Source organism: Prevotella sp. P6B1, assembly GCF_000702825.1.
GTDB lineage: Bacteria > Bacteroidota > Bacteroidia > Bacteroidales > Bacteroidaceae > Prevotella.
The window spans coordinates 115343-230685 of sequence record NZ_JNKF01000012.1 but is presented as its reverse complement, the minus strand read 5'-3'; the positions used below and the strand labels follow the sequence as shown (position 1 = coordinate 230685).

Annotated in this window: 101 protein-coding genes, 3 tRNA genes and 1 pseudogene (2 of these 105 running past the window's edge); 54 read left to right on the top strand and 51 right to left on the bottom strand. The window is 48.5% G+C overall.

Going from position 1 to position 115343, the window contains the following annotated elements; all coding sequences use genetic code 11:
• A protein-coding gene (locus T495_RS0107900) for a DUF3822 family protein (protein WP_028902138.1) crosses the window boundary here: on the bottom strand, nucleotides 1-667 show its 5' portion. Its footprint begins 134 nt before the window's first position; only the first 667 of its 801 coding nucleotides appear in the window; it begins with the start codon at nucleotides 665-667; the stop codon falls past the left edge of the window.
• Between the two features lie 172 nt (nucleotides 668-839).
• Here T495_RS0107900 and T495_RS0107895 point away from each other — a divergent pair, with 172 nt between their 5' ends.
• Nucleotides 840-2294, top strand: coding sequence for an ATP-dependent RecD-like DNA helicase (locus T495_RS0107895; RefSeq protein ID WP_033148247.1), 1455 nt, complete (start codon nucleotides 840-842; stop codon nucleotides 2292-2294).
• Here the strand turns inward: T495_RS0107895 and T495_RS0107890 are convergent.
• The 9 genes from T495_RS0107890 to T495_RS0107850 all read right to left on the bottom strand — a co-directional run bounded on the left by T495_RS0107890 (nucleotide 2288) and on the right by T495_RS0107850 (nucleotide 11430).
• Complete coding sequence (locus T495_RS0107890; RefSeq protein ID WP_028902140.1) at nucleotides 2288-2842, bottom strand: 4'-phosphopantetheinyl transferase superfamily protein; 555 nt, start codon at nucleotides 2840-2842, stop codon at nucleotides 2288-2290. The genes T495_RS0107895 and T495_RS0107890 overlap by 7 nt on opposite strands.
• A gap of 40 nt (nucleotides 2843-2882) precedes the next feature.
• On the bottom strand, nucleotides 2883-3248 hold the full coding sequence (locus T495_RS0107885) for a GxxExxY protein (protein WP_033148246.1): 366 nt from the start codon (nucleotides 3246-3248) through the stop codon (nucleotides 2883-2885).
• Between the two features lie 38 nt (nucleotides 3249-3286).
• Complete coding sequence (rmuC, locus tag T495_RS0107880; protein WP_231495068.1) at nucleotides 3287-4591, bottom strand: DNA recombination protein RmuC; 1305 nt, start codon at nucleotides 4589-4591, stop codon at nucleotides 3287-3289.
• A 68-nt stretch (nucleotides 4592-4659) separates the two neighbouring features.
• Nucleotides 4660-6225, bottom strand: coding sequence for a helicase HerA-like domain-containing protein (locus T495_RS0107875; RefSeq protein ID WP_051651928.1), 1566 nt, complete (start codon nucleotides 6223-6225; stop codon nucleotides 4660-4662).
• A gap of 63 nt (nucleotides 6226-6288) precedes the next feature.
• The gene (locus T495_RS0107870) at nucleotides 6289-7221 is read right to left on the bottom strand and encodes a peptidoglycan DD-metalloendopeptidase family protein (protein ID WP_033148245.1); all 933 of its coding nucleotides are present in this window, start codon (nucleotides 7219-7221) and stop codon (nucleotides 6289-6291) included.
• A gap of 155 nt (nucleotides 7222-7376) precedes the next feature.
• On the bottom strand, nucleotides 7377-7937 hold the full coding sequence (locus T495_RS0107865; RefSeq protein WP_033148244.1) for a C40 family peptidase: 561 nt from the start codon (nucleotides 7935-7937) through the stop codon (nucleotides 7377-7379).
• A gap of 90 nt (nucleotides 7938-8027) precedes the next feature.
• Complete coding sequence (gene recG, locus T495_RS0107860) at nucleotides 8028-10121, bottom strand: ATP-dependent DNA helicase RecG (protein WP_033148243.1); 2094 nt, start codon at nucleotides 10119-10121, stop codon at nucleotides 8028-8030.
• On the bottom strand, nucleotides 10121-10858 hold the full coding sequence (locus tag T495_RS0107855; protein ID WP_033148242.1) for a 2-C-methyl-D-erythritol 4-phosphate cytidylyltransferase: 738 nt from the start codon (nucleotides 10856-10858) through the stop codon (nucleotides 10121-10123). Before T495_RS0107855 ends, recG begins: the two co-directional genes overlap by 1 nt.
• The gene (locus T495_RS0107850) at nucleotides 10858-11430 is read right to left on the bottom strand and encodes a DJ-1 family glyoxalase III (protein WP_028902147.1); all 573 of its coding nucleotides are present in this window, start codon (nucleotides 11428-11430) and stop codon (nucleotides 10858-10860) included. The genes T495_RS0107855 and T495_RS0107850 overlap by 1 nt, the downstream gene beginning before the upstream one ends.
• Before the next feature lie 107 nt (nucleotides 11431-11537).
• Between T495_RS0107850 and T495_RS0107845 the strand changes: the two genes are divergently transcribed.
• From T495_RS0107845 to T495_RS0107800, 10 genes are all read left to right on the top strand, one after another.
• Entirely contained in the window at nucleotides 11538-12422 is an 885-nt protein-coding gene (locus T495_RS0107845; RefSeq protein WP_028902148.1) for an NAD kinase, read from the top strand.
• A 470-nt stretch (nucleotides 12423-12892) separates the two neighbouring features.
• Nucleotides 12893-13708, top strand: coding sequence for an ATP-binding cassette domain-containing protein (locus T495_RS0107840; protein WP_033148241.1), 816 nt, complete (start codon nucleotides 12893-12895; stop codon nucleotides 13706-13708).
• 6 nt (nucleotides 13709-13714) lie between these two features.
• The gene (locus tag T495_RS0107835; protein ID WP_155993528.1) at nucleotides 13715-14515 is read left to right on the top strand and encodes a hypothetical protein; all 801 of its coding nucleotides are present in this window, start codon (nucleotides 13715-13717) and stop codon (nucleotides 14513-14515) included.
• Between the two features lie 36 nt (nucleotides 14516-14551).
• Complete coding sequence (locus tag T495_RS0107830; protein WP_155993526.1) at nucleotides 14552-15391, top strand: hypothetical protein; 840 nt, start codon at nucleotides 14552-14554, stop codon at nucleotides 15389-15391.
• On the top strand, nucleotides 15375-15737 hold the full coding sequence (locus T495_RS0107825; protein ID WP_033148238.1) for a GntR family transcriptional regulator: 363 nt from the start codon (nucleotides 15375-15377) through the stop codon (nucleotides 15735-15737). The genes T495_RS0107830 and T495_RS0107825 overlap by 17 nt, the downstream gene beginning before the upstream one ends.
• Before the next feature lie 42 nt (nucleotides 15738-15779).
• The gene (locus T495_RS0107820; protein ID WP_033148237.1) at nucleotides 15780-16499 is read left to right on the top strand and encodes an ABC transporter ATP-binding protein; all 720 of its coding nucleotides are present in this window, start codon (nucleotides 15780-15782) and stop codon (nucleotides 16497-16499) included.
• A 94-nt stretch (nucleotides 16500-16593) separates the two neighbouring features.
• Nucleotides 16594-17850, top strand: a complete 1257-nt coding sequence (locus T495_RS0107815) for an ABC transporter permease (protein WP_033148236.1) — start codon at nucleotides 16594-16596, stop codon at nucleotides 17848-17850.
• Nucleotides 17851-17852: 2 nt separating this feature from the next.
• Nucleotides 17853-19097, top strand: a complete 1245-nt coding sequence (locus T495_RS0107810) for an ABC transporter permease (RefSeq protein WP_033148235.1) — start codon at nucleotides 17853-17855, stop codon at nucleotides 19095-19097.
• Nucleotides 19098-19131: 34 nt separating this feature from the next.
• A complete protein-coding gene (locus T495_RS0107805) occupies nucleotides 19132-20247 on the top strand; it encodes an efflux RND transporter periplasmic adaptor subunit (protein WP_033148428.1) in 1116 nt (371 codons plus the stop codon).
• A 6-nt stretch (nucleotides 20248-20253) separates the two neighbouring features.
• Entirely contained in the window at nucleotides 20254-21585 is a 1332-nt protein-coding gene (locus T495_RS0107800) for a TolC family protein (protein ID WP_033148234.1), read from the top strand.
• Between the two features lie 83 nt (nucleotides 21586-21668).
• Here the strand turns inward: T495_RS0107800 and T495_RS0107795 are convergent, their stop codons facing one another.
• The 3 genes from T495_RS0107795 to T495_RS0107785 are packed head-to-tail and all read right to left on the bottom strand — an operon-like array spanning nucleotide 21669 to nucleotide 24342.
• Nucleotides 21669-22922 (bottom strand): glycosyl hydrolase 53 family protein, encoded by a 1254-nt coding sequence (locus T495_RS0107795; RefSeq protein ID WP_033148233.1) that lies wholly within the window; start codon nucleotides 22920-22922, stop codon nucleotides 21669-21671.
• 16 nt (nucleotides 22923-22938) lie between these two features.
• The gene (locus T495_RS0107790; protein ID WP_013064993.1) at nucleotides 22939-23127 is read right to left on the bottom strand and encodes a hypothetical protein; all 189 of its coding nucleotides are present in this window, start codon (nucleotides 23125-23127) and stop codon (nucleotides 22939-22941) included.
• 21 nt (nucleotides 23128-23148) lie between these two features.
• Complete coding sequence (locus tag T495_RS0107785) at nucleotides 23149-24342, bottom strand: phosphoribosylaminoimidazolecarboxamide formyltransferase (RefSeq protein WP_255347597.1); 1194 nt, start codon at nucleotides 24340-24342, stop codon at nucleotides 23149-23151.
• Nucleotides 24343-24410: 68 nt separating this feature from the next.
• Here T495_RS0107785 and T495_RS15875 point away from each other — a divergent pair, with 68 nt between their 5' ends.
• The gene (locus T495_RS15875; RefSeq protein ID WP_155949976.1) at nucleotides 24411-24563 is read left to right on the top strand and encodes a hypothetical protein; all 153 of its coding nucleotides are present in this window, start codon (nucleotides 24411-24413) and stop codon (nucleotides 24561-24563) included.
• Nucleotides 24564-24608: 45 nt separating this feature from the next.
• On the opposite strand, the gene rplS is transcribed toward T495_RS15875, so the two are convergent.
• Complete coding sequence (gene rplS, locus T495_RS0107780) at nucleotides 24609-24968, bottom strand: 50S ribosomal protein L19 (protein ID WP_028902160.1); 360 nt, start codon at nucleotides 24966-24968, stop codon at nucleotides 24609-24611.
• Between the two features lie 173 nt (nucleotides 24969-25141).
• On the opposite strand from rplS, the gene T495_RS0107775 reads away from it, so the two are divergent.
• Both T495_RS0107775 and T495_RS0107770 read left to right on the top strand, forming a co-directional pair.
• Nucleotides 25142-25906: a 5'-nucleotidase gene (locus T495_RS0107775; RefSeq protein ID WP_028902161.1), complete on the top strand. Its 765-nt coding sequence runs from the start codon at nucleotides 25142-25144 to the stop codon at nucleotides 25904-25906.
• 3 nt (nucleotides 25907-25909) lie between these two features.
• On the top strand, nucleotides 25910-26752 hold the full coding sequence (locus T495_RS0107770; protein WP_033148231.1) for a bifunctional UDP-sugar hydrolase/5'-nucleotidase: 843 nt from the start codon (nucleotides 25910-25912) through the stop codon (nucleotides 26750-26752).
• A 2-nt stretch (nucleotides 26753-26754) separates the two neighbouring features.
• On the opposite strand, the gene T495_RS0107765 is transcribed toward T495_RS0107770, so the two are convergent.
• Nucleotides 26755-27462 carry a porin family protein gene (locus T495_RS0107765; protein WP_033148230.1) on the bottom strand — a complete coding sequence of 236 codons (708 nt, stop codon included), beginning with the start codon at nucleotides 27460-27462 and terminating at the stop codon, nucleotides 26755-26757.
• Between the two features lie 172 nt (nucleotides 27463-27634).
• Here T495_RS0107765 and T495_RS15590 point away from each other — a divergent pair, with 172 nt between their 5' ends.
• On the top strand, nucleotides 27635-27802 hold the full coding sequence (locus tag T495_RS15590; RefSeq protein ID WP_013065171.1) for a 4Fe-4S binding protein: 168 nt from the start codon (nucleotides 27635-27637) through the stop codon (nucleotides 27800-27802).
• A 176-nt stretch (nucleotides 27803-27978) separates the two neighbouring features.
• On the opposite strand, the gene T495_RS0107760 is transcribed toward T495_RS15590, so the two are convergent.
• The 10 genes from T495_RS0107760 to T495_RS0107715 form a co-directional block, all read right to left on the bottom strand.
• Nucleotides 27979-29403 (bottom strand): lipopolysaccharide assembly protein LapB, encoded by a 1425-nt coding sequence (locus T495_RS0107760; protein WP_155993524.1) that lies wholly within the window; start codon nucleotides 29401-29403, stop codon nucleotides 27979-27981.
• 73 nt (nucleotides 29404-29476) lie between these two features.
• Complete coding sequence (locus T495_RS0107755) at nucleotides 29477-30436, bottom strand: PstS family phosphate ABC transporter substrate-binding protein (protein WP_028902165.1); 960 nt, start codon at nucleotides 30434-30436, stop codon at nucleotides 29477-29479.
• Nucleotides 30437-30454: 18 nt separating this feature from the next.
• Nucleotides 30455-31288, bottom strand: coding sequence for an energy transducer TonB (locus tag T495_RS0107750; RefSeq protein ID WP_033148228.1), 834 nt, complete (start codon nucleotides 31286-31288; stop codon nucleotides 30455-30457).
• 22 nt (nucleotides 31289-31310) lie between these two features.
• Entirely contained in the window at nucleotides 31311-31976 is a 666-nt protein-coding gene (locus tag T495_RS0107745) for a biopolymer transporter ExbD (RefSeq protein ID WP_028902167.1), read from the bottom strand.
• 7 nt (nucleotides 31977-31983) lie between these two features.
• Nucleotides 31984-32601: a biopolymer transporter ExbD gene (locus tag T495_RS0107740; RefSeq protein WP_028902168.1), complete on the bottom strand. Its 618-nt coding sequence runs from the start codon at nucleotides 32599-32601 to the stop codon at nucleotides 31984-31986.
• Nucleotides 32602-32643: 42 nt separating this feature from the next.
• Complete coding sequence (locus T495_RS0107735; RefSeq protein WP_033148227.1) at nucleotides 32644-33474, bottom strand: MotA/TolQ/ExbB proton channel family protein; 831 nt, start codon at nucleotides 33472-33474, stop codon at nucleotides 32644-32646.
• 118 nt (nucleotides 33475-33592) lie between these two features.
• Nucleotides 33593-34786 (bottom strand): pyridoxal phosphate-dependent aminotransferase, encoded by a 1194-nt coding sequence (locus T495_RS0107730; protein ID WP_033148226.1) that lies wholly within the window; start codon nucleotides 34784-34786, stop codon nucleotides 33593-33595.
• Between the two features lie 101 nt (nucleotides 34787-34887).
• Nucleotides 34888-36099, bottom strand: a complete 1212-nt coding sequence (locus T495_RS0107725) for a bifunctional 3,4-dihydroxy-2-butanone-4-phosphate synthase/GTP cyclohydrolase II (protein ID WP_028902171.1) — start codon at nucleotides 36097-36099, stop codon at nucleotides 34888-34890.
• Between the two features lie 28 nt (nucleotides 36100-36127).
• Entirely contained in the window at nucleotides 36128-38116 is a 1989-nt protein-coding gene (locus tag T495_RS0107720; RefSeq protein WP_033148225.1) for an LptF/LptG family permease, read from the bottom strand.
• Between the two features lie 120 nt (nucleotides 38117-38236).
• Entirely contained in the window at nucleotides 38237-38632 is a 396-nt protein-coding gene (locus tag T495_RS0107715; RefSeq protein ID WP_033148427.1) for an START-like domain-containing protein, read from the bottom strand.
• Between the two features lie 142 nt (nucleotides 38633-38774).
• Between T495_RS0107715 and T495_RS0107710 the strand changes: the two genes are divergently transcribed.
• Both T495_RS0107710 and T495_RS0107705 read left to right on the top strand, forming a co-directional pair.
• Nucleotides 38775-38851, top strand: a tRNA-Met gene (locus T495_RS0107710).
• Nucleotides 38852-38937: 86 nt separating this feature from the next.
• Complete coding sequence (locus T495_RS0107705; RefSeq protein ID WP_033148224.1) at nucleotides 38938-41814, top strand: sugar-binding domain-containing protein; 2877 nt, start codon at nucleotides 38938-38940, stop codon at nucleotides 41812-41814.
• 34 nt (nucleotides 41815-41848) lie between these two features.
• On the opposite strand, the gene T495_RS0107700 is transcribed toward T495_RS0107705, so the two are convergent.
• The 6 genes from T495_RS0107700 to T495_RS0107675 form a co-directional block, all read right to left on the bottom strand.
• On the bottom strand, nucleotides 41849-43444 hold the full coding sequence (locus T495_RS0107700; protein ID WP_033148223.1) for a SusD/RagB family nutrient-binding outer membrane lipoprotein: 1596 nt from the start codon (nucleotides 43442-43444) through the stop codon (nucleotides 41849-41851).
• A gap of 20 nt (nucleotides 43445-43464) precedes the next feature.
• Nucleotides 43465-46629: a SusC/RagA family TonB-linked outer membrane protein gene (locus tag T495_RS0107695; protein ID WP_033148222.1), complete on the bottom strand. Its 3165-nt coding sequence runs from the start codon at nucleotides 46627-46629 to the stop codon at nucleotides 43465-43467.
• Nucleotides 46630-46921: 292 nt separating this feature from the next.
• Nucleotides 46922-49267, bottom strand: a complete 2346-nt coding sequence (locus tag T495_RS0107690; RefSeq protein ID WP_033148221.1) for a C10 family peptidase — start codon at nucleotides 49265-49267, stop codon at nucleotides 46922-46924.
• Between the two features lie 79 nt (nucleotides 49268-49346).
• On the bottom strand, nucleotides 49347-50219 hold the full coding sequence (locus T495_RS15195) for a hypothetical protein (RefSeq protein WP_155993522.1): 873 nt from the start codon (nucleotides 50217-50219) through the stop codon (nucleotides 49347-49349).
• A gap of 32 nt (nucleotides 50220-50251) precedes the next feature.
• Nucleotides 50252-51934: a RagB/SusD family nutrient uptake outer membrane protein gene (locus T495_RS0107680; protein ID WP_033148220.1), complete on the bottom strand. Its 1683-nt coding sequence runs from the start codon at nucleotides 51932-51934 to the stop codon at nucleotides 50252-50254.
• 21 nt (nucleotides 51935-51955) lie between these two features.
• Nucleotides 51956-55201: a TonB-dependent receptor gene (locus T495_RS0107675; RefSeq protein ID WP_033148219.1), complete on the bottom strand. Its 3246-nt coding sequence runs from the start codon at nucleotides 55199-55201 to the stop codon at nucleotides 51956-51958.
• A 157-nt stretch (nucleotides 55202-55358) separates the two neighbouring features.
• Here T495_RS0107675 and T495_RS0107670 point away from each other — a divergent pair, with 157 nt between their 5' ends.
• The 9 genes from T495_RS0107670 to T495_RS0107630 all read left to right on the top strand — a co-directional run bounded on the left by T495_RS0107670 (nucleotide 55359) and on the right by T495_RS0107630 (nucleotide 70174).
• Nucleotides 55359-56318: a site-specific integrase gene (locus tag T495_RS0107670; protein ID WP_051651924.1), complete on the top strand. Its 960-nt coding sequence runs from the start codon at nucleotides 55359-55361 to the stop codon at nucleotides 56316-56318.
• A 365-nt stretch (nucleotides 56319-56683) separates the two neighbouring features.
• Nucleotides 56684-59992 carry a SusC/RagA family TonB-linked outer membrane protein gene (locus T495_RS0107665; RefSeq protein WP_033148218.1) on the top strand — a complete coding sequence of 1103 codons (3309 nt, stop codon included), beginning with the start codon at nucleotides 56684-56686 and terminating at the stop codon, nucleotides 59990-59992.
• Nucleotides 59993-60033: 41 nt separating this feature from the next.
• Nucleotides 60034-61680 (top strand): RagB/SusD family nutrient uptake outer membrane protein, encoded by a 1647-nt coding sequence (locus T495_RS0107660; RefSeq protein WP_197020360.1) that lies wholly within the window; start codon nucleotides 60034-60036, stop codon nucleotides 61678-61680.
• 19 nt (nucleotides 61681-61699) lie between these two features.
• The gene (locus tag T495_RS0107655; protein ID WP_155993520.1) at nucleotides 61700-62635 is read left to right on the top strand and encodes a putative zinc-binding metallopeptidase; all 936 of its coding nucleotides are present in this window, start codon (nucleotides 61700-61702) and stop codon (nucleotides 62633-62635) included.
• Nucleotides 62636-62644: 9 nt separating this feature from the next.
• A complete protein-coding gene (locus tag T495_RS15190; protein WP_051651923.1) occupies nucleotides 62645-63931 on the top strand; it encodes a DUF4302 domain-containing protein in 1287 nt (428 codons plus the stop codon).
• Between the two features lie 362 nt (nucleotides 63932-64293).
• Nucleotides 64294-67446, top strand: coding sequence for a SusC/RagA family TonB-linked outer membrane protein (locus T495_RS0107645; protein WP_033148216.1), 3153 nt, complete (start codon nucleotides 64294-64296; stop codon nucleotides 67444-67446).
• Between the two features lie 23 nt (nucleotides 67447-67469).
• Nucleotides 67470-68948, top strand: a complete 1479-nt coding sequence (locus T495_RS0107640) for a SusD/RagB family nutrient-binding outer membrane lipoprotein (RefSeq protein WP_033148215.1) — start codon at nucleotides 67470-67472, stop codon at nucleotides 68946-68948.
• Nucleotides 68949-68968: 20 nt separating this feature from the next.
• A complete protein-coding gene (locus tag T495_RS0107635; RefSeq protein ID WP_033148214.1) occupies nucleotides 68969-69646 on the top strand; it encodes a BT_2262 family domain-containing protein in 678 nt (225 codons plus the stop codon).
• Between the two features lie 18 nt (nucleotides 69647-69664).
• A complete protein-coding gene (locus T495_RS0107630; RefSeq protein ID WP_033148213.1) occupies nucleotides 69665-70174 on the top strand; it encodes a lipid-binding protein in 510 nt (169 codons plus the stop codon).
• 173 nt (nucleotides 70175-70347) lie between these two features.
• Here T495_RS0107630 and T495_RS0107625 read toward each other — a convergent pair whose 3' ends face one another.
• The gene (locus tag T495_RS0107625) at nucleotides 70348-71214 is read right to left on the bottom strand and encodes a hypothetical protein (RefSeq protein WP_028902180.1); all 867 of its coding nucleotides are present in this window, start codon (nucleotides 71212-71214) and stop codon (nucleotides 70348-70350) included.
• A complete protein-coding gene (gene rsmI / locus T495_RS0107620) occupies nucleotides 71211-71915 on the bottom strand; it encodes a 16S rRNA (cytidine(1402)-2'-O)-methyltransferase (protein ID WP_028902181.1) in 705 nt (234 codons plus the stop codon). Before rsmI ends, T495_RS0107625 begins: the two co-directional genes overlap by 4 nt.
• Nucleotides 71916-72084: 169 nt before the next feature.
• Here rsmI and T495_RS0107615 point away from each other — a divergent pair, with 169 nt between their 5' ends.
• The 3 genes from T495_RS0107615 to T495_RS0107605 all read left to right on the top strand — a co-directional run bounded on the left by T495_RS0107615 (nucleotide 72085) and on the right by T495_RS0107605 (nucleotide 73902).
• A complete protein-coding gene (locus tag T495_RS0107615) occupies nucleotides 72085-72687 on the top strand; it encodes a thymidine kinase (protein ID WP_028902182.1) in 603 nt (200 codons plus the stop codon).
• The gene (locus T495_RS0107610) at nucleotides 72662-73762 is read left to right on the top strand and encodes an AI-2E family transporter (protein WP_028902183.1); all 1101 of its coding nucleotides are present in this window, start codon (nucleotides 72662-72664) and stop codon (nucleotides 73760-73762) included. The genes T495_RS0107615 and T495_RS0107610 overlap by 26 nt, the downstream gene beginning before the upstream one ends.
• 67 nt (nucleotides 73763-73829) lie before the next feature.
• A tRNA-Lys gene (locus tag T495_RS0107605) sits at nucleotides 73830-73902 on the top strand.
• A gap of 41 nt (nucleotides 73903-73943) precedes the next feature.
• On the opposite strand, the gene T495_RS0107600 is transcribed toward T495_RS0107605, so the two are convergent.
• The 10 genes and pseudogenes from T495_RS0107600 to T495_RS0107550 form a co-directional block, all read right to left on the bottom strand.
• On the bottom strand, nucleotides 73944-76286 hold the full coding sequence (locus T495_RS0107600; protein WP_033148212.1) for a TIM-barrel domain-containing protein: 2343 nt from the start codon (nucleotides 76284-76286) through the stop codon (nucleotides 73944-73946).
• 2 nt (nucleotides 76287-76288) lie between these two features.
• Nucleotides 76289-77908: a glycoside hydrolase 43 family protein gene (locus T495_RS0107595; protein ID WP_033148211.1), complete on the bottom strand. Its 1620-nt coding sequence runs from the start codon at nucleotides 77906-77908 to the stop codon at nucleotides 76289-76291.
• Between the two features lie 30 nt (nucleotides 77909-77938).
• Nucleotides 77939-78520, bottom strand: coding sequence for a hypothetical protein (locus T495_RS0107590; protein WP_028902186.1), 582 nt, complete (start codon nucleotides 78518-78520; stop codon nucleotides 77939-77941).
• Nucleotides 78521-78530: 10 nt separating this feature from the next.
• Nucleotides 78531-79136 (bottom strand): GTP cyclohydrolase I FolE, encoded by a 606-nt coding sequence (folE, locus tag T495_RS0107585; protein WP_051522886.1) that lies wholly within the window; start codon nucleotides 79134-79136, stop codon nucleotides 78531-78533.
• A complete protein-coding gene (locus T495_RS0107580) occupies nucleotides 79133-79747 on the bottom strand; it encodes an SPOR domain-containing protein (RefSeq protein WP_033148210.1) in 615 nt (204 codons plus the stop codon). Before T495_RS0107580 ends, folE begins: the two co-directional genes overlap by 4 nt.
• A gap of 4 nt (nucleotides 79748-79751) precedes the next feature.
• Nucleotides 79752-81776: pseudogene (gene tpiA, locus T495_RS16155) on the bottom strand (triose-phosphate isomerase).
• Nucleotides 81773-82339 carry a DUF1599 domain-containing protein gene (locus T495_RS0107565; protein ID WP_033148208.1) on the bottom strand — a complete coding sequence of 189 codons (567 nt, stop codon included), beginning with the start codon at nucleotides 82337-82339 and terminating at the stop codon, nucleotides 81773-81775. Before T495_RS0107565 ends, tpiA begins: the two are co-directional and overlap by 4 nt.
• 56 nt (nucleotides 82340-82395) lie before the next feature.
• Entirely contained in the window at nucleotides 82396-82752 is a 357-nt protein-coding gene (locus T495_RS0107560) for a hypothetical protein (protein ID WP_033148207.1), read from the bottom strand.
• A 32-nt stretch (nucleotides 82753-82784) separates the two neighbouring features.
• A complete protein-coding gene (locus T495_RS0107555) occupies nucleotides 82785-83957 on the bottom strand; it encodes a glycoside hydrolase family 5 protein (protein WP_081832051.1) in 1173 nt (390 codons plus the stop codon).
• Between the two features lie 42 nt (nucleotides 83958-83999).
• On the bottom strand, nucleotides 84000-85364 hold the full coding sequence (locus tag T495_RS0107550) for a sodium:alanine symporter family protein (RefSeq protein WP_033148206.1): 1365 nt from the start codon (nucleotides 85362-85364) through the stop codon (nucleotides 84000-84002).
• 145 nt (nucleotides 85365-85509) lie between these two features.
• Here T495_RS0107550 and T495_RS0107545 point away from each other — a divergent pair, with 145 nt between their 5' ends.
• The 8 genes from T495_RS0107545 (at nucleotide 85510) to lpxA (ending at nucleotide 97666) form a co-directional block, all read left to right on the top strand.
• Entirely contained in the window at nucleotides 85510-86946 is a 1437-nt protein-coding gene (locus T495_RS0107545; protein WP_033148205.1) for a CCA tRNA nucleotidyltransferase, read from the top strand.
• A 2-nt stretch (nucleotides 86947-86948) separates the two neighbouring features.
• Entirely contained in the window at nucleotides 86949-89213 is a 2265-nt protein-coding gene (locus T495_RS0107540; RefSeq protein ID WP_033148420.1) for an alpha-N-acetylglucosaminidase, read from the top strand.
• Complete coding sequence (locus T495_RS0107535) at nucleotides 89203-90276, top strand: acyltransferase family protein (protein WP_033148204.1); 1074 nt, start codon at nucleotides 89203-89205, stop codon at nucleotides 90274-90276. The genes T495_RS0107540 and T495_RS0107535 overlap by 11 nt, the downstream gene beginning before the upstream one ends.
• Before the next feature lie 42 nt (nucleotides 90277-90318).
• On the top strand, nucleotides 90319-90783 hold the full coding sequence (locus tag T495_RS0107530; protein ID WP_028902197.1) for an outer membrane protein: 465 nt from the start codon (nucleotides 90319-90321) through the stop codon (nucleotides 90781-90783).
• A 200-nt stretch (nucleotides 90784-90983) separates the two neighbouring features.
• Nucleotides 90984-92159, top strand: coding sequence for an efflux RND transporter periplasmic adaptor subunit (locus T495_RS0107525; protein ID WP_033148203.1), 1176 nt, complete (start codon nucleotides 90984-90986; stop codon nucleotides 92157-92159).
• Nucleotides 92160-92208: 49 nt separating this feature from the next.
• On the top strand, nucleotides 92209-95469 hold the full coding sequence (locus tag T495_RS0107520; RefSeq protein ID WP_033148202.1) for an efflux RND transporter permease subunit: 3261 nt from the start codon (nucleotides 92209-92211) through the stop codon (nucleotides 95467-95469).
• A gap of 1 nt (nucleotide 95470) precedes the next feature.
• Nucleotides 95471-96850 (top strand): efflux transporter outer membrane subunit, encoded by a 1380-nt coding sequence (locus T495_RS0107515; protein ID WP_028902200.1) that lies wholly within the window; start codon nucleotides 95471-95473, stop codon nucleotides 96848-96850.
• A gap of 36 nt (nucleotides 96851-96886) precedes the next feature.
• Nucleotides 96887-97666, top strand: coding sequence for an acyl-ACP--UDP-N-acetylglucosamine O-acyltransferase (gene lpxA / locus T495_RS0107510; protein WP_033148201.1), 780 nt, complete (start codon nucleotides 96887-96889; stop codon nucleotides 97664-97666).
• Nucleotides 97667-97727: 61 nt separating this feature from the next.
• Here lpxA and T495_RS16355 read toward each other — a convergent pair whose 3' ends face one another.
• The 4 genes from T495_RS16355 to T495_RS0107500 form a co-directional block, all read right to left on the bottom strand.
• Nucleotides 97728-97832: a smalltalk protein gene (locus T495_RS16355; RefSeq protein ID WP_155949980.1), complete on the bottom strand. Its 105-nt coding sequence runs from the start codon at nucleotides 97830-97832 to the stop codon at nucleotides 97728-97730.
• Between the two features lie 25 nt (nucleotides 97833-97857).
• Nucleotides 97858-98400, bottom strand: a complete 543-nt coding sequence (locus T495_RS0107505) for a DNA-binding protein (RefSeq protein ID WP_051651920.1) — start codon at nucleotides 98398-98400, stop codon at nucleotides 97858-97860.
• Between the two features lie 59 nt (nucleotides 98401-98459).
• Entirely contained in the window at nucleotides 98460-98636 is a 177-nt protein-coding gene (locus T495_RS15865) for a hypothetical protein (protein WP_155993518.1), read from the bottom strand.
• A 582-nt stretch (nucleotides 98637-99218) separates the two neighbouring features.
• Nucleotides 99219-99995, bottom strand: coding sequence for a radical SAM protein (locus tag T495_RS0107500; protein WP_033148200.1), 777 nt, complete (start codon nucleotides 99993-99995; stop codon nucleotides 99219-99221).
• Between the two features lie 132 nt (nucleotides 99996-100127).
• Between T495_RS0107500 and T495_RS0107495 the strand changes: the two genes are divergently transcribed.
• The 6 genes from T495_RS0107495 to folK are packed head-to-tail and all read left to right on the top strand — an operon-like array spanning nucleotide 100128 to nucleotide 104370.
• Nucleotides 100128-101006 (top strand): ABC transporter permease, encoded by an 879-nt coding sequence (locus T495_RS0107495; protein WP_033148199.1) that lies wholly within the window; start codon nucleotides 100128-100130, stop codon nucleotides 101004-101006.
• A gap of 23 nt (nucleotides 101007-101029) precedes the next feature.
• Nucleotides 101030-101254, top strand: a complete 225-nt coding sequence (locus T495_RS0107490; RefSeq protein ID WP_028902206.1) for a DUF3098 domain-containing protein — start codon at nucleotides 101030-101032, stop codon at nucleotides 101252-101254.
• 9 nt (nucleotides 101255-101263) lie between these two features.
• Entirely contained in the window at nucleotides 101264-102121 is an 858-nt protein-coding gene (locus T495_RS0107485) for an undecaprenyl-diphosphate phosphatase (protein ID WP_033148198.1), read from the top strand.
• The gene (gene truB, locus T495_RS0107480) at nucleotides 102121-102828 is read left to right on the top strand and encodes a tRNA pseudouridine(55) synthase TruB (protein WP_033148197.1); all 708 of its coding nucleotides are present in this window, start codon (nucleotides 102121-102123) and stop codon (nucleotides 102826-102828) included. Before T495_RS0107485 ends, truB begins: the two co-directional genes overlap by 1 nt.
• 37 nt (nucleotides 102829-102865) lie before the next feature.
• On the top strand, nucleotides 102866-103930 hold the full coding sequence (gene queA, locus T495_RS0107475) for a tRNA preQ1(34) S-adenosylmethionine ribosyltransferase-isomerase QueA (RefSeq protein WP_028902209.1): 1065 nt from the start codon (nucleotides 102866-102868) through the stop codon (nucleotides 103928-103930).
• A 17-nt stretch (nucleotides 103931-103947) separates the two neighbouring features.
• Nucleotides 103948-104370, top strand: coding sequence for a 2-amino-4-hydroxy-6-hydroxymethyldihydropteridine diphosphokinase (gene folK, locus T495_RS0107470; protein ID WP_033148196.1), 423 nt, complete (start codon nucleotides 103948-103950; stop codon nucleotides 104368-104370).
• An 11-nt stretch (nucleotides 104371-104381) separates the two neighbouring features.
• On the opposite strand, the gene T495_RS0107465 is transcribed toward folK, so the two are convergent.
• The 3 genes from T495_RS0107465 to porQ form a co-directional block, all read right to left on the bottom strand.
• Complete coding sequence (locus T495_RS0107465; RefSeq protein ID WP_231495066.1) at nucleotides 104382-105710, bottom strand: OmpP1/FadL family transporter; 1329 nt, start codon at nucleotides 105708-105710, stop codon at nucleotides 104382-104384.
• Between the two features lie 96 nt (nucleotides 105711-105806).
• Complete coding sequence (gene cmk / locus T495_RS0107460) at nucleotides 105807-106496, bottom strand: (d)CMP kinase (protein WP_033148195.1); 690 nt, start codon at nucleotides 106494-106496, stop codon at nucleotides 105807-105809.
• Nucleotides 106493-107443: a type IX secretion system protein PorQ gene (porQ, locus tag T495_RS0107455; RefSeq protein WP_051651919.1), complete on the bottom strand. Its 951-nt coding sequence runs from the start codon at nucleotides 107441-107443 to the stop codon at nucleotides 106493-106495. Before porQ ends, cmk begins: the two co-directional genes overlap by 4 nt.
• Nucleotides 107444-107542: 99 nt before the next feature.
• Here porQ and T495_RS0107450 point away from each other — a divergent pair, with 99 nt between their 5' ends.
• The 9 genes from T495_RS0107450 (at nucleotide 107543) to T495_RS0107410 (ending at nucleotide 112858) form a co-directional block, all read left to right on the top strand.
• Nucleotides 107543-108238: an energy transducer TonB gene (locus tag T495_RS0107450; protein ID WP_028902214.1), complete on the top strand. Its 696-nt coding sequence runs from the start codon at nucleotides 107543-107545 to the stop codon at nucleotides 108236-108238.
• A 4-nt stretch (nucleotides 108239-108242) separates the two neighbouring features.
• Nucleotides 108243-109217: a polyprenyl synthetase family protein gene (locus tag T495_RS0107445; RefSeq protein WP_028902215.1), complete on the top strand. Its 975-nt coding sequence runs from the start codon at nucleotides 108243-108245 to the stop codon at nucleotides 109215-109217.
• Nucleotides 109217-109999: a TatD family hydrolase gene (locus tag T495_RS0107440; RefSeq protein ID WP_033148194.1), complete on the top strand. Its 783-nt coding sequence runs from the start codon at nucleotides 109217-109219 to the stop codon at nucleotides 109997-109999. The genes T495_RS0107445 and T495_RS0107440 overlap by 1 nt, the downstream gene beginning before the upstream one ends.
• A gap of 50 nt (nucleotides 110000-110049) precedes the next feature.
• Nucleotides 110050-110140 (top strand) — tRNA-Ser (locus T495_RS0107435).
• Between the two features lie 80 nt (nucleotides 110141-110220).
• On the top strand, nucleotides 110221-111066 hold the full coding sequence (locus T495_RS0107430; RefSeq protein ID WP_033148193.1) for a MotA/TolQ/ExbB proton channel family protein: 846 nt from the start codon (nucleotides 110221-110223) through the stop codon (nucleotides 111064-111066).
• Nucleotides 111066-111425 (top strand): hypothetical protein, encoded by a 360-nt coding sequence (locus tag T495_RS0107425; protein ID WP_028902218.1) that lies wholly within the window; start codon nucleotides 111066-111068, stop codon nucleotides 111423-111425. The genes T495_RS0107430 and T495_RS0107425 overlap by 1 nt, the downstream gene beginning before the upstream one ends.
• Nucleotides 111386-111910, top strand: a complete 525-nt coding sequence (locus tag T495_RS0107420; protein ID WP_028902219.1) for a biopolymer transporter ExbD — start codon at nucleotides 111386-111388, stop codon at nucleotides 111908-111910. The genes T495_RS0107425 and T495_RS0107420 overlap by 40 nt, the downstream gene beginning before the upstream one ends.
• Nucleotides 111907-112359, top strand: a complete 453-nt coding sequence (locus T495_RS0107415) for a biopolymer transporter ExbD (protein WP_231495065.1) — start codon at nucleotides 111907-111909, stop codon at nucleotides 112357-112359. Before T495_RS0107420 ends, T495_RS0107415 begins: the two co-directional genes overlap by 4 nt.
• Nucleotides 112360-112366: 7 nt before the next feature.
• Nucleotides 112367-112858, top strand: coding sequence for an Lrp/AsnC family transcriptional regulator (locus T495_RS0107410; RefSeq protein ID WP_028902221.1), 492 nt, complete (start codon nucleotides 112367-112369; stop codon nucleotides 112856-112858).
• A gap of 20 nt (nucleotides 112859-112878) precedes the next feature.
• Here T495_RS0107410 and T495_RS0107405 read toward each other — a convergent pair whose 3' ends face one another.
• Nucleotides 112879-113655, bottom strand: a complete 777-nt coding sequence (locus tag T495_RS0107405) for a M15 family metallopeptidase (protein ID WP_033148192.1) — start codon at nucleotides 113653-113655, stop codon at nucleotides 112879-112881.
• 201 nt (nucleotides 113656-113856) lie between these two features.
• Between T495_RS0107405 and T495_RS0107400 the strand changes: the two genes are divergently transcribed.
• Both T495_RS0107400 and T495_RS0107395 read left to right on the top strand, forming a co-directional pair.
• On the top strand, nucleotides 113857-114414 hold the full coding sequence (locus T495_RS0107400; RefSeq protein WP_033148191.1) for an outer membrane beta-barrel protein: 558 nt from the start codon (nucleotides 113857-113859) through the stop codon (nucleotides 114412-114414).
• A gap of 499 nt (nucleotides 114415-114913) precedes the next feature.
• A protein-coding gene (locus tag T495_RS0107395) for a hypothetical protein (protein WP_028902224.1) crosses the window boundary here: on the top strand, nucleotides 114914-115343 show its 5' portion. Its footprint extends 281 nt past the window's final position; only the first 430 of its 711 coding nucleotides appear in the window; the start codon lies at nucleotides 114914-114916; its stop codon lies off the right edge, out of view.

The window sequence follows — 115343 nt, the reverse complement described above, 5'->3', positions numbered from 1 at the left end:
GCCATTCCTCTTCTGGTATGGCTCCTAAGATATGGAGTTCGTCGTGCTCAGGTTGCAGGCGCAACTGCTTCCATACGTAGAGCAGATAGTAGAGCGCATCATGGGCGTTGGATGTGTCGAAGGTATTACAGAACTTGAAACGGTTCTGCTGGAAACTGAAGATTTCCAACTGTTTGCCGTGGAAGTAACCATACAACTTGTTGCGATGGCCTGTGAAACTGCGCTGATGCAGCTGGCGCCATACTGGACTCATGGCGTGGATATAGTCCACACCGCCTTCGAAGCGGTCACGAATCACGGTGTCCAGATTCTTGTTGATGGCGAAGATACACACCGCTTTCAGGTCGGGCAGGACGTTATACAGGATCACACGTTTCTCCTGACCAGCAGGGAACGAAAAAGAGAAAAGTGTCTCCATCTCATTCTCGTCAAACTGTTCGATAGGTACCAGGAGTGATGGGGTGTCGATCAGTATCTGAACCTTGTCGATCTTGTCGCTCAGGACGTCAGGTGTCTTGAAAGCCTCACGCAGATTGGCCGACATGGAGATGCCGCCGCGAACCACGTAGGGACGATACTGAATAGACTGCTCAGTGCCGGGGGCATCGAGTAAGGTGAATGAGAGCGTGTTACGCCCAATGCGAATAATCGTTTTCTTCACGTTCATCTATTTTGCGTTCATCACACTGGCTACGCATAGTGCAAGCAATGCTGCAGCAACCACAGCCAGAAGAATTGTGACTATTTTTTGATTCATCTGCATAACTGGGTGCAAAGGTACTATTTTTTTTTAAATGTTGAATATTAAATGTTAAATTTTTCGTAACTTTGCATCCGAAATGATAAGCGATGAGTTTAAATTCCGTATCCGGGAGGCCTTGGGCATGGTGCCTACGGCTGAGCAGGAGCATGCCATCGACGTGTTCTCGCTCTTTATGACCGACCGGGATGACCACGTGGTGATGATTCTGCGTGGATCAGCTGGTACAGGTAAGACCACGCTGGCTGGTGCCGTTGTGCGTGCGATGACATCGCTTAAGCAGAAGATGATCCTGCTGGCACCTACAGGGCGTGCAGCCAAGGTCTTTTCGCTCAATGCCGGTCATCCTGCCTATACTATCCATCGACGCATCTACCGGCAGAAGATTGCTGGCGACATCATTCCCGGCCTAAGGTCGCCTACCCGTAGCCTTTCGTCGTTTAATCTTAACTTCAACAATCATCACGATACCTTGTTTGTTGTCGATGAGTCGTCGATGATTGCCAATCTGGGGTATGGTGAGAGTTCGTTTGGTTCAGGCTGTCTGCTCGATGATCTGATGCAGTTTGTGTATTCTGGTACGAACTGCCGTTTGCTGTTGGTGGGCGATAAGGCACAGTTGCCACCTGTAGGCGAAGATGAGAGTCCTGCCTTGATGAGTGATGTGTTACGTGGCTACGGCATGCGTGTCTATGAGTGCGACCTGAATCAAGTGCTCCGTCAGAGCGAGGATTCTGGTATCCTATGGAATGCTACGCAAGTCAGGGGGATGATGGCTGATGGCGGATGGAGCCTGCCTAAGATCCGCTTTCATGGTTTCCCCGATATCGTCAATGTGACAGGCGATGAACTGATAGAATCGCTGGCTACCAGCTATAGTCGTGCGGGTATGGATGAGACAATGGTTATCACTCGCAGCAACAAGCGCGCCAATATCTATAATCAAGGTATCCGTAATATGGTACTCGATCGCGAGGATGAGCTCTGTCGAGGCGACCAGTTGATGATAGTCAAAAACAATTATTACTGGACCGAAAAGTCTAAGGATATATCATTCCTTGCTAATGGCGACATTGCCATCGTTCAGCGCGTACGCCATATCCACGAACTCTACGGTTTCCGTTTCGCCGAGGTTACCATGACGCTGCCCGATTACGACGACTACGAACTCATTGCTACGGTCATACTCGACTCACTCACCACCGAGGCTCCGTCGCTCACGCGTGAACAGCAGGATCAACTCTACAATGCTGTGATGGAAGATTATGCCGACATCCCAACCAAGCTCGAACGCATCAAGAAACTGAAGGAAGATAAGTATTACAACGCCTTGCAGATAAAGTTTGCCTATGCAGTCACTTGTCATAAGGCTCAGGGTGGTCAGTGGGCGCATGTCTATATTGACCAAGGTTATATGACCGACGATATGCTCACACCCGACTATATCCATTGGCTCTACACTGCCTTCACCCGTGCCACCGAACGCCTCTATTTGGTAAACTGGCCTAAGCCCCAAATCGATGAGGCTTACTGACAGATGGTATAGATATACCGCTGTTGCTCAACAGTAGTATATTGATATTTGGTGGTATCGATGAGTGTTTTTACATCGTGGGTGATACCGGTGCCCATGAGTTTTGAGGTGGCTTCTTTCATGGTCCACAGACGGATGAAAGTGGTTGCCGGATCAGACGATGATGAGATTTCTACTTTTTCTTCATCGTTCATCGTGTAGTTTACCAGACTATCCTTAAACTCACGGATAGATTCAATATCCACACCAACGGGTTTGTTGCTGATAGCGCAGATGGCGGCCTCTTTGCAGTGGCTCAGGTTGAAGTATATCTCAGGATGACCTACGATGGTGGGTTTACCATGTTCGTTGTATTCGAAGATGGGATTGCCTGTTAAGCCGTACTCCTTCTGCAGTCCTTCTTTTAATAGTTGATAGGCCAGCACACAGAGTCGCTGCCCTTGTTCATGCTTGAATTTCAGGGCCTGTTCGCGCCGTTGCTCCGAAATATCCTTCAACGCCGCCTCCAGATCAAACTTCCATATATCCTCGCTTATATATATTCCCATATTCAGATTATTTTTGCAACGGACTACAGGACTTAAGGACTTAATCTTTTAGATAAACCCTTTTGTAATCTCTTCCCTCACCAAAATTAAGCAATAACCCTACTTTTAATTTTGTTATAGTAAGATAGTTTATTAATTGAGCACTATGTGCAGGTACTAATTTAGATACAGCTTTTAACTCCAAGATAATCTTGTTATCAACAACTATGTCTGCTACAAACTCACCGACTTTTTTGTCTTTATACATCACGGTAAGAGGCTTTTGCTTTTCATATGGAATATTGAGTTCCTCTAATTCAATGCACATAGCATTCTCATATACAGACTCTAAATAACCTGTACCTAAGACATTCAATACATTGAAATAAGCCTTCAAAATATTACCTGATAATTCTTCGTATAACATAAAAAAGTCCTTGAGTCCTGTAGTCCGTTGCAAAATATTTACTCTAATCCAACTTCTGGGAGGGGAATCTTGCGGTTGGGATTTTCCTTGGCACCTAAGGTGATGAGCTCCTGGGCTTTTTGGGTGACGCTTTGGCGACCAGTGATGAGCTTATTGTTGGTGTTGTCGTAAGCCTTCTGTACAGCCTCAATCTTTGTACCCAGGTCATTGTAACGCTGAACGAAATCGCCCAAACGATCAAGCAACTGCTCGGCCAGACCGAATACCTTCTCCTGGTTCTCGGCCTGCTGGTTCTGTACCCAAGCAATATGAATCATGTGCAATATTCCTAATAGGTTCTGCTCACCTGTAACAAACACCTTCTTCTCAAAGGCCTCGCGCCATAGTGTGGGGTCGTTGGCCAATGCCAACTGTAGCGATGACTCGAACGGCACAAACATAATCACAAAGTCAATCACGTCGCGACCGTTCTTCACGTACTTGGAATAGTCCTTGCGTGCTAACTCGTTGACATGCTGACGCACACTCTTGATATGATCCTGCAGATAGCGTTCCTTCTCCTCGGGTGTCTCGGCATTCACATATTTCTCGTAGGCCACCAGCGATACTTTTGAGTCGATGATGGCATCCTGTCCCTGTGGGTAGTGCAGTATGACATCGGGCTGCATCTCGCGACCTGTTTCGTCGTGCTTCATCGGACGTCCCAGCTCATCGCGCAGACGTGCCTGCACCTCGTAGTGGATACCTTCGGTGAGTCCCTGCGATGTCAGCAGGTCGCCCAGTATGATCTCGCCCATGTTTCCGCTCACCTTATTGTCACGGCGCAACACATTGGTCAGGCTCTCTGCCTTCTCGCCCAACTGCTGTGTTTGCTGCATCATCATCAGCATCTGCTCGCGGAACGAAGCCGAATGGGCTGCTGACTCCTTCTGATTATCGTTGATGGCCTTCTGCATATTGGCTATCGCATCCTTCAGCGGTTGGGTGATGCCCGACATGGTCTCGGTATTCGACTCCTTCAGCTTGGAGGCGCTCTGTTCCAGCAGTTGCTGCGCCATATTCTTGAATCGTGCCTCGTTGCGCTGCAGTTCTTCGGTCATCTGCTGATGTAGCAGCTGCAACTCACGTCCCTGCGATTCGGCCTTGGCGTGCAGGTCTCTGTTCTCGGCTTCAAGATGCTGTACACGACTGGTCTTCTCTGCCAGTTGTTCAGTTTTCATCTTCAGCTCTATATCAGCCTTACCGCCTGCAATGCGCAGGGCATCCATACGGCGGTCCATCAGCAGATAGAGCACCAGGGCACCTACTGCTATTCCAATAATCACATATATCACAACCATCATCTTTTTGCTAATTTTTCTGCAAAGGTAATAAAATTCTGCATAATGTGTACCATTCGCAGGAAAAAAAACTATTTGATGAGGTTACCGAGGATGTCGCGAGTGAGTTCCTTGGTGATGGTACGGGTGGCAGCGCTGGTGGCATTCTTTACAACACGTCCCTTGGCTGAGGTCCTCGACTTGGTTTTCTTGCCTGTAACCTTATCGCTGACATAAGTTCCCAACATCGTGGCGAGGGTAGAGGTGATGGCGGTCAGGATAGCCTTGCCCACTTTGCTCCAGATGCCTGCCTTCTTCTTCCCTTTAGTCTCTGGTTGAGGTGCCTCTGCATGTTCTTGCTCCTGCAGAGCCCGATCGGCTTCTGCCATCAGCACTTCGAAAGCACTCTCGCGATCCACAGGAGTGTCGTACTTGCCATAGATGCGGCTCTGCTTGATGATGTCTAATCTCTGGCCCTCGGTAACAGCTCCAATCTGTGAGAGTGGGAAGAGTATTTTGGCACGTTCCACCATGCTGGGAGCGCCCTTCTCGTCAAGGAAACTGACGAGTGCCTCACCCGTCTCGAGATTCATGATGGCTTCGTCGGTTTTGAAATCAGGGTTGGGACGGAAGGTGTCGGCAGCGGTCTTAACGGCTTTCTGATCTTTTGGAGTATAGGCACGCAGGGCGTGTTGTACACGGTTACCTAACTGACCTAAGATATTTTCGGGAATATCTGTTGGGCTCTGTGTGATGAAATAGATGCCCACACCTTTCGAACGGATGAGGCGGATCACCTGTTCAATCTTATCCAGCAGAGCTTTGGATGAGCCGTCGAACAGCATGTGTGCCTCGTCGAAGAAGAATACGAGTTTTGGCAATGGCAGGTCGCCTACTTCGGGGAGGGTAGAGTAGAGCTCGGAGAGCAACCACAGCAGGAAGATGGAATAGAGTTTGGGTTGCATCATGAGCTTGTCGGCTGCCAGCACATTCATGATGCCTTTCCCACCTTCAGTCTGCATCAGGTCGAAGATATCGAATGAGGGCTCGCCGAAGAACTTCTCGGCCCCCTGATTCTCCAACTGGAGTAGGGCACGTTGGATGGCACCTACTGAGGCAGAAGAGATATTGCCGTATTTGGTGGTGTACTCTTTGGCATGTTGTGAGACATAATCGAGCATGGCGCGCAGATCCTTCAGGTCGAGAATCAGCAGACCGCGCTCATCGGCTATGCGGAACACGATATTGAGTACACCGTCCTGTGTTTCGTTGAGGTCAAGCAGGCGTGATAGCAGTTGTGGTCCCATCTGACTGATGGTAGCGCGCATGGGGTGTCCTTGCTCACCATAGACGTCGAAGAAGCGTACTGGACAGCTCTGGAACTCGGGCGACTCGATGCCAAATTCTGGCATGCGCTTCTCGATGAAACCACTCAGCTTACCAGCCTGAGAGATACCCGAGAGATCACCCTTCATATCGGCCATGAAACAGGGAACGCCTGCTTGGCAGAATGTCTCAGCCATCACCTGCAGGGTGACGGTCTTGCCCGTACCTGTTGCACCTGCAATTAGACCATGACGGTTAGCCATCTTACCAGTGATACTCAGTGCTCCGTTTTTGCAGTGGGCTATGTAAAGCCCTCTTTCCTTATCGAACATACGCTTTTTGATTTTAGGTTAGTAAAAAAAATCCCGTCGGCTTGACGGGATTCTATATGAGTTTTAATTGTATTTCAAAATTTGTCCAGGTTTCAAGCGGATTGTCTTGCCGATGTGGTTCAGCTGACAGAGCTTGGCAACCGTGGTGTGATGCTTGCGGGCAATAGCCTGCAGGGTATCGCCTTTCTTCACCTTATGGAAGTGTACATTAGATGTACGTGCGGGTGATGCAATGGCCAGTTCGTCGTCCTGATCGCTATCGCTGGTGCTAATGCCACCAACGCCGCGCAGACGTGTGGCCTGAGCCGACTCAGATGCATACTTATTACGCTTGAAATAGTAGAAGTCGCCTACAACATCCTGATTGCGGAAGTCGAACATCAGTGCTGGGTTCAACGCTACACCACAGAGACGGGTCTCGAAGTGCAGGTGAGAACCTGTGCTACGACCTGTGTTTCCACCCAGTCCAATAGGATCACCTGCCTTGACCTCCTGATTCTCAACAACCAAGTGCTTAGACATGTGACCGTAGATGGTTTCCAATCCATTGTGATGGCGGATGACGACATATTTTCCATAACCTCTTGGTTCGTATTTCACGATACGGATCTTTCCGCTGAATGCAGCGCGGATGGTATCACCGATATACACCTTGATGTCGAGACCTTTGTGCTGACGTCCCCAACGGGCACCAAAGTTTGATGTAAGCACACGGCTATCGGTAGGCATATGGAAGCCTCTCAAGTCGATGCGGAATGAATCGGGGAGTGTAGTCTCGTTATGAGCATATACGTTGTTCCAGTCCTCGTAGAGGTCGGCTGAAGGGTTGTATTTCTCTTCCTGCTCGATGATTCTCTTCAGAACCATTGAATCTACAGCCTTCATTTTGCGATCAACTGGAGCCTGTTTGGCTAACAGATCCTGAGCGGACACAGGTACCGCCACAAAAGCTGCAAATGCTATCAGAAAAAATTTTTTTATACTTGTAAAGTTCATATTCTTTAGTTGAGTTAATATCAAAATGTCAAAAAATTCCGGTGCAAAGGTACTAATAATGTATGAAAATCCGGAAAATATTGGTGTTTTTTGTTCACTTTTAACACTTTACACCTGTTTTTTTCCTTTTTTGAGTCCAAAATAGAGAAATATCTCTATAGTTGAACTCGCCTTGCACCTATGTAACGCTTAGCGTAACCAGAGTCGGTAGAGTTGCTGATTTTGATGCCGTCATTGGTGCTGGCGTGGATGAAAGTGAATGTGCGACTGATGGGGTTGACATCAACCACAATTCCTACGTGACCAACGCCTCGACCAGAACGGGGACTGGTAAAGAATACCAAGTCGCCACACTGCAACTCGTCGCGAGTGATGGGGGTATTACGTGCATACTGGTCTCTCGAAGAGGCACCAATAAATACATCTGTCTGCTGCTTGTAAACATAGCTGGTGAAACCTGAACAATCAAAAGCACTGGGACCTTTGGCGCCAGAACGATAGCGGGTGCCCAGATGAGAGAAGGCTTCGCTCATCAACATCTCTGTGCGCTCGAATGCCTCGTTCAGATTATCCTGTGGCCCATAAATGAAATCGAAATTGCCAATCTCAGCCTCCTCGCTGTTCTCATCGGGAGCCTGATCAGGATTAACCTTTCCAAGAGCAAGATCGCTCATAGAAAGCATCATCATCAGCGCAAAAATAAACAATTTCTTCATTTGACTACTATTTTGAAAAAGATTTCTGGTTGCAAAGGTATGATTTTTTTTTGAAATACGTGTGCGGTAACAGCGCGAGTTAACATAGTTTTAGGAAATAGCCGCCCAATTAATATTTGTTTTACGTAATTGGCGCAGCCTGTTCCATAACATGCTGAATTTCTCGGAGTTACAATTTGGGTCCTCGTCAATAATCTTTTGTGCCTCGTCGCGGGCCATCTGTACAATCTGTCCGTCGCGGGCTATGTCAGCAATCTTTAAATCGAAAGCCATACCGCTTTGCTGGGTGCCTTCCAGGTCGCCAGGACCGCGCAGTTTCAGGTCGGCTTCAGCAATGCGGAAACCATCGTTGGTGTCGCACATGATGTCGATACGTTTGCGGGTGTCGTCGCTCAGTTTGAAGGGGGTGACGAGGATGCAATAAGACTGGTCGGCGCCACGACCTACACGGCCGCGAAGCTGGTGTAACTGGGCCAGTCCGAAGCGTTGGGCTTCGAGAATAACCATCACTGATGCGTTAGGAACATTTACGCCTACTTCGATAACCGTTGTGGCTACAAGTATCTGAGTTTCACCTTTTACAAACTTCTGCATCTCTTCCTCCTTGTCCCTCGGTTTCATACGTCCGTGAACCTTGCTCAGGCGGAATTCCGGGAACGCCTCTTTCAGTACTTCGAAGCCATCTTCCAGATTCTTCAGGTCGCTCTTGGCGCTCTCTTCGATCAGAGGGAATACGATGTACACTTGTCGTCCTTCTTGAATCTGTCGGATGATGCCGTCGTAGAGTGAGGTCATGCGCGAATCGAAGACATGTGTGGTTTGTACTGGCTTACGACCAGGTGGTAACTCATCGATCACGCTCACGTCGAGGTCGCCATATAGGGTCATCGCTAATGTGCGGGGGATAGGGGTGGCAGTCATCACCAAGACGTGGGGTGGATTCGCGCTCTTGCTCCAAAGCTTGGCACGCTGAGCCACACCAAAGCGGTGCTGCTCATCGACCACCACAAAGCCTAAGCGGGCAAACTGCACGGTGTCCTCGATGACCGCATGGGTGCCCACAAGGATATGGATGGTGCCGTCTAAAAGCCCTTCGAGCACTTCTTCGCGTCGTTTGCCTTTAACGATACCTGTGAGCAGAGCTACACGAAGGTTCATATCCTTCAGAAATCCCATGATGGTCTGCAGATGTTGTTCTGCCAGGATTTCTGTTGGTGCCATGATACAGGCCTGATAGCCGTTGTCGATGGCAATGAGCATCGACATCAGGGCTACCAGTGTCTTGCCGCTACCTACGTCGCCTTGCAGCAAACGGTTCATCTGGCGTCCTGACCCCATGTCTTTGCGTATTTCCTTAATCACACGCTTCTGGGCACCTGTGAGTGGGAAGGGGAGATATTGGTTGTAGAAGGTGTTGAAAACCTCGCCGATGGTGGGGAATACGTAGCCGCGGAACTTGCGGCGCTGATCGCTCGCGTACCTTAATATATTAAGCTGGATAAAGAACAGCTCCTCGAACTTCAATCGCAGTCGGGCTCGTTCCAGGTCCTTGGCGTTCTGCGGATAGTGCACCGTGCGCAAGGCTTCGTCGCGACCTACCAGATGCAAGGGCTGGTAGATAAAATCGGGGATGGTTTCGGGCTGAGGCGGCAGTTTCTCAATCAGCGTTTTTGTCAATCTTTCGATGGCACGCGAGTTGAGACCGCTCTTCTTCATCTTCTCGGTGGTGTTGTAGTAGGGCTGAAGACCCATACTTGATAAGTCGACTTTCGAAGCGTCGTCCAGGTCGGGATGGGTGAAGTTGATACGGTTGTTAAACACCGTTGGTTTGCCGAAGACCAGATATTTGGTTCCTATCTTATAATTCTGCTTAGCGTATTTCCCGCCATTAAACCATGTGAGGTCGCAGATGTCGGTGCCATCAGTAAAATGTGCTACTACACGCTCTTTGCGTGGGCCCATAGCGTAGGTCTCGAAACTCAGGATATGACCAACCACTTGTACAAAGGGCATATCGCCTGTAAGCTCGTGGATGGTGTACACCTTCGAGCGGTCTACATATTTGTAGGGGTAATACTCCAGCAGGTCACCATAACTCTCAATGCCGAGCTCATTGCTCAGCATTTTCTTGCGGTTGGGGCCTACCCCAGGTAAATATTTTATATCCTGATCTAATATATCCATTAAATTAAAACCTCTGCGATTTTTAAGTCGTATGGGGTGGTAATCTTGATGTTTTCGCGGTTGCCTTCTACGAGGGTGATGTTATAGCCGAATGCTTCAACTACCGAGGCATCATCAGTAAAGCCATCGTTATATGGCTGTTTGTTTGCGTCCTTGACCTCCGGTCGAGACTGCTCACGCTCGGCAGAACCCAAACACGTTTGGTTCTGCGCTTGCTTATACGCAGCCTTGAGCAGTTGGATGTCGAACGTCTGTGGTGTCTGCACCAGTCGATAGTCATCGCGAGGTACTGTTTTTGATTGCTCGCCTTCCAGATGGCGAACGGTCTCAACAACGGGGATGACTGGAATGACGGCCTTTTTTTCTCTTGCTGTCGTATAGCAATTACGAATCACCTCGATGCTGGGGAATGGGCGCACGCCATCGTGCACACCTACCACGCCGATGGCATCATCGGGCACCTTGGCCAGTCCGTTCTGTACGGAGTGGAAACGTGTCTGTCCGCCATTAGCTAAGGTGTAGTCCACGTCGAAATGATACTCTTCGCAAAGTTGATGCCAATAACCCTGTTGGGCCTCAGGCAATACCAGGATAATCTGGATATCCTTCGAGTACTCGCGGAATCGCTCCAGTGTGCGCATCAGCACGGGCTTGCCACCTATGGGCAGAAACTGCTTGGGAATATCGCTTCCCATGCGTAAACCCTTACCGCCTGCTACTATTATAATGTAGTCCATTATTTCTGCATTAAGTGCTTGAAACGCATGCCTTCGGCTATCTGGTCTGAGGTCTGCTTGTCGACCAGCTGAGCCAGCAGCTCGTAGGCGTATGGGAAGGCAGCGGCAGGCCCCTCAGCCGTGGTCACGTTACCATCAACGGTCACCAAGTCGGCAGTATAGGTAGCGCCATTTTCTGCAAGCGCTTTCTCGAATCCAGGATAGCAAGTGGCTTTTTTGCCTTGAAGGATGCCTAATGGCGCAAGCACCACACCTGGGGCGGCGCAGATGGCAGACACTTTCTTGCCTGCGGCAAACTGGGCTGTTACAGCCTGGCGCACGCCAGCGTGCTCAAACAGATTGCTGGCACCAGGCATACCGCCTGGCAACATGAGCAGATCAGCATCGCCAAACATACCCTGCTCGAACAAGATGTCGGCCTCGATATTCACGCCGTGAGCCGACGTTACCAAAGGAAATTCTGAGATGCTAACCGTAGTCACATCCACGCCTCCACGACGTAATACATCTATAGGAATCAAGGCCTCTACATCCTCGAAACCTTCTGCCAGGAAAACATAAACTTTAGCCATAATATTCTTGATAATTTGTTATTCTGACGGCAAAGATACAATTTTTTTTTGTACGAATCGCACGAATTACACGAATTTTTATATCTTTGCACCCAAAAGATACAAGAATGAAACAGCGTAAACTCAGGTTCGCCCTGTTGGGCAATATTTATCAGGCCCGTAAGTCGGCCAGTATCCAGAAGGTGCTCTCAACGATAGCCAACTATGGCGCAGAGCTCTATGTGGACATGGAGTATTATTACTTCTTGAAAGATCATCAGCGTCTGGATGTGAAGGCCACAAAGGTTTTCTCGGATAATGACTTTGATGCTGATTTTGTGATTTCGATGGGAGGTGATGGTACATTCCTGAAGGCGGCTTGCAGGGTGGGTAATAAGAATATTCCTATCTTGGGTGTGAATATGGGGCGACTGGGATTCTTGGCCGATATCAGCCCCGATGATATTGAGCACTGTCTGAGGGCGCTATATAACGATGATTATGCGGTAGAGAGTCGTGCGTTGATACAGGTTGAGGTTGATGGTGCGCCTTTGGGCGAGTGCAGCTATGCGCTGAACGATGTGGCCATCCTGAAACGTGATACGGCATCGATGATTTCGATACGTGCCAATGTCAACGGACAGTATTTGAACACGTATCAGGCTGATGGACTGGTGATCTCTACACCAACTGGTTCAACGGCTTATTCGCTCTCTAATGGTGGTCCTATCATCGTGCCTGGCACCAAGGTGTTCTCGATGACGGCTGTAGCGCCTCACTCGCTGAATGTGCGCCCCATTGTGCTGGCTGATTCGTCGGTGATCGAACTCGATGTGGAGAGCCGCTCTCATAACTTCCTGGTGGCTATCGACGGTCGATCAGAGAAATGCAAAGAGGGCACGAAGATTGTGCTCCGTCGCGCCCCCTTTGATATCAAGGTTGTTAAGCGTTCTGATCATCGCTATTTCAACACCCTACGCGAAAAAATGATGTGGGGTGCTGATACCCGCTGATTACTTTACTACAAAATCGATGGTTTTCAAGTCCTTAGTCCCACCTTCTCCTCGGGCGTGAGCAGACTCAGCAAGTTTGGTATCGAACGATGAGAAAAAAGTTTCAATTCGCCTATACCCGAACGATCGTTTGCGTATAGGCGCACAATCGTTTGGGTATAGGCGAATAATCGTTTGCGTATAGGCAAACGATATTGTAGTAGGCTCATTGTACCTGTTTACCTTACTGTTTGTACCTGCAAAGCTTAGTATTTGTACCTTGAAAACTAACTAGTTACATTTTTGCGAACAACAATTGCTATGCTTTTTATTTATGTACGCGCGAGGGATGGGGTGCTAAATAGTGTTAACGAAATGGAGATTTTTGCATAAAAGCTTGGAGCGTATTGTTTTTTATTCTACTTTTGCAGTGTACTATTAAAGTGGTACACTATAACACTTAGCATTGAACATTAAAAATAGATAGAATTATGATCGAGGTAAACAACATCAGTTTTAAGTATGCAGGGCAGAAGAACCTGGTATTCGATGATTTCAGTCTGGAACTGAAGCAGGACAATATTTATGGCTTGTTGGGTAAGAACGGTACAGGTAAGAGTACACTGCTTTACCTGATTGCTGGACTGCTGCGCCCCAAGAAGGGTACTGTTAGCTTTGATGGTATTGAGACCAAGTTGCGCCGCCCTGAAACACTGCAGGATATCTTTATTGTTCCTGAGGAGTTCGACCTGCCCGCTATGTCGCTCGATGAGTATGTGAAGATCAACCGCCCCTTCTATCCCTTGTTCAGCACTACTGTACTGGAAGGCTGTCTGAAGGATTTCGAGTTGACCAGCGATGTGAAGCTGAACGCCCTCTCAATGGGACAGAAGAAAAAGGTGTTTATGGCCTTTGCCTTGGCTACAAACACTCGTGTGCTGCTAATGGACGAGCCTACCAACGGACTGGATATCCCATCGAAGAGTCAGTTCCGCAAGGTGGTAACACAGTATATGACTGGCGATCGTACGCTCATTATCTCTACCCATCAGGTGCACGATGTAGAGTCGCTGTTGGATCATATCCTGATTCTCTCACCACAGAAGCTGTTGCTCAATGCCAGTGTGGCTGATATTCAGGATAAGTACACCTTTGAGTATCGTACGCCTGCCGAGATGGACGATGTGCTTTATGCCGAGCCTTCGCTTCAGGGTAATGCCGTGATTGCACCACGCAAGGAGGATAGTGCTGAAACTCAGGTTAATTTGGAGTTGCTGTTTAATGCTGTAAACGAAGGTAAAATTTAAGAAGCTATGATACAGTTTAATATACATAGGTTTGCCAATGTGGCTCGTTGGTCGTTCACTAACGACAAGAGCTACTACGTGCGCACACTGCTCCAGATGTTTGTGGTGTTGACATTGATATTCTTGTTTTTCACCACGAGCTTTTACTGGTTGAGAGGCGCTGATACGGGTTATAGACCTTGTTGCGTGGTTGTGGTGCTGATGTTTATCATTCAGATAGCCATAGGGCCATCGATGATGTTCAACAGTATGAAGGGAAAATACGACAAACAGGCCCTGTTGCTGTTGCCCGCCTCTAATTTCGAGAAGTACCTGATGCGCTACACCACTTGGATATATGTATTGGGTCTTACGTTTGTAGCTTACTTTGGTGCCGACTTGGTGCAGTATGTGATTAACTGGCTGATAGGTAATAATCCGCAGTTTGTAACAGGTGCTCTGTTCGGTCGCTTAAATCCTTTCACAGTTAATTGGGAAGCCATTGGCTCAAAGAAGGTTACGGTTATTAACGCCCTGATTATTTTATTTCTTTGGGTGCAGTCGTGTTTCGCCCTTGGTGCCACCTTCTTCCGTTCGCACAAGTACTCGTGGATTCTTACCATCTTGGTGCTCATCTTCTTGTCGATGATACAAACATGGTTGTTCCCTATTTCTTACGAAAAACAGTTTGATATGATTCACGGTGATGCTATGACGCTGCTTCATATCTCTGATGCAGTTTACGGTATTTGGGGTATTGTTAACTACTGGCTGTCGTACAAGATCTTCTGCAGAACTCAGAACATTGGCAAATTTGTGAACCTGTGATGAATTGAAGAATTTAATAGTTGAAAAATTGGAGTTATGAACAGTTTCGATATTAATAGATTTGGAAAGGCCTTACGCTGGGTGATAAGTGTCAACTTTCGCTCATCTTTGATGTGGGCCTTGGGATTAATGCTGGGTGTTTTTCTGGGCGAGATGATGATATTGGGCATATTCCGTTCTACAGAACCTGTAGGAACCCATACTGGTAGCCTGGCTGCATTCTTTGTGGTTTACATCATTATAGGTGTAGTGGTAGGTATTTGTAACCTGTTTGTCGAGCTGGATAAGAAACCAAATCGCCAGGCATTCCTGATGCTGCCTGCTACCAACTTAGAGAAGTTTCTGGCAGCCACCATATTCTCTACTGTATGTGGAATCCTGACGATGTACCTGTCGTTTATCGTTGGTGATACGTTGCGTGTGGTGTTCCGTGGCCTGTTCTATGGCGATTCGTGGAATTCGTTTATTTTCCCGGAATTGTTTAAGATGATGACATTTGATGGTATAAGTTCATATCATTCATTGGGTTATCGCCTGATATCTCTGGCATTTTTGGTTAGTGGACTGGTGTGGCTGCACTCTTTCTATACCCTTGGTGGCACACTGTTCCGCAAGTATGCGTTCGTCATCAGCAGTTTGGTGCTGGTAGCAGGTTTTACCATGTTGGTTTGGTTTTCGAAGAATCACGAAATCAATATGTTCTGTACCTATTACGTAGAAGGTGTTGGCATGGTTGAAAAGGTAGGCACCATCGCCTATATACTTACAGCATTCTTCGCTGTATTCTCTGTGGTGAATTACTGGGCATCGTTCCGTATCTTCAAGAGATTTGAATTAATTACTAATAAGTGGATGAATTATGACTTTTACAAATGATAAACCGATTTACATCCAGATGGCCGACAGGCTGTGCGAGGAAATCCTCTCGGGTGTATATAAAGACGATGATCGCATCCCCAGCGTACGTGAGTATGCCGTGTTGCTCGAAGTAAACACTAATACCGCTGTAAAAGCTTACGAACAATTGGCTCGCGAGGAAATCATCTACAACAAGCGTGGACTGGGTTACTTTGTAACGCCAGGTGCCAAGAATCAGATTCTGAAAGCACGCAAACAGGAGTTTATGAAAGAGCGACTGCCAGAACTGTTCCGTCAGATGCAGCTGTTAGGCATTACGTTAGAGGATGTTAAAAATGCGTATGCTGCAACTTTTGGTGAGTAAGCTACGTCAAAAAGATGATTAATAAAGGTAATAACATATTGTATGATACACTTAAAAGACATCAACAAGACCTATCAAGGTGCTCAGCCGCTCCATGTGCTGAAGGGTATCTCGCTCGACATCGAGAAAGGTGAGTTCGTCAGCATCATGGGCGCCTCGGGCTCCGGTAAGTCTACACTGCTAAACATCCTGGGTATCCTGGATAACTACGATTCGGGTACCTACGAGCTGGCAGGCGTACCCATTTGGGATCTCTCAGAGCGGAAGGCTGCTGAGTATCGCAACAAGATGATTGGTTTTATCTTCCAATCGTTTAATCTCATCTCTTTCAAGACCGCCGTGGAAAACGTTGAGTTGCCATTATTCTATCAGGGGGTATCCAGAAAGAAGCGTCACCAGATGGCGATGGAATATCTGGATAAGTTAGGCTTGGCCGACTGGGCTGAGCACTACCCCAATGAGCTGTCGGGAGGACAGAAGCAACGCGTGGCTATAGCCAGAGCACTCATCACCCGTCCACAGATTATCCTGGCCGACGAGCCTACGGGCGCCCTCGACTCGAAGACATCTGTGGAGGTGATGCAGCTGCTGAAGAAGCTGAACCAGGAGGATGGCATGACCATTGTGGTGGTAACTCACGAGAGCGGTGTGGCTAACGAGACGAACAAGATCGTACATATCAAGGATGGCATCATCGGCAATATCGAAGAGAACCTCGATCATAATGCATCGCCATTCGGCAGCGGAGGACTAATGAAGTAGTAATATTAGCAACGGACAACAGGACTAACAGGACTGATTAATCCTAAGAAAAAAGTCCTTATGTCCTGTAGTCCGTTGCAAAAGAATAAAGACTATGCACGATATAATAACTGAAATATGGCAGACGGCACGAAGGAATAAACTTCGTACTACGCTCACAGGATTTGCTGTGGCGTGGGGCATCTTTATGATTATCGTGCTGCTTGGAGCTGGAAACGGACTCATCAATGCCACGATGAAGATGAGCGAAGACTACCTGACTAACTCGATAGAGGTGAGCGAAGGTGTGACTTCGATGCCTTACAAAGGTATGAAGGAAGGCCGCTATATCCAACTGAACAAGCACGATATGGAAGCTACGGAAACAGAGTTTTCGGAGAACGTAGATGAAGTGGGTGCCTGTTACTATACCACCGCCATGGTTACCAATGGCGATAACTATAAGAGTATCCAGATAGCAGGCGTTTACCCTGTTCATACCCAGATTGTGAAAACGCATATCATCTGTGGACGATTCATCAACGATATCGATCAGAAAGAGCGCCGCAAGGTGCTGGTGCTTGCCGACAGTCAGGCCAAGGAACTGGAGCCTAAGGACTACAAGACACTGTTGGGTAAGTTTGTCAAGGTGGACAACTTCTCATTCAAAGTGGTGGGCATCTATAAGAGTCGCGACGAAGGGTGGGGTAATGCCTATTCATCGTACTCGGCCATCAAGAGTATCTATGGTGCCAATACACCCAGCATAGGTAGAGTAGAGTTTACCTTCCACGGGTTGAACACAGAGAAGGCCAACGATGACTTTGAGAAGGACTATCGCAGGCGTCTGAATGGTGCTCACCAGGCTCATCCTGACGACAAGCGCGCCATCTGGATATGGAATAACTATACGCAGGGCATGCAGATGAACAATGGTATCGCCATCATCCATACCTTCCTTTGGGTGATAGGACTCTTTACCTTACTCTCTGGTATCGTAGGCGTATCAAACATCATGCTCATCACCGTGAAGGAGCGTACCCATGAGTTCGGTATCCGTAAGGCCATTGGTGCCAAGCCATGGAGCATACTGCGACTTATCATCACAGAGAGTGTGATTATCACTACCATCTTTGGCTATGTAGGTATGCTGTTCGGCGTTTTTGCCAACGAGTATATGGATGCCACGCTGGGCCACGAGGTGACTGACCTGGGTATGGAGAAGATAACCCTGTTTGTTGATCCTACAGTAGGACTGGATGTATGTATCGAGGCCACGCTGGTGATGGTGATAGCTGGTACTATCGCAGGACTCATCCCTGCCTATAAAGCAAGTAGAATCCGCCCCATCGAGGCATTAAGAGTTGATTGATTATGAGAATAGATATTGATTCATATAGAGAAATCATCGATACGCTGACTCGCAATAAGTCGCGCTCGTTCCTCACTGGATTCGGTGTGTTCTGGGGCGTGTTTATGCTGGTGGCACTGATGGGAGCCGGACAGGGCGTGAAGGAGAAACTGTATAGCAATTTCGATGGTTTTGCGCAGAATACCGTGATTATTGGTGCCGATCCAACCTCGAAACCCTATAAGGGCTTCCGCAAGGGGCGCTATTGGTATATGGAGTATAAGGATGTGGACCGACTGAAGCAGCAAGTACCAGAACTGGATGCTGTTGCGCCAATCCTGATGGGACGTGGATCGACGGCCTACTATGGAGACCAGAAAACTACCCCCAGAATACAGGGTGCTGTGCCTGAGATGGTGAATATTATCACACCAAAGATATATTATGGTCGTTTCATCAACGAGATGGATATTCAGGAACAGCGCAAGGTGTGCGTGATTGGTAAGAAGATATACAAAGACCTGTTTAAGGAAGGTGGCGACCCTTGTGGCAAGAAAATCCGTGTGGACTCTACCTATTACGAGGTGGTTGGCGTTGACTATAGCTCAGGTGGTATCTCTATTGGTGGTCGCTCTGAAGAGCGCATCACCATCCCCATCACCCTGATGCAGGCTGCCTTTAATCGTGGTAATGCCGTTGATATCATTGCTGCCACAGGCCGTCCTGGTGTGCTGATGAATAAGATTACGCCTCGTATCCGTGCGACTGTTGCCAGAGCACACTATATCGATCCAACTGATGAACAAGGTGTGTTTGTATTCAATACCGAGCTGATGTTCCAGTTGATCAACAACCTGTTTAAAGGCGTGAACGTCCTGATCTGGTTGGTGGGCTTAGGAACCCTGTTGGCAGGTGCCATCGGCGTGTCGAATATCATGATGGTAACGGTGAAAGAGCGTACCACAGAGATTGGTATCCGCAGAGCCATCGGTGCTACTCCCAAGATGATTCTCTCGCAGATTATCTCAGAGAGTATCGTGTTGACGTTAGTGGCAGGTATGAGTGGCATCCTCTTCGCTGTGATGATTCTGCAGATGCTGGAGATGTATAATACTGAGGATGGAATTATACAGACCCACTTCCAGGTAGGCTTCTGGACGGCTATCTTCTGTGCCTTCGTGGTCAGCACGTTAGGTGTGCTGGCAGGACTGGCCCCAGCCGCAAGAGCTATGAGCATCAAACCCGTTGACGCCATGCGAGATGAATAAAAGTGAAAAAGAAAATAATAAAAACTATAAAAGTATGAAAAAGTACAGCAAACTGATTATCGCCGCTATCGTAGCGCTGATTTTCATCGGAACATTCGTGTTCCTGTGGCAGAAGAGCCAACCCAAGGAGATTGTCTACAATGAGTTTACTCCCCAGACAGACAGTATCCAGAAAACCACCATTATTACAGGTAAGATTGAACCTCGCAACGAGGTGAATATCAAGCCGCAGATCTCTGGTATCATCGCTGAACTGCTGAAAGAGCCAGGCGACTATGTGAATGCTGGCGATGTGATAGCCAAGGTGAAGGTGATTCCTGATATGGCGCAGCTGTCGAGTGCTGAGATGCGTGTACGTCTGGCAGAAATCAATCTGAAACAGGCTGAGACCGACTTCCAGCGCGAGGAGAACCTCTATAATCAGAAGTTAGTAAGTGCCGATGAGTTTGATAAGACCAAGATGAGCTTGGCTCAGGCCAAACATGAGAAGATAGCTGCTCAGGATGCGCTTGAGGTAGTGCGCGATGGTGTGTCGAAGTCGAATGCCAAGGCTTCATCTACGCTCATCCGTTCAACTATCAGCGGTGTGATTCTGGATATCCCTGTGAAGGTGGGTAACTCGGTCATCCTCTCGAATACCTTCAACGATGGTACGACTATTGCCACTGTAGCGAATATGAACGACCTGATTTTCCGTGGAAACATCGACGAGACAGAGGTAGGTCAGCTCATTAGCGGCATGAACATGAAGATAACCATCGGTGCTCTGCAGGACCTGAAGTTCGATGCGGCCTTGGAGTATATCTCGCCAAAGGCTGTGGAGAGCAATGGTACTAACCAGTTCGAGATCAAGGCAGCTGTGAAACTGTCGGAGAACGGCAAGAAAATCCGTTCAGGCTATAGCGCCAATGCCGAGATTGTGCTGGCAAGGGTTGATAAGGTACTCTGCATTCCTGAGAGCGCCATCGAGTTCAGCGGCGACAGCACCTTTGTTTATGTGGTCAAGGGCGAGGGTAAGAACAAAACCTACAATCGTACTTATGTGGAGACAGGACTCTCTGACGGTGTGAACATTGAGATCAAGAAGGGTATCACAACTAAGGATAAGGTTCGTGGCCCAGAGATTATTACGGATGATAAAGAAAAGTAAGCGGTTATGAAAAAGTATATATTAACCATCGTTGTTGGCTCGTTGGGATTGGGGACTGCCAGTGCCCAGAAGGCGTGGAGCCTGCGCGAGTGCTGCGACTATGCCATCGAGCATAATATCAGTATCAAGCAGCAGCAGAATGAGCGTCGTCAGCAGGAGCTGCAACTCAGCAATGCCAAGAACTCACGACTGCCGGATCTGAATGGTAGTCTGGGACAGAATTTCTCGTTCGGCCGTGGTCTGACTGCCCAGAATACTTATACTAACACCAATACCTCATCGACATCGTTCCAGTTGGGTGCCAGCGTGCCTATCTTCACTGGTTTCCAGATTCCTAACCAGATAAAGCTGAACCAGCTGAATCTGGAGGCTGCTACTGCCGACCTGGAGAAGGCCAAAAACGATATCCGTATGCAGGTGGCTCAGGCTTATGTGCAGATACTCTACGATATGGAGATGGCTGATGTGGCGCATCGACAGATTGCAATCGACTCGGCTCAGGTGGTTCGTCTGCAGGCTTTTGTGGATAACGGTAAGGCCAGCGAGGCTGAACTCTCACGACAGAAAGCCACTTTGGCTAACAGCAGGTTGACTGCTACCCAGGCTGATAACAACATGAAACTGGCTGTGCTGAGTCTGACTCAGCTGTTAGAGTTAGCAACCCCTGAAGGTTTTGCGATTGTACGCCCTACGGATGAGGAGCTGGATGCACTTGGCAAGCTGGATGGTATGGTGAGCCCCGATCAGATTTATGCTGAGGCTATGGGGGTACGACCAGAGATCCTCTCACAACAGCTGAAGCTAAAGGGTACTGCGCATAACATCAAGATTGCTCAGGCAGGACATTGTCCGACCCTCTCACTGAGTGGCGGACTGGGTACCAACTATTACACCACCTCGGGCTTTAAGTCTGATGGCTTCAGCAAGCAGTTGAAGAACAACTTCAGCCAGTATATCGGTCTGAATCTGAGTGTGCCTATCTTTAATCGTTTCCAGACACGCAATAGCGTTCGCAACGCCCGTATCCAGCAGGAAAACCAGCAGTTACAGCTCGACAATACGAAGAAAACGCTCTATAAGGAGATTCAGCAGGTGTATTACAACGCCCTGAATGCGCAGAGCAAGGAGAAGAGCTCGGCTGAGGCTGTACAGAGCTCGAAAGACGCTTTCGAACTGATGCAGGCCAAGTATGAGAACGGAAAGGCAAACATTACAGAGTTCAACGAATCGAAGAACAGCTACCTGAAGTCGGAATCCGATATGGTTCAGGCACGCTATGAGAATCTGTATCAGCACGCCTTGCTGGAGTTCTATCGCGGCAAGGAACTGAATTTCTAAGCTACGTTATCTATTTTGTATCCCAAACTTTGAAACTTATGTTGCAAAGTTTGGGATTTAAATTTCAAAGCGTGAAATATAAATTACTTCACGATGATTTTTCTTTTGTTAGCTACATAAATCCCTTTTGTATCGGGCTTTTTGTTTACTTTGCAACCACTAAGGGTGTACCAGCAGTCTGGTTGCGCTGTCTCTGTCTGTAGTAGCTGCATCCCTGCGCTCTCATCGCAGAATTTTTTCAGTTCGAAGAGCGCTGGCAGAGCCTTACCCGTTTCATTATCAAAGAGTGAGGCATTGTACCAACCATCAGTTACGCGTTGGGTGTTCCAATCAAGACCATATTCATTGGCTTCAGGGAACCACCAGAACAGGCCTTTCACATTCTGATGCTGGTTGAGGGTGGTTACCAAGGCGGCAGTGAATTGGCGCTGACCTTCGTATGTAAGGGGATAGCCTGTGGCATTATCGCCTACCTGGTAGTGGTAGCCACAACCTGTTTCCACCACCATGATATCTTTTGTGGGGAATGTGGTCTCAAATGCTGTTAATGCGGCGTCCAGTTGGGTAAGGTTGCCATGATAGTATGGATAATAGCTGGTGCCGATGATGTCGTAATCCACTTCGTTCTGATCCATTCTCTGATAAAAGTCTGTGATCTGCGGAATATTGGGCACGCGCTCTGTGTGGATAATGATTTTGGCATTTGGACATACTTCGCGGCAGGCTCTTCCTGCATTCTTTAGGGCAGTGGTGAGGCTACTCCAATTAGTGTCCTTATAGCCATTCCATTGGGTGTTGGCTTCAACCTTACACCCCGAATCCCACATCATGCCGTAGGTGATCTCGTTTCCTGTCTGGATAAAGTCGGGCGTAGCGCCTGCTTCAACTAATGCATTCAGGCAGTCCTTGGTATAGGTGTAGATATACTCGGTGGCTGGGGTGTTTACCGTTTTGAACGATGCGGGCGTGGCTTGCTGACTGGGGTCGGCCCAGGTGTCAGAGTAATGGAAGTCTAATATGAACTTCATACCAGCATCCTTGATGCGCTTTCCTAATGCCTTTACATAGGCCAGATCCTGTCGCACACCTTCGCCTTTATCCTCCGTGCTGGCTTGGCTGGGGTCTACAAACAGGCGCACGCGCATGGCGTTCAGGTCCTGATCCTTAAAATACTGGAGTAGATTGTTGATGGGATTGCCATCGGGATCCATGTAGTTGGCACCATGCTCTTCGTAGGTGGGCAATAATGAGATGTCGCCACCTACATACTTCTGGGCATGAAGGGTGTTCATGCCGCAGAGTAGGGTAGTTGTTAGTAATATTTTTAGTAGTTTCATTTTATTATGATATTGATTATTTCTTATGACGGTTGGCCCGTTGCTCACGGTATTTGGCTTTCTGCCTTGCAGAGCCGCTACCGTGAGCACCAGTGATATACTTCTTTTTCTTGGCTTTAGTCTTCACCTTGCCATCGTCTTTCGGCTTGTCACCTCCACGTCCGAAGTTGATGCCGTTCTCAAGAATGTTCTGAAAATCGTCCATGAATTTACAATTTGCCAATGATTAATGGTGGAACAGGCGTACACCAGTGAAGGCCATTGCGATACCATACTTGTCGCAGGTGTCGATAACATGGTCGTCGCGAACAGAGCCACCAGCCTGAGCGATGAACTCTACGCCGCTCTTGTGTGCACGCTCGATATTGTCGCCAAAGGGGAAGAAAGCGTCGCTACCCAGAGCCACCTTGGTGTTCTGAGCAATCCATGCCTTCTTTTCTTCCATCGTCAGCACTTCTGGCTTCTCTTTGAAGAACTGCTGCCAGGTGCCCTCGCGCAGTACATCGTCGTGATCCTCTGAGATATACACGTCGATGGTGTTATCACGATCAGCACGACGGATATTGTCGATGAAAGGCAGGTTCATCACTTTTGGATGCTGGCGCAACCACCAGATATCAGCCTTGTTACCAGCCAGACGGGTACAGTGGATACGGCTCTGCTGACCAGCGCCGATACCGATAGCCTGTCCATCCTTCACGTAGCATACTGAGTTGCTCTGGGTGTACTTCAGGGTGATGAGGGCGATGATCAGGTCGCGCTTAGCCTCGGCAGTGAAGGTCTTGTTCTGGGTAGGCATGTTCTCGAAGAGTGCATCGTCGTCGAGCTTGATCTCGTTGCGGCCCTGTTCGAAGGTGATGCCGAATACCTGCTTGCGCTCGATAGGCTCGGGAACGTAGGTAGGATCGATCTTGATCACGTTGTAGGTACCCTTACGCTTGTCTTTCAGAATCTCAATAGCCTCAGGTGTAAAATCAGGTGCAATCACGCCATCGCTCACCTCGCGCTTCAGCAGCTTAGCTGTGGTAGCGTCGCAGGTATCGCTCAGAGCCACAAAGTCACCATAGCTCGACATACGGTCGGCACCGCGTGCTCTGGCGTAGGCACAGGCGATAGGACTCTCGTCGAGGTCCTTCACGTCGTCCACGAAGTAGATCTTCTTCAGGGTGTCGCTCAGGGGCAGACCAACAGCTGCACCAGCAGGGCTTACGTGCTTGAACGAGGCTGCTGCAGGCAGACCGGTAGCGGCCTTCAGTTCCTTGACAAGCTGCCAGGCATTGAATGCGTCGAGGAAGTTGATATATCCAGGACGACCGTTGATTACTTCGATGGGGAGCTCACCCTCGGTCATGAAAATGCGCGAGGGCTTCTGGTTGGGATTACATCCGTACTTGAGTGCTAATTCTTTCATTTTTGCGATATTTTTTATTTCTGTGTGCAAAGGTACAAAATATTTTTGTAATTTTGCACCAAACTTAAATTATTAACATGGAGAAGAAACGTTTGGCGCTTCGGAAGCTGCTGGAGGCAGTGGAGAAGGAAATCCTGAGAAAACCTGATAAGAAAACGCTCGACCGTCTTTCTTTGTTGGCAGGGTTCCAGAGTTGGGAGGATTTTCAGAAAGCCCTGCATGGGGAATAAAAAAAGAGGCTCGCACACTTGGGTGAAGCCTCTTTTTTTACTTTTTTATTCGCCAACGTTGTGACGCTTTTCCTTAATGCGGGCAGCCTTACCAGTGAGCTTGCGCAGATAGTAAAGCTTAGCGCGGCGAACCTTACCTACCTTGTTAACCTCGATGCTCTCGATGTTGGGTGACTCGATGGGGAAGATACGCTCTACACCAACGGTACCAGACATCTTACGAACGGTGAAGCGCTTCTTGTCTCCGTGACCTGCAATCTTGATAACTACACCACGATAGAGCTGGATACGCTCCTTGGCACCCTCGATAATTTTGTAAGCGACAGTGATGGTGTCACCAGCCTTGAACTCTGGGAACTTTTTGCCGGTTGCAAATGCTTCTTCAGCAACTTTAATTAAATCCATTGTACTTTTTTATAATTAAATTGTTGTATCGTTCCAACGCAACATAACAGGCCTCTCGTTACTTCCTGCCAGCGATTACGCCGAAAAGCGGGTGCAAAGGTACAACTTTTTTTTTGTTTCAACGAAATATTTCGAATATTTTTTGTATTTTTGCACCATTAAAAGAATAAATTATGAGTATAAGACGCGTTTTTTATGTTTCTTTTGCCTCATTGATGCTATTCTCGTGTGCTCCAAAGAATTATCAACTATCTCATATTGAGCGCACTCGCATCATTGTAGATGATCGTTACGATCAGAATCCCGACGAGGCTGCTATCAAGTTTATTGAACCTTTCAAACGGGTTAACGACAGTATCATGGGACCGGTAGTGGGTATGGTGGCACATAACATGCATGCCGATCGTCCAGAGAGCGATTTGTCGAACCTCTTGGCTGATATCCTGGTATGGGCGGCTAAGGATTACGGCGAGCAGCCTGTTCTGGGCATTTATAACATGGGTGGTATTCGTGCCGATCTCACCAAAGGTAAGGTCACCTATGGCGATGTGCTCGATGTAGCTCCGTTTGAGAATAAGATATGCTTTATCACGCTGACAGGCGAGAAGATGCTGAAGCTCTTCCAGCAGATTGCCAAACGAGGCGGCGAGGGAGTTAGTCATGGTGTTGAACTTGTGATTTCCAAGGACGAGAAGTTGATATCTTGCCGTCTGCATGGTAAGGAGATTGATCCGAAGGCAGAGTATCGTGTGGCTACAATCAACTATCTGATTGAAGGTAACGACGGTATGCCAGCGCTCAAGGAGGGTACTAATATCATTGCCCCCAATGACAAGAGTAATAACACACGCTTCCTGATTATGAATTATTTCAAGGATCATCAGGCTCGTGGCTTGGTGGTCGATTCGAATGTTGAAGGTCGTATTAAAATCCAATAAGTTATGCGCAGATTTCACCTGATGATACTTGTAGCACTCTTGTCGGTAGTTTCGGCAGGTGCTAAGACCAAAAAAGAGTTGGTAATACTTCATACCAATGATACACATTCATGCATTTTGCCGCTGAATGAGAATCTGGATAATAAGAACCTGGCTGGTCGTGGCGGATTCCTGCGTCGTATCAATATGATCAAGGAACAGCGCCAGCAGCATCCTGACCTGTTGTTCTTCGATTCTGGCGATTTCTCTCAGGGCTCGGGTTTCTATACCTTGTTTAAGGGCGAGGTTGAGATCGGTCTGATGAATCAGATGGGCTATGATGCGGTGACTATCGGTAACCATGAGTTCGACTTTGGCCTTGAGAATATGGCACGGATCTTCCGTATGGCCAACTTCCCCGTGGTTTGTTCTAACTACGATTTTACTGGTACTCCCTGCGAGGGCTTGGTAAAGGATTATATCATCCTGAAGCGTCAAGGACTTAAGATTGGCGTCTTTGCCCTTGGTGCGCCGATGAAGGGACTGGTGTCGAATAAGAACTGTGAGGGCGTTAAGTTCCTCGATCCTGTTGAGACTTCGAAGAAGTATATTGATATCCTGCGTCGTCAAGAGAAGTGTGATGTGGTAATCTGTTTGTCACACTTAGGATGGGAGATATCTGAATATCCTGATCAGCAGTTCATTCGTGAGATAGAGGGCTGCGATTTGGTGCTGGGAGGTCATACTCATACCTATATGCCTGCCTTGGAATATGCTCCAGACAAGACCGGAAAGCAGATTCCTGTAGATCAGAATGGTAAGCATGGCGTGTATATCGGCAAGCTGGTGCTGACTTTTGAGAAGTAAGCTTATTCGAAATAGAAAGTTAATACTATCATCTTTGTATGCCCGCTCTTAACAGAGTTGGCATACATTTTTTTCTGGTCGTCCTTAAGACTGGCAACATGGCTCTTGTCCAATTTGTTGCCCAGACCATAACAGAATTTCAACTCAGGTATCAGCTTGAAGAATGGCAGATACAGGTCGCAACCCAGTCCCACCTCCAGCATGAGGACGGTACGTTTCAGTTGTACAATCTCCTGCTGATTGTTGGTAAGGTTCACCATCGGACTAACGCCTGCTACCATATAAGGGCGGATGTTGTTCCATCTCTGAGCGGAGAACTTCAGGTCGACAGGTACGGCCAGATAGGTGTTCTTCATGTCCTGTGTCTCTGTCTTGGGGTTGCCTTCAGAATCTAAGTCCTGCAGATTCTGTAATATCAGGTGCTTCGCGCCGAAATGCATGGTGGGCGATATGCGCAGGTTCAGATTACTGGATAAGCGCATATCCGCGAGCACGCCTACTGAGAATCCCACGTTCCAGCGGTCTGCATCATATACAAACGGGTTGGTGTTCTCTAACTCCAGATCCTGCATGTTCATACCTACGGATATACCAAAGTGCATAGGGCGCAAGTCGATGTACGGCTTGTGCTGTATCACGTATCGCTTCTGTGCTTGACAACTCATGGCGATACATAGCGTTATGATGACGGTTAGAAATCTCTGCTTCATACCATATTAATAACGGAGAAATACTTATCTTATTATGTGTGTGCTTATTTTGACATTGTATAAATTATTAAAAATGATACCTAAAATTTGGTATATTTCGAAAATAAATTGTACCTTTGCATCATTAAATGTGAGTATTAACAGTATTAATAACTTAAATTGATTAAGAATTATGGCATATGTAATTGGTGACGACTGCATCGCTTGCGGTACATGTCAGGGTGAGTGCCCAGTAGAGGCTATTTCTGAGGGTGAGAAGTATTCTATCAACCCCGATCTCTGCACAGAGTGTGGTACTTGTGCTTCTGTTTGTCCCTCTGAGGCTATCAGCCTTCCCTAATAAGATAGGACATAGTGAAAGTATAGCAGGTGTTTCCTTATTGGAAACACCTGTTTTCTTTATTGGAAACCAATGTTTTCTCACTTAGAAAACACCATTTTCTAACTTGGAAAATACTCACAAAAAAAGAGATGTTCATTGCTGAACACCTCTTTCTTTGTATTGTAATGCTTGAATTACTTCAGATCACGAATCTGCTGTGCAGCAGCATAGTTGGGGTCGATAGCCAGGATCTTGTTGGCATACTCCTTAGCCAGTGGCTTGTTCTTACCATACAGGAAAGCGTTCGACATCAGGTAGTGCAAGCTATACTTCAGCATGGTGTCCTCACCCTTGGTGCGGTCGGCCTTACCCTCCAGCAGCTCTACAACCTTCTGGTAGTCGGCCTTGGCAAGACCCTTCTCACCATTCTTGTCGAGCTTGTTGTTCATGGTAGCGCACTGATAGGCAACGTATGTTGACTGGATGGGGAACTTCTCACCCATAGCGCGATAAGCCTCGATAGCCTTACCAATCAGCTCAGCCTTGCGGCTTGCATCCTCGTCAGCATACTTTGAGTAGATCTTTGCTACACCTTCCATATCGTCAGAGTTTACATCGGGCTTGCAAGCCATGTACTGCTCGTAGTACTTGATGGCGTTCTCAAACTCCTTGTCCTTCAGATAAGAGTCAGATACACTCTTCAGGATAGCCCAGCGCTTGATCATTGACTGATCGTTAACCAGCTCAAGAGCCTTGTCATAGTGAGTGTACATGTTAGCCTTATCCTCCAGAGCCTGATAGATCAGTGCTGTATAGAAGTGGTCGTACTCAGATACCTTGGCGCTATCGGTCTCGAAGAAATACTTGTTGATGTAGCTCTTGGCAGCCTCGTAGTTCTTCAACTCATAGTTTGAGAACATTGCCAGACGGTTGAATGTTGGGTTGCGTGGCTCCAATTTGATACCAGCCTCGGCAGCGCGGAGAGCATCCTGGAAGTGACCAGTGAAGTAGCTACAACGTACGAACTCGTTCAGTCCTAACTTGTCGAGCTTGTTGATATCAGCCTTAGCATAGTTCTCGTAGGCAGCCTTCTCGTCACCAGCCAGCATATAGATATGTGCGGTGATAGCATCTACGTCCTCATCAGGGCACTGAGCCTTCATATCCTGCAATTTCTTGGCAGCCTGAGTTGGGCTGATCTTACGGTAAACCATGGCCCACTTCTTGTAACCCTCAGGATTCTTTGGGTCGAAGGTAATAGCCTGGTTGTAGTAGCCAGCAGCCTTACCACCATCAGTACCGTAAGCCGACTCGATATCGCCTAACAGCAGATATGCGGGTGCATACTGATACTTAGGTTTGCCAGCCTCATTGGCATAGTTGGCAAACATTCGTGCATTAGCTGTATCCTTCTGAGCATAGAAGGCCTGACCGATCTTAATCAGCGCAGCAGCGTCCTTCTTGTTCTTCTTGTAGGCAGCTTTTGCTAACTCGGCTACATTGGGAGCCTTTGACTTAATTCCATCGAGAGCAGCATTGAGTTCTGCTTCCTGTGCATTAGCGGCGGCGCTGAAACCTGTCAGCATCGCACCCATTAATAGATATTTAATTGCTTTCATAATTCGTGTTTTTTTAATTCTACTTTGTTTACTGTTCTCTCTCTTATGACGTTTATATTTGATTTTGGTTTAATCACTGCTTATTGACAATCACATCTCTGACGTTCATATTGGCTGTTCTTGGGAGCAGTCCGAAGCGCAGGATGATTTTCTGTCCTTTGGGTAGCTGTACAAAGTGAGTAAAGCTACTGGGCACGCCGTTACGTGTGTCATTTAGCAACGCATAGATGGTGCGACGTAGGGGATAATTGCCATTATATAAATAGTACTGATAGGGTTTCCAACTGTTGTATTTCGTTGCCGAATCGAGCTTTGAAACGCCCATCACTGTTATATTCTTCTTAAAGGTCACGTTGGTGGTGTCGCGCTTGTCGTTCAGCCAGTTCGAACCTATAATACCCAAAGAGTTTGGATGGTTCTCAACATAGTCGATAACGGCAGCACTTGTTTTGGCTGCTCCGATGTTGGGGGCGCTGAATTGTTTGCCACCAAGGATGGAGTCTACACACCAACGTACGGTGCTTGAGAGTGGATTGTCGAATACCACATCAATGACTCCCAGTTTGTTTTGTGGGTATATCTCGTCCCACTTGGTAATCTCGCCCTTCAGCACTCGTGCAAAATCCTTGATGGTGATGCAAGAGTCGGGGTTTGAGTTGTTGACGATGATGGCCAGACCGTCGTAAGCTACAGGTATGGCTCTTGGCAGGAATTTCTGGCTGATCAGTGTCTGGCGCTCTTTCTTCGTGAAATCACGTGTGGTGAAAGCCAGCCATGTTTCTTTGTTCATCAGTTTCTTAACAGCATCCTGCTCGTTGATATAAACGGGTGTGATGGAGTCGAGTGTCTGATTAGTGAAATAATATAGTTCTTCGTCAATGATAGGGTAGAAACTTTCATCGGCTGTCAGTATGCTGGCAGCCTTCTGATAAGCTTGCTCCTTTTCAGGATTAGGCTTGTTCCCACATCCGGGGAACAAGCCTAATATCAAGGTTAATCCAACTAATTGTGATAATTTGTTGAATGCGTTCATTTCAGATTTTGTTGAGCATTACTGCAGACGGAATGTAACAGGTACGGTGTACTTTACACGTACTGCGCTACCGTTCTGCTTACCAGGAATCCAGTGTGGCATTGACTTAACAACGCGCTGTGCCTCCTTGTCGAGTGATGGGTCAACGCTTCTTACAACCTTTACATCGGTGATAGAACCGTCACGCTCTACAACGAAGGTTACAACTACACGACCCTGTACACCGTTCTCCTCGGCTACTACTGGATACTTGATATTCTTAGACAGATATTCGAACAGAGCTGCGCTACCTCCAGGGAACTGAGGCATTTCCTCTACCACGTCGAACACCTTGGTCTCTTCAACCTTTGGTGGCTCGGGCTCAGCAATAGTCTCCTTTACTTTAAGAACCTCACCTGCTGTCTCGTCGTTACCTTCAACGTTGAAAGCACCGATAGCGGTGTTGGTCTCCTGCAGTTCTTCCTGAGACTTCATCTCCTGCTCTTCCTTAACCTCTTCGTCCTTCTTGATTTCAGGAACGGTGAAGGCTACAGAGCTCTTGACGCGCTCAATCTCAATCTTCTCGGGTTCGGGCTCATCTTTCTTTTCCACCTTAGCCTCTTTCTTGTCAGCCAGACTGGCCAACTCAACGTCGGTTTCGATGGCTGCGTTACGGGAAGCGATGTAATTATCGATTTGCACCTTTGCAATCACGATTGCTGCGATAAGAGCAAATATAGCAATCATGGTCAGCAGTGCCTTCAAGTTACGGGTTCCCGTCTTCTTGCGCAATTGATAAGCTCCGTATGACTGGTTTTTACCTTCGAATACGAGGTCAACCCAGCTGTTGTCAATAAGATCTATTTTTGCCATAGTCTATTCTACATTTTAGGGGTTACTTGACGCCAGCCTTCTCAATGAGTGCCTTATCGTCGTCACTCATCTTGTCGACATTGTCAATCACATACTTATCAATATTGCTAATGAGCATCTCGTCGAGTGCAGCAACCATATTCTCATAGGTAGCTGTGTTCAGAGGACGGATGATGACGGTCATAGTAGGAACCTTCTCGCCTGAGGGCAGTTCACCCTTCTTCAGCTTCTTCAGAGCTTCCTGATACTGCTCGTCGGTCATCTTTGAGTTGTACTCATTCTTCTTCGCATCGAGCTCCTTCTTAGCCAACTTGATCTTGGCGATAGGGTTGATACCCTCTTCAGTAGTGTGCTCGTTGAGAACCTTCTCAATACCATCCTTACCATAAGTGGTGGGCTTTACGCATGAAGGATCGTCGTAGTTGGGCAGACCAGCTACATACCATACCTTATTGTTTGCACCCAAATAGAGTGTGATGGTGTGAGAAGCCTTTGTTACCTGCTTCTCTTCTTCTTTCAGCTGCGATGTGTCATCGTTTGATGGCATAGTCAACTGCATAGCCTGTGGCTTTGCCAGTGTAGTACACAGCATGAAGAAGGTAATAAGAAGCATCATCATGTCTACCATTGGCGTGAAGTTCACGCGGGTATCCATCTTTTTCTGCTTTGATAGATTCTTTTTTGCCATAATACTACTAGTCGTTTAAACGTTTAACATCGAGATTCGTAATCAGCTGGAAACGGTTCTCGTTCATGTCCTGGAGCTCTGACATCAGCTTCTTGATGGTTCCATAAGAAGTCTTTGAGTCGCACTTGATGGCGAGCTTGATGTCGGGGTTAGCCTCGCGGGCTGCTGTCACCCACTCCTGGAACTCACTCTTACCACCGTTGATACTATCGAGCGGCAGTCCGAGCTTCTGGATGGCCTCGCCCATCTTTTCTGTATCGAGGTTCAGATAGTTAGCAAGCTGAGCCATTGGCGCACCAACCATAGCATCCTCGCGGAAGTGCTTGATCTGGTTGGCATTCAGCTGGATACCAAACTTGTCGGTCATGGTCTCCATCATAGCCTGCATGTTATTCTTGTTTTCGGTACCACAGTAGATGCGTCCTTCTGGAGTTACCAGAATGTTGAGCACATCCTGCTCAGGTATCTTAACCTCTGACACAGAATTAGGCGCTGTGACTGAAACTGGCTCTGGTGTCAGGAATGTTGAAGTCAACATAAAGAAACACAGAAGCAGCGTCATCACGTCTGACATAGGCGTCATGTCAATCCAGATGTCTTTTTTCTGTATCTTAATTTTAGCCATTCTCTAAATGCTTTTTTAATGCGTTAAAAAAATGGATAAAGATTAAGCCTCGTTGTGGTTAGAATCGTATGTAGCGGCGATTGTGTAACCAATCTCGTCGAGAGCGAATGTCAGCTTGTCGATCTTGTTTGAGAAGAAGTTATAAACTACGGTAGCTACCCATGATGTCAAGATACCAGAAGCTGTGTTAACCAGAGCCTCAGAAATACCTGCAGACAGAGCCATAGAGTCAGCACCACCACCAGCAGACAGAGCCTGGAATGATCCGATCATACCGAGCACAGTACCGAACAGAGCGGTCAGAGTACCGAGTGATACGATGGTTGCAACCATTGGGAGGTTCATCTGCAGAGTAGGCATCTCAAGCTGAGTAGCCTCCTCGTGAGCCTGCTGGATCTTAGCAATCTTAGCAGCCTTCTTCAGAGTATCGTTAGCCTCAACATCCTTATAAGCGGCGATAGAAGCCTTAACTACGTTAGCTACAGAACCCTGCATCTTGTCGCAAAGTTTGTCAGCCTCATCGAACTTCTGAGCCTTGATGAGTTCCTTAACCTGAGCGGTGAACTTGGCGAGGTTAATCTTACCAGCGGCGCTCTTGATAGCGAAGAAACGCTCGATACCCAGGCAGATAACGGTGAAGAGAAGAGTCAGGATCAGACCTACAACGAAACCTCCCTTATATACAGTACCCAGCAGGTTTGCAGGATGACCGCTACGGTCGCCACCAACGAAGTTGTTGGGATCACCCATAACGAAGTACCATACACCATAACCAAGAGCTGCACAAATTACCAAGATAACCCATGCTGCCTTAATACCACCAAAGCCCGAATTCTTTTTGGCTGGGGCTGCAGCCTTTGTTGTTGTTGCCATAATTAAAAATAATTTTTTAGTTATTATAAATAAATAAAGATTTGTTTCACCTCGCAAAAGTAGCAAAATAAAGCGGAATACAAGCTAAATTAATACATTTTAACTAAGAATTTCCGAATTATTTTAGTTTTACTACCACTTCTTTGATGCGCTTCATGGCTTCCACAATGTTTTCATCGCTTGTAGCGTAGCTCATTCGGAAGCATTCAGGATCACCGAAGGCGTCTCCACCAACCGTTGCGACATGACCTTTTTCTAACAAATACATGGCGAAATCGGTCGAGTTATTGATAGTGGTTTCACCATCGCTCTTACCAAAGAAACTGCTGCACTTGGGGAAGAGGTAGAAGGCACCTTCTGGCACATTTACCTCAAGTCCGGGGATGTCCTTTGCCAGCTTGACAATGAGGTTACGACGGCGCTCAAAAGCCTGGCGCATATCCTCTACACACTGCTGATCGGCCACATAGGCAAACTCAGCGGCTTTCTGACTTACTGAGCAGGGACCGCTGGTGTACTGTCCCTGAAGCTTGTTACAGCCCTTGACAATCCACTCTGGGGCGGCAATATAGCCAATACGCCAGCCTGTCATCGCATAGGCTTTAGATACACCGTTTACGATGATGGCACGCTCCTTCATGCCAGGGAACTGGGCGATACTCTCATGCTTGCCGATATAGTTGATGTGCTCATAGATCTCATCTGCCAGTACAAACAGGTCGTCGTGCTTCAGGATGACATCGGCTAACGCCTTCAGTTCAGCCTTGCTATAAACGCTACCTGTTGGGTTGCTGGGTGAGCAGAGGATAATCATGCGTGTCTTGGGGGTGATGGCTGCCTCTAACTGCTCTGGCGTCATCTTGAAGTTCTGGTCGAAACCGGCCTCTACGAACTTGGGAGTACCACCTGCCAGCAGTACCATCTGGGGATAGCTCACCCAATATGGGGTTGGGATAATGACTTCTTCGCCATCATTCACCAGGGCCATCACTGTGTTGCACACACTCTGTTTGGCACCATTGCTGACCAGAATCTCATTGACGGTGTAGTCCAGCTGGTTCTCGTTCTTCAGCTTGGCTACGATAGCCTTGCGCAGATCGGGATAGCCTGGGACGGGAGAATAGCGTGAATAATTCTCGTCAATAGCTTTCTTGGCTGCCTCTTTGATAGCATCAGGTGTATTGAAGTCGGGTTCTCCAACACTCATGTTAATTACATCGATACCTTGCGCCTTCATTTCGGAGCTTTTCTGAGACATTGCCAGCGTGGCTGATGGGGCTAAACGCTGCAGACGATTGGATAATTGTGCCATATTATTCTAAATTTTGTGCAAAATTACGCATTTTATTTTTTAATACGAAATAAATGTGCCAATTTTTCACTTTCAGGAGTGAATTTGTGGCATTCTGAGTGTTATTTCAGATGGAGCGTATGTCCCATACGGTTCTTCTTCGTCTCCAGGTAACGCAGATTATACTGGTTGGGAGTAACTTCGATGGGCACATTCTCTATGATTTCGAGACCATAAGCCTCCAGACCTACGCGCTTTACGGGATTATTGGTCAGCAGACGCATCTTGTGTACGCCGATGTGGCGCAGCATCTGCGCACCACAACCGTAGTCGCGCTCATCGGGCTTGAAACCTAAGTGCACGTTGGCGTCGACGGTGTCGAGACCTTCCTCTTGCAGTTTGTAGGCGGCAATCTTGTTCATCAGACCGATACCGCGACCTTCCTGCTGCATATAGATGACCACGCCTTTGCCCTCTTTCTCGATGGCCTGCATGGCTTTGTGCAGCTGCTCACCGCAATCGCAGCGCTTGCTGCCTAAGATATCGCCTGTCATGCACGATGAGTGTACGCGTACCAGTATAGGCTCGTCCTCCTGCCATTCGCCCTTGATCAGGGCCATGTGCTCCAGACCATTACTCTTCTGGCGGAAGGGTATCAAGCGGAAGTGACCGTAATCCGTGGGCATATCTACTTCTTCGCCTACTTCAATCAATGACTCCTTCTTCAGTCGGTAGGCAATCATATCTTTGATACTGATAATCTTCAGATTCCACTCTTTGGCAAAGGCCATCAGTTCGGGCATACGGGCCATGGTGCCATCCTCATTCATGATTTCCATCAGTGCGCCTGCTGGGTAGAGACCTGCCATGCGACAGAGGTCGATGGCAGCTTCAGTGTGTCCGCTACGGCGCAATACACCGTTGTCTTGGGCGTAAAGGGGATTCACGTGTCCTGGACGTCCGAATGTCTCAGGCGTGGCGGTCGGATCAGCCAATGCTTTGATAGTTTCTGCGCGGTCGTGAGCACTTACACCGGTGGTGCAACCTTCGAGTTTATCCACGGTGACAGTAAATGGAGTGCCAAGTACTGAGGTGTTGTCCTGTACCTGATGTGGCAGGTCCAGTTCCTTGCATCGCTCGATGGTAATAGGTGCGCAAAGCACGCCTCGCGCGTGTTTCAGCATGAAGTTTACTTTCTCTGCTGTTATCTTTTCGGCGGCGATAATCAGGTCGCCTTCGTTCTCGCGGTCTTCGTCGTCCACAACAATCACGAACTCACCCTGCTCGAAGTCCTTAACGGCTTCTTCTATGCTGTTCAACTTCATCTTTTCCATTTTATTACACCTTATTTATATATAGTAGTTAATCCTTATGCTTTTTTGACTCCTTGTCGCGTGCCAGTTCATATACGAATGGCATCTTCTCTAAATCTTCGAACGACTTAGGTGTTGGTGGTGCGAATTTGGCCGCACGTTCCAGTATTCTCTCGTTGGTCTCCAGAATGCGGTTCAGGTCTTTGCGCAGACGCAGACGGAACCGGCACATTCTCAGATAGAAGAACGCACCAAGTGGCAGAATCAAACCTGTGATGATGTTCAGCCACTTCTGGCGGAACGGACGGGTGTGCGCATGGGTAGCCACGATGGGGTAGTGGTTCAGGTAACCCAGTATCTGTGCATCCTTGGTATTGGCCAGATCGTCGATGACTTCTTCCAGCTGTTCTACAATCTTCTGGATCTTCTGGTCGTCACCAGGGTGGAAGAACACGTGGATGGGGTTAGGCAGATGCAACAGCTTGTGCTCCTCGCTATATTGTTTGATTTCCTGACTGATCTGCAGCAGATAGTACGAGTCGAGTGCATAGATAGGATCCTCGATGATCACCTCCTTGCGATAGATGTGGCGGTGTGTTCTCAGACCGAATATACGCATGAATACCTGCTTGTACATGTCGATGTTGAATACCACCGAGTCGTTGTTTGCCTTATAGGTAAAGAAGGCAGCGATAGGTGCCAGGACAACGGTTGATATCGTCATGCCATACCATACGGTCCATTGGTCGTCGCGTGCCATCTTCTGACCTGTACTGTCCAGAATGTAGTACACAATAAATACCAGTACGGATATGATGACAGGTACACCCAGTCCTCCTTTACGGATGATGGCACCAAGGGGCGCTCCGATAAAGAAGAAGATAATACAGGTCAGGGCCAGTGTGAATTTAAGGATGGCCTGAATCTGGTGTGTACGGAAATAACGATGCAGATTTTTGGCATAGGTGCCCTTCATCTCCAGGTCGGTAGCACACGATTGGGCGTTGTTGACCGCTACACGCATAGCCGCTTGCTTCTGGTTGTCGTTCAATTTGTTGAATAGCGAGTCGAGGGTGGTGTGGCCTCCTGCCAGTTGCTGGGCTATCTTTGTTGAGTCGCTTGCCGATACGCTGGCCTTTCTGAAGAAGAAACTGGTTCCCTCCTTGTAGTAGGCACGACCTACACTGTCATTAAACTCCTGCAGTGAGTCCTTGTCGTGCAGGATCTTTCCTAAACTCTTCGCTCTCGCGTCGCCTGCGATATCGTTGACATCGGCCATACTGAAGCCACCGTCAAAGTCGAGGACGATGCGTTTGGTGACGAATGTCTCGCGGCGATAGGGTACGTCGGCAGTCCCTGCCAGATCCTGCGAACGCATATTCTCGTTCCATACACCATTATATAATGTAAGCAACAAGTGTTTCTTCTCTGCAGTGCTCTGCATCATACCCGAGTCGGCCAGGATGATGGCCTGATCCTCGTAGCTGCCAGTCATACGGTAGATCATGATACCGTATAGCATACCTGTGTTCAGGTCTTTCTTCTGTACGTAGATGTTCGTGTTAGGCAGACCGTCGTAGAACATGCCCTCAGGAATCTCAACCTCGGGGCTTTTCTGTTTCATACCCAACAGCAGACGGTAGAAGTCCTGGTTAGCCTGTGGACCAACCACGTTCTGGAAGTAGAATGAAACGCCAGCCATCAGTACCGATATGATGATAAGCGAACGGAAAGCCTGCATCAGTGAGATGCCAGCCGCCTTGATGGCGGTCAGCTCAGAACTCTCGCCTAAGTTACCAAAGGCAATCAGCGATGAAAGCAGGATGGCCAGAGGGAAGGCCTGTGGCATCAGCATCAGGCCCATGTACCAGAAGAACTGGGCCATCACCTCCAGTGAAAGTCCTTTACCAATCAGTTCGTCAACATAACGCCATAGGAACTGCATCATCAGCACAAATTGGCAGATGAAGAAGGTTCCTACAAACAGCATTCCGAACTGTTTAGCGATGAATATGTCCAGTTTCTTGATTCGAAACATTTGCTATTTTGCAATTTTGGCTGCAAAATTACAAAAAAAATAGTGAATAGTGAATAGTCAATAGTGAAAAGTTGTTTCCCCTTGTGTTTTTTTCACTATTCACTAATCACTATTCACTCATTATAGTCCACTTGCTCTGTGCAGTCGGTCAAGCATGCTCTCCCACAGAATCTTGAGACCGTCTATATCGTCGTCATCGGCAAAGTCTGTGATGAGCAGGTTCAGTTGGTGGGTCAGGTCGCTTTGTGCTATTCGCATCTCAAAGTAGGTATCATCGTCTTCCTCGTCCCATTTCAGACGGATGTGGTCAAATTTCTGGGCTTCGACGACGTGTGCCACTCTCACGTCTTGTTCTGTCCATGGTTCTCCCCAGGTAAAAGTGAAAATCCCGTCTTCTTCGGTGACGTGGTCTGCAAACCAACGCTCCAGTCCGTGAGCGCTACCTATCTGTTCCCATATTAATGCTGGCGACTTGATGGCCAATGGATATTCTATGTCTATTTTCTGCTTTCCCATATGTTTTTGGGTTAGAATTACTGATTCTAGTATTGTTTTATGCGGCAAAATTACAAAAAATCTTCGAAAAACAAAACTTTTTGCCGAAAAATTTTGGTAGTTCCAAAAAAAGTACTACCTTTGCACCCGCAAAACAGCAAATGGCGGGATAGCTCAGCTGGTTAGAGCGCATGATTCATAATCATGAGGTCCCCAGTTCAATCCTGGGTCCCGCTACCAAAAGAGAGGCAGTTAGATTCATTTCTAACTGCCTTTTTTCTTTGTTTTGTTTTGCTGGTCAGGAAAAAAACATTATTTTTGCAGCCATGAAACGAATACTGTTTACCATAGCCTTTGTGATAGCATCTCTTTCTCCGCTATCCATCGTGGCCCAGGAGGTTGTCAATCTCTCTGGCGCTTGGGATTTCTGTGTTGGCGAGACACCTCGTTATACTGATCAGGTGATTCTGCCAGGTTCTATGCTTACTAATGGTAAAGGCGACCCAGTGTCGTTAACTACCCGTTGGACGGGCTCGTTGTATGATTCGAGCTATTATTTCAATCCCTATTTACAGAAGTATCGTCAGGAAGGTAACCTGAAGTTCCCTTTCTTCCTGACACCCGATCGTCATTATGTAGGCAGTGCCTGGTATCGTCGTAGTGTGTATGTGCCTCAGTCGTGGGAGAAACGTCGTGTCACGCTCTTCCTCGAACGTCCGCATATCGAGACGACTGTGTTGGTGAATGGCACTGAGGTAGGCCACGACATGTCGTTGTCAACTCCTCATGTCTATGATGTAACCAACTATGTATTGCCTGGGCAACGTAATACCATCGAGGTGAAGGTGTATAATGGTATCGATCATGTGTGCGTGGGACAGGACTCGCATAGTGTTTCCGATCAGACGCAGGGTAACTGGAACGGTATCATCGGACGCATGGAACTTCGTGCCCAACCTCGTAAGCTCTATATTGATAAGGTAAAGATCCATCCGCATCCCTTTGTTAACTCAGTGGGGCTCGAGATTGAACTTCGTGGACAATCGCCCGATTTTGGTTTTTATGGCATGCAGGTGATGATACAACGTGAGAATTGTGATACGGCAAAAATCTATGTGGCCAACTATGATATCTGGTCGAACCACATGAAACTTGAGGTGCCGGTGATTGATGGTAACTGGCTGTGGGATGAGTTCCACCCCAACTGTTATCGCTTGGCTGTCAGTGCTGGCGACGATTATTATGAGACCACCTTCGGTATGCGTGAGGTGGGGGTAGTGGAGCGTCAGATATTTCTGAACCGCCATCCCATTTTCCTACGTGGAACTGTGGAGAACTGCTGTTTCCCCGAAACAGGCTTCCCACCTACCGACGAGGCTTCGTGGGAACGAATCTTCCGCAAGATCAAAGAATATGGCTTGAATCATGTGCGTTTCCATTCCTATTGTCCGCCCGATGCCGCTTTCTGTGCGGCTGATAAGTTAGGTGTCTATCTGCAACCTGAGGGACCCTCGTGGCCAAACCATGGGGTGAAGTTAGGGCAGGGGCAGCCTATCGACGACTATCTGTTGCAGGAGTCGAAACGTATTGTAGATACCTATGGTCATCATCCCTCGTTTATCATGATGGCAGCTGGCAACGAACCAGCAGGCAATTGGGTGGAGTACTGTGCCGACTGGGTGAAGAAGATGAAGGCCTACGACCCCTATCGTATCTATTGCGGTGCCTCGGTTGGTGGCGGATGGGCTTGGGATGCTGGCTCCGACTATCATGTCAAAGGAGGAGCCCGTGGCTTGGCGTGGGATAAGCATGCGCCCAGTTCTGATGACGACTATGATGACCAGATACTCCGTCCGCGCAACTATCGCGATACCGTTGATAACAACTCGCCCATCATTGCCCATGAGCAAGGACAGTGGTGTGCTTTCCCTGATTTCAAGGAGATACCGCAGTATGTAGGTGTGTATAAGGCGCGTAACTTTGAGCTGTTCCGCGATTTGCTGGCCGATCATGGTATGGCCTCTATGAGCGAGAAGTTCCTGACGGCCAGCGGTCGATTACAGACTCTGTGCTATAAATACGAGATAGAACGCAATCTGCGTACTACCGATTATGCAGGTTTCCAGCTCCTGGGGCTCAACGACTATAGCGGTCAGGGTACTGCCCTTGAAGGTGTGCTCAATGTGCATTGGGGTGAGAAGGGCTATACCAATGCCCGCGAGTTCTTAGAGTTCTGTCGTCCCATCGTGCCTCTGGCCCGCTTCCGTAAGTTTGTCTTTGCTAACAGCGACACCCTTCGTGTGCCAGTCGAGGTCTATAATGCCATGTATGGTCATCTGCGTAACGTACGTACCAGCTATTATATCTATACCGATTCTGGAAAGGTGCTGGCTGGCGGTTTACTGGCTTCTGGCGATATCCCTCTGGCTAAGCATACGCAGGTAGGTGAGATTGTGTTCCCGCTCGATTCTGTCACGGCGCCACAGAAACTGACACTCGCAGTGAGTGTGGGTAGCAATGCCGTGCGTAACCATTGGGAGTTCTGGGTCTATCCTGATTCTGTGGCGATGCCGGCTTCTGACAAGGTACTGATAGCCGATACACTCGACGCTCGTGCTTTGGCCGAACTGCAGCGAGGTGGTACAGTATTGCTCACAGCTGCTGGTCGTATCAGGTTTGGTAGCGATGTGGTGCAGCACTATCTGCCAGTGTTCTGGAACACGTCGTGGTTTAAGATGCGTCCGCCACACACCACAGGTGCCTATATCGATAAGGAGCATCCTTTGTTCCGCTATGGGTTTCCTACGGACGACTGGGGAAACCTGAACTGGTGGGAACTGCTGAACAAGGCGCAGGTGATGAACCTCAGTGAGTTTCCGCTCGACTACCAGTCGCCCATCCAGCCGATTGATACGTGGCATGTCTCGCGTAAACTTGGTATGCTGATCGAAGCCCGTGTGCTGAAGGGACGACTGCTGATGACCACGATGGATCTTTCTTCCGATCTTGAGCATCGCCTGGTAGCCCGTCAGATGCGTCAGGCTGTCCTGCGTTATATGCAGAGTGCCGACTTCCGACCATCGCTCAACCTTTCGCCCGATGTGATTACCCATCTCTATACCCGTCAGGCTCCTAAGGTAGATATGTTTACCCGCGAGAGTCCCGACGAGTTGAAACCAAAAATAGCAGGCACTTCGAAATGAAGCGCCTGCTAAATGTTTTATCTGCAACTATTCTTTATTTGTTGGCAGGGTGATCGTAGGTTGATGTACGAACATCCCAGAACATCTTTGAATAGTAGTTGTTGGTGCCATCCTGCAACTTGGCTACAGCTGCCTTCCAGCTCTCGCTGTTCAGTGTGCTCTCGTCGGTGGGGTACTTAACACGGCTGATAATATCGCCCTTTACATCCGACAGAGGCTCAAACTTGTAAAGAGTAGTGCCTAAGGCTGCACTGTACTCACCTGGACGTACAATCTGCTCAGGATAACCCGTACGACGGATCTCTGTCCAAGCCTCTGTACCATTGGTGAACAGGTCGATGTACTTCTGGATAGCGTAGGTCTCGGCATTGATGTTCTGGCAGGCTGCGGCTACATAGGTGGCCACCTCATCCTCATCGGGAGTAGCGCCCATCACATCGTACCAGTAGGCGATACTTGCCTCAACACCTTCCTTATAGTCGTCAGCGCTGAATCCGTTGTACTCACCAATGATGAACTTCAGCTCTGCATAGGTCATCAGGGGCACTGCGTATGTCTTAGCCAATACAGGAGGCTGAGCAGCATACCAGCTGGCCACACCGTCCTGTGTAAACAGACGGGCCTGAACACCAGTCTGAGTAGCCACTGCCATACCGTTCCACTTGCCATCATCTACAGTATAGACGTGGATACGTGGGTCGATAACACCTTCCCAAGGATGCTTCTTTGAAGGGCGAGCCTCAACGTTCAGGGTGTCGGTCTGACCCTTCAGCAGGTCGGCCAGTGTCTTGTTGATGGCGAAGTCGTTACGACGGTCAACAAAGAAACCCTCGTAGAACTTACAGTACTCAGTACCTGTAGCTGAATACTGGAACTTGGCTGCATCGTCGTTGCTCTCGAATACACCGCTGGCCAGAGCCTGCTGGATGTAGGACTTCCAGTTGCTGTCAACCTTTGACATATGGATGGCGAGACGGCACTTCAGTGAGTTACCGAACTTCTTCCACTTCGAGGCGTCGCCATCGTAGATCACGTCGCCGCTGGTGAAAGCAGGCTCGCTCTCGTCAATCATCTCTACAGCCTCTGTTACTTCTTTCATCAGCTGAGCGTACAGCTCTTTCTGATCGTCGTACTTAGCGTAGAGCAGACCATCGCTTTCCAGCTTCAGAGCCTCAGAGTAGGGGATGCTTCCCCATGTATCGGTCATCAGGTCGGCCAACCAAACCTTCATGATCATAGCAGCTGCTATCTGGTTGGCATTAGCACCATAGGCCGAGCTGGCATCCTTGGTAGCAGCATCGGTGTTCATGTTGATCACCTTCTGGAAGTTGTTCAAGCCCAGATACATGTACTTGAAGTAGCTGTTGTTGACAGACTCACGAATCTGGTAGCGGTCTTCCTCGGTGTAGTTACGCTGGCTCCACTGCTGTGAGTAAACCAGGCACTGACGACCGCTGAACCAGTTGTCGTAGATGTTGTCCATTGTCCACTTCTCTGCTGCGTTCATGATCATGTTCGAAGGAACATTCGAAGCAACATTAGGGTTGACATTCATTGCCTCCTGATCCGTACAAGCAACAGTAGCGAAGCAGAGAGAACCAATCAGTGTATATTTAATTAATTTCTTCATATTATGTTTCCTCCTTTATTTTAGAATTTCATATTGACAGTGAATCCATAGGTAGAAACCATTGGTGTAGCACCACCTTCAACACCCTGGATGTTTCCAGAACCTGTCACGATCATCTCTGGGTCGAAGTGCTTTACATCAGGTCCCCATACAGCCAGGTTACGACCGAATGCCGACAGGCGCAGGCTCTTAACGAACCACTGGGGCTTGAGGTTGAAGGTATAGCCAACGCTTACCTCACGCAGTTTGATATAGTCGCTCTTCAGCAGGCTCTGTGCAGCAGGACCAGTGTAGAAATTCTCGTAGTAGTCGCGGGCAGCCACAACCTGTGTGTTAGGTTTGCCGTCTGTGGTGTAACCCTGAGTGATGATACCTGTCTCACGAACGTTGTTGGCAGCAGTCTCCTCGAACATACCGCAGTACATACCCCACAGGTAAGTGGTAGAGAAGTACTGACCACCCTTAGAGAAGTCGAGCTGGAAGCTCAGGTCGAGGTTCTTATAACGGAATGCGTTGGTCCAACCACCAGTGAAGTCTGGGAAGATATGACCAATCACCTGGTTGCCGTCGGTAGCCATATACAGACCGTCATCACCAACGAGCTTGTTGCCGTTCTCATCATATACATAGTCGGTACCCATGATAACACCATACTCCTCGCCAACCATAGCGCCAATCTCTACCAGGAATGGAGCGCTGGCAATACGATAATAGTCAACACCATCAGCCAGCGACTTTACCTTGTTCTTGTTGGTGGCCAGTGTCAGGTTGGTGTTCCACTCAAAGTCGTGGGTCTTCACAGGAGTAGCGTGTACGCCAAACTCCCAACCCTTGTTCTCAATCTCACCAGAGTTTACATACTTATAGATGTAACCGGTTGTACCAGATACTGACAGAGGCAGAATCTCGTCCTTGGTGTTGGTTCTATAATAGGTAACATCGAATCCTAAGCGGTTGTTGAAGAAGCTCATCTCCAGACCAGCCTCGAACGAGGTGGTTGACTCTGGCTTCAGGTCAGGGTTCTGCATGGTGTTAGGCAAACGATAACCTGGTGTGGTTGCGTCGATGTTAGTGTACTGTGAGAAGGTGTTGTACAGCTGATAAGGATCAGTGTCGTTGCCTACCTTGGCGAAGCCGAGACGGAGCTTACCGAAGCTCAGCCAGTTCAGCTTGTCCTTCAACAGCTCAGAGAAGATCCAGCTGCCAGTCACTGAAGGATATACATAAGTGTTGTTGCCTTTAGGCAGGGTAGAAGACTTATCACCACGGATGGTGCCTTCCAAGTACAGCATGTTCTTCCAACCCAGTGTAACGTCGCCGAAGAGTGAGTTGATAGACTTCTCACGACGGTAGTTGTAGCCAGCGGCCTGAGTCATTGAGTTAGCCAGGTTGTAGAACTCGGGGATAGCAAGTCCGCCCTGTGTCTCACCATATACGTACTCGTAGTGGTTCTTCATGATGTTGGCACCCAGGTTGGCGTTCAATGTAAAGTCATTGAAGGTCTGGTTGTACATCAGCATGAATTCGTGGTTGATCTCGTACTGCTGACGAGAGATCTCCATATAGCGTGACTCCTCCTGTGAACCAACGGCGTTGCGCTCGTACTCTTTGTCAACGAAGAAGTCAAGGTTTACTTTATACTGAGCCTTCAACTGAGGCAGGATCTGGTAGCTGACACCTACGTTACCATAGATACGGTTACGTGAATCGTTCTCGTAGTTCATGTAGCGGCTCCAGTACTGGTTGTTATGATAGGCAGGTGTGGGATCGTCAGCATCGTTACGATTCCAGGTGGCCTGAGTTCCATCGGGATACTTATACATATCCTTCAGCTCGGTCATATCCAGCTGGCGCTGTCCCCACTGTACGAACTTCACCATGATGTTGTTGTCGCCATAACCAGTATCCTGACGACCTTTGGCGCGACTGTTGAAGAAGTTCACGCTGGTGAATACGTTCAGCTTCTTGTCGGGGCTCATGATGTTGCCGTTGACATTGAAGATGTTCTTATACATAGCGCTGTTGGGCAGATAGCCGTTCAGGCTGGTGTTGGTATAGCTGATACGGAAAGCGCTATTGTCGTAAACCTGAGAGATGGCTACGTTGTTGGTGAACGATACGCCAGTCTCGAAGAAGTCATCATAGTCATGCTTTGGTGCGCTCCAGGCTGATGTGGTAGGATCGCCAACCTTTCCGTTAGCCTCCCACTTAGCCAGGTCGTACCATGAGAGAACCTGACGGCCATCCAGCTTGGGACCCCAGCTCTCGTCCATACCATAATCAGGTGTCAGATAGGTCTTGCCATTGATGGTCACCTCGCCAAAGTCGTCTTCGCCATAACCGCCACCATACAGCTTCTGCAGTTTAGGCAGCTTGGTAACGCGCTCCAGACCAACAGTTGAGCTGAACTCTACACCCAGTCCCTGCTGTTTCTTGGCCTTCTTGGTGGTAATCATAATTACACCGTTTGAGGCGCGGCTACCATACAGAGCCGATGCAGCAGCACCCTTCAGTACTGATACACTCTCGATATCATCTGGGTTCAGGTCCTGAATCAGGTTTCCATAGTCGTAACCACCACCACCACGCTGTGTGTCGTTAGAGTTGAAGTCCTTACCCTCCAAGGGTACACCATCAACAACGAACAGAGGCTGGTTCGAACCACTCAGTGAGTTGTTACCACGGATGAGTACCTTTGATGAACCACCCATAGAACCTGCACCAGAGCTGATCTGCAGACCTGCAACCTTACCCTGCAGGGCGTTTACGGGGTTGCTTAGTCCACCACGGCTCTTAATCAGTTCGTCGCCGTTAACTTCTGATACGGCATATCCCAGCGCCTTTTTCTCGCGTGAAATACCCATGGCGGTTACTACCACCTCGTCGATAGCCTGGGCATCGGTCTTCAAGAAAATACGCATGCCATTCTTGGCTGTAACAGTTTTGTCCTCATATCCCAGATAGGTGATTTCCAACTGGTTCTTTCCATCTGGAAGAGATACTGAGAAGCGACCGTTCACATCGGTCAATGCACCGGTTTGAGTTCCCACAACCTTAACGGCAGCACCGATAATAGGCTGTCCGTCTTCTTGTGAAAGAACTGTTCCTGTAACTTTCGTTTGTGCCAACGCATTTCCTACACACAGGAAAAGGCTGACAAGAAACATTGTTAGACTTTTTTTCATAAATTCACTCTCTTTGATTAATTATCCTAATAAAAATCTTTTTAAGTTGGCACAAAAGTATATATTTCTTTCTTAAAAAAGAAACAAATTAATTAAAAAATATCACTTTTGCTATGTTTTTCGTATAATTATCCGGAGTAGGTTGATTTATGTCAATATGAAAGCGATATTTTAATTAAAATTACAAAACGTCAGCAAAAGGCATCTTTTGCTTTCTTTTGTTCAGTTTGGGGTGAAATAATAATCGGATGCCCTGTTCGAACATCCGATTACTGTTAGCATTAACTTTTTCTTACTTGACAACGGTCTTTTTTCCACCTATTATATATATGCCCTTAGGCAGGTTTGTTGGGTTGGTTCCCCAGTTGCGACCGTGGAGATCGTAGATGGTCAGATTCAAACTGTCTGCTTTAATGCCCGATACGCCTGTGTCGTCCGATACTAAATAAATGCCGAAGCCCACATCAGTGAATTGTTTTCGTTCACCTTTGTCTGTGTAAAGGGCTGAGAAGGCATAGTCTCTGCCTGCAGCCAGATTGCTGAACTCAAAATCGTATGTTTTGGATTCGCCTGGTTCTAACTCAACATATGCTACCTTGTAGGTGGTGCTTGACTGGAATTGTTGCTCTTCAGGGAGTTTGCTGAAAATATAGACATACACATAGTTCTTATAAGCTGCTGAACCAAGGTTCTTTATAAGCAGACTCGGCTTCAGTGTGTTCCCGTCCACATCGTAGTAGTTCTGATAGTTGCTCTTCAAGGTTGTATTCTCGATGCTACCCGAACACTGTAATATCACAGGTGGTGCATTTACTACCTGCACCGTCAGTTCTTTCAATACGGTATCGTCCTTGAAATTGACCAAACGCAGGTAGAATGTTCCTGTTTCCTCTGGGGTAAAGTGAATGGTAACATCCTCGGTCTGGCCGGGGTCGATGTTCACACCAACTCGTGAAATAAGCGTCGCATCACTGAAGTCAGCCATCTTGGCTATCTCCAGATCCATGACACCCGTATTCTGATTGCCAGTGTTCTTCACGCTGGCTATGATCTCAACTGCATTCTGGGCATATGCATCCCCGTTGACTGACGCTGACATGACTTCCAACGTAGTCGATATTTTTGTGATGTCTGACGAAGCGTCTATCTCAGTTGAAATCAGTCTGGTTCCTGCTATTTGCAGTTGTAGGAAAACTGCTTTCGACAAACTTGCATACAGCCATTCTGATGTTCCGCTTACGCGCTGGAGTGCACGAATCTGATAGATGCCGTCTGCAAGATCCTTTCCGAACAGCATGGTGTTCGATAATTGGGCGAACTTACTGCTCTTGATAGTCTTGTTTGTTGTGCCCTCAAAGATTTTCAGGAGTGTTTCGCCTTGATATAGTCCGAACGCCAGATCAAAAGTGCCGTCCTCTTCAGGTGTGATATAATTATAGAGATAGGCATATGCCTTCAGAGAGAAATTGTCTGATGTTGAGGCGCGTTGAATATCTGGCGTTTGGGTGAATACTCTTGAGGTTGTCAATCTCTTGATCTCGTAAGGTTCCTGAGTTTTCTGGATACCGACAATAGCCGACTGCCAGATGGAATATCCGTCTTCGCCAGGTGCTCCACCTATGCCTTGGTCTTCAGGATTCATCACTGAGAGCAGGAAGTAGGCATCACTGTATCCGCCCCATCCCCAGTTGATATGGTAGTAGCCATTTCCGTCGTAACCGTCGCATACAAAGGCATGTCCACCTCCGGCAGCGTAGCCGCAGTACAATACAGGACGCTGGGCTTCTAACTCCTGATAAATGATGTCGTCCCATTGCTGGGAGGTGTAGTTGGCACGATAGATGACTTCTGTGGTTTTGTCGCTTCCCAAGAATCTGCGGAGCCCTTCTGCTGCATTAATCTCATGGGCACCGGAGCTACCCATGTCGTAGTCCATCTGGGTGGCATAACCGCAATAGGCCATCAGTTTGGCTACTTCCTGTGCCCCCTCGTCGGTATCATCTTTGTTGTACTCATCACGCATCAGTTCCCAGTTGAAGGTGGTAGGCTCCAGGTCAATCAGAGCCGCTCCTGGCGATGGCACCCTCTCGGTTACCTGCTCAGGAAACTTGTGGTAATATAGTATCTGGGCCATGGCTGTGGCCATACAACCTGTTACGTACTGATTACTGCTGGTTGCTACACGGAGATTATATGGAGCCGATTGGTTCCATTTGCTGGTCACCATAGGTGCGATAGCCTCGTGTGTGGTGCTTCGTGTCATGGCTGACTTGGCCCAGCCGTTGCCAACGGCCTTGACCTGTCTGTTGATCTCATCCAGCCAATACACTAATTGTGGCGGCATGTTTTCGGCTGATATGGAACCAGTATCGCTATAGCCCAGTACTGATGGGGTTTGATCGTTGGCCGATATAATAACGAAACCGTCGGATGATTCAGTATTGAAGACGAACAGTTGGTCATGATGTGTATCGATTAACTGCAGATGATTGCTCATGGCACGTGTGGTGCCCTGATGCTTGTTAGATTGGCTGTTCAGAAATGCCTGAGCCTTTTGGCGGGCCTGACTTTCGGAAACTGGATTGGCCAGACACAGATATGGAAGTAAGGATAGAATAAAGAGTAAAGACTTTCTCATAGACAAAAAGGATTTTTGAATGAAAAATGGGACTTGATAATCTTGCTTACCAAGCCCCATTCTATTTATTTAAACCTTATTACTCTGCTGGAGTAAAGTAATCGTAATCGTTACCACTTGCCAGAGAATAACCTAAGTTTCCTGCTGAAACATAGTACTGAGCACAGATGAAGCAGAGGTGATCTTCAAACATTCCGCTCTCATAGCCATAATCGGTAATATATGCATCGGAACCCTGCCAGTAACCTAAATCGCGAATAGATACTTCGCCATAAGTTTTAAATGTCAGACCAGTACCTTGAGCAGGGATACGGAAGAATGTATAAGCAGCACCCTCATTTTCACCTTTAATGGTCAAGAGATTAATCTTCAAGTGATGACCTTCGCCGAATACATCCTTAAAGCGATAGAGTTTGTCATTAGTGGTGCAAACCTGAAGTGTTGTTGGAACTATACTACCAGCCAAATTACCAATTGTCGCAATGCCGAACTGATAGGTTCCCTCGCATACTGTTGCCCAGTCAAGACCTGTAAATGAGGTTGATGAAACGTTCTTTGCATTACCGTTAACAGCAACAGCAGTGATGGTGTATTCGCCGTACAAGTCAGTCAGAGTAACGTCGACAACCTTACCGCCCGACTGCTTGTCGTCCTCAAGAGTTGCTTTGGTTCCATTAGAAACCACGTAGTCGGCATATGCATCAGCACTCAAACCGCGAGCATCTTTATCAGCAGACTTCTCTGCCAGATAATACACGTCGCTGGCCTTATTATTGGCTAAGATACGTATTTGAACATCATTGTCAGGATTCAGAGGAGCTGTTACCTCGTACTGCTTGACGTTTACATAGGGGGCAGAGTCGCCTCCTGGTGTCGTTCCTTCCTCCAGTGTACAAGCAGTGAATGCCAGCATGGCGAGAAGCGACAGTGTTAAACTAATATATTTTTTCATATCTTTTTTCATTTTATTATTTGAACACGATATTACCATGCGTATGGAGCAGAGTTGCCCTCAGGTGCCTTCGGGTCTGGGTTGTTGGTACAAGCAGTGTTGTAGTTGGTCTCTGTCTGTACGATACACCAGTTCATCCATTCGGGAGTGGTCTGTACATTCCACTGATACTGGTCGGTGTGGTTTGTACCAGCATAGCTACGGATGATACCCTTCTGCAGACGCTTGATGTCGAAGGTTGCGAAGCCTTCACCCCAAAGCTCTACACGGCGCTGCCACCATACCTCGTTACGGAACTGACCTGTGCTACCGTTGTAGTAAGCCTCGCTGCCATGAGTTCCATATTCATAGTTCGCATCACGGGTCTTGGCAAACTTCTCCAGCAGCTGCTTTCCACGAGCCTCGTCCTGCATACCAGCAGCCTCAGCCTCGATCAGGTACATCTCCTCAACACGCATCATAGGTACGGCTACCACGAAACCTACATACTGGTTATCGCGACCAGCCTCACCACCGGCGGTACGGAACTTCAAAGGCAGACCACCTACACCGCAGTAGCCCTTGCTACCAACGGCCTTACCCGTTGTGAGCAGCCAGTCGGGGTGATTGCTGTAGGCAGCAAGTGCCTCAACCTTGGCAGCATCAGAAGGCAGATTGTCGATATCGAAATCGATATAGCACTTCTTGCGGCAGTCTGTTGCAGGGATGGTCTCATAGAGGTGACGGTCGATACAGAATGGCTGACCATAGTTAGCAGCATATCCGCAACCAGAAACCTTAGGATTGATCTCGATACACATCAGTGAACCCCAGCTTGAGTCAGCGTCGTTACGCAGAATCTGAGGATCGTCGCTCTTGTACTGCATACCCAGCATCCAAGCACCGTTAGGAGTGTTGAAGCCAGTCTCCCAGTCAGTGTACTGGTCGGCAGTCATGATGGTATAGCCGTTCTGAGCCAACTTCGCGTACTTCTCTGCATTAGCCCAATCTTCCATTTCAAGGTAAGCGCGAGCCTTCAGACCATATACAACGCTTTGGTCAGGGGTCAGAATATCGCTTCGCTTATAGTTTGCTAAGTATTCTTCAGCCTTGTCCAGGTCAGAGATGATGAAGTCCCAGATCTCCTGGTTGGTAGCACGTGGGTTGCTTGTCAGATCAGATACAGAAGTCTTCTCGCTGACGATAGGTACTGTTACGTCGTTCTTGTCAACGGCATAGGGCTTCTGGCAGTACATACGAGCCAGGTCCATGTAGAAGTAGGCACGCATAGCATAGGCAATACCTGCGCCGTTCTTCTGCTTTTCTGTTGGCTCGTCGCCAGCCATGCTGATCACTTCGTTACAGCTCTTGATCCACTTATAGTAGTAGGTCCAAGGGAGCTGGGCGAAACGGTATGACGGACCAAGATACTGAGCTGTGTACCAATAGGTGTACCAGTTCTGGTAAGGATATACAATATCCTGTCCCATGATATCGCGCTCCAGATAGAAGGCCGGTATACCCAGGTCGTAAAGATATTCATCGCTTGGGCTATATACGAACTGTCCTGTAAGCGTGGCAGTGATAGCATCAACAGCATTCTGGAATGCACCAGGAGCGTTTGCAACCTGGCCGACTGTAGCATAGTTCGACTGAGGCTCAATCTCCTTGATACAGCTGGTTGCCGTTGTCATCAGTGTAGCAACCGCTATAATAGATAATATTTTATTTTTCATATACTTATTCTCTTTTTATAATTAGAATGAAACCTGAATACCTCCTGAGATTGTGCGTACAGGAGCATAACTGTTAATTGAGGTTACGCTTGAGAATGACTGGCGAGGATCAAGACCCTTACGCTTTGACCAGAGCATCAGGTTCTCACCTGCAGCGTAAACACGGAGAGTTGACAAACCAAGTGATGAAATCCAGTTCTTAGGCAGTGTGTAGCCTACAGTGAATGACTGGAAGTTCAGATAGCTGGCGTTGGTCAGGAAACGGTCTGAACCGTATGCTGCATACTCATCGCCATACTGCCAACGAGGAATGTTAGAGCTGGTGTTGTTAGGAGTCCAAGCCTTCAGGATATCCTTGTGGTAGGTCTGACCTGCATCAGAGGTGCTGGTTGGGTTGGTCATCAGACCAGCATACTGTGAATCGTAGATCTTACCACCAATCTGGTACTCGAAGTTCATTGATACGTCGATGCCCTTCCAGGTAAATGTGGTTCCGAATCCACCGAATGCCTTAGGCAGTGTGGTACCGCTGGTATAACGAGAAGCCTCACCGATGTTAGTGGTTGTACCACTCTTCTGTGTACCAGGCTTGTTAATCACGTTAGTGGTAACCTTGCCACCAGCAGGACTCAGTTCTGCATCATAGTAGTACAGAGCCTCACCATTCTCGTTTACACCGGCATAAGCATAATTCATATAGTTGTTGATGGGCTGACCCTCAGCATACCAGAATGGAGACTCATAGAATCCACCGTTCTCTGTAACCTTTGCCTCGGGCAGTTTCAGAATCTTAGACGAGTTGTGTGAGATGTTGGCTGTAACAGTCCAGTCAAGATCCTTGGTGTGGATAATCTGACCTGTCAGTGTCAGCTCAACACCCTGGTTGCGGATGTCACCTACGTTACCATAGTAACCACGTGTACCTGCTGACTCAGGAATAGAGAGCCAGAACAGCTGGTCGGCAGTCTTACGGTAGTAGAAATCTACGTTACCAGTCAGACGACCCTTCCAGAGACCGAACTCCAGACCCAAGTTCACGTTAGTCATGGTCTCCCATGTAATCTCAGGGTTACCAAGCAGACGGAAGCTGGGGGCCATTGAGGTGTCGCTTGACTTAGAGAGTGTGTAGGTGTCAACATAGGTGAATGAACCGATGTTATCGTTACCCTGCTGACCGATAGAGGCCTTGATCTTCAGCATGTCGAGCCAGTTCTTAGTGCTCTCCATGAACTTCTCCTTAGAGATGATCCAGGCACCACCTACTGACCAGAACGAACCCCAACGGTGGTTCTTATGGAAATAAGAGGTGGCATCACGACGGAACGAAGCACTTCCGTAATATTTCTCGTTGAAGTTGTAGAGTACATTAGCGAAGTAACCCTCTACATTGTATTCGCTGGTATAGCTGTGTGAACCAGACATGGTTGCAAAGGCGTTCAGCTCAGGAATCTCTGCACTGAAACCACCAGTACGGGCTGCATCCAAATAACGGGTCTTGGTGTCGTACCACTCATGACCGATCATAGCTGTCAGAGCGTGACCAGTCCACTCGTTGGTGTAGGTCAGTGTCTGAACATGGTTCTGACGGAGTGTAGTACTCTGATACTTGGTGATTTCACCGTTTACACCTACCTTAGGACCATAGAGTGCGTTCTCATAGTCAGAGAACAGGGTGTGACCCCAGATGATGGTGCTGGTGTTGTTGAACTTCAGGTTATCAGTGAAGTTGATATCCAGTGTACCGCTGGCGTTCAGCTGGTTGCCGATAGTGTAAACCTTGTTATAGCGGTTAGAACCGAGTGGGTTACCAGTCTCAAGGAATGCACGACCTACACCATAGTTTGACGAGGCTACACCGTAGTCGTACTGAGGATTGCCGTTGGCATCAGTGCGAACAACTGGCTGACCTGTTGTTGGATCGATCACGCGAACGTAGATAGGATAGATAGGAGCAATACGTGAAGTATAGTAGAACAGGTTGGTTGAACCATAAGTATCGCTCGACAGGTTGGGGTTACTTTCGGTATTAGAGTGTACATAACCAATGTTTGCACCAACCTTCATCCACTTCTTCAGCTGATAGTCGGCCTTCAAACGGGCTGTTGTACGACGATAGCTTGAGTACTCTACGATACCATCCTCATTCAGGTGACCGAGGCTGAAGTAGAAACTACCCTTCTCGTTAGCTGCATTAGCGCTGATGGTGTATTCCTGACGGAGCGCATTGTGATAAGCAGCGTCAGTCCAATCCTCAGGAGCCATGTAGTAAGTCTCGCCATTATAGTCGTACTTGCGACCAAGAGTGGCGTTAGGATTCAGTTTGCCGTCGAGACCAATCAGGTTTTCGCCATCGGGAACAGTGTAAACATTGTAACCCAGGTGTGACAGCATGGTCTTGTTAGCCCACTGGTTAGCAGCGGCGTTGCTGTTACCCTGACCGTAGTAGCTGTAGTTGTAGAGCTGAGCGTAGTAGGTCTCGTAGAACTGAGCAGGATCCTTGATGACATCATAGTCCTGAACTGAACGAGAGTTAACACCCCACTTCATATCAACATTGATCTGAGCGTCGCGGCTCTTACCCTTCTTGGTAGTAACGATGATAACACCACCTGCACCACGAGCACCGTACAGAGCTGCAGAAGCAGCATCCTTCAGGACTGAGATTGACTCGATATCGCTGGGAGGAATGTTTGACAGGCTGGCTGTATAAGGAGCACCATCCACGATTACCAGAGGGTCGGTACCAGCATAAAGTGAGTTGATACCACGAATGCTAACTGCACCACCGCTTGATCCAGGAGCACCTGACTGGGCACCACGAATCTGCAGACCAGGAACGGCACCGGCCAGAGCCTGCTGCACGTTTGATACAGTATGCTTCTGCAGTTCAACCTCGCCAACAACGGCAGCCGAACCAGTGAAGGCCGACTTCTTCTGCTGTCCGAAAGCAACTACAATCACTTCATCAACCATCTTGGCATCGGTCTTCAGGAAGACACGCATACCATTCTTGGCCTTCAGAGTCTTGCTCTCATAGCCAAGATACGAAATTTCCAGCTGATCCTTACCAGCAGGAAGGGTAACATTGAAACGACCGTTTACGTCAGTCAACATACCTGTACTGGTACCAACCACCTTGACAGCAGCACCGATAATGGGCTGTCCGTCGTCTTGTGAGAGTACCGTACCGGTGATCTTAGTCTGAGCCAGCGCTGTTCCTACACACAGGAAGAGGCCGACCAAAAACATCGTTAGTCTTCTTTTCATAAATTCTCTCTCTTTTTGTTAATTATTAAATGTTTAACTATATTAATGTTCGCGTACATATTTATATTTTAGCACAATTAGTGGGCAGAGGTGTGCATTTTTTCACCTTATTATATATTATATATGGACTTCTTTAAATTACAGAAAGGATTTTATTATGAGTATCAGTATCAAATTTGAACTACACATTCACATCAACAAGTGTGAAAGTAAAAAGCAGGAAAAAACGTCATCTGTTTCAAAACTGAACTTCTTGCAGGCAGCAGAGACTGAAGTAGAACGACTCCAAGCATCGCTTAGTCAATCTACAACGGAGAATTACAAAACTGCATTACGTGCATTGAAACGTTATATGAAACAAGATATCGACATCTCTCAGGTAAACCAGCAACTGATGAAGGGGTTTGAACGATGGCTACGCGATCAGGGCCTTTGCACAAATAGCATCTCATGCTATATGCGTTCCATACGCTCGTTGCTCAATCGGATTAAGGGCGAAAATCCCACACACGCCTTCGATGGTGTTTACACAGGTCGTGCTAAAACTGAGAAGCGAGCTATCACCGAGGCCGACATCACCAGTATCAAGCAAACCCAACTCCGCCCGCAGTCTTTTCTCTGTCTGGTTCGCGACATATTCCTGTTTAGTTATTATGCCTTAGGAATGCCTTTTGTCGATATAGCTTTTTTGCGGCGTCATCAAATCACAGACCAGCAGTTGGTTTACCATCGCCATAAGACTGGACAACGTGTAGTTGTGCCACTTGAGCCGTGTATGCTTGAGATCATCAATCGCTATCAGTCTGACAGCGGATACGTATTCCCACTGCTAAAGTCAAACAATCCACAGAAAGCCTATCAGGAATATCTGCTCATGCTGAATCACTACAACCGCAGTTTGAAAACATTGGCCCGCAAAGCAGGTCTTTCATTGCGACTCACTTCCTACACAGCTCGCCATACCTGGGCCAGTGTGGCTTATGGTGCTAATGTCGATCTGCCCGTCATCTCAAAAGCCTTAGGGCATACAAATCCGCAAACCACACTTACCTATATCAAGGAAATCAATGACAATCGACTGGCCGAAGCTAATCGTATCATAGTCAATCGACTATGATTCTGACGTAACTCGCAGCTTGGCAGAATTTCCCAGCTTGGGAATGAAATATTCCCACGTTGGGAAACAAATATTCCCACGTTGGGAATATAAATGAAAATGTCATTTTTATGCAGAAAGAGTAGTTAGGAAAGCAAAGTGTTAGCAAAACGGCATTTCTGCTTTCAGACTGACTCAAATTGACTAAAATACCAGCAAAACTGTTAACAAAAGAAAAATAGAATGCTTTTTTTATAAATTTATTCTTTTATTTCATCAGTATAGTATATCTTTGCACCGTTTTCAGGCACTTTACTAACAAAAGACATGTATCGTTGCTTAAAATTTATTAATTTAATCATAATATTAACAACAAAAAACTGTTTATGAAGAAAAGACTTATGATGTCTCTGGCCTGCTTCCTATTGAGCATAGGTATGGCTGTGGCCCAGAGTAAAGTCTCAGGTACAGTCGTCTCTGCCGAAGACAATGAGGCCGTTATCGGTGCCACTGTCATGGTAGTAGGTCAGAAGACGGTTGCTGTGACTGATGAAGAAGGACACTTCACGATTAGTGTTCCTTCAGGTAAAAAACTGAGTATTAGCTATATCGGCATGGAGACCATGGTGGTAACAGCTAAGGATGGCATGAAGGTAGTGATGCACAACAGCGCTGCCCTTCAAGAGGTTGTGGTAACAGGTTTCCAGAAATTGGACAAGCGCTTGTTTACTGGTGCAACTTCAAAGTTGGATGCTGAGAAAGCCAAGCTCGACGGTGTGGCTGATATCTCGCGTTCACTAGAAGGTCGTGTAGCAGGTGTATCGGTTCAGAACGTATCTGGTACCTTTGGTACAGCGCCCAAGATCCGAGTTCGTGGTGCAACATCTATCTATGGTTCATCTAAGCCTCTATGGGTAGTGGATGGTGTTATCATGGAAGATGTAACAGAAGTAGATGCTGATGCTCTTTCTTCTGGTGATGCTGAGACACTGATCTCATCGGCTATTGCAGGTTTGAACTCTGACGATATCGAGTCGTTCCAGATCCTGAAAGACGGTTCTGCAACCTCTATCTATGGTGCCCGCGCTATGGCTGGTGTGATTGTTGTAACCACCAAGAAAGGAAAGCAGGGACAGACACGTATCAACTATACTGGTGAGTACACCATGCGCCTGAAGCCCAGCTACTCTACATTCAACATCATGAACTCGCAGGAGCAGATGGGAATCTACAAGGAATTGGAGAACAATGGTCTGATTTCTTTCGGTCGCACCTATCGTGCATCAAGCAGCGGTGTCTATGGTAAGATGTATCATCTGTTGAACACATTCGATCCTACTACAGGTACCTATGCATTGGCAAACACTGAGGCTGCAAGAAATGCTTACCTGCAGACTGCCGAGATGCGTAACACAGACTGGTTTGACGAGCTTTTCTCAAGCGAGATCATGCACAACCACTCAATCTCTATGTCAACTGGTACTGATAAGTCACAGTACTACACCTCATTCAGCTACATGAACGACCCAGGTTGGACTGAGGCTTCGAAGGTAGAGCGTTTCACAACCAATGTCAACGCTAACTTCAATATCTCGAAGAAGATTTCGTTGAACCTGATTGGAAATGCCAGCTATCGTAAGCAGAAGGCACCCGGTTCAACTAACTCAAGCAGCAATGCCGTAACTGGTGAAACCAGCCGCGACTTTGATATCAACCCATATTCATACGCTCTGAACACATCACGTACACTGGATCCAAATGCCTATTATGTACGTAATTACGCGCCATTCAACATCCACAACGAGTTGGCCAACAACAATATTGACCTGGATGTGTTTGATATGAAGGTTCAGGCCGAGTTGAAGTACAAGCCTATCCGACAGCTTGAATTCGCCGCACTGACAGCCTATAAGTATTCTGGTACCAACCAGGCAACTCAGATTCGTGAGAACTCAAACATGGCCATGTCGTTCCGTATGATGGACGATGCTACCATGCGTGATGCCAACCCCTGGCTCTACACCGACCCTGACGATGCCAACTCACTGCCAATCAGTGTATTGCCAAACGGAGGTTTCTACAATGAGAAGAAGTACAGAATGAGAAACTGGAGTGTACGTCTCACAGGTAGCTACAACGATGCTTTCAACAACGACATGCACATCATCAATCTGTTCGGAGGTATGGAGATCAACAACACTGACCGTACCCGTAGTAACTTCGATGGTGTTGGTATGCAGTACGACATGGGTTATCTGCCTTCTTATGACTATCGTTATTTCAAGCAGTCGAACGAGCAGAATGCCAACTACTACGGTCTGTCAAACACCTATGGCCGTGAGGTTTCATTCTTTGGTACTGCCACCTATTCATATAAGGGACGCTACATCATCAACGGAACAGCCCGTTACGAGGGTTCTAACCGTCTGGGTAAAGCCACCAGTGCACGTTGGTTGCCTACTTGGAACGTATCTACAGCATGGAATGCTCACGAGGAGCCCTGGTTCCAGAAGACCTTCAAGAACGTGCTGACCCATGCTACACTGAAGGCATCATACTCACTTACTGGTGATAAGCCTGCTACCAACAACGCACAGGTTATTATCCAGAGCTACAACCCCTGGCGTCCATTCACAAACGTCAAGGAATCAGGTCTTGAGATTTATGACTTCGCCAATCCCGACCTGACTTACGAGAAGAAGCACGAGTTAAACATCGGTGTTGACCTGGGCTTCCTGAACAACCGCATCAATGTACAGTTCGACTGGTACAAGCGTAACAACTTCGACCTGATTGGTCCTCGTACCACCAACGGTACCACAGGAACCCTGCGCGACTATGCTAACGTTGCCTCTATGCGTTCAAGCGGTGAGGAACTGTCGATCTCTACAAAGAACATTGTTACAAAGGACTTCCAGTGGACTTCAGATTTCATTTTCTCACACGTGAAGACCAAAGTAACCGAGCTTGAGACTTACACTCGTGTTATCAACATGATCAGCAACTCTGGTTTCACCATGCCTGGCTATGCCTATCGTTCACTGTTCTCTATGGACTTCCAGGGCCTGAACCAGGATGGTATTCCTACCTTCATCAATACAAACGGTGAATTGACTACAAGCGATATCGACTTCCAGTCGTACGATACCGACTATCTGGTATATGAAGGTCCTACAGACCCCACAACAACAGGTTCGTTAGGAAACACCTTCAAGTACAAAGGCTTCACACTGAACGTCTTTGCCACTTACTCATTCGGTAATGTCATCCGTCTGGATCCCGCATTCCATGTTACCTACTCTGATCTGGACGCTACTCCAAAAGAGTTCAAGAACCGTTGGACCATGGCTGGCGACGAGAAGTACACAGATATTCCTGCCATCGCCGACTTGCGCCTGATTCAGAATGACTCACATCTGTCGTATGCATACAATGCCTATAACAAGTCGACGGCCCGTGTAGCTAAGGGCGACTTCATCCGTATGAAGGAGATCTCACTGAGCTACGACTTCCCCAAGTCATGGATTGCTCACCTGAACATCAACTCATTGAGCGCTAAGCTGCAGGCCACCAACCTCTTCTTGATCTACTCTGACAAGAAGTTGAACGGACAGGATCCTGAATTCTTCAATACTGGTGGTGTGGCAGTTCCAATGCCTAAGCAGTTCACATTCACACTGCGTGTTGGACTCTAAGATCATATATAATATAAATAAGGTATAAAAGTAAGATGATTATGAAAAAATATATTGGATTATCCATCATCGCCTTGAGCCTTGGCTTGACCTCATGTAATGATTATCTCGACAAACTGCCCGATGACCGTGCTGAGGTAGACACAGAAACCAAGGTATCTCAGTTCCTGGTATCAGCATATCCTAAACGTTCGGCAGCTCTCATCATGGAGCATGCTTCAGACAACATTCAGGATAACGGGAAGCAGTACTCAGCCCAGGACTATCAGGGTTCAATGTATCGCTGGGAGCCTGTTACAACTACTTCATGGGAAAGCCCCCAGTGGATATGGAACTCACATTATACTGCCATCGCTACAGCCAACCAGGCTTTGCAGGCAATTGCCGACCTTGGCAACCCTTCATCTCTGAATGGCCAGAAGGCTGAGGCCTTGTTGTGCCGCGCTTTCGCTATGTTCCGTCTGAGCAATGTGTTCTGTATGGCTTATGACCCCACCAAGGCCGACCAGTATCTTGGCCTGCCTTATCCCACAGAACCAGGCGTAAGTATTGATGAGCGTGGTACACTTGAGGAACTCTACCAGAAGATCAATGATGATATCGAAGCAGCTCTTCCTATGGTCAGCGATGCTCACCTGAAGTCGCCCAAATATCACTTCAACGCGAAAGCTGCCTACGCTTTCGCAGCACGATTCAATCTGTATTATCACAAGTACGATAAGGCCATTCAGTATGCCACAAACGCTATCGGTAGCAATCCCAGTGCTGTATTGCGTAACTTTGAGCAGTACATGACACTTCAGGGAACCAGCGATATCAACAATGCTTATGTAGCAGCCTCTGAGCCTGCCAATTTCCTGTTGGTTACAGCCAACTCTATTGCAGGTCGTGCCATGTCGTCAAGCAGCTGGCGTCGCTATGCCTGTCACTACGACATCTGGCAGCGTGAGCTTGTCTGGGCTTCAGGCATGCCTTGGGGATCGGGTTCTTCCAACAACGTTTTGTATCAGGCAAAATTGCTGTACGGTGGAGCCAACCAGTCTATCTACACACCTGTCATGATGGAGTTCTTTGCTGTTACCGACAAAGTGGCAAATACCGGTACACCTTATATTGTTGACGTAGCATTCAGTGCCGACGAGACCCTATTGGTCCGTGCCGAGGCCTACACACTGACAAAGCAGTATGACAACGCACTGAAAGACATGAACTACTGGGTAGGTAACCACTGTCGTGAGACTTATGGAACGGCTAAGAAGCCAATCCTTACAGAAGAGTTGATCAATAAGACTTTCGATAATATCAAGTACACTCCGGATACTATATTTACAGCTACTCAGCGTACTCCCAAGAAGATGCTTCATCCACAGGGATTCACTGTTGAGTCGGGTACCCAGGAGAATTTCATTCAGATGGTTCTGCACATGCGCCGTATCGAGACATGGCAGCGTGGACTCCGTTTTCAGGATCTGAAGCGTTATGGTATCGTGTTCAGCCACAACATCGATGGCAGCGATCCTATCATCTTCAAGGCAGGCGACCCACGTGGCGCACTCCAGTTGCCTCAGGATGCTATCAAGGCTGGTATCGCACCTAATGAATACGGTGAGCAGACTACCACAGCCGTTAGTGATAAAGATAAAGACGAGATGAGCGTTTTGCGCGAGTCGGAAGATATGCAGAAATGATTAAAAAAGAATCACAATTATGAAAAGAACCATATTATCCATCATGAGTCTGCTGGCGTTGATGACAGTTGTGTCATCATGTAACAGCGACGACGCCCCCTCTTCGGAGAGCATCTTCAAGACAGAGGAGAAACCTCAGAGCGAGTTCGACAAGTGGCTCTATACCAACTTCACCCAGCCCTACAACATCGAGTTCCGCTACCGCTATCAGGACAGCGAAACCGACAACTACTACAATGTAGTACCTGCCGACCCAGAGAAGGCTAAGGCACTGGCTATTCTGGTGAAGGCACTGTGGATTGATCCCTATGAAACGGTGTTTGGATCAAACTTCATCAAGCAGTATGGTCCTAAAGTCTATCAGCTGTTAGGATCTCCTGAGTTCAACAATCAGGGGTCCATTGTGCTGGGCTATGCCGAGAGCGGTGTAAAGATCACCTTGTTCCGTGTGAACGAGCTTGATTTGGACAACATCTTCGTCAATACCGAGGATGCATATCGCAACCATTACTCGCTCCCCCTCGATCTGAACCATTGGTATTTCCACACCATGCACCATGAGTTCTTCCATATCATGACCCAGACACGTAACTTCCCAACAGACTTCAATCTGATCTCAGCCGGTAAGTATCACACCAGTGACTGGATTAACGTGGATGACGATGAGGCTCCACTGGAAGGTTTTGTGACCGGTTATGCCAGCAGCGAGCCCAATGAGGATATGGCGGAAGTATTCTCTACCTATGTTACTTCGACCGACAAGGTCTGGAACCAGATCATGAATCAGGCTATCGTAGATGGCGACATGACTTACTACAACGTACTGCAACAGAAAGTCGACATGGTTCGTGACTATCTGAACGACAGCTGGGGTATCAGCCTCGACGCTCTGCGCGAGGAAGTACTGAAGCGTACAGCAGGTGTATATGATCTGGATTTGAAAACTCTTAAATAAACAAAGCGTATGAAAAAGATATTCAACATGCTGCTCATTGCAGCTCTCGCTATCACATACACATCGTGTAAGAATGAGGTCGACGACATCTTCGACAACCCCTCAGCCGTACGAATCCAGAATGCCATGAAGGAATATAACACCACCCTGCAGTCGCCTGCCAATGGATGGCGCATGGAGTATTATGGTGGATTGGAGTATGGTGGCTACACGATGTTCCTGAAATTCAACAGCGATAACACTGTTACCGTAGCTAATGAGATATATGGCAGTAAAGCTACCGCAACCTCACACTACAAGCTGGAGCAGAGTGCTGGTGTAGTTCTTTCGTTCGATGAATACAACGAGCTCTTCCACTTCTTCTCTGATCCTGACAACGTTCTGGAAATCGGTGATAAAGGAAAAGGTATGGAAGGCGACTTAGAGTTCCGTATGCAGACCGTTAGTGCCGACAGTATTGTCATGACTGGTAAGAAGCATGGCAGCCGTATCGTGATGACTCCTGCCACCGAAGACTGGGGTCAGTATATCAACAAGGTTTCTGCTTCAGAGGAGGACATGTCGTTCGGTTCATACTTCTTCATTGTAGGCACCGACACTGCTACTGTTACCTCAAGCTATCGTCAACTGACATTCAGCTACACAGACGAAGAAGGTAATCTGAAGGAGGATGAGGTTCCCTATATCGTACAGCCAGGAAGCATGCACTTCTATAAACCTTTCGACATCTTTGGCAAAACTATTACCGACCTGAATTATCAGGGTGGTGATGATTATCTGTTCACATCTAATGAGGACGGTGCCGTGATGAAAGGCTATGTTGCACCACTCACAGTTGCACTTACTTCTGGCTCTTGGTATATCTGCTATGCCAACATGAGCCCTGCTGTACAGGCATACTGGGATTATGCTGCTCCCGGACACCTTGCAAAAGAAGGTGAGACGATTGGCTACTGCTATTTCTCTGGCAAAACGCTGTATATCAAGAGCGGAAACTACTGGAGTGCATTCGGCATGGGTGGAGATTTCCTCTCTGACACACAGATCCAGTATGCCGTTAAAACCTATGCAGGTACAAGTGCACAGCAAGGCAATGCCAAATACTATTGGGGCAGCAAGAGCGAGGATGGTGTTTACTACTTCCGCTACTTTATCCAGCCATTGACAGGAACATTCAACCTTGAGGCTGATGATGCGCGCAATCCGTCGATGATTAAACTGACGAATACGGAGAACCCTGATATGTATTACATTGTAACCAAGCAGGCTTATCCTGCCACAACAGGAATGGAATAATCTATCATCCATCCTAATCCAACCAAGACAGTCTCGCCCACCGCGAGACTGTCTTTTGTGATTTCAATTTTACACAGAAAGTGTAGTTTTAACATCAAATTGTAAGATAAATAATTATTCAACTTTCATATTGATTTTAATCAACTCGACATGTTGATTTGTTAAAAAATGGCATCAAAATGTGTTTTTTTTATAATTTTATTCGTTTTTTAGAATAATATGCACTATATTTGCAACCTGAAATTAGCAAAAAGGGCATAATAATGTAATACCTCTGCCCACTAATTGTGCTAAAATATAAATATGTACGCGAACATTAATATAGTTAAACATTTAATAATTAACAAAAAGAGAGAGAATTTATGAAAAGAAGACTAACGATGTTTTTGGTCGGCCTCTTCCTGTGTGTAGGAACAGCGCTGGCTCAGACTAAGATCACCGGTACGGTACTCTCACAAGACGACGGACAGCCCATTATCGGTGCTGCTGTCAAGGTGGTTGGTACCAGTACAGGTATGTTGACTGACGTAAACGGTCGTTTCAATGTAACCCTTCCTGCTGGTAAGGATCAGCTGGAAATTTCGTATCTTGGCTATGAGAGCAAGACGCTGAAGGCCAAGAATGGTATGCGTGTCTTCCTGAAAGCTGATGCACAGGCGCTCGAAGAAGTGGTTGTTACAGCCATGGGTATCAAGCGTTCGGCCAAAGCACTGGGTTATTCAGCTACAGCAGTAGAAGGTGAGAAAATATCACAGGCTCGTACAAGTGATGTGATGTCGAGCCTTGCCGGTAAGGTGGCTGGTGTACAGATCAGTACTGGTGCTGCCGATCCAGGCTCATCAAACTCTGTTGTAATTCGTGGCTTCAGCTCTGTTAGCGGTGGCAACCAGCCTCTGTATGTAGTTGATGGTGTTCCTATGCTGAACAATGCTATCACCAGTACCTCGCTCGATAATACCTACGACTTTGGTAATGGTGCAAATGCTATCAACCCCGACGACGTTGAGTCGATGACCATCCTGAAAGGTGCTGCAGCTACTGCACTCTATGGTAGCCGTGCTGCTAATGGTGTAATCGTCATCACCACCAAGAGCGGTAAGAAGCAGGAGAAAGGCATTGGCGTAGAGTATAACGGTGGTCTGCAGTGGGAGCAGGTTATGCGCCTGCCGCAGATGCAGAACGAATTCGGTATGGGTTGGAACGGTGATAAGACCGATGATGAGAACGGCTCTTGGGGACCACGTTTCGATGGCTCTACCCTGCGCTGGGGTACTCAATACAATAACAGCCAGAAAATCAAGTCGTATCTTCCCATCAAGGACAACCTGAAGGACTTCTACGATACTGGTTTCCGTTACAACAACAGCGTATCGTTCAATGGTGCTACTGATGTTAGCAATTATTTTGTGTCTCTGTCACAGATTCACGATGACGGTATCGTTCCTACCAAGGCCGATAGCTATAAGAAGTACACCTTCTCGGCTCGTGGCAGCCACAAGATTAAGAACCTTACCTTCAGCACCTCGCTGAACTATGCTTGGCAGAAGAACAGCTATGTAGGTGGTGGACAGAAAGAAGGCTCAATGATGAACTCACTGATGCAGACTCCACGTGATATCAGTATTGCTGAACTGAAGGATTTGAATGACATCTTCAATACACCAGGATACTATTATACTCCTTACAGTGTGTTGAATCCGTACTATATTCTTCAGAACCATGTAAACGAGGCTGAGACTGAACGCTTCTATGGTAAGTTCCAGTTGGACTACGACTTCCTGAAGTACTTCAAGTTTACTTATCGCTTTGGTCTCGACACCAGCACATGGCATCGTAGCACAGGTACTCCTAACTATGCAGCCCTGTTCCCCAATACACCTAACTACGCCGATGAGCTAAGCTCACTCACAGGCGGAGCTTCACAGCAGACAACACGTCGCCGTCAGATTGAGCAGGATGCGATGGTTACTTTCGATATGCCAATTGATGATTTCCATGTAAATGCAGTTGCAGGTTTAAATGGCCGTGAGTATAGGACTTCATCGCTCTATGCAGGTATTTCAAACCTCACTATCCCAACCTTCTACAATGTTACTAATACGGCAGACATCCCATCTGTTGATCAATCGCTGTCTAAGCTGCGTACTATGGGTGTTTATGCCCAGGTAGAAACCTCATGGAAGGACATGCTCTACCTGACTTTGACTGCACGTAATGACTGGTCGTCTACTCTGCCAAAGGAGAACCGCTCGTTCTTCTATCCTGGTGCAACCGTAAGCTGGCTCTTCTCTGAGTTGCTGAAGGATAAACTGAACTGGCTGAGCTTCGGTAAACTGCGTGCAGCCTATGGTAAGACTGGTAACGATGCTTCGGTCTACATGACAAATTCTGTATATGGACAGGCCAGCGCAAGCTCTTCTGGTTGGGGTTCAAGTTCATTCCCATTCACCAAGACCGGCACTAATGCCTATACCGCTGGTAACACATTGGGAAGCACTACACTGAGCCCTGAGATGACCACCGAGGTAGAGTTCGGATTGAACATGGCGTTCCTGAAGAACCGTGTATCGTTCGATGTTACCTACTATAATCGTAACACCGACAAGCAGATTACTACACTCAGTATGGATGCTGCTACCGGATATACAGCACAGAATATCAACCTGGGTAAGATCCGTAACCGTGGTATCGAGGCTCTGGTAAGTGTTGTACCTGTACAGACCAAGGACTTCAAGTGGGAGCTGACCTGGAACTTCACCAAGAACTGGAACAAGGTTGTAGAGATGCCCGACGAATTGGGTAATCAGGTAAGCATTTACGGATTCTCAGGCGGTCTCGGTCTCTATGCTATCGAGGGCAAGGAGATGGGTATCTTCATGGCTCACAAGGCTAAGGTCGACGATCAGGGCCGTTACATCGTAGATGCAAACGGTATGCCTCAGAACACCGACGAGACTTACGAGATTGGTTCGATGAACCACAAGTACTCTATGGGTATCGGCAATACACTGAGCTATAAGGGATTCACATTGTCGTTCGACTTTGATATCCGCAAGGGTGGTCTGATGTTCTCTCGTACCAAGGATATCGAGTACTTCACTGGTAACGCTATCCAGACAGCTTACAACGATCGTAACCCATTTGTAGTGCCCAATTCTGTATATGAGGACGGTACTGAGAACAGCACACCTCTCTATGGTACAAACCTCTATAAGTACTGGGATAATGGTGCATTGGAGATGGAGTCGTTCTCTCTGATCGACAAGAGCTATGTCAAGTTGCGTCAGGTAGTTCTTGGATGGGATCTGCCAAAGGCTTGGCTTGCCAAGACATTCCTCACAGGCGTGCGTCTTTCTGTATTCGGCAACAACCTGCTGATGTGGACTCCAAGCAACAACACCTTCGTTGATCCTGAAGTATCTTCATTCGGTAACGACTTGACCGGTAACTTTGGTGAGTATAGTTCTAACCCAAGTTCACGCAAGTTCGGCTTCAATGTCAATGTTAAATTCTAATTAATAAAAAGGAGACAACAAATATGAAAAAGATATATTTATTTGCTGCGGGTCTGATGATGCTTGCCAGTTGCGATATGGACATCAACGAGAACCCGAACTATCCTTCAAGCACAGACATCACGCCTTCCTTGCAGTTCCCTGCTGTAGTCAATGCAGTAGCTGCTACTACAGGCGACCAGATGTTCAACTATGCAGGATTCTTTGTACAGTATTGGGATCAGATGCCCGAGGCCAATCAGTATAACGATCTGGCCGAGTTAAATATCGATGAGACAAAGGACCTCATCAATCGTGGATATAGAACGCTGTATGCTGGTGCGCTTCAGGATATCAAGGATATCCAGGGTAAAACCACTAATACAGCTGATCTCTTTGCCTGCCAGGTTATGCGTACACAGATATTCCAGATTCTGGTGGACAATACCGATCAGACACCTTACACAGAAGCCCTTCAGGCAAGTGCAAACAGTACGCCGAAATATGACGAAGGAAAGGCTGTGTATGAAGGTGTATTAGCTGAACTCGATGAGGCTCAGGCTGCTATTCAGTCTTCAGACCTGATGACTATGACCGATCCTATGCTCAAGAAGAATGTTAATCAGTGGATAGGTTATGCTAATGCATTGCGTTTGCGCATGTATCTTCGCCTGATCGACGGTGGTGTTAATGCCGCTGAGTATACCAGCAAAGTGAAAGCACTTGTTGCTGCAGGTAATTTCTTTACCGGTGATGTGGCTTGGGATGTATATACTGATCAGGAAGGTCAGTTCAACCCATGGTATGCAGGAGTCTTCTCATTGGCTAACAACCACTGTGCCGGCTATGCACTCGTAGAGTACTACAAGGCCATGAATGACCCACGCTTGGGTTATGCTTACAATAAGCGTAGCTCTGACAATACTTACGTTGGTCAGCTGCCTGGTTCAAAACAGGAACCTAACGTTTATTCAGATGCTTCAAGCCGCAAGAACAGCGCTGTTAGTGCTCTCAATTATGGAGTTACACATGACATGGCTGTCTATCTGTTCACACAGAGTGAGTTGCAGTTCCTCATTGCTGAGGTTGAACTCCGTTTCAACAATAACACTGCTGCTGCTAAGGCCGCTTATGAGAAAGCTGTGACACTCGACTTTACTTCGCGTGGTGTAGCTGGTGCTGCTGATTTCCTGACTGCCGATGGTTCGTTCGATAATGCTGACGACCAGTTGGAACTGATTTACCTGCAGAAGTGGGCTGCCCTCTTCTTGAAGGATCATCTGGAGGCTTGGTCAGAGGTTCGTCGTACTGACGTACCCAAGCTGTCGGCTATGTCTGCCGCACAGGTTGCTGCCAATCCTGCTGCCTACACCCCTGGACAGCTGATTGCTCCAGGTAGAAACTACTTCGGAAATGGCAACATTGCAATGAGTATCCCTTACTCAAGCGACTCTCGCAAATATAATGTGAATACTCCTAAGGCCCGCGCAATTACGGACAAGGTGTTCTGGGATGTTAAATAATAAACTGACAAGCTGAAAATATGAAAAAGATATTTATGTTTGGTCTGGCCATCTGTATGGCGACCCTCGGACTGACCTCATGTAACGACGATAAGGATCAGCTTACCGATTCGAGAGTGACTCATTTCGCAAACCTCGAGTTATTAGGTGATGATATCGTTGAGATTAATGTCGGTGAGACTTTTACCGATCCTGGCTATGTAGCTACAGAAGGCGAGGAGGATATTACCTCAAGGGTGATAGTTTCTGGTAACGTTGATACAAGTAAAGGCGGATTCTATACCCTCACATATAGCGTTGCTAACAAGGATAATTTCGCTGTTGAAACAAGCCGTTTGGTCATGGTGAAGAATCCTAATAGCCTGGCAAGTGCATATTATGGCGATATCGTATTTGGTGCCCGCCATTACTCTGATGTGCCCATAACTATTACCGATCTCGGCAATGGTGTATATGAGATCGACGACATTATGTGTGGTCTCTATTTCTACGGAATGTATCCGGGATATGAACCAACCTATGATTTCCATCTTGAAGGCAAGGTTACGCTCAATGCCGACAATACGCTTACTCAGGTAGGTGTTGGTGACTGGTACTTTAGCAGCAAACCAAGTATCGCAAGTGGTTCGTACAACCCTGAAACAGGAGTGGTTAGTTGGGTTACGAGCAATAACGCTATAGTTACATTAACAAAATAAAATAATAGATTAAGCATTATGAGAAAATATATTTCATTATTCTTGTTTGCCATGATCGGTGCTTTCGGTTTCACAGCATGTGATGTAGAGACCGACATCGAGCCAGGTGGAACCAACGTTGAGAAAATGGCTGGTAAATGGGAAGTTACCGTTGATGCTGTAGATGATGCTGGTAACGTCCTGTATGAAGATCCCTATGGCATGGGTACTGTTATCATGTACACCTATAATACAGCAGCCAATAATAATACTGAAATGTGGCTGGATGACGATGGCGAGTTCTGGACATTCAAAATGAAGGTTAACGTGAACTACGAAGGCCGTACATTCGAGTGCTCAGCAAAGGACTACGATGCAAAAGGTAGTGGTCAGGCAACTGTAACAGGCGGAAAAATCCTGGAGAATGCTGCCAAGAACCTGCATGGTATGCCAAACGACAGTATCGTATTTAACATCGTCTTCTCTAACGATGATTACAATTTGACATACCGTGTATCAGGACAGCGATACACAGGTTTCTACGAGTAAAAAGGATGATTCAAAAATAAGGAAGGTCCCTGCAATTCTGCGGGGACCTTTATTATGTTGTTTACAGATAACACCAGGATGAATCAGTAAAGATGACAATAATAACCTGAATTCGCAAATAATCGGATGCTCAAGGGGGCATCCGATTATTGTTGGGGTATAATTTGCGTTATTTATTTCACTTGAACTACCAGGTACTTGCTGGTTGACCAGAAGGCCTGTGGGTCGGTGATGCGGAGTATCAACTGCTTGTTGGCATCGGGCTGCAACTTGTAGGAGTTGGCGGGATGTGCTGTCAGGATCTTGGCATCCTTGCTGTAGAGCTTGATCTCCTTGTCAACACGGATATCAATCTTGGTGAAGTAGTCGCGGTTGAAGTCGCCCTGCAGAATCTTGTTCTTACTGAACAGACCGTCCTTGGTGATAATCTGCTGCTTCTTCAGCTCGTCCTTGGTGCCATATACGAACCAAGCGGTATTCAACTGTTTCTCCTGATCCTTCAGTTTCTTGGCCTGAGCATCGTTCTCGCTCTGAAGGGCGCGTGCGTCTTCCTTCATCGAGTTGAGTTCGTATTTCAGTTCGCCAATATGGATATTCTTCAGTTCGAGCTGCTCCTGCATCTCTACAATCTGCTGGTCCTTCTTCTCCATCTGCTCTTGCAGACTGGCGATTACTTTCTTCAGCTTGTCGCCTTTGATAGAGCTCTCACGAGCCTGCTGCTTCAGTTTGTTAATCAGATCCTTGTTCTGCTGCATCATCGACTGGATGAACTGGAAGTTCTCAGCGATGCGCTCCTTCGTGTTAGTGCCTTCGCCAGTCTTGGCTAAGGTGACGCGGTTCTGGGCCTCGGTGATCTCGCGGAATCCCTCCTCGATGTCGATCAGGGTGGTCATCATGTCGTTGATTTCATCATCTTTCTGGGCAATCACTTGATTCAGTGAGTCACGCTCTGCGCGAGCCTGATTTTCTGCCTTTCTGGCTGCCTCATTACAACTTGCCATAGCCATGGCACACATTGCAAAGATAAATAGTTTCTTCATAATTCCTCTTGTTTATTGATTTGTTCTTTATGATCATTACCTGCCAGGATGATGACAATCTCACCCTTGGGCTCGTGTTCCTTGAAATGGGCTATCACCTCAGTGAGTGTGCCTCTGACGCTCTCCTCGTGAATCTTGGATATCTCGCGACATACGCTGACCTGGCGCTCTGGGCCATAGAACTCGGCAAACTGCTGCAGGGTCTTCACCACGCGATAAGGCGATTCGTAGAAGATCATGGTGCGCTGTTCGCCTTTCAGCGATTCGAGCTTGGTCTGGCGTCCTTTCTTCTGAGGCAGGAAGCCTTCGAAGGCGAAGCGGTCGCAAGGCAGACCACTCGCTACAAGGGCTGGCACAAAAGCGGTTGCGCCAGGCAGACACTGTACTTCGATGCCTGCACGTACGGCCTCGCGAACCAGAAAGAATCCCGGGTCGGAGATGCCAGGTGTGCCAGCATCGCTTATCAGAGCCACATTCTCGCCTGCCTGCAGTCGGGCTACGATGGAGGCGGATGTGCCGTGTTCGTTAAACTTATGATGTGATAAGAGTTGGTTGTGGATGTCGTAGTGCTTCAGCAGTTTGCTCGATGTGCGAGTATCTTCTGCGAGTACGAGATCCACCTCCTTCAGAATGCGGATGGCACGGAATGTCATGTCTTCCATATTCCCAACTGGGGTCGGTACGATATATAATATGCCCATTACAAGGGGCAAATATAAGGCAAAATAGCGGAATAGACAAATAAAAGGCAAAATCTTTGCAATTTTTAAAAGGTATTTGTAAATTTGAACGCAGTTCGAAGATACTTTCGCTCGAAAATTCCAAATTTGTTTGGTATTTTACTCGCTTATTCGTATCTTTGTCGCCAATATGACAGATATCTTAATAGGTGAGGCACACAGACCTGGTAGAATAGAAGTTGTGTGCGGCTCGATGTTTTCGGGCAAAACGGAGGAGCTGATCCGACGAATGCGCAGAGCGCAGTTCGCCAGACAGCGTGTGGAGATATTCAAGCCGGCCATTGATGTGAGGTATTCGGAAGAAGACGTGGTGAGCCATGACCAGAAACACATCCAGTCGACACCTATTGACTCATCGGCCAGTATCCTGTTGCTGGCAAGCGATATCGATGTGGTAGGTATCGATGAGGCGCAATTCTTTGATATGGGGATTGTTGATGTGTGCAACGAACTGGCAAACCGTGGCGTCAGAGTCATCGTGGCCGGACTGGATATGGACTTTAAGGGTGTGCCTTTCGGACCTATGCCAGCGCTTTGCGCTATTGCCGACGATGTGACGAAGGTGCATGCCATCTGTGTGAACTGTGGCAATCTGGCTTACGTAAGTCATCGTAAGGTGGAGAGCGAACAGCGGGTATTGTTGGGTGAGACTACGGAGTATGAACCTCTGTGCCGGGAATGTTATCAGAAAGCAATCAAAGAAGAGAATGAAAGAAAAGACAATCACGCTTGACCAACTGGTGCGCTGGGTGGGAGCAGGCCTGCTGGTGCTGGGTATCCTCTGGCTGGTCAACTATCTGAGCAATGTATTGCTGCCGTTTTTTATTGCCTGGTTCTTTGCCTATCTGCTGTATCCGATGGTGAAGTTCGTGCAGTATCGGTTGCATGTGAAGAGTAGGACGCTGAGTATCATCATCACACTGATTGTGGTGATTGCCGTTCTCGGTGGTATCATCTATCTGATTATCCCACCAATGATTGAGCAGTTTGATAAGTTGGGCGGACTGGTGAGCGGCTATATACAGGAGGAGGCTCATATCAAGGATATCCCCGGTGCCATTCAGCTCTGGATAGATCAGAATAGCAGGGAAATCCAGAAGTTCTTTGAGAGCGACAGGTTTACGGATAGTCTGAAAACGGTGCTGCCCCGACTGTTTAATGTACTGGGTCAGACCGCCAGTGTGATTCTCGGTATTGTGGCATCGCTTATCACCTTATTATATATGTTCTTCATTCTGCTCGATTATGAGTATCTGACTGAGAACTGGATCCGTATCTTCCCAAAGAAGAGTCGCCCCTTCTGGCAGGGACTGGGTAAGGATGCCGGACAGGCACTTAACAATTATGTGCGCGGTCAGGGAACGGTGGCACTCATCATGGGTGTGCTGTTCTGCATCGGCTTCACCATCATCGACTTCCCCATGGCCATCGGTCTGGGCATTATGATCGGTATCATGGACCTGGTGCCTTATCTGCATACGTTTGCCCTGATACCAACGGTATTGCTGGCGTTGCTGAAGTCGGCTGATACAGGACAGAACTTCTGGGGAATCTTGGCGTTGGCCCTGCTGGTGTTTATTGTGGTGCAGTTGATATGCGACATGATTGTGACACCTAAGGTGATGGGTAAGGCCATGGGCCTGAACCCTGCTATCCTGTTATTGTCGTTGTCGGTTTGGGGTGCCTTGTTAGGGTTTATCGGACTCATCATTGCACTGCCTTTGACCACACTTTTGATTGCTTATTATCAACAATATGTGACAAAAGATAAGGAATTTGAGGGGTTAGAAGAAAAATCTTCTGAATAAATTTGGTAGTTTCGGAAAAAGATAGTACCTTTGCACCCGCTTTCTAATGGGAGCATGATTTAAGGTCGATCCGTTAGCTCAGTCGGTAGAGCACAACACTTTTAATGTTGGGGTCTTGGGTTCGAGCCCCAAACGGATCACAGAAAAGAGAGACTCAATCGAGCCTCTCTTTTTTGTGTCTTTAAAGTTTCACTGTTACTTGGTTGCCGTTGTAGTCGATGGTCTTTGCAGTGCCATCGGGCAGCACGATGTGGAACTGACGGTTGAGCAGCATGCCCTTGTAGCCGCCTTGGCGGGCGCTGATGTGGAGGGTGCGTGTGCGCTCTGTCCAGGTGAAGATGATATTCGAGTAGTAGCCCTGCTCGTAGTTGTAGTTGTCGCCTTCATCCTCATAGAGACTGAACGTGCCGTCGGCGCCGGGGTAGAGGCGGATCTCGAGGTTGTCCCATGACTTCTCACCTACATACTGCATCTCCGGGCCCAGGGGCACGATGCTGCCGGCACGTACGAACATGGGTACCTGGTCGAAACGGGTGGTGAGGGTGACATGCTGTCCGCCCTTGTACTGCCTGCCTGTCCAGAAATCATACCAGGTAGCACCCTTGGGCAGGTATTTTGTGGCGGTCTTCGTGGCGTGCCAGTTGATACCGCTTGTCTCTTCCTGGTCGCCGCTGACATTTTTCTTATCCCAGCCGGTCATGGCATCTTCCTTGATGATCTTCTCCTGGGTGTACTGCGCCTCGACGATGGGGGCTGCCAGGATGCTACGGCCGAACATAAACTCATCGGTCATGTCCCACACCTGCTTGTCGGCAGCAAAGTCGCTGAACAGCGGGCGCAGGTAGCTCTCGTTGTTGGCGGTCACCTGTCCGGCGATACTATATATATAAGGTAGGAGGCGGTAGCGCAGGCGGATCATCTTCTCGATGGCGTCGTATACGGGCTCGCCCTTTTGGCCGAACTGCCAGATCTCACGGGGTGCGTCGGCACCATGACTGCGGAACACAGGACAGAACAAGCCATACTGCATCCAGCGCACATAGAGCTCCTGGAACTGCGGGTTGCGAGGGGCTGAGCCTGCGCCCTTGGTGTTATAGGAGCCACAGAAGAAACCACCGATGTCGGTGTTGAAGTTGGGGTTGCCGGTGAGCGAGAAGCTCAGACCGGCAGGGATCTGCTTGCGCAGCATATCCCATGATGAGGCCACGTCGCCGCTCCACATGTTGGCGCCATAGTGCTGCTGACCGGCAAAGGCCGAGCGGGTCATGATGAACACACGCTTGCCACGGTCGTCCTTGCGCTGCGACTGGTAGATGCCCCGCACGGTCTCCAGGGGGAAGGCATTGCGCAGTGAGCGCCAGGTGCCGCCGGTCACAGGGTGCTGGTAGTCGCTCTCACGGGGATTGAAGAAGTCGGGGTCGGTAGAGTCCATCCACCAAGCATCGGTGCCATAGTCGTAGAGCTTCTTCAGGTATTTCCAGTAGATGGCGCGTGCCACAGGACTGAAGGCGTCGTACACTTTTACGCCAGAGGGATATTCCATGATGGGCGGCCATACGTGTGAGATACCGCTCTGTGGCCAGGTCTCGATGGGCAGCAGCAGTCCCTTCTCGTTGAGCTCGCGGAACTGCTGGGTCTGCGGACCGAAACTTGCCCAGATGCTGATCATGAAATGGGCGTGTTTACGGTGCACGTTCTGAATCATCTGCGGACCATTGCTGAAGTCCTCCGACAGGAAGTCCATGGCGTTCCACAGGTAGTTGGAACCCCAGTACTGCCAGTCCTGGATGATACCGTCGAGGGGCACCTGTAGGGCACGGTGCTGGTCCACGATATGCTCGGTTTCGGCAGCGCTCTTATAGCGCTCTTTCGACTGCCAGAAGCCATAGGTCCACAGGGGGAACATGGGCACGTCGCCACTCAGGTAGCGCATCTGGGCAATGACGCCATCGGCAGAGCCGCCATACATAAAGTAGTAGTCGATGGCCTCGCCCGCCTCCGAGGTGAGCGACATGCCGTTGGCATCGTCGTCAAACTGTGTGGGGGCGTAGTTGTCCCAGTAGAGGCCCCAGCCCTTGATGCTCTGGATCACATTCTGGAAGTCCTCGAGGTTCGACTGTTCCATGCGTTTGTGCTCACCGCGGCGGTTCATCTTACCGTTCTGGATGGTGCCCAGGCCGTAGATGGCCTCGCCCTTGTCGAGGGTGAAGGTCTGGTTCAACGGACTGAAGCTGTGTGACTTCTCACGCAGCAGCACCTTGCCCTTGGCGGTCATAAAGGTGATGCAACCGGTCTTGGCGTCGAGTTTCACGCTCAGTTCACTACTCGATGTGGTGTTGCCCCGTTGGGTGAGGGCTACCTGCTGAGGCTTGGCGATGATCACCTTGCTCTCAGGTGTTACGGTCTGGCCTGGGTACTTGACGACATGCACCACCGAAGGGGTGAAGAACTCAATCTTCACGCCTTGTGCCCACAGGGCGACGGGTGCCATCAGGGCCAGAATAGCAATGATTCTTCTGTTCATAGTTATTTATCGTTTGTTGTATAAACTTTGTAGTATTCAAACTCATCAATATCTACATATCCGCCAACCTTCTTTGTGGCGTAGTTAAAGATACCGAACTTCTGTCCCATGAAGAAGCGACGCCAGTCAAAGCTCATGCGGTAGTCGCTGCCAATCTTATGCCAGAGTATACCATCCAGACTGTAGTCAAATACGGCGATATCAGTGCGTGGAATAAAGTTGGCATCAATGCCCAACCATATTTTATTCTGTTTTAGCTCTATGCTCTCTATAACCTTCTCTTCTACTTTCTCAACCTTCTTGTCACGGTCGCTTAGCGATACCTTCTGCTCGCTCATTTCGAGGAAAAGCTTCTTGCCCTTCTTCTTGACGGTCAGCACACCTGAGTCGCTGTTGAATGCAGCCAATCCTGCGCAGTCGCCATCTTTCATCTTCGAGAGATCCATCATGATGTGACCATGACAGCCAGGACCTTCCATACGCTGGGTGAGGGTGTTGGGTGCCAGATAGAGGTTAGGTACTACGCGACTTGTCTTGAGTCGAAGATAGCCTGGACGCTCTGTAAGGCTCCAAGCCTTGTCAACAGGGTTGTGGTTCCACTGCCAGTGAAGTCCTAACTTCTCGCTACCAAAGTCATCTGCCTTTACGATAGATGTCTCTGGCTGTCCACTCTTCAGCGGACGCACGCGGGCAGGCACCTTACCTTCCTCGTCGCCCAGCATGGGCCAGCCGTCAATCCAGCGGCAGGGCATCACGGTGAGCACACGGCCCACACCGGCACGGTCCTGGAAGATGATGCCGTACCAGTCGCCATCCTCGGTATCGACGATGGTGCCCTGCGCCTCGTAGGAGAAGCCGCCGAACTCCGACTGCAGGATGGTGTGCTTCTCGTAAGGTCCTTGTATGTTGTCGGCACGGTAGCACACCTCACGGCGATGACGGCCGGGGGCATACACGTGCGAGATCATCAGCAGATAGTATCTGCCGTTATGTTTGATCATACGTGAGCCTTCCAGCAGACCGGTCTCATCAGCCTCACGCTGGAAGATCTGGCGATGTGTTCCTTCGATGACATCGCTCAGGTCGGGCTTCAGCTCCATCATCTCGCCAGTGCCGTAGATCACATACACGCGGTCGTCGTCATCGAAGAACAGCGAACAGTCGTGGAAGTGGCGCATGCGCGACACGATCTTCCAGGGGCCTGCTGCCTGGTCGGCCGAGCAGATATAGGTGTCGCCCATGGCACCAGCCTCGTTAGGGGCAAAGAGGGCGTAGAATTTCCCCTTGTGATATTTCAGTGAGGTGGCCCACTGACCGCGGCCATACACGGTGCCTGCCGTGGCCGACAGGTCGTACTTAGGCGAATCGGTCAGCTTGTCGAAGATGTAGCCGATGGTCTCCCAGTTCTTCAGGTCTTTCGACTGCATGATAGGCGCGCCAGGCATCAGGTGCATGGTGGTAGACACCATATAGAAGGTGTCGCCCACGCGGATCACGTCGGGGTCGGGTACATCTGCCCATAACATGGGATTCTCAATCATGTTCTCGGTTTGAGACTGTGCCTGTACGGTCACGGTCATGCAAAGCATCAGGGTGATGCTTAGTAAAAGCTTGGTTTTCATATAAATAATTGATACTAATTAGTTCGCTTCTTAGTTCTCTTGGTCACCTTTGTAGTGGAACTCCGTGATGTTCGGATTCACACCCAGGTCTTCTTCCTGTGGCGCAATCACCTCCTGATTCAGTTTCTGCTCGTAGCCTTTGTGTACAGGACCTACTTCCAGCAGGATGTCTTCGTACAGCACTGTTGGGATGATGATACCGAAGATGCCAATGCCTACACGGGTACCTTCAGGGTGCATGTTGTTGTGGATGTAAGAGGTAGAGTAGAATGTGTGTCGATACGACTCCAGACGGTTGTATTTGTGATAGGTCTCCAGGATGTCTTTGGAAATGGCAGTGGTATCGGCAGTGGTAAAGATAAATGCCAAGTTGTTTACATAGTCATCAACTACGTCACCTTTGATGCCATTGTTCACCTCGAGACACTGCATCATGTTATCGGTCATCTCTTCGGTCATGTCACTCTCCTTGGGAGCAGTGAAGTAGGCTACCAGCATACCTACCAGTGTGATTACGCCGAGAATAAGTATGCGGCCCAGACAGCTGCGGGTGAACTCCTGTGTAAACGACTGGTTGGTTCTGTAATTGGTGTTGTTGTCAACTTGATACATACTGTTAGTTTTAGATTTGATTATTGTGTATGAGGTTCATAAACTCCTGACGAGTCTTAGCTTGATTGAAGGCACCACTGAAGTCGCTGGTGGTGGTAATACTGTTCTGTTTCTCAATGCCACGCATCTGCATGCACATGTGCTTGGCCTCTATCACCACCATCACACCTAAGGGGTGCAGTGTATCTTGGATACAGTCCTTGATCTGTTGTGTCATTCGCTCCTGTACCTGCAGGCGATGGGCAAAGATGTCCACTACGCGGGCTATCTTCGACAGACCAGTGATGTAGCCGTTAGGGATGTAAGCCACATGTGCCTTGCCGTAGAAGGGTAGCATGTGGTGTTCGCACAGCGAGAAGAAATCGATGTCCTTCACAATCACCATCTGGTTGTAGTCCTCCTTGAACAGCGCGTCCGTCAGGATCTTGTGGGCATCCATCGTGTAACCTTTGGTCAGCACCTGCATGGCCTTGGCCACACGCATGGGGGTCTTCTCCAGTCCCTCACGCTCGGGGTCTTCGCCCAGTAGCGTCAGTATCTCTTTGTAGTGACCCGCTAAATCTTCGAGTCCCTCGCGATATCTCTCGTTGTCGTATTCCTTAATCTCTATCTTCATTGATATTGTACGGTGATTTTCCCTTTGACGATGATAGCCGACTTGTAGCCATTGTTCTTGACGCGCTCCAGCACCTCGTGAGCTTCCTCGTAGGTGCGGTAGTTACCCATGCGGCAAATCCATCGTGGGGTATAGAAATGTACATAGACGGGCACGCCAGGGAACAAAGCCTTGATCTCACTGCCTGTCCGTTCTGCCTTCAGGCGGTCGTTACGTGTGTTGCCTCCGGCAAACACCTGTACACGGTATCCTGCCACCTTATAACCTTTCATGACCTTCTTCTGAAGTTCCTCGGGGGTGGTGTCAATCTCGGTAGAGTCATGCTGCTCTACAACGACGACCTTGGGCTCAGTCTTTTTTTCTTGATTTGTAGCAGTATTGTTATCTTTTTCTTTCTTTTCAGTCTGTTTAAGCTGAGTGGTATTGGTCTTGGGCTTGGCTGGTACAACGGCCGGACCGTTCACCAGTTCGTCGATAGCCTTGTCCTGAGTGACGGTGATTTTTCCCTCGCCACCTTTACTCTGTTGCAATCTCTGCGTAAATGACGACTGAGCATCGGCCACCATTGAGTAGCCGATGCAGAGCGTCATTATGATGATAAATCGTTTCACTTTCTTACTTGAATGCGTCGATAATACCCTTGAAGTCAGCAGCCTTCAGTGAAGCACCACCAATCAGACCACCATCGATGTCGGGCTTAGCAAACAGCTCAGGAGCGTTGCTGGCCTTGCAAGAACCACCATAGAGGATAGTGGTGTCGTCGGCTACAGCCTGACCATACTTCTCAGCGATGATAGAACGGATATAAGCGTGGATCTCCTCAGCCTGCTCAGCGGTAGCGGTCTTACCAGTACCGATAGCCCAGATTGGCTCGTAGGCGATAACGATCTTGCGGAAGTCCTCCTCAGCGAGGTTGAATACAGAACCCTCGAGCTCGGCCTTAACAACCTCGTTCTGCTTGCCAGCCTCACGCTCCTCCAGACTCTCACCGATACAGAAGATAACCTTCAGATCGTTCTTCTGAGCGAGCAGCACCTTCTCCTTCAGGATCTCGGGAGTCTCCTTGTAGTACTCACGACGCTCTGAGTGACCCAGGATGACGTACTGAGCACCAGTGCTCTTTACCATCTCGGCAGAAACCTCACCAGTGAAAGCACCCTTCTCCTTGTCAGCGCAGTTCTCAGCACCCAGACCGATGATGTCCTGATCGAGGAACTGTGCGATAGAAGCGAGGTGGATGAATGGTGTGCAGATCACTACACCACAGTTGGGCTTCTCAGCCTTCAGAGTCTCATTCAGCTCCTTTGCAAGAGCAATACCGTCCTGGAGATTCATGTTCATCTTCCAGTTTCCTGCTACAATTTTCTTTCTCATAATTCTACTAAAATTTTAAATATGTATAAAAACTTCACTATTGATGCTTTGTATCGAGCCCTCTCACGATCGGCATAGCTCAAGCAAGCTTGGCTCTGCTCTCGCTTAATCGAGGCCTTCACTAATCACTGTCTTCTCTCGTCTCACCCACTTGGTCCAAGCCCAGAGGCGGTCGGCTATCGTCAGGAGCACCAGTGGCAATACAAACCAGGTCAGTACCCAGAGTATCTTGGTGGTCACCGTCTCTGTAGGCAGTTGACCTAACTTGCAGTCTTCCAGTCTGGTGGTCAGCGCCTCTTCGGTGGGCAGGTCGTTATGACTCCACTTACGTATCACCTTGCCATCCTTGAGCAGGATGAGACCTGGGTTCGACCGTATCATGGTTTTCAGCGTGATGTCATCGGTCTGGCAGAACGGGTATTCTGCACCTGTCAGGTCGCGCCAGCTGTCGATGGCTTTCGCGCCACTGGCTGTCAGGCAATAGAACGGATAGCCGTAGTCCAGACTGTATTCGTACATCTGGTTGATCTCGTCTAATCGTGAGTCGTCAGCCTGTTCCAAGTGTGGGGCTATCAGCAGAAAGGTATATCCCTTGTCTGCCAGTATCTGTTCGGTGATGTCCTCACCATCCTTCAGCCTCTCTACGAAGAAATCGGTATAGGGTGATTCCTCACCTTCCATCATCTTGTTCCAACCTTCTCGGATATCAGCACCGATATGATAGGGACGGAAGTCGAACTGGGGTAGGGTGTAGAGACTCTTGACCGATATGAACAGCAGGATGAATACCAGCGAGTAGTTCATCACAATCCACTGGTTCGACTGACTAATCAGGCGGGCCTGCTCCAACGGCCATTTCCATACTACGATGGCTGCCCCCAGCAGGATGATGTTTTTCCACAGCGTCTGCCAGTTGGTCAGCACCAGAGCGTCGCCAAAACAACCGCAATCGCTGATAGGGTTGCTCAAGGCCAACCAGAGAGTGAGCGGTGTCATCACGCCCATGATAGCCAGCACTAATTTTGACACCATTCGGCGCCTGATGGCAAAGAGCAGACAGATACCTAAGAAGAATTCCGTGGCTGCCAACAGTACTGATGTGGCGAGTGTCGTGAAGTCGGGCATCATGCGCCCTAATCCAATCGCCACCAAGTAGTCCTGAATCTTGTACTGCGTCCCTAATGGGTCAACGGCTTTGACAAATCCTGAGAAGATAAATGTCAGTGCCAGCAGTAGTCGGCAGATGTTAACGGCAGCTTTCTTCATGCTGTGGCGTTGTCGTCCTCCTCCGATAATTTAATTACTCCAAAGACCGCGTAGTTGATAATGTCCATATAGTTGGCGTCGATACCCTCGCTGACGAGTGTCTCGCCCTGCAGGTTCTCGATCTCCTTGATGCGTTCAATCTTTGTCAGAATCAGGTCGGTATAGCTGCTGACCCTCATCCCGCGCCACGCCTCGTCGTAGTCGTGGTTCTTACGCTTCATCAGCTCCAGTGCCTCTTGGGCATGCTTGTCATAAAGGGCCATCGCCTCGGCATTGTTAATATCAACAGTGTCGGCAAACCCCTTGGCTAACTGGATGAGACCTACGATGCCGTAGTTGATCAAGGCAATAAACTCGGGACGGATACCTTCGCCCACCAGAGACTCTTTCTTGATCTCCAGTGAACGGATGCGCTTGGCCTTGATAAACAGCTGGTCGGTCAATGCCGTGGGGCGCAGAATGCGCCACGATGCCTTATAGTCGTGAAGCTTCTTCTCGAACAGGGCTCTGCACTCTGCTAAAGCCTGCTCAAACTGAACGTTTGTCTTGTCAAATTGAATCATATCGGCTGCAAAGGTAGCAATTTTTAGTGAATAACGGATGGTGAATCGTGAAAAATTCACTTATTTTCACTCTGTTTCTTGTGTATGTACCTTATTTTCAGACCTAATGCCTCGTATTGCGTCTGAATGCTGTCACGCTTCACACGCAGCCTGGTGAGTGCTGTCAGCTCCTCGGGTGTGGCTTTCAGTTCCTTCTTGTGCGCTTCTACCTCTTGCGTCATGGTTTCTAACTCTTTGTTGGCAATCTGTAACAGACTGTCGGTACGCCATAACTCATCCTGCGCTTTTTTCAACTCGGTTTCCTGTTTCTCAACCAAAGCAGCCTTGCGGCGATTGATTTCCTTTCGGGTTTTCGTCTCGCCGCAAGCTGTTATCAGTAATGCCGTAAATACGGCCAATGCAATCTTTTTCAATTTAATTATCAATTATCAATTCTCAATTATAATCACTTTTCTCCTAATTTTTTGCCACTCATCAGCAACTCAACCAATGGACGGTCCTTGAAGGTGTGACGCTGCTGGTCCCAGAAACCGAAGTCGGCATCATAACACCAGGTGGTCCAGGCAATATTGAATTCGTCGAATACGGTCAGCATATCGCGTGTCCAGTTGTAAGCCAGTTCACGATCCACGGGCTCGTACACACCCCATTCACCGCAGAACAGCTGCAGATCGTACTTCTGGGCAGCCTCAATGGCATCCTTGAACTGTTCGCGAATCTTTTTGATGTCCCAGATCTCCTCAGTATAGGGTTTCAGCTGGTCTTTGATGTCGGCAGGAGCTGCCTCATAGTCTTCCTTCGATACCAGTACGCCAGGGTAGTTCACCTTGCCCTTATACTTGCCTAATGGTGTCCACCATGCACCATAGTGGGTCAATATCATTGGGTTGTAGTAATGGAACGAGAGGATGATATTCTTGTCGCCCTCGGGAACTTTCAGGTATTTCATGGTCTCATGTCCCTGCCACATGTTCGAACCAATCACCAATGTACGCTGAGGCTCCAGTTCACGGAGTGCCTTGTGTACCTTGGCTACCAGCTGGTTCCACTGCTCGTGCTCTGGTGCTACAGGCTCGTTCATGAACTCATAGGCCACAGAATCGCAACTACGGTCCTTTAAGTCTTCCGACAGCTGGCGCCACAGGTTGATCAGGTCATCCTGGGCTTTCTCTGAAGTAAACAGGGTGTTGGTCGAAGAGCCGCCTTCGTTCACGGCATTGAAATAATGTGAACGGATGATGTGCAGATCGACGATGGCGCGCAGGTGATGCTGCTGAGCCCAGTTGAGGGCGTTGTTCAGTAAGCCCCAGGCTTCGGGCAGTTTCTTGCCTTTCTCGTCCCAGAACTGTACTTCATCAATGGGAATACGGACAAAGTCGAAGCCTAACTCCTCCAGACGGGCAAAATCGTCTTCCTGAATGTGCAGGCGACGTGCTTCGCCACGCTGTTCCGACTGACTCAGCCAGTGGCTGACGTTTGTACCGCGCTTGATGCGGAAATTGTTCACCTGTCCGGCTTGAGTCTCTTCCTGTTTCTGACTCTGACTTTTGTTACTGCATGACGTCGCTGCCAGCATTGCCGTAAAAAAAACGGCTAAAACCAATACGTTCTTTTTCATACCGTTATCATTTTTGTTAGCTATCCATATGCTTTGTTGGTACTATGCGTCGAGGTCTTCGCTGACCTCGTCCAAGCGTCCGTCCCATAGATATTTCCTGGTCTCTGATGCCGCTACACCCGAGAGGAGCAAGAGGGCTATCAGGTTGGGAATGGCCATCAGGGCATTCATACAGTCGGCTATGTTCCAGATGATGTCGAGATTGATGATCGATCCGAAAAAGAGTGACACGATGAACAGAATGCGATAGAACTTGTTGGTGCGATGACCTTCCAGATAGTTGACGGCACTCTCACCGTAGTAGCTCCATCCGATGATGGTGCTGAAGGCGAAGGTCAGAATGCCGAATGATAACAACGGAGCGCCTACATAGGGAATCTTCGAGAAGGCTACCTTGGTCAGGGCTGCACCGTCGTCGTAGGTGATGTCAGGGTATGCCAGAATGCTGCTTACCAGTACCAGCCCTGTCAGTGCACAGATGATGACAGTGTCCCAGAATGTGCCTGTACTCGATACTAACGCCTGACGGACCGGGTTGCGTGTCTGGGCAGCAGCGGCCACAATCGGTGCGCTACCCATGCCACTCTCGTTGCTGAACAGTCCACGGGCAATACCATAGCGTGCTGCCATCATCACAGTAGCTCCCACAAAGCCGCCGCCGGCAGCCGATGGGTTGAAAGCGGAATCTACAATCAGTTGGATGGCAGGCCATACATAACTGCCGTTGATACACAGGATAACGATGCAGCCTATGACATAGAGCGCAGCCATAAAGGGCACGAGTATGGTGCACACCTTGGCTATTGCCTTCACACCGCCCAGGATGACTAAGGCTGTCAGTATGCAGACAAAGAGACCAATAATCCATGTGGGTACACCGAATGTCTCGTTTGCCAGCAGAGCGATGGAATTGGCCTGTACTGTACAGCCGATGCCAAATGAGGCCAAGGCGGTAAAGATAGCGAAGAGGATACCCAGCCATTTCATGTTCAGACCACGTTCCAATGCGTACATCGGACCACCAACCATCTTGCCGTCGTCTGTTTTTACACGGTATTTCACCGCTAACAATCCTTCTGCATATTTGGTCGACATACCAAAGATACCTGTCAGCCAGCACCACAGTACGGCACCAGGACCACCCAGTGCTACAGCTGTTGCCACACCAACAATGTTTCCTGTGCCAATGGTGGCTGCTAATGCAGTGGCGAGTGCGCCGAACTGGCTCACTTCGCCTTCGGCCATGGCATCCTTCTTGATACTCAGTCGTATGCCCGTCAACAGTTTTCGTTGTGGTATTCGTAGACGAAAGGTCAGGAATACATGCGTACCAAGCAGTAGGATAATCATCGGCCATCCCCAAAGGAATGAGCTTAACAGCGCGAAGAAGTCGTTGATAGGTTCCATACTTTCTTAAAAATCTGCATGCAAAAATAGTAGTTATTTCTGAAAAAACCAAAAATATGTCGCATATTTCAACATAAATTGCGTGATAAAGCCTAAAAATGCAGAAAAAATGCTATCTTTGCACCCTAAAAGAGAAGTATTGAGGATGAAACTATATAGCGACGAGGAATTAGCAGAGATATTAAATCAAGAGGTTTTTCACCAGATCAGTGAGGCTGCAGACCATTTGGGGCAGGAGTGCTATGTGGTTGGTGGCTACGTCAGGGATATCTTCCTGGAACGTCCCTCGAATGATATTGATGTGGTTGTTGTGGGTAGTGGTATCCAGGTGGCCGAAGAGCTGAAGCGCATGGTGGGCAGAAAAGCACATCTTTCCGTGTTCCGTAATTTTGGTACTGCCCAGGTGAAGTTCCGTCAGAAAGGGGTGGAATATGAAGTGGAATTCGTAGGTGCCCGTAAGGAGAGCTACAGTCACGACTCGCGCAAGCCCATTGTGGAGAACGGTTCGCTGGAGGATGATCAGAACCGTCGCGACTTCACCATCAATGCCATGGCTATCTGCCTGAATAAGGAGCGTTTTGGTGAGTTGGTCGATCCCTTCAATGGCTTGGCCGATCTGGAGGATGGTATCATTGCAACCCCTTTGGAGCCGGGCATCACATTCTCTGACGACCCGTTGCGCATGATGCGTTGCATCCGATTTGCAACACAGCTGAAATTCCAGATTGAAGAAGATACGTTTGTGGCTTTGGAGCGTATGGCCGACAGAATCAAGATTGTGAGTGGCGAGCGCATCAAAGACGAACTCAATAAGATTATCCTGTCGCCGACACCATCACGAGGCTTTGTGGATCTGCAGCGTTGTGGCTTGTTGCAGCTCATTCTGCCTGAGTTGGCGGCACTCGACATCGTGGAGCAGAGAAACGGTCGGGCGCATAAGAACAACTTCTATCATACGTTAGAGGTGCTCGATAATGTGGCCAGTCATTCTGATAACCTGTGGCTGCGCTGGGCGGCTATCCTGCACGATGTGGGTAAGACCAAGTCGAAACGTTGGGATCCTGCCATTGGCTGGACCTTCCATAATCATAATCTGATTGGTGCCAAGATGGTGCCACAACTGTTCCGTCGACTCATGTTGCCGATGGATATGAAGATGAAGTATGTGCAGAAGCTGGTGGAGATGCACATGCGACCTATTGTTATTGCCGATGATATTGTGACCGATTCAGCTGTACGTCGATTGCTGAACGATGCTGGTGAGGATATCGAGGATCTGATGATTCTCTGTGAGGCCGACATCACGTCGAAGAATGAGGTACGCAAAAAGCTGTTCCTGGAGAACTTCCGTATGGTACGCGAGAAACTGGCCGATCTGAAAGAGAAGGACTATGTACGATTGCTGCAGCCTGTGATTGATGGTAATGAGATCATGGAGTTGTTCCACCTGACGCCCAGTCGTGAGGTGGGTACCTTGAAGCAATACCTCAAGGATGCCGTGTTGGATAATAAGGTGGAGAACGAACGCGAACCCCTCATGGCCCTCCTTATGGAAAAAGCAAAACAAATGAAACTGATATGATCATGAGAAAACTACTAACTATTATTGGTATTCTGTTGTCAGTGCAGCTGTATGCGAATCCTGTGGATGAACTGATTGAGCGTATTGATAAAGGCGGCTCGGCCAAGTTTAAAACCCAGCTGGTGAAGAGCGACAAGGACTTTTTTGAACTCGATCAGGCTGGTAAGAAAGTGGTGATCCGCGGTAACTCGTGGGTGAACATCGCCTCGGGTCTGAACTGGTATCTGAAATACTATGCGGGCATCCACCTCTCCTGGAATCAGATGCAGGCGAAGTTGCCAGCAGTGATGCCGGCTGTCACTAAGAAAGAGCGCCATGAGACTGATCTGACACTGCGTTACGACTTTAACTACTGTACCTTCTCTTACTCCATGGCTTTCTGGGATTGGAAGCGCTGGGAGAAAGAGATCGACTGGATGGCGCTGCATGGTGTCAACCTGCCACTGGCTATCGTGGGTGAGGAGTGCGTATGGCGTAATATGCTGCTGAAGTTAGGCTATAGTGAGAAAGAGGTGGGCGAGTTTATCGCCGGCCCAGCGTTCCTGGCCTGGTGGGAGATGAACAACCTCGAAGGGTGGGGCGGTCCGCTACCCACATCCTGGTATGCCCGTCAGGAAAAACTACAGAAGCAGATTCTGGCACGTATGAAACAACTGGGCATGCATCCCGTATTGCCTGGTTATTGCGGCATGGTACCCCATGATGCCAAGCAACGTCTCGGTCTGAATGTAGCCGATGCTGGTCTGTGGAATGGTTTCCAGCGTCCTGCCAACCTGTTGCCTACTGATGCGCGATTCTCAGAAATCGCTACCTTATATTATAATGAGCTGACTAAGTTGTTCGGTAGAGCCGACTACTATTCGATGGATCCTTTCCACGAGAGTAACGATGATCCCAATATCGATTATGCCAAGGCCGGTGAGGCTATGATGCAGGCGATGAAGCGTGTTAATCCCAAGGCAGTGTGGGTGATTCAGGGATGGACAGAGAACCCACGCGAGGCCATGGTGGATGGTATGAAGACGGGCGATCTGCTGGTGCTCGACCTCTTCTCAGAGTGCCGTCCTATGTTCGGTATCCCCAGCATCTGGAAGCGTGAGCAGGGCTATAAGCAGCATCAGTGGCTGTTCTGTTTGTTGGAGAACTTCGGCGCCAATGTAGGTCTGCACGGACGTATGGACCAGTTGCTCGACAACTTCTATATGCTGCAAAGTTCAAAGTTCCAAGCTCAAAGTTCCAAGCTCAAGGGCATCGGCTTTACCATGGAAGGCTCGGAGAACAATCCCGTGATGTTCGAACTGATGAGTGAACTGCCTTGGCGTGCTGAGAAGTTTACGAAGGAGGCGTGGATCAAGAACTATGTGAAAGCCCGTTATGGGGTAGAGGATAAAACCCTGGAAAAGGCCTGGCTGGTGCTGGTGAAGAGTATCTATAATTGTCCGGCAGGTAACAACCAGCAGGGCCCTCACGAGAGCATCTTCTGCGGACGGCCTTCGTTGAACAACTTCCAGGCATCGAGCTGGTCGAAGATGAAAAACTATTACGACCCCGCTGACACCAAACGGGCTGCTAAACTCATGAACAGCGTGGCCAACCGATATCGTGGCAATAATAACTTCGAGTACGATCTGGTGGATATCACCCGTCAGGCTCTGGCCGATCAGGCACGTATCCAGTATCAGAAGACGATTGCCGACTATAAGGCGTTCAGTAGGAAACAGTTTGACAAGGAGGCCAAGCGTTTCCTCCAGATGCTGTTGCTGCAGGACCAGCTGTTGGGCACACGTACCGAGTTCCGTGTAGGACGCTGGACACAGGATGCGCTGAATGCTGGTACTACGGCTGACGAGAAGAAACTCTATGAGTGGAATGCCCGTGTACAGATTACCACCTGGGGCAACCGTTATTGTGCTGATACGGGTGGTCTGCGCGATTATGCGCATAAGGAGTGGCAGGGGCTGCTGAAGGATTTCTATTATGTGCGTTGGAAGGCCTATTTTGATGCCCTTGCTGAACAGATGAAGGCTCAGACAGCACCCCAGCCAGAGCTGTTGGGTGGTGGTCCGAATGCCACCAAGACAGCTGCAGAGCTCTTTGCGATGGCTCTGCCACAGGAGGTAAAGCTGGATTACTACGCTATGGAGGAGCCCTGGACACTCGACCAGACTCCATACTCTGCTATCCCCGAAGGCTCACCCGTAGATGTAGCCAAGGAGGTGATGGATTTTATGTTCAATGGTCAATGTTCAATGGTCAATGGAAAGTAAGCGATTATTGAGTCTCGATATCCTGCGTGGTATCACCGTAGCAGGCATGATACTGGTAAACAACGGTTGGGGTGAATCGTTCGAGATGCTGCGACATTCCAAGTGGAACGGCATGACTCCCTGCGATCTGGTATTCCCGTTCTTCCTGTTTATCATGGGAATCTCATGCTATCTCTCGTTAGTGAAGTCTGATTTCAAACCTACGTCGCCAGTCATCCGTCGCATCATCAAGCGTACCGTTTTGCTTTTCGTCATCGGTTTGTTCATCAACTGGTTTGATCATGCTATCGAGGGCGACCTGTTGTGTTTCGGACATCTGCGTATCTGGGCTGTCATGCAGCGTATTGCCTTGTGCTATGGCATCGTATCGCTGTTTGCACTGTTCTGTAACCACAAGTACACCCTGCCAGTGATTGCAGGCTTGTTGGCCATCTATACCGCCATCCTGATTCTGGGCAACGGCTATGCCGAGGATGCTGACGTGAATTTCTTGGCGCAAGCCGACTTGAAGTTGTTTGGCTACGAGCATATCTATCATAAAAGTCCGGTTGATCCTGAGGGGTTGGTAGGCACCATCTCATCAGTAGCCCATGTGCTGTTAGGCTTCTATTGTGGTATGCTGATCCGCAAACGTGAAACGGTTGAACAGAAGGTGATAGCCCTCTTTGTGGTAGGAGCCATCTGTGTGATAGGCGGCTATCTGCTCAGCTACGGTCTGCCTTTGAATAAGCGTATCTGGAGCCCCAGCTACGTGCTCATGACGTGCGGTTTGGCTTCGCTGCTGCAGGCCCTGCTGATGTATGTGATAGACATACAGAAGAAGAGCGGTTGGACCACCTTCTTCCATGTGTTCGGTGTGAATGCGTTGGCGCTTTATGTGTCGAGCGAGCTGCTGGCTATTTTGTTGGGAAATATCGGCGTTTCGGAAACGGTCTATAACGGCATGCATGCTGTGATTCCTGCTTTGAAGTGGGCTTCGCTGGCTTATGCTGTTTACTTTGTGATGCTCAATTTCCTGATTGGTTATCTGCTTTATCGAAAGAGAATATATATCAAACTATGATATGTAAATTTGTATTATTAATTTAATTCTTAAAAGACGATTATGAAAAAGTTTTTAATGGTTATCAGCGTTATGATGTGGAGTCTCACATCTTTCGCACAGGTTGGTAAGACTACAATCAGCGGTCATTTCAATTATCTGCTCGATTCACCTAACAACTGTGGTATCGGTGCCAACATCGGCTATGAGTTTGCTGAGAATGTGCGTGGCGTGGCTCAGTTCGATTATTATTTCAATAAGGATCACGTGAGCATGTGGAACCCCAATGTCAATGTTGAGTACCTGTTCCGTCTGCCTAATACCAACTTTATCATCTATCCTCTTGCAGGTCTGAATGTAGTTGGTTGGAGTGGCGATGGCAGCAGCGATTCTAAGCTGGGTCTGAACATCGGCTGTGGTTTGGAATTCCCTCTGAATGACAACCTCTCATTCAAGTGTGAGTACTGCTATAAGACTCAGTATGAGGGCTTGAGCACACTCAACGTTGGTTTGGTATTCCCATTCTAAAATGTTAAAAAGTGCGTTGCCTCATATGCTATAGGCAATAAACGTTAAATTTTCGTTCAGAAAAATATATCCTTAGATATAAATTTCGTATCTTTGCAACCCGAAAACCCTGCGTAATGCGAAAAGTTTTCGGGTTGCTCTTTTTACGTTCTATATGGAGACGATGTATGTTTGAATTAAATTAGATACAAATAGATAGTATGAAAAAAAGAATGTTTTTGGTAATGACCGCAGCATCGCTGATATTGTCATCATGCGGTGGCGGTGGTGGTCGCCCTCAGTTTGGCGACAATGAGTATCCTGTAACAGCTGTAGGTACTCAGAGTTCTGAAACTCAGACCACTTATCCTGCAACGATTAAGGGTGTGCAGGATGTGCAGATTAGTCCTAAGGTAGCTGGATTCATTACTCAGATTAATGTAAAGGAAGGTCAGACAGTTAGCGCCGGACAGGTGCTGTTTGTGATTGATAATGTAACTTATCAGGCCCAGGTGCGCCAGTCGCAGGCCAGCGTTAATACTGCTAAGGCCTCGCTCAATACAGCTAAGTTGAGTTATGAGAACGCTCAGAAGTTGCATGAGAATGGTGTGATTGGTGACTTTGAGCTACAGCAGGCCACCAATCAGTACGAGCAGGCTAAGGCCACAGTAGCTCAGGCTGAGGCTTTGCTCTCGTCGAATAAGGAGATGCTGAGCTACTGCTACATAAAGAGCCCTGCCGCAGGTGTAGTTGGTACCCTGCCTTATAAGGTAGGTGCGCTGGTTAGCACTGGTAATGTGCTCACCACCGTATCAAACAACTCGTCGATGGAGGTTTACTTCTCTGTAACCGAGAAGGATGCGCTCGAGATGAGCAAGGGCGAGGGCGGTCAGAGTGCTGCTGTAGCTAAGTTTCCACCTGTTAAGCTGAAGTTGGCCGATGGTTCTATGTACGATCTGGATGGTACTGTGACCAAGATGAGTGGTGTGATTGACGCTGCCACCGGTTCAGTACAGATGATTGCCCTGTTCCAGAATCCTCAGCGTGTGCTGAAGAGTGGTGGCTCTGGTGCTATCGTGATTCCTCACAGCACTTCATCGGCTATCATCATTCCTCAGTCGGCTGTTTCTGAGGTTCAGAACAAGAAGTTCGTTTACCTGCTGGGTACTGATAACAAGGTGAAGTACAGCGAGATTCAGGTAGCTCCACAGAACGATGGTATGAACTACGTTGTGACTGGTGGTCTGAAACCTGGCGATAAGTATGTTACCAATGGTATCACCAAGCTGGCTGATGGCATGGAGATTGTGCCCATCACTCCTGAGCGCTACCAGCAGAAGATCGACGAGCAGGCTAAGGCTATGACTGCCGGCGACATCGTAGGCGCCATGAAGTAGTGAATAGTGATTAGTGAATAGTGATTAGTGATTAGTGAATAGTTAGCATATGACATTTACGAATTTTATTAAACGCCCGGTACTGTCAACGGTAATTTCTATCCTTATCGTGCTGCTGGGTTTTATCGGACTGGTCTCGCTTCCTATCGAGCAGTATCCGAATATTGCACCGCCTAACATCGTGGTACAGGCCAGTTATCCTGGTGCCGATGCCGAGACGGTGAAGAATGCCGTGGTTACGCCTCTTGAAGAGAGTATCAACGGTGTAGAGGGTATGGACTATATCACCTCTACCGCATCGCCTGGTTCGGCTATGATTCAGGTGATGTTCCGTCAGGGTATCAACCCTGATATGTGTGCGGTTAACGTGCAGAACCGTGTGAGCCAGGCTCAGGCCCTGCTGCCATCTGAGGTTGTCCAGATTGGTGTGCGTGTCATCAAGCGTCAGTCGTCACAGGTACTGATGTATTCGCTGACATCCGACGGACGTTACGACGATGAGTTCCTGACCAACTATAACGCCATCAACATCGTTCCTGCGCTGAAGCGTATCGAGGGTGTGGGTGATGCTTCTGGATTCAGTTCTAAGACCTACGCTATGCGTATATGGCTGAAGCCTGATGTAATGAAGCAGCACAGCCTGATTCCATCGGATATCACCGCTGCGCTGGCCGAGCAGAACATCGAGGCTGCTCCTGGTAAGTTTGGTGAGCAGGCTCCCAATGTGGCTTACGAGTATTCGATGCGTTATACCGGTAGATTCCGTACAGCCGAGGAGTTTGGCAACATCATCATTAAGAGCGATGCTAACGGACAGACACTGAAGTTGAAGGATCTGGCTAAGATCGAGCTGGGTGGTGAAGGCTATTCGGTATCGATGAAGAACAATGGTGTACCTTCGGTTATGACCATGGTACAGCAGGTGGCTGGATCTAACGCTAACGAGATTGCCAAGCAGGTAAAGGCCGAGCTCGACTCGCAGCAGAAGCTGATGCCACCGGGCATGGAGGTGAAGATCAACTACGATGTAACCGAGTTCCTGTATGCCTCTATCGAGGAGGTGGTGTTCACCCTCTTCATGACTCTGGCACTGGTGTTCCTGGTTGTTTACATCTTCCTGCAGGATATGCGCTCTACGCTGATCCCATTGATTGCCGTGCCAGTATCACTGGTAGGTACATTCTTCTTCCTGAATGTGATGGGATTCTCAATCAACCTGCTGGTACTCTCAGCTTTGCTGCTGGCTATCGCCATTGTGGTGGACGATGCCATCGTGGTGGTTGAGGCTGTACACGCTAAGCTCGACCAGGGGTATAAGAGTTCACTGACTGCCTCTATCGATGCCATGAACGAGATCTCGGGCGCTATCATCTCTATTACCCTGGTGATGGCAGCTGTGTTCGTACCTGTATCATTCATCGGCGGTACTTCGGGTACCTTCTATCGTGAGTTCGGTGTCACCATGGCCATCAGTATTATCATCTCGGCTGTAAATGCCTTGACGCTGTCGCCAGCCCTGTGTGCTGTATTCCTGAAGCCTCATGATAAGGATGGTCACGAGAAGAAAATGAGTCGTGTGGATCGCTTCCACCAGTCGTTCAACGTCGCTTTCGAGACCACTACCAATAAATATCGTAATATCCTTGAGAAACTGGTGCGCAAGCCGTTGGCTATCATCGGTACAGTGGTTGTAGGTATCGCCATCCTGGCTGTGACATTTGTGACCACCAAGACCGGTCTGGTGCCCGACGAGGATACTGGTACATTGTTCTGTACTATCTCTATGCCTCCTGCTACGTCAGAGGCTCGCACCAAGCAGGTTGTTCAGCAGGTAGATTCTATCCTGTCGCAGCTTCCCGCTGTTAAGAACCGTGAGATGGTTCAGGGTTATAACTTTATTGCAGGTGCTGGTTCCGACCAGGGTACATTCATCATCAAGCTGAAGCCATTCGGTGAGCGTCAGAAAGGTTTGTGGTGGAAGATCTCAGGCCTTTGGGAGGGTGATGGTATCTATCGCTTCTTCCTGAATCCTTACGATGCAACAGGTGTGATTGCCCAGATATTTATTAAGACAGCTCATATCAAGGATGCTCAGATCTTGGCATTCTCGCCCCCAATGATTCCTGGATTCTCTGCCAACAGCGGTATCTCGCTGGTTATGCAGGACCGTACTGGTGGCGACCTGAACAAGTTCTTTGGTATCGTGAAGGAGTTCCTGGGCGAGCTGAACAAGCGTCCTGAGTTCCAGATCGCCCAGACCTCATACAATCCTAACTATCCACAGTACATGGTACACGTGGATGTAGCTAAGTGTAAGCAGAGTGGTATCTCGCCAACACTGGTGCTCAGCACCCTGCAGGGATATTTCGGTGGACTGTATGGTTCTAACTTCAACTCGTTTGGTAAGCTCTATAAGGTGATGATTCAGGGTTCTCCTGAGACACGTATGACACCAGAGTCGCTTAATAGTATATATGTACGCACGTCGGCTGGTATGGCTCCAATTAAGGAGTTCTGTAACCTGGAGCGCGTATATGGTCCGTTGAATATCAACCGCTTCAACCTGTTCACCTCTATCAACGTAACAGGTACAGTGGCCAGTGGCTATTCTACTGGTGAGGCGCTGAAGGCTATTGAGGAGGTTGGTAAGCAGGTACTGCCTGCTGGTTATACCTACGACTACTCAGGTCTGACACGTGAGGAGGCTAAGGCTTCTAACACCACAGGTATCATCTTCCTGTTGTGTTTCATCTTCATCTACCTCATTCTGTCGGCACAGTACGAGTCGTACATCCTGCCGCTGTCGGTAGTACTCTCTGTTCCATTCGGACTGGCAGGTTGCTTCTTGTTCACCAATATCTTCGGTCATGCCAACGATATCTATATGCAGATTTCGCTGATTATGCTGATTGGTCTGTTGGCTAAGAACGCCATTCTGATTGTACAGTTCGCACTTGAGCGCCGTCAGACGGGTATGGCCATTACGTGGTCGGCTGTACTGGGTGCTGCTGCCCGTCTGCGTCCTATCCTGATGACCTCACTGGCCATGGTTATCGGACTGCTGCCAATGATGTTTGCCAGCGGTGTTGGTAAGAACGGTAACCAGACGCTGGGTGCTGCTGCCGTAGGTGGTATGTTGATTGGTACTATCCTGCAGCTGTTCGTTGTGCCCACGCTGTTTGTCATCTTCCAGTCTATCCAGGAGAAGTTCAGTCCGATGAAGTTCGAGGATGAGGAGAATGCCGAGGTGGCTGCCGAGCTGGCTCAGTATGCTCATAAGAAACATGAAGATTATGAATTGGAGAAGTAATATGAAGAAACTGATGATATGCATGTCTGCAGCTCTGCTGTTGTCAAGTTGCGGACTCTATAATAAATACGAACGTCCAGAAGTGGATACCAAGGGTTTGGTGCGCGACACACAGTCGCTCACCGACACCCTGGCCGTACAGGATACCACCTCGTTTGGCAATATGCCTTGGCGCACAGTGTTTACCGATCCACAGCTGCAGGCGCTTATCCAGCAGGGACTGGATAATAATCCTGACCTGCTGAATGCGGCTCTCAATGTGCAGATGGTGAACGAGGCGCTGAAGATTGCAAAGTTGGCTTTCCTGCCCTCAGTGGCTGTTAGTCCACAGGGCTCGCTCACCTCGTTTGATGGTGCTGCTGCCACCAAGTCGTACTCGCTGCCCATCTCGGCCAGCTGGAATGTCGACCTGTTCGGCAATCTGCTCAGTGCCAAACGCTCGGCGCAGATGCAGCTCATCGCTACTAAGGATTATCAGACGGTAGTGAAGACCAATGTCATCTCGACTATCGCCAACCTGTATTACACCCTGTTGATGCTTGATCGCCAGCTGGAGATTGTGACCGATATGGAGCAGCTCACCAAGGAGACTTGGGAGAAGATGCAGTTCATGCACGAGAACCGTGCTGGCTATCGCTCTACCGCTGTTCAGAGTGCTGAGGCTGCCTACTATCAGGTGCAGAGTCAGCGTGTCGATCTGCAGCGCCAGATGCGTGAGACCGAGAACTCGCTCTCATTGTTGCTGGGTCAGCCCGGTCAGGCTATCGCCCGTGGAAAGTTTGCCGGTCAGAGTCTGCCCACCGAGCTCTCTACAGGCGTTGGCATCCAGATGTTGGCCAACCGTGCCGATGTGCATCAGTACGAGATGTCGCTGGCACAGTGCTTCTATGATGTGGAGACAGCCCGCAGCCGTTTCTATCCCAACATCACCGTTACCGGTACAGCAGCCTTTACCAATAATAATGGCATGGTAAACCCAGGTAAGTGGTTGCTCTCGGCTGTTGGTTCACTCACTCAGCCTATCTTCCAGCACGGACAGATTGTGGCTGGTCTGAAGGTGGCCAAGATGCAGTACGAGCAGGCTTACAACAAGTGGCAGAACGCTATCTATAAGGCAGGTAACGAGGTGTCGAACGCTCTCGTAGCCTACAACTCTTACAGTCAGAAGGCTGAGCTCGATGGCAAACGTGTAGAGGTACTTAAGAAGAATGTTGAGGACACCAAGCGATTGATGGAGTCATCGTCTAACACCACCTATCTCGAGGTGATTACCGCTCAGAGCAATCTGCTCAATGCCGAGATTAACGAGGTGACCGACCAACTCTCGAAGATGCAGGCTGTAGTAAGTCTTTATCAGGCTTTAGGCGGCGGTGCCAAATAGTTCAATGTTCAATTTTCAATTTTCAATGAAATAATTATGGCAAGCGAAATATCCCCCAAAGCTGAGATTAGCCCAAAGGCGAAGATTGGCGACAACTGTAAGATATTCCCCTTCGTGTATATCGAGGACGATGTGGTGATAGGTGACAACTGTATCATCTTCCCCTTCGTTAGCATCTGCGACGGCTCGCGCATTGGTAATAACAATAAGATCCACCAGGGTTCGGTGATTGCCGCCCTGCCACAGGATTTCAACTTCCGTGGTGCCAAGTCGTATGTGGAGATTGGTAATAACAATGTCATCCGTGAGAATGTGGTTATTAACCGTGGTACCAACAAGGATGGTGTTACCAAGATTGGTAATCACAACTTCCTGCTCGAGGGTACCCACATCAGCCACGATACCGTGGTGGGCGATAACTGCGTGTTTGGCTATGGTACTAAGATAGCAGGCGACTGCGAGATTGGTAACGGTGTTATCTTCTCGTCTGGTGCCATCCAGAATGCCAACACCCGTGCTGGCGACCTCTCGCTCATCCAGGCTGGTTGCACCTTCTCGCATGATGTGCCTCCTTATGTCATTGCAGGTGGCTCACCCATGGAGTATGGCGGTCCTAACACCACTGTGATGAACTACGCCGAGATTGATCCCAAGGTTCAGAAGCATATCGCCAACGCCTACCGTCTGCTGTTCCATGGAAAGACCAGTGTGTTCGATGTCATCAACCAGATCAAGGAACAGGTGCCCGACGGCCCCGAAATCCGTAATATCATCACCTTCCTCGAAAACAGCAAACGCGGCATCATGTGTAAATAATATGTATAACTAATTACATAATCCCTCAGCTCATCAACAGCTGAGGGATTTTTAATGGTATTTACTGTACGCATGACTGCACGGCTATGGTTCCGAGAACTGCGGTAATCACTGTTGCGATAAATTTAAGGACTTTAGCAACATTGGTCCAGTTAACTTTTGTCATAATTCGTTTGATTTTTAATGGTTATTTAATCCTCAACAGGTCCGCCGGACGTGTTGTCGCCACCGCCACCGGTATTGTCACCACTACCGGTGTTACCACCGTTGCTTGGTGTGGTAGAACCACTGCCGCTGGTGTTACCCGAGTTGGATGGAACAGTGGTTAGCTTACCGTTTACAAAGGTGGCCTTCTTCATAGTAGCCTCCAGGTTGAGGCTCTTACTCATCAGGTCGCCAGTGGCGCGGGCCTTCAGCTTCACTCCCTCGATGTTCTTACTCATGGTGAAGTCTTCCTCCTTCAGTGCCATCTCCTTGTTCTTAATGCCAAGGCTGAAGATGGCCAGGTCGTCGATCTTCACGTTCTTGCCCTCCAGCAGGAGCTCCTTGATACAGCCGATCATGTCGGTTAAGAGTCCCTTGATGACGCCCTTGGAGTAGGGCGAGTTGTGAGTACTCATGTGTTCTGCCAGAGCGTCCAGGTCGATAGTCTCCTCAACCACGTTCTTGGCGAACCACTTACCAAAACACTTGTGACTGGTAATTTTGATTTGCTGTAAAATGTAACGTAACATAATTAATGAATAATGATTAGTGAATAGTTGTCCGGAGGCAGGTCGATACAGTAGTCTTCTCAAATGTAACGCACCGCTTGAGGGGGAAGCAGCTTGGTTTTAGGCGATATCCCCATGGCACTGAGTATCGGTTGTCGTGTGGCAAGATAGCGGCTGAAGGTACGATACGAGACACCAGCCAGTTCGGCCAGCTTTGACTTGCTGATGAACAGATGCTTATTGTAGAAATTTACCATATTGATTGTGGTTGAAAAGTAAGTTGATTCTGCATGAAAAGTAACTTGATGACGAGGTAAAACTAACTTGTTTTTTTAAAACCATAATAATGTTAGTGTAACGAGTGTAATGAGAATATCAAACTTTTGTTATAGAAATACATTTGTTTCGAGGTGAATATATTTATATAGAGAAAGTTAGGAAATATCGCTGCACTCATTACACTCATTGCCATGAATCATGTTCGAAATGACGCGTTGACTCTCGTTGGCGTCCATTTCGAAAAGCTTGTAGAAACAGCCTTTGCTGTTACGTTCCGATCTATAGCCGAGCTTTTTCATGACGAGACTGACCTCAACAAGGGCAATCTGGTCGTCCTTTGTCGTAAATGAGTTGCTCGAGTTCTCGTGATAGTATGCCCTTAGTGCGGGTGGTAGCAGATAGCGGAAAAAGGTGGTTTTGTAGATGCTTTGCGGGCCGATGTTACATGCTTTTTAACATAGAGATGCCTCAAAACAACAAAAAAGGCTTGCAAAATGATGCAAGCCCATATAGTGTCCCCAGTCAATATGAGTTGAGTTGGAGGTTAATGTTACATTCTCTTAGTACGACGCGGTGCAGGGGATGCCGGCGGCGATGACACGGTCGCGGATGGCGTCGAGTTGCTCGTGGGTGGCTTTCTCCAAGCCTTGCGCAGGCGTCTCGCGGTCGATGGTGTAGATCATCACCTGCTGGGGCTTGATGGCCTTGACGGCTTCGAGCCAGGGTGCCACATAGTGCTCGCTGGTGTTGTCGATGCTCTCGCCGTTGCATGTGCCACGCATGAACATGGTCTGGATGATGACATGACCATTAAAGGCTTTCAATCGATCGATAATCTGGGCTACATCGTAGGTGCCGTTGGGATGATCAACCTTATTAATATATAAAGGATCTACGGTGTCGAGTTTCAGGATGTTATTATCTACCTTCATCAGGGCATCATGCACCTGCTGACGGTGGATCATCGTGGAATTGCTGAGTACCGATACCCTGGCGCTGGGGCAATACTGGTTGCGCAGACGGATCACATCGTCGATAATCTCGGCAAAATGCGGATGACAGGTGGGCTCGCCATTGCCGGCAAAGGTCAGCACGTCGGGCAGCTGACCTTCGGCACTCATCTGCTGCAATTTGGCTTCGAGCTTCTCGGCTACTTCCTGGCGCGTAGGCATAGGAAGGGTGGGGCGATGGTCTTCGTTGAAACCACACTCACAATAGATGCAGTCGAAACTGCACACCTTACCGTCGGCTGGCAATAGGTTGATGCCGAGCGAAATGCCAAGTCGGCGACTATGAACGGGCCCGAAAATGGGCGATGGATAAATAATGGTACTCATATCGGGTGCAAAGGTACGCTTTTTGTGAGATAAAAAGAACAAAAGACTAAAAAAATATTTGTTCATGTATGCTTATGTCTAAATTTTTGTGTATCTTTGCAGCCGAATTCGAATTTTTACGTACGTAAATTAATGAAAAGACGAAAAAATGATGCTGGCAACCGTCGCGGTGTGCAGTTGGTAACACTTTGCATTAGTACGGCGATGGTGCTGGTTTTGCTTGGACTGGTGGTATTTTCAGTCCAGATCTCTCGTAATCTGTCACAGTGGGTGAAAGAGAACCTTACCGTGACGGTGATGCTGAGCGACGACGTATCGGTGAACGGCGCAAAACTGTTGTGTCGCGACCTGTATCATCGTCCCTATTCAAAAAACATCGATTACATCAGCAAGGAACAGGCACTGAAGGAACAGAGCGAGGCGATGGGATCGGATCCGTCGGAGTTCTTAGGAGTGAATCCCTTCCCGGCAACGTTGGAGTTGCAACTGCACTCTGACTATGCCAACCGCGACTCGTTGAAATGGATTGCCAAAGAGCTGCAGAAGAACCCGAAGGTGACGGATGTGGCTTATCAGGTGGACCTGATGGACAGCGTGAACCAGAACCTGACCAAGGTGAACCTGGTGCTGCTGGCATTAGCCGTTCTGCTCACGTTTGTGTCGTTCTCGCTGATCAACAACACCGTGCGGCTGAGCGTGTATTCTCGCCGTTTCATCATCCATACGATGAAATTGGTGGGCGCTTCGTGGAGTTTTATCCGAGCACCGTTTATGAAACAGGCTTTGCTGGTGGGCGTGATTGCAGCGCTGATAGCTATCGCTGTATTGGGCGGTTGTGTGTACGGACTCTACTATTATGAGCCTAACATGCTGACCATCATCACCTGGCGCGAACTCGTGATTACCGCTGTGGCAGTACTGCTGTTCGGTATCATCATCACAGCTGCCTGCTCGTATATCTCGGTGAACAAGTTCCTCCGTATGTCGGCAGGAGAACTATATAAAATTTAGTGAATAGTGATTAGTGAATAGATATGGATAAAAAGAATTTTGCATTCGATAAGACCAACTTTATATTGTTGGCAATCGGCATGGTCATCGTGGTGATTGGCTTCTTGCTGATGGTAGGTCCTAACTCTACCGACACCACGTTCGAACCCGATATTTTCAGTGTGCGCCGTACCAAGGTGGCACCTGTGGTTTGTCTGTTCGGCTTTGTGTCAATGATATATGCTGTTGTTAGAAAACCAAAAGATTAATAATAAGATATGGATTGGATTCAGACTATTATTATTGCTATTGTAGAGGGATTGACTGAGTTTCTGCCTGTTTCTTCGACAGGCCACATGATTATAGCACAGAATCTGTTAGGTGTACCTCAGGGCGATCCCTTTGTACATGCCTTCACGTTTATTATCCAGTTTGGCGCCATCTTGTCGGTGGTATGCTTGTACTGGAAGCGTTTCTTTGAGTTTGATAATACACCTGCTCCTCAGGGTAGCTCGCTTTGGCAGAAGCTTAAGCATAAGTACAATTTCTACTGGATACTGATTGTGGGAGTGCTTCCTGCAGTAGTTATCGGACTTCTTGCCAAGAAGTCTGGCTTGCTCGACTGGCTGCTTGATAGCGTAGAGGTAGTTGCTATCATGCTGGTTCTGGGTGGTGTGTTCATGCTCTTCTGCGACAGACTGTTTAATAAGGGTAGCGAGGATAATAAGGTCGACGAGCGTCGTTCCTTCATGATTGGTCTTTTCCAGTGTATCTCTGTGATTCCTGGTGTATCTCGTTCGATGGCTACCATCGTAGGAGGTATGACTCAGGGACTTACCCGCCGTCGTGCTGCCAAGTTCTCATTCTTCCTGGCTGTGCCAACTATGGCTGGTGCTACACTGCTCGATTTGCTCGACCTGCTGAAGGAAGATACTGCATGGGCCACAAGCCACAACATCACTATGCTTATACTTGGTAGTGTAATTGCGTTTGTAGTGGCTCTTCTGGCCATGAAGTGGTTTGTAAACTACATTACCAAATACGGATTCAAGGCTTTTGGTATCTATCGTATCGTGGTAGGTAGTATCATTATTATAATGCTTCTCATGGGGCAGTCACTAGCAATGGTTGATTAATGAATTTCCAGGAAGGAGCATATATCTATATTAATAAGCCCTATCGCATGTCGAGCTTTGGGGCGCTGGCACATATCCGTTATGTGCTGTCGAAACGCTTGCATGTGAAACGTGTGAAAATGGGACATGCCGGCACGCTCGATCCCCTGGCTACAGGTGTGTTAGTGCTGTGTACCGGCAAGGCCACCAAACAGATTGAGGTTCTGCAGCAGCACTCCAAGGAATATACGGCTACCCTGCAGTTAGGTGCCACTACGCCCAGTTACGATTTGGAGCACGAGGTGGATCAGACCTATCCCACTGGTCATATCACCCGAGAGCTGATAGAGCAGACACTGCCTAAGTTTGTTGGTGATATCATGCAGCGTCCGCCGCTGTTCTCTGCCTGTAAGGTGGGGGGCGACCGTGCGTACGAACTGGCCCGCAAGGGTAGCGATCACCAGTTGGCCGAGAAACCGGTGCGTATCGATGAGATCGAACTCGTGGATTTCGATCCTGAGAAGATGCAGCTGCAGATACGTGTGGGCTGTGGAAAGGGTACCTATATCCGCTCGCTGGCCCGTGACATCGGTGAGGCTTTGGGCAGTGGTGCCCATCTGACAGCACTCTGTCGTACCCGTGTGGGTGATGTCAGACTGGAGGACTGTCTCACCTTCGATGAGTTTCCTGCATGGCTGGAAGAGAATTTGAGTGAAGACCTCGATTGAGTGAAGAGTGATTAGTGAATAGTGAAATTATTAAAATATGAAGTTATCACAGTTTAAGTTTAAGTTACCTGAAGAGCAGATTGCGCTCGAGCCGCCATTCCACCGCGACGAGTGCAAGTTGATGGTGTTGCACCGTAAGAGTAAGCGTATCGAGTCGGGACTTGATTTCCGTAATATTCTCGATTACTTTGATGAGGACGATGCCTTTATCTTTAACGACACGAAGGTGTTCCCTGCCCGTCTGTACGGTACCAAGGAGAAGACCGATGCCAAGATTGAGGTGTTCCTGCTGCGTGAGCTGAATGCTGATCAGCGTCTGTGGGATGTGCTGGTTGAGCCTGCCCGTAAGATCCGTATCGGCAACAAACTGTTCTTCGAGGAAGATGGACCCATGGTGGCTGAGGTGATTGATAACACTACCAGCCGTGGTCGTACGCTGCGTTTTCTCTATGACTGTCCTCACGATGAGTTCAAGGAGATGCTCTTCGGACTGGGTGAGGCTCCGCTGCCACGTTATATCATCGACCGCCGTCCGGCTAACGAGGAGGATATGACTAACTTCCAGACTATCTATGCCAAGAACGAGGGTGCTGTGACTGCACCTGCCACTGGTCTGCACTTCAGTCGTGAGCTCATGAAGCGCATGGAGATCAAGGGTATCAACTTTGCCTTTATCACCTTGCACTGCGGATTGGGCAACTTCGATGCCATCGAGGTGGAGGATCTCACCAAGCATAAGATGTCGAGCGAGCAGATGTTTATTCCTAAGGAGGCTTGCGATATTGTGAATACTGCCAAGGAGAATGGTCACCGTGTGTGCTGCGTAGGTGTGAGCACCGCCCGTGCCACCGAGAGTGCAGTAGGTACCGACGGTATGCTGAAGGAGTTTGAGGGATGGACCAACAAGTTCATCTTCCCACCATACGAGTTCGGCTTGTGCAACTCGATGATCGGTAATTTCTATCACCCTGAGTCGCCTATGATGATGACCGAGGCTTCGTTTGTAGGCTATGAGCTGCTGTACGAAGGCTATCAGCGTGCCCTCAAGGAGGGATATAAGTTCGGTTGCTATGGCGATGCTATCCTGATGCTGGACGACTAATTAGTGAATAGTGAATAGTGAATAGTGAAGAGTTACATCGGGTATTCCTGAGTCTGGGGAGTAATCTCGGCGACAAGGAAGAGAATATCCGTAAGGCTATATCGCTTATCGGCGAGAGAGTAGGACTGGTGCTGCGCCAGTCCTCTCTTATTTCGACCGAGCCCTGGGGGTTCGAGTCGGATAACCGTTTTGTCAATGCAGCTGTGCTTTGTGAGACCATGTTGTCGCCTCGCGAGGTGCTGCTCGCCACGCAGCAGATTGAGCGTGAATTAGGACGCACGCATAAATCGGTTGGCGGTCACTATGCCGACCGCCTGATAGATATAGACATTCTGCTATATGACGATCTGAGGGTGGATGAACCCGACTTGCAGATTCCCCACCCCCTGATGTTGAAGCGCGACTTTGTGATGATCCCGCTTCGCGAAATTAGAGATTGAATTGATAAAAATTAAAATCTATAGTCTAAACCTACGCCAATCACGTGGTTGGTGCGGCTGTAGACTTCTGAGCCATAGCTGGCTGGCTTGTTGTAGTCGCTATACAGGGTGCAGAAGTAGCTGACGTTCAGACGCATCTTGTCGTTGATGTTCCAGGCACCACCGCAACCTACGCTGTAGCTGTCGCAGGCGAATGAGGTATCCTTCTGATAGTTGTCAGAGAGACCGTAGTCGGTACGCTGACCACCGCAGCTGATGGTGAACTTATCGTTGATGTCGTACTCTACACCTGCCAGAATCTCGTGGGTGCCATGCTCCAGCTCCTTCTGACGGTTGCCTGCCATCTTGGCGTGCTTGTCATCGAAGAAGTGGTATTCTACTGCACCGCGCAGTTTGGGCGAGAATTCATAACCTACTGCAGCTACAAAGAGCGAGGGCATATCGTAGCGGGTCTTCACACCGTCCTGGTATTCGGCTGTGTAGGTGCCGAGGGTAGTGGCAATCTGTTGCAACGCAGCAGGATTGCTCTGCATCAACATGGCCTGAAGGTTTGTGCCAAGACCAGCGTTCAGGGTGTTGGTCTTGTTCTCGGTCTCAATCTTGGTGCGGAACTCGTAGCGGGCACCGATAGTGAGTGGACCGTTGTGGTAGTCGAAGCTTACGATGGGCGCGAAACCCCAACCACGCTGATCAACATCGAGTGCGAGTGTGGTCAGATCGCCTAACTGAGCATGCTCGTTGGCTAATACGTGACCACGGTAGTAACCGTCGTAGTAGTTGGCACGCAGTCCGATTGAAGCCGAGAAGTTGTCGTTGATCTTGCGGGTGATGTTAACCTGACCGCCGTAGATGTATTGTTTGCCCTTCATCTCAGAGTCAATCTTATAGCTGTTCGGGGCGATGTTCATCTGACCTAACATGCCTTGTACGAGCATGTTGAACATGGGTACACCCTCTTTGTACTCTACGAAACCGCCACTTCCCACGATACCAATCATGGTAGAGAATGCCCAGTTTCCTTTTTTGTATGAGGCGAACAGAGCAGGCACGATGGGGGCAGAGGCTTTACCTTCAAACTTCTGACTGCCAGCTGTTGTTACTGCCTCGATGTTACGATACTGCCAAGGCTTCTGGAAGTTCAGGGAAAACTGGAATCCCTCGTGGCCCCAAGCCAGGCCAGCAGGGTTGCTGTAGGCTGCATCAATTTCGGTTGATGCTCCACGTGCAAACATACGGTCGAATGCTATGTGATAATTTGTGTTGGTCATGAGTCCACCAGCGTGGACAGTGGCTGTTGTAGCCATAGCCAATAAGGCTAAAATAAATAATTTTCTCGTCATTTTCTTCAGATTCTAATGAATTTCGGCTGCAAAGGTAGCCAAAAAAATATAGAAAAGCGAAAAAATGACGAGAAAAATACGCAAAAAGAACAATTTTTATACGGCTCGTTCGTTAAAACGGTCCAAAAGCCACTGTTTCTGTTCTGCAATGGTCATGTGACTGTTATCCAACTCAAGGGCATCGTCGGCTTTGCGTAGTGGACTTACCTCACGGTGTGAGTCGATATAATCGCGTTCCTGAACGTTCTTCAGGATGTCCTCATAGTCGGCAGGCATGCCTTTGGCTTTCAGCTCGTCGAAACGACGCTGGGCACGAACCTCGGCCGAGGCTGTGACAAAAATCTTCAGTTCGGCATCGGGGAATACCGTGGTACCGATGTCACGTCCGTCCATCACCACGCCTTTGTCCTTACCCATCTGCTGTTGTTGGGCTACCATGGCTGTGCGTACGAAACCTACAGCTGCTATGGGGCTGACGTGGCTGCTCACCTCAAGACTGCGGATCTCCTGCTCCACGCACTCATTATTAAGATAGGTGTCGGGGCGACCGGTCTCGGGGTTGAACTTGAACGAAATCTGGATGTTGGGCATTTCCTGTTCCAGTTCGGCGGTCTTCACGCTACCGTCTTCGTTAAACAGGTTATGGCGCAGGGCGTAGAGTGTTACGCTACGGTACATGGCGCCTGTGTCTACATATACATAGCCCACCTCGCGGGCCAGGTCTTTGGCCATCGTGCTTTTACCGCACGAACTGTGGCCGTCGATTGCAATTGTTATCTTCTTCATAATGTGTATGATATGTTAATCAGTAGTGATGAGGTGCTGACGTGGTATTTGCCCCAGCCTAAATGGAGCTTGAACCGCTGGAGCGACAGACCGGCTCCCAGCGAGAGGCCTGCACCGTGGGCAGCTGCACCTTCGTCGTCGGTAATCTTCATCTGTTGTGAACGGCGGAAGTTATAACCTGCTGCCAGATAGATGTTGTCGCCTATCAGCACGTCGGCACCGACGGCTAAGTGGCGCCCGAAACCTTCGTCCCAGTTGGTCAGACGGCTCAGGGTGGCGTGGAACCGGAAGGGTGAGTTGATGAGGCGTTTGCTGACACCTACCTGTAGGTCGAAGGGGATGCGCTCAAACTTATCATCGTAAGCCTTGACCTGTCCGCCTAAGTTACGCGCTACAGCCGAGAGACTCCAGCCATGGGCGTCGTCGAGGTAGTTCACACCTAAGTCGACACCCACACCCAGCGAGTTGTAGCCGGCGATAGTCGAGGTGATGAACTTAGCTGTAATACCACCGCTGATACGGTTGGTGAGCTCGTAGGCAAAGGTGCCACCGATGGCTATGTCGTGGGCCTTGAAATCGCCTAAGTCCTCATTAAAGCGGGTTGTCTGTCTGATGCTGCCGTAGTCCATGAGCTGTGCCGATACGCCCCACGAGGCCCGTTCGCCAGCCAGACGCACAAACGAGGCGCTCACTGTCTTGGCGCCTTCCATATAGGTCATGTAGTTCAGGTTCAGCGTCTTATCGCTGACACCGCTAATCAGCGCCGGGTTATGGAATATCAGGGTGACATCGTCGGCTATCAGCGATATGTTCTCGCCGCCCAGCGCTGCCACATGGGCACTAACTGGCAGTCGCAGGAAGTTGTACACCGTCTCGCTCTCTTGCGCTTCGACTGCTGTCGATGCACAAGCTAACAGGGTGGTTATTACGATGCTTCTGATGTTCATTTCTCCTATTTTGGTCGCAAAGATAGCAAAAAAACTTAATATATTCCGCATTATATGGAAAAAATCACTATCTTTGCAGTCGGTTTTAATATATTCAGGATGGAAGTCAAGAAGAGCCGCGAAGCGGATTTGGAACAAAAGCGCACACAGGGGTTCCTGTTGGGACTGATTGTGGTGCTGGCTTCGCTGTTCGTGGCACTTGAATGGAACAGCGGCGGTAGCGGCTGGTCATTTTTCGACGATGACGACAGCCTGGATGCCGAGGTGGAGCTCTCGCCGCTGAAACGCGATAAGGACGAGGTGCCGATGATGATGCCACAGGAACGGAAAGTGGAGAAACAGGAGTCGCAACAGCTCCATCTGGTTGATAATGATGTGGAGCTTGCACCAGAGCCCATCCTGCAGGAGGAGACAGAACAAGAAGAACCCACCTTGAAGGCGGAGGAAGAGAAACCGCAGGTGGTGGATATGTACGATGAGCCAATCGACTTCCGTGTAGTCGAGGACCTGCCGCAGTTTCCCGGTGGCGCGGCAGAGTTTATGAAGTGGCTCACTAAAAACTTAAGATATCCCCCTTCGGCGCAGCAGCGCAAGATCAAGGGGAGGGTAGTGGCACAGTTTGTGGTTAACAAGGATGGCTCGGTGACCGACCTGCAGGTGGTTCAGCCTTTGGAGCCTGCCTGCGATGCCGAGGTGCTGCGAGTACTCAAGACCATGCCCCAGTGGAAGGCTGGCATGATGGATGCCAAGCCGTGTCGCACCATGGTCTGCATACCAGTTGTATTTAACTTATAAGTATATGTATACATCAGAAGAACTTCTCAAGAAAGTGAATGAGGCGCTCGACCATCTGGTTTACGATCGCAAACCAGCCTCGTTGTACGCCCCTATCAAGTACGTACTATCTATCGGCGGCAAGCGTGTACGTCCCGTACTGACCTTGTTGGCTTATAACCTCTATAAGGACGATCCCCTGAGCATCATGTCGCAGGCTATCGGACTCGAGACTTACCATAACTTCACCCTGTTGCATGATGATCTGATGGATCACGCTGACATGCGTCGTGGGCATGAGACGGTGCACAAGAAGTGGGATGCCAACCGTGCTATCCTCTCGGGTGATACCATGCTGTTGCAGGCGTTCGAACGTGTAGAGGACTGCGATTCCAAGTATCTGCCTGCTGTGTTCCAGGTGTTTATCCAGACCACGCTCGAGATTGGTGAGGGACAGCAGTTTGATGTTGAGTTCGAACAGCGTAACGATGTGACTGAAGAGGAATATATCGAGATGATCCGTCTGAAGACCAGTGTGCTGCTGGCCTGTGCCTGTAAGGTTGGTGCCATCATGGCCGATGCCAGTCAGGATGATATCGACAACCTCTACAAGTTCGGCGAGAAGTTAGGACTGGCCTTCCAGCTGCAGGACGATCTGCTCGATGTGTATGGCAATCCTGCTGTGTTTGGAAAGAACATCGGTGGCGACATCACCTCGAATAAGAAGACCTATATGCTCATCAATGCTGTGAACCGTGCCAATGCCGAGCAGCGTGCTGAGCTGATGAAATGGATTGAGGCTGAGCAGTTCGACCGCAACGAGAAGGTGGCTGCCGTGACTGCCCTCTATAATGAGATAGGTATCCGTGAACTCTGCGAGCAGAAGATAGAGGAATTTTATCAGGAAAGTCTGGTGTATCTGGCTAAGGTGAACGTCAGCGAGGAGCGCAAGACCATCCTGAAGGCATATGCTGCCGATATGATGAAACGTCAGAGCTGATGATTGATACGCATTGTCATATTGATGGTGAGGAGTTTGTCGAGGATATCGATGCCGTGATAACCCGTGCCCGTGAGGCAGGGGTGCAGGCCATCGGTGTGCCAGGCATCAACTTGTCGTCGCTTGATACTGTGATGGCTGTATGCCAGCGCTATCCCGGTTATTGCTACCCCATGTTGGGACTTCATCCCGAGGACGTGAAGACCGACTGGCAGGAGGTGCTGGCGCAGATAAGACCTCGCTTGGATGCTGCCTGTTCTCCAAGACCGGTGGCTATCGGTGAGGTAGGACTGGACTTCTATTGGAGCCGTGAGTTTGAGCAGGAGCAGCTGTTGGCTTTTGAGGAACAGGTACGCTGGTCGGTAGAGTTGCAGTTGCCATTGATGATTCACTGCCGTAAGGCACAGAACGAGATGGTGGCTATCCTGAAACGCTATAAAGACCAATTGCCAGGTGGCGTGTTCCACTGTTTCACCGGTAATGAGCTCGAAGCTCAGGAACTGTTACAGTTCGATCGTTTTGTGTTAGGTGTCGGTGGGGTGTCAACTTTTAAGAAGTCGCACCTACCTGAGGTACTGCCTGCTGTGGTTCCACTCGACCGTCTGGTGCTTGAGACCGACGCTCCGTATATGGCTCCTGTGCCTAAGCGTGGCGAAAGAAACGAACCAGCCTTTGTGGCCTACGTGTTGAAGCGCCTGGCCGAAGCTTATGGCGTGAGTGAAGAAGAGCTGGAACGAGCGACTAATGAAAACTGCAAAAAAGTATTAAATATCAATGTTTAACCTGCGGATTATGCGGTAAAAATCTTACCTTTGCATCCGCTTAACAATGGGGAGAGGTGCTCGAGTGGTTGAAGAGGCACGCCTGGAAAGCGTGTAGCCGGCAAAACCGGCTCGCAGGTTCGAATCCTGTTCTCTCCGCCAGGGGGGAGGAATGAGGATTCAAAGCACCGAGGCATAGTGCCGAGGTTTCCTGTTCTCTCCGCCGCGAAGAACAAAGAGGTATGAAACGACTGTTTTTTCTATTCACACTGATAGGTTTGCTCAGTTTCTCGCAAACCAGTATTGCTCAGGAGAAAGTTGTGCCCGATACGGTCAAGAACGCAGAATGTATCCTGCCTCAGGATTCTGCTGCGGTAGCCGATTCGTTGGCAGCCCTTAATACCGAACTCGATGGTCTGCTGGCCGACGATGCCAGCGAGGAGGATGGTGGTCTGCACAAGCAGCTCAAGACCAAGTTCGTGGATGGTAATGTATCCTTCATGTCGCTTGTAGCACTGGCCCTCGTGTTGGGACTGGCGTTCTGCATTGAGCGTATCATCTACCTGACACTCTCGGAAATCAAAACCCATCAGTTGATGGACGATATAGAGAAACGCCTGAAAGCCGATGATGTGGAAGGGGCAAAGACCCTCTGCCGCAATACGCGCGGTCCTGTGGCCTCGGTATGCTATCAGGGACTATTACATATCAAGCAGCCTATGGATGCCATCGAGCGTAGCATCACGAATTTCGGTGGTCTGCAGACGGCTAACCTCGAAAAAGGTTGCTCGTGGATTAAGCTCTTCATTGCCATGGCACCGTCGCTCGGATTCTTAGGCACGGTGATTGGTATGGTGATGGCGTTCGACCAGATTCAGCAGGCCGGTGATATCGGTCCTACCATCGTGGCACAAGGTATGAAGGTAGCACTGATTACAACCATCTTCGGTATCGTGGTGGCGCTGGTACTGCAGCTGTTTTACAGCTATATCCTCTCGAAGATTGAGCGTTTGACTGCCCAGATGGAAGAAGCTGCTATCATGCTCCTCGATATGATTGCCGAATGGAAAACGAAGAGTGAAGAGTGATGAATAATTTCGTATCGCCCGCAATTGCTGATGTCATGCTCTGGCTGATGTATATTACACTGGCCGTAGCTATGAGCGTGACTGCCTATTCCGTATGGCATGGACTACGCTTCCGTCGTAAGGGTGACGATGTGGTGAACGGTGTGCCCGCCGGGCGTATTGGTTGGCTGGTGCTCACAGGACTGGTACTGGTCATGGCGCTCACCTTTGCCTTGGGTTCTACCAAACCCATCCTTACCAATGGCATCTGGCTTACCGACCCGCTGTGGCTGCGGGTGGCTGATATGTTTATCTATACTTCTATTATACTGATTATCGGATGTTTCGTAAGCGCTATCGTCAGCAGATTCCGGAGCTGAACACCACATCGACAGCCGACATCTCGTTTATGCTGTTGATTTTCTTCCTCGTGACCTCGTCGATGGACACGGAGAAGGGATTGCTGCGCCAAATGGCTCCGCCTCCCCTGGAGCACGAACAGCCGAAGGATATCAACCGCGACAACGTAATGCAGGTGAAACTCGATGCCCATAACCAACTCTCATGCGATGGCAAAATCATCACGTTTGAGCAGTTGACAGCCGAGGTCCACGCATTGGCATTTGTGAATCGCACGGGGCATGTGGTGTCGATCGAGGCCGATCCCGCCACCACCTACGAGGCTTACTTCCGTATGCAGGATGCTGTGGTTGAGGCTTATCACGCCTTGCGCAATGAGTATGCGCAGAAACACTACGGTCATAGCTACGAGACCTGTACTGCCGAGCAACGAGCCCTGATCAACGAATACTATCCACAGCGTATCAGTGAAGTGCCCATCGCAGAGAAAGGAGGTGACCAATGAGACCCATGCGTAGCATGTTCCATCAGAGCCGTCGCAGTGTACCGTCGCTCAACGTGGCGTCGATGCCTGATCTCATCTTTACGGTGCTCTTCTTCTTTATGATTGTGACCCACATGCGTAGCGACGAGGTGAAGGTGCGTCTGGAGGTGCCTCAGGGTAGCGAGGTGCAGAAACTGACTAATAAGCAGGCGGTGGTGAACCTGTATATCGGTCATCATCATGGTGCCTGGGGAGTGCAGCTGAATGGCGACTTGGTACAGCCTGCCGATATCCCTGCGCTCATTGAACATATCCGTGGCGGTCTCTCGACTGAAAATCAGCAGCGACTTACCGTCAACCTGCGTGTAGACCGAAAGGCGCCTATGGGACTGGTGGCTGAGGTGAAACGCCAACTGCAGCAGGCCTATGCCTTGAAAATCAATTATAGTGCAACAGAATTAAATAAATAACGACGATATGGTAAAAATTGATGAACTCGACCGACAGATTTTGAGTCTGGTAGCCGCCGATGCACGCATCCCGTTCCTTGAGGTGGCTCGTGCCTGTAATGTGAGTGGAGCTGCCATTCATCAGCACATTCAGAAGTTGAATACACTGGGGGTGCTCAAGGGCTCACAGTTTGTGATTGATCCAGAGAAGATAGGTTATGAGACCTGTGCCTACATCGGACTAAACCTGAAGGACCCCGCCGCATTCGACGAGGTGCTCGAACAGCTCAAGCAGATACCTGAGGTGGTGGAGTGCCATTACACAACGGGTAATTTCGATATGTTTATCAAGATCTATGCACGCAATAACCACCATCTGCTCACCATCATCCATGACAAGCTTCAGCCACTTGGACTGAGCAGTAGTCAGACGCTCATCTCGTTTCATACCGAGATAGATCGTCAGCTGCCTATACAAGATATCCTCACTGCAGATAACGACAGCGAGGATACCGATTAAGTGTTTATTAATGAGAGTGGTTACTTCACATCGAATGTAAAGTACGTGTCGGGATAGGGCTCGTCCTTCAGTGTGAAGTGCCACCACTCGCTGTCTAACGGTTTAAAGCCGTGGCGTAGCATGGCTGCGCGCAGTATCATGCGGTTCTTAAACTGCTCGGCGGTGATACTGCGACCTTGAGGCGACGGTTTGTTGTTGCCAGTATATTCGCCTGTTTCGGGATTACCGCAGAAGTCGGGGTGACTCTCGGGACCGAACCAGTCGAATGTCCCACCCATATCCAACTCTTTCTCCGTGTTCATATCAAACAGCGTCAGGTCGACCGTGCTGCCACGGGTATGACCGCTCTTCTCATAGATGTACTCCTGCTCGAACAGTACGCTCTTGTCCAAATCGGGATAGAAGTAGCGTTTCATCACCGTGTCGGGTATGTTCTGGGCCCAGCGTACAAAGTGATCGACACCTTTCTGTGGACGATAGGCATCGTATATCTTCAACCGGTATCCCTGTTGGATGACATCGTCGCTGACAGCCTTCAAACTGTCGGCGGCAGGCTTCGTGAGCCATGCCGTAGGTGCTAAATAGCCGTCGATACGTGTGCCCACAAAGTTGTAGGTGCCATAGTAACGGATTTCGAGGATGGCGTCGGGTACGACATCTGTCAGTCTGACAAAGTTGCTCGCATCTTCGGTGGCTGCGATGGTTGGTTCGGCAACCTGACGTTTACAGCTGGTGGTGGATACTGCCACGAAGCACATCATCAAGGCGGCGACTACTGTCAAAATCAATTTTTTCATGTGGTAATAGTTTTAAATTGTTAATGTAAGTTGCTATTTTTATGCTGCAAAATTACAAAAAATCTACATATTTTCACTGATTTAATATTATTTAACTTGAAAAACAAGTCATGTATTGAAAAAATGTGTAATTTTGCAAATGAATTTTAAAACACTCTCTATTAACTGAAACAGAATTTATTAATTTAAAACAGAACGATTATGAAAAAACTAATGATGATTGCAGCAATGATGCTCGCAGCAGTTACAGTAAGTGCCCAGGAGGCAGGTCAGGTATTCTTGAAGCCAATGGTTGGTGCTACATTGACTAACGTTACCAAAATTGAAGGTAAGATGAAGTTTGGTGAAGTGGCTGGTGCTGAGTTGGGCTATATGCTAAGCGACAACTTCGGTCTCTCTGTTGGTGCTCTCTATACCATGCAAGGTGAAAAGGGTAAAAATAATGTAGGAGACTTTAAATTAGAGTATGTCAATGTTCCAATATTGGCTAACTGCTATGTAGCTCCTGGTTTTGCCCTGAAGGCTGGTGTACAATTCGGTTTCATGACAAAGGCTAAGAATTCTAATGTTGATTTCAAGGAGTATTGCAATAAGACTGATATCTCTATTCCTCTGGGTGCTGCTTATGAGTTCGGCGACTTTGTGATTGATGCTCGTTATAACTTTGGTCTGTCTAAGATTGTTAAGAAGGACTACACTGATGAGAGCTACAAGAACAGTGTTATCATGCTGACTCTGGGTTACAAGATTCCATTCTGATCAATCCTTATTTTGTTATAGAATCAAGGCTCGCATTTGCTGCGAGCCTTGATTTGTTTAATGCGCTGTTTTTTCAAAACTGAATATAAAAAATGGGTTTAATTCGACTTGTTTGTATCGATTTTATTGACGAAAGCCTAAAAATTTCATCGTTTTAAGATATTTTATGTTAAATTCTACGGAGTTTGATTATTTTGTATTAACTTTGCACTCAGAAAGAAAAATAATGAGTGAATTTGATTTTGGAACATAATGAAAAGAACTACGGCGCCAACGTCGTGAAAGTTAGATTACTTTCGAATAATAATTCTAATACCTTTTGACAATAGTGACGCAGTGCGCACACAAGTTGTAGCAACATCTGCAATAAGAGGCTCGTATTACTACTACGAGCCTCTTTTTATAGCTATAAAGGATTGGATTAACAATAATTAAGAGTAAAAACCTCTTTAAATGATGAAAATTGCCTAAATTTGCAAAAGTAACTTAAAACTATTATATGAACAGACTAATCATTATCCTTGGACTCCTGATAGGTGGACTCTCTGTTTCTGCGCAGAACGCTTTTGTGGGGCAGCATCGTTACGATGGCAAGCATCGAAACGAGGTGTCGGGTTATGTGATGGCGGGACATAACGTTGTTGTTAGTGGCTATGGCGGCATAGGTCTTTCGTACAAGCGCCATCTGACTGATCGCTGGCATATAGGTGCTGATGTACAGCAGCAGTGGGGTAAGCAGCTCTACTCGAACGATGTGCAGGGTGGTTATCGACTGCCCGTATGGTGGGGCGACCTCTATTTTGATGCTAAACTGATGTACAATCGTTATCACCGTTGGAATGCCAATGAGACCATTGGCAATCTCTCGGTTACCTGGGAAATGCCTTATTTCTATCTGCGTGTGGGTGAGTCGTATATTCATTGGCATA

Coding starts and splice junctions, on each gene's coding strand:
- T495_RS0107895 (WP_033148247.1), top strand. CDS start 840: ATGATAAGCGATGAGTTTAAATTCCGTATCCGGGAGGCCTTGGGCATG.
- T495_RS0107890 (WP_028902140.1), bottom strand. CDS start 2,842: ATGGGAATATATATAAGCGAGGATATATGGAAGTTTGATCTGGAGGCG.
- T495_RS0107885 (WP_033148246.1), bottom strand. CDS start 3,248: ATGTTATACGAAGAATTATCAGGTAATATTTTGAAGGCTTATTTCAAT.
- rmuC (WP_231495068.1), bottom strand. CDS start 4,591: ATGATGGTTGTGATATATGTGATTATTGGAATAGCAGTAGGTGCCCTG.
- T495_RS0107875 (WP_051651928.1), bottom strand. CDS start 6,225: ATGTTCGATAAGGAAAGAGGGCTTTACATAGCCCACTGCAAAAACGGA.
- T495_RS0107870 (WP_033148245.1), bottom strand. CDS start 7,221: ATGAACTTTACAAGTATAAAAAAATTTTTTCTGATAGCATTTGCAGCT.
- T495_RS0107865 (WP_033148244.1), bottom strand. CDS start 7,937: ATGAAGAAATTGTTTATTTTTGCGCTGATGATGATGCTTTCTATGAGC.
- recG (WP_033148243.1), bottom strand. CDS start 10,121: ATGGATATATTAGATCAGGATATAAAATATTTACCTGGGGTAGGCCCC.
- T495_RS0107855 (WP_033148242.1), bottom strand. CDS start 10,858: ATGGACTACATTATAATAGTAGCAGGCGGTAAGGGTTTACGCATGGGA.
- T495_RS0107850 (WP_028902147.1), bottom strand. CDS start 11,430: ATGGCTAAAGTTTATGTTTTCCTGGCAGAAGGTTTCGAGGATGTAGAG.
- T495_RS0107845 (WP_028902148.1), top strand. CDS start 11,538: ATGAAACAGCGTAAACTCAGGTTCGCCCTGTTGGGCAATATTTATCAG.
- T495_RS0107840 (WP_033148241.1), top strand. CDS start 12,893: ATGATCGAGGTAAACAACATCAGTTTTAAGTATGCAGGGCAGAAGAAC.
- T495_RS0107835 (WP_155993528.1), top strand. CDS start 13,715: ATGATACAGTTTAATATACATAGGTTTGCCAATGTGGCTCGTTGGTCG.
- T495_RS0107830 (WP_155993526.1), top strand. CDS start 14,552: ATGAACAGTTTCGATATTAATAGATTTGGAAAGGCCTTACGCTGGGTG.
- T495_RS0107825 (WP_033148238.1), top strand. CDS start 15,375: ATGACTTTTACAAATGATAAACCGATTTACATCCAGATGGCCGACAGG.
- T495_RS0107820 (WP_033148237.1), top strand. CDS start 15,780: ATGATACACTTAAAAGACATCAACAAGACCTATCAAGGTGCTCAGCCG.
- T495_RS0107815 (WP_033148236.1), top strand. CDS start 16,594: ATGCACGATATAATAACTGAAATATGGCAGACGGCACGAAGGAATAAA.
- T495_RS0107810 (WP_033148235.1), top strand. CDS start 17,853: ATGAGAATAGATATTGATTCATATAGAGAAATCATCGATACGCTGACT.
- T495_RS0107805 (WP_033148428.1), top strand. CDS start 19,132: ATGAAAAAGTACAGCAAACTGATTATCGCCGCTATCGTAGCGCTGATT.
- T495_RS0107800 (WP_033148234.1), top strand. CDS start 20,254: ATGAAAAAGTATATATTAACCATCGTTGTTGGCTCGTTGGGATTGGGG.
- T495_RS0107795 (WP_033148233.1), bottom strand. CDS start 22,922: ATGAAACTACTAAAAATATTACTAACAACTACCCTACTCTGCGGCATG.
- T495_RS0107790 (WP_013064993.1), bottom strand. CDS start 23,127: ATGGACGATTTTCAGAACATTCTTGAGAACGGCATCAACTTCGGACGT.
- T495_RS15875 (WP_155949976.1), top strand. CDS start 24,411: ATGGAGAAGAAACGTTTGGCGCTTCGGAAGCTGCTGGAGGCAGTGGAG.
- rplS (WP_028902160.1), bottom strand. CDS start 24,968: ATGGATTTAATTAAAGTTGCTGAAGAAGCATTTGCAACCGGCAAAAAG.
- T495_RS0107775 (WP_028902161.1), top strand. CDS start 25,142: ATGAGTATAAGACGCGTTTTTTATGTTTCTTTTGCCTCATTGATGCTA.
- T495_RS0107770 (WP_033148231.1), top strand. CDS start 25,910: ATGCGCAGATTTCACCTGATGATACTTGTAGCACTCTTGTCGGTAGTT.
- T495_RS0107765 (WP_033148230.1), bottom strand. CDS start 27,462: ATGAAGCAGAGATTTCTAACCGTCATCATAACGCTATGTATCGCCATG.
- T495_RS15590 (WP_013065171.1), top strand. CDS start 27,635: ATGGCATATGTAATTGGTGACGACTGCATCGCTTGCGGTACATGTCAG.
- T495_RS0107760 (WP_155993524.1), bottom strand. CDS start 29,403: ATGAAAGCAATTAAATATCTATTAATGGGTGCGATGCTGACAGGTTTC.
- T495_RS0107755 (WP_028902165.1), bottom strand. CDS start 30,436: ATGAACGCATTCAACAAATTATCACAATTAGTTGGATTAACCTTGATA.
- T495_RS0107750 (WP_033148228.1), bottom strand. CDS start 31,288: ATGGCAAAAATAGATCTTATTGACAACAGCTGGGTTGACCTCGTATTC.
- T495_RS0107745 (WP_028902167.1), bottom strand. CDS start 31,976: ATGGCAAAAAAGAATCTATCAAAGCAGAAAAAGATGGATACCCGCGTG.
- T495_RS0107740 (WP_028902168.1), bottom strand. CDS start 32,601: ATGGCTAAAATTAAGATACAGAAAAAAGACATCTGGATTGACATGACG.
- T495_RS0107735 (WP_033148227.1), bottom strand. CDS start 33,474: ATGGCAACAACAACAAAGGCTGCAGCCCCAGCCAAAAAGAATTCGGGC.
- T495_RS0107730 (WP_033148226.1), bottom strand. CDS start 34,786: ATGGCACAATTATCCAATCGTCTGCAGCGTTTAGCCCCATCAGCCACG.
- T495_RS0107725 (WP_028902171.1), bottom strand. CDS start 36,099: ATGGAAAAGATGAAGTTGAACAGCATAGAAGAAGCCGTTAAGGACTTC.
- T495_RS0107720 (WP_033148225.1), bottom strand. CDS start 38,116: ATGTTTCGAATCAAGAAACTGGACATATTCATCGCTAAACAGTTCGGA.
- T495_RS0107715 (WP_033148427.1), bottom strand. CDS start 38,632: ATGGGAAAGCAGAAAATAGACATAGAATATCCATTGGCCATCAAGTCG.
- T495_RS0107705 (WP_033148224.1), top strand. CDS start 38,938: ATGAAACGAATACTGTTTACCATAGCCTTTGTGATAGCATCTCTTTCT.
- T495_RS0107700 (WP_033148223.1), bottom strand. CDS start 43,444: ATGAAGAAATTAATTAAATATACACTGATTGGTTCTCTCTGCTTCGCT.
- T495_RS0107695 (WP_033148222.1), bottom strand. CDS start 46,629: ATGAAAAAAAGTCTAACAATGTTTCTTGTCAGCCTTTTCCTGTGTGTA.
- T495_RS0107690 (WP_033148221.1), bottom strand. CDS start 49,267: ATGAGAAAGTCTTTACTCTTTATTCTATCCTTACTTCCATATCTGTGT.
- T495_RS15195 (WP_155993522.1), bottom strand. CDS start 50,219: ATGAAAAAATATATTAGTTTAACACTGTCGCTTCTCGCCATGCTGGCA.
- T495_RS0107680 (WP_033148220.1), bottom strand. CDS start 51,934: ATGAAAAATAAAATATTATCTATTATAGCGGTTGCTACACTGATGACA.
- T495_RS0107675 (WP_033148219.1), bottom strand. CDS start 55,201: ATGAAAAGAAGACTAACGATGTTTTTGGTCGGCCTCTTCCTGTGTGTA.
- T495_RS0107670 (WP_051651924.1), top strand. CDS start 55,359: ATGAGTATCAGTATCAAATTTGAACTACACATTCACATCAACAAGTGT.
- T495_RS0107665 (WP_033148218.1), top strand. CDS start 56,684: ATGAAGAAAAGACTTATGATGTCTCTGGCCTGCTTCCTATTGAGCATA.
- T495_RS0107660 (WP_197020360.1), top strand. CDS start 60,034: ATGAAAAAATATATTGGATTATCCATCATCGCCTTGAGCCTTGGCTTG.
- T495_RS0107655 (WP_155993520.1), top strand. CDS start 61,700: ATGAAAAGAACCATATTATCCATCATGAGTCTGCTGGCGTTGATGACA.
- T495_RS15190 (WP_051651923.1), top strand. CDS start 62,645: ATGAAAAAGATATTCAACATGCTGCTCATTGCAGCTCTCGCTATCACA.
- T495_RS0107645 (WP_033148216.1), top strand. CDS start 64,294: ATGAAAAGAAGACTAACGATGTTTTTGGTCGGCCTCTTCCTGTGTGTA.
- T495_RS0107640 (WP_033148215.1), top strand. CDS start 67,470: ATGAAAAAGATATATTTATTTGCTGCGGGTCTGATGATGCTTGCCAGT.
- T495_RS0107635 (WP_033148214.1), top strand. CDS start 68,969: ATGAAAAAGATATTTATGTTTGGTCTGGCCATCTGTATGGCGACCCTC.
- T495_RS0107630 (WP_033148213.1), top strand. CDS start 69,665: ATGAGAAAATATATTTCATTATTCTTGTTTGCCATGATCGGTGCTTTC.
- T495_RS0107625 (WP_028902180.1), bottom strand. CDS start 71,214: ATGAAGAAACTATTTATCTTTGCAATGTGTGCCATGGCTATGGCAAGT.
- rsmI (WP_028902181.1), bottom strand. CDS start 71,915: ATGGGCATATTATATATCGTACCGACCCCAGTTGGGAATATGGAAGAC.
- T495_RS0107615 (WP_028902182.1), top strand. CDS start 72,085: ATGACAGATATCTTAATAGGTGAGGCACACAGACCTGGTAGAATAGAA.
- T495_RS0107610 (WP_028902183.1), top strand. CDS start 72,662: ATGAAAGAAAAGACAATCACGCTTGACCAACTGGTGCGCTGGGTGGGA.
- T495_RS0107600 (WP_033148212.1), bottom strand. CDS start 76,286: ATGAACAGAAGAATCATTGCTATTCTGGCCCTGATGGCACCCGTCGCC.
- T495_RS0107595 (WP_033148211.1), bottom strand. CDS start 77,908: ATGAAAACCAAGCTTTTACTAAGCATCACCCTGATGCTTTGCATGACC.
- T495_RS0107590 (WP_028902186.1), bottom strand. CDS start 78,520: ATGTATCAAGTTGACAACAACACCAATTACAGAACCAACCAGTCGTTT.
- folE (WP_051522886.1), bottom strand. CDS start 79,136: ATGAAGATAGAGATTAAGGAATACGACAACGAGAGATATCGCGAGGGA.
- T495_RS0107565 (WP_033148208.1), bottom strand. CDS start 82,339: ATGATTCAATTTGACAAGACAAACGTTCAGTTTGAGCAGGCTTTAGCA.
- T495_RS0107555 (WP_081832051.1), bottom strand. CDS start 83,957: ATGAAAAAGAACGTATTGGTTTTAGCCGTTTTTTTTACGGCAATGCTG.
- T495_RS0107550 (WP_033148206.1), bottom strand. CDS start 85,364: ATGGAACCTATCAACGACTTCTTCGCGCTGTTAAGCTCATTCCTTTGG.
- T495_RS0107545 (WP_033148205.1), top strand. CDS start 85,510: ATGAAACTATATAGCGACGAGGAATTAGCAGAGATATTAAATCAAGAG.
- T495_RS0107540 (WP_033148420.1), top strand. CDS start 86,949: ATGAGAAAACTACTAACTATTATTGGTATTCTGTTGTCAGTGCAGCTG.
- T495_RS0107535 (WP_033148204.1), top strand. CDS start 89,203: ATGGAAAGTAAGCGATTATTGAGTCTCGATATCCTGCGTGGTATCACC.
- T495_RS0107530 (WP_028902197.1), top strand. CDS start 90,319: ATGAAAAAGTTTTTAATGGTTATCAGCGTTATGATGTGGAGTCTCACA.
- T495_RS0107525 (WP_033148203.1), top strand. CDS start 90,984: ATGAAAAAAAGAATGTTTTTGGTAATGACCGCAGCATCGCTGATATTG.
- T495_RS0107520 (WP_033148202.1), top strand. CDS start 92,209: ATGACATTTACGAATTTTATTAAACGCCCGGTACTGTCAACGGTAATT.
- T495_RS0107515 (WP_028902200.1), top strand. CDS start 95,471: ATGAAGAAACTGATGATATGCATGTCTGCAGCTCTGCTGTTGTCAAGT.
- lpxA (WP_033148201.1), top strand. CDS start 96,887: ATGGCAAGCGAAATATCCCCCAAAGCTGAGATTAGCCCAAAGGCGAAG.
- T495_RS16355 (WP_155949980.1), bottom strand. CDS start 97,832: ATGACAAAAGTTAACTGGACCAATGTTGCTAAAGTCCTTAAATTTATC.
- T495_RS0107505 (WP_051651920.1), bottom strand. CDS start 98,400: ATGTTACGTTACATTTTACAGCAAATCAAAATTACCAGTCACAAGTGT.
- T495_RS15865 (WP_155993518.1), bottom strand. CDS start 98,636: ATGGTAAATTTCTACAATAAGCATCTGTTCATCAGCAAGTCAAAGCTG.
- T495_RS0107500 (WP_033148200.1), bottom strand. CDS start 99,995: ATGAGTACCATTATTTATCCATCGCCCATTTTCGGGCCCGTTCATAGT.
- T495_RS0107495 (WP_033148199.1), top strand. CDS start 100,128: ATGAAAAGACGAAAAAATGATGCTGGCAACCGTCGCGGTGTGCAGTTG.
- T495_RS0107490 (WP_028902206.1), top strand. CDS start 101,030: ATGGATAAAAAGAATTTTGCATTCGATAAGACCAACTTTATATTGTTG.
- T495_RS0107485 (WP_033148198.1), top strand. CDS start 101,264: ATGGATTGGATTCAGACTATTATTATTGCTATTGTAGAGGGATTGACT.
- truB (WP_033148197.1), top strand. CDS start 102,121: ATGAATTTCCAGGAAGGAGCATATATCTATATTAATAAGCCCTATCGC.
- queA (WP_028902209.1), top strand. CDS start 102,866: ATGAAGTTATCACAGTTTAAGTTTAAGTTACCTGAAGAGCAGATTGCG.
- T495_RS0107465 (WP_231495066.1), bottom strand. CDS start 105,710: ATGACGAGAAAATTATTTATTTTAGCCTTATTGGCTATGGCTACAACA.
- cmk (WP_033148195.1), bottom strand. CDS start 106,496: ATGAAGAAGATAACAATTGCAATCGACGGCCACAGTTCGTGCGGTAAA.
- porQ (WP_051651919.1), bottom strand. CDS start 107,443: ATGAACATCAGAAGCATCGTAATAACCACCCTGTTAGCTTGTGCATCG.
- T495_RS0107450 (WP_028902214.1), top strand. CDS start 107,543: ATGGAAGTCAAGAAGAGCCGCGAAGCGGATTTGGAACAAAAGCGCACA.
- T495_RS0107445 (WP_028902215.1), top strand. CDS start 108,243: ATGTATACATCAGAAGAACTTCTCAAGAAAGTGAATGAGGCGCTCGAC.
- T495_RS0107440 (WP_033148194.1), top strand. CDS start 109,217: ATGATTGATACGCATTGTCATATTGATGGTGAGGAGTTTGTCGAGGAT.
- T495_RS0107430 (WP_033148193.1), top strand. CDS start 110,221: ATGAAACGACTGTTTTTTCTATTCACACTGATAGGTTTGCTCAGTTTC.
- T495_RS0107425 (WP_028902218.1), top strand. CDS start 111,066: ATGAATAATTTCGTATCGCCCGCAATTGCTGATGTCATGCTCTGGCTG.
- T495_RS0107420 (WP_028902219.1), top strand. CDS start 111,386: ATGTTTCGTAAGCGCTATCGTCAGCAGATTCCGGAGCTGAACACCACA.
- T495_RS0107415 (WP_231495065.1), top strand. CDS start 111,907: ATGAGACCCATGCGTAGCATGTTCCATCAGAGCCGTCGCAGTGTACCG.
- T495_RS0107410 (WP_028902221.1), top strand. CDS start 112,367: ATGGTAAAAATTGATGAACTCGACCGACAGATTTTGAGTCTGGTAGCC.
- T495_RS0107405 (WP_033148192.1), bottom strand. CDS start 113,655: ATGAAAAAATTGATTTTGACAGTAGTCGCCGCCTTGATGATGTGCTTC.
- T495_RS0107400 (WP_033148191.1), top strand. CDS start 113,857: ATGAAAAAACTAATGATGATTGCAGCAATGATGCTCGCAGCAGTTACA.